Annotated in this window: 109 protein-coding genes and 1 other annotated feature (2 of these 110 cut by a window edge); of the genes, 76 read left to right on the top strand and 33 right to left on the bottom strand. The window is 43.3% G+C overall.

Annotated features, from left to right (window positions below; all coding sequences use genetic code 11):
• Both ACIQXQ_RS12725 and ACIQXQ_RS12720 read left to right on the top strand, forming a co-directional pair.
• Positions 1–1,047: the 3' portion of a putative polysaccharide biosynthesis protein gene (locus ACIQXQ_RS12725; protein ID WP_402957837.1), read on the top strand. It extends 555 nt beyond the left edge of the window; 1,047 of the gene's 1,602 nt are visible here — the last part of the coding sequence; the start codon falls outside the window, past its left edge; it ends in the stop codon at positions 1,045–1,047.
• Between the two features lie 124 nt (positions 1,048–1,171).
• The gene (locus ACIQXQ_RS12720) at positions 1,172–1,894 is read left to right on the top strand and encodes a pseudouridine synthase (protein ID WP_402957835.1); all 723 of its coding nucleotides are present in this window, start codon (positions 1,172–1,174) and stop codon (positions 1,892–1,894) included.
• A gap of 81 nt (positions 1,895–1,975) precedes the next feature.
• Here the strand turns inward: ACIQXQ_RS12720 and ACIQXQ_RS12715 are convergent, their stop codons facing one another.
• Positions 1,976–2,197 carry a DeoR family transcriptional regulator gene (locus ACIQXQ_RS12715; RefSeq protein ID WP_402874705.1) on the bottom strand — a complete coding sequence of 74 codons (222 nt, stop codon included), beginning with the start codon at positions 2,195–2,197 and terminating at the stop codon, positions 1,976–1,978.
• A 522-nt stretch (positions 2,198–2,719) separates the two neighbouring features.
• On the opposite strand from ACIQXQ_RS12715, the gene ACIQXQ_RS12710 reads away from it, so the two are divergent.
• The gene (locus ACIQXQ_RS12710; protein WP_402874708.1) at positions 2,720–3,070 is read left to right on the top strand and encodes a hypothetical protein; all 351 of its coding nucleotides are present in this window, start codon (positions 2,720–2,722) and stop codon (positions 3,068–3,070) included.
• Positions 3,071–3,128: 58 nt separating this feature from the next.
• On the opposite strand, the gene guaC is transcribed toward ACIQXQ_RS12710, so the two are convergent.
• A complete protein-coding gene (guaC, locus tag ACIQXQ_RS12705; protein WP_402957833.1) occupies positions 3,129–4,112 on the bottom strand; it encodes a GMP reductase in 984 nt (327 codons plus the stop codon).
• A 323-nt stretch (positions 4,113–4,435) separates the two neighbouring features.
• Between guaC and ACIQXQ_RS12700 the strand changes: the two genes are divergently transcribed.
• A complete protein-coding gene (locus ACIQXQ_RS12700) occupies positions 4,436–5,488 on the top strand; it encodes an NAD(P)/FAD-dependent oxidoreductase (protein ID WP_402957831.1) in 1,053 nt (350 codons plus the stop codon).
• A gap of 51 nt (positions 5,489–5,539) precedes the next feature.
• Here the strand turns inward: ACIQXQ_RS12700 and ACIQXQ_RS12695 are convergent, their stop codons facing one another.
• The 4 genes from ACIQXQ_RS12695 to ACIQXQ_RS12680 all read right to left on the bottom strand — a co-directional run bounded on the left by ACIQXQ_RS12695 (position 5,540) and on the right by ACIQXQ_RS12680 (position 10,029).
• Entirely contained in the window at positions 5,540–7,486 is a 1,947-nt protein-coding gene (locus tag ACIQXQ_RS12695) for an FtsX-like permease family protein (protein WP_402957828.1), read from the bottom strand.
• Positions 7,476–8,237, bottom strand: a complete 762-nt coding sequence (locus tag ACIQXQ_RS12690; RefSeq protein ID WP_402874719.1) for an ABC transporter ATP-binding protein — start codon at positions 8,235–8,237, stop codon at positions 7,476–7,478. Before ACIQXQ_RS12690 ends, ACIQXQ_RS12695 begins: the two co-directional genes overlap by 11 nt.
• 101 nt (positions 8,238–8,338) lie before the next feature.
• Positions 8,339–9,343 carry a sensor histidine kinase gene (locus tag ACIQXQ_RS12685; protein ID WP_402957826.1) on the bottom strand — a complete coding sequence of 335 codons (1,005 nt, stop codon included), beginning with the start codon at positions 9,341–9,343 and terminating at the stop codon, positions 8,339–8,341.
• A complete protein-coding gene (locus ACIQXQ_RS12680) occupies positions 9,340–10,029 on the bottom strand; it encodes a response regulator transcription factor (protein ID WP_402874724.1) in 690 nt (229 codons plus the stop codon). The genes ACIQXQ_RS12685 and ACIQXQ_RS12680 overlap by 4 nt, the downstream gene beginning before the upstream one ends.
• 435 nt (positions 10,030–10,464) lie before the next feature.
• On the opposite strand from ACIQXQ_RS12680, the gene codB reads away from it, so the two are divergent.
• Both codB and ACIQXQ_RS12670 read left to right on the top strand, forming a co-directional pair.
• On the top strand, positions 10,465–11,724 hold the full coding sequence (gene codB, locus ACIQXQ_RS12675; protein ID WP_402957824.1) for a cytosine permease: 1,260 nt from the start codon (positions 10,465–10,467) through the stop codon (positions 11,722–11,724).
• Positions 11,714–12,994, top strand: a complete 1,281-nt coding sequence (locus ACIQXQ_RS12670) for a cytosine deaminase (RefSeq protein ID WP_402874730.1) — start codon at positions 11,714–11,716, stop codon at positions 12,992–12,994. Before codB ends, ACIQXQ_RS12670 begins: the two co-directional genes overlap by 11 nt.
• A 178-nt stretch (positions 12,995–13,172) precedes the next feature.
• Here ACIQXQ_RS12670 and bcaP read toward each other — a convergent pair whose 3' ends face one another.
• On the bottom strand, positions 13,173–14,561 hold the full coding sequence (gene bcaP / locus ACIQXQ_RS12665) for a branched-chain amino acid transporter BcaP (RefSeq protein ID WP_402874732.1): 1,389 nt from the start codon (positions 14,559–14,561) through the stop codon (positions 13,173–13,175).
• A gap of 268 nt (positions 14,562–14,829) precedes the next feature.
• Positions 14,830–16,233 carry a tetratricopeptide repeat protein gene (locus ACIQXQ_RS12660; protein ID WP_402957822.1) on the bottom strand — a complete coding sequence of 468 codons (1,404 nt, stop codon included), beginning with the start codon at positions 16,231–16,233 and terminating at the stop codon, positions 14,830–14,832.
• Positions 16,234–16,471: 238 nt separating this feature from the next.
• Between ACIQXQ_RS12660 and ACIQXQ_RS12655 the strand changes: the two genes are divergently transcribed.
• The 5 genes from ACIQXQ_RS12655 (at position 16,472) to ACIQXQ_RS12635 (ending at position 19,560) form a co-directional block, all read left to right on the top strand.
• Positions 16,472–16,663, top strand: a complete 192-nt coding sequence (locus tag ACIQXQ_RS12655) for a hypothetical protein (RefSeq protein ID WP_402874739.1) — start codon at positions 16,472–16,474, stop codon at positions 16,661–16,663.
• Positions 16,664–16,902: 239 nt separating this feature from the next.
• The gene (locus ACIQXQ_RS12650) at positions 16,903–17,229 is read left to right on the top strand and encodes a hypothetical protein (RefSeq protein WP_402874741.1); all 327 of its coding nucleotides are present in this window, start codon (positions 16,903–16,905) and stop codon (positions 17,227–17,229) included.
• A 196-nt stretch (positions 17,230–17,425) separates the two neighbouring features.
• A complete protein-coding gene (locus ACIQXQ_RS12645; RefSeq protein ID WP_402957821.1) occupies positions 17,426–18,031 on the top strand; it encodes a hypothetical protein in 606 nt (201 codons plus the stop codon).
• Between the two features lie 114 nt (positions 18,032–18,145).
• Positions 18,146–18,478, top strand: coding sequence for a zinc ribbon domain-containing protein YjdM (locus ACIQXQ_RS12640; protein WP_402874746.1), 333 nt, complete (start codon positions 18,146–18,148; stop codon positions 18,476–18,478).
• 116 nt (positions 18,479–18,594) lie between these two features.
• Positions 18,595–19,560, top strand: a complete 966-nt coding sequence (locus ACIQXQ_RS12635; protein ID WP_402957819.1) for a nucleoside hydrolase — start codon at positions 18,595–18,597, stop codon at positions 19,558–19,560.
• A gap of 76 nt (positions 19,561–19,636) precedes the next feature.
• Here ACIQXQ_RS12635 and ACIQXQ_RS12630 read toward each other — a convergent pair whose 3' ends face one another.
• Complete coding sequence (locus ACIQXQ_RS12630; protein WP_402874751.1) at positions 19,637–20,140, bottom strand: DinB family protein; 504 nt, start codon at positions 20,138–20,140, stop codon at positions 19,637–19,639.
• A gap of 209 nt (positions 20,141–20,349) precedes the next feature.
• Positions 20,350–21,816 carry an NAD(P)-binding domain-containing protein gene (locus ACIQXQ_RS12625; RefSeq protein WP_402957817.1) on the bottom strand — a complete coding sequence of 489 codons (1,467 nt, stop codon included), beginning with the start codon at positions 21,814–21,816 and terminating at the stop codon, positions 20,350–20,352.
• A gap of 302 nt (positions 21,817–22,118) precedes the next feature.
• On the opposite strand from ACIQXQ_RS12625, the gene ACIQXQ_RS12620 reads away from it, so the two are divergent.
• The 4 genes from ACIQXQ_RS12620 to ACIQXQ_RS12605 all read left to right on the top strand — a co-directional run bounded on the left by ACIQXQ_RS12620 (position 22,119) and on the right by ACIQXQ_RS12605 (position 27,287).
• Positions 22,119–23,183 carry an ABC transporter ATP-binding protein gene (locus tag ACIQXQ_RS12620; RefSeq protein WP_402957815.1) on the top strand — a complete coding sequence of 355 codons (1,065 nt, stop codon included), beginning with the start codon at positions 22,119–22,121 and terminating at the stop codon, positions 23,181–23,183.
• Between the two features lie 294 nt (positions 23,184–23,477).
• Entirely contained in the window at positions 23,478–25,001 is a 1,524-nt protein-coding gene (locus tag ACIQXQ_RS12615; RefSeq protein ID WP_402957813.1) for a phytoene desaturase family protein, read from the top strand.
• Positions 25,001–26,461, top strand: coding sequence for a phytoene desaturase family protein (locus ACIQXQ_RS12610; protein ID WP_402957812.1), 1,461 nt, complete (start codon positions 25,001–25,003; stop codon positions 26,459–26,461). Before ACIQXQ_RS12615 ends, ACIQXQ_RS12610 begins: the two co-directional genes overlap by 1 nt.
• Complete coding sequence (locus tag ACIQXQ_RS12605; protein WP_402874761.1) at positions 26,454–27,287, top strand: phytoene/squalene synthase family protein; 834 nt, start codon at positions 26,454–26,456, stop codon at positions 27,285–27,287. The genes ACIQXQ_RS12610 and ACIQXQ_RS12605 overlap by 8 nt, the downstream gene beginning before the upstream one ends.
• Before the next feature lie 217 nt (positions 27,288–27,504).
• On the opposite strand, the gene ACIQXQ_RS12600 is transcribed toward ACIQXQ_RS12605, so the two are convergent.
• From ACIQXQ_RS12600 to ACIQXQ_RS12585, 4 genes are read right to left on the bottom strand one after another with little or no spacing between them, the layout of a single operon-like run.
• Positions 27,505–28,980 (bottom strand): phytoene desaturase family protein, encoded by a 1,476-nt coding sequence (locus tag ACIQXQ_RS12600; protein WP_402957811.1) that lies wholly within the window; start codon positions 28,978–28,980, stop codon positions 27,505–27,507.
• Complete coding sequence (locus ACIQXQ_RS12595) at positions 28,977–30,080, bottom strand: glycosyltransferase family 2 protein (RefSeq protein ID WP_402957809.1); 1,104 nt, start codon at positions 30,078–30,080, stop codon at positions 28,977–28,979. Before ACIQXQ_RS12595 ends, ACIQXQ_RS12600 begins: the two co-directional genes overlap by 4 nt.
• A 13-nt stretch (positions 30,081–30,093) precedes the next feature.
• Positions 30,094–30,756 carry a lysophospholipid acyltransferase family protein gene (locus tag ACIQXQ_RS12590; protein ID WP_402957807.1) on the bottom strand — a complete coding sequence of 221 codons (663 nt, stop codon included), beginning with the start codon at positions 30,754–30,756 and terminating at the stop codon, positions 30,094–30,096.
• On the bottom strand, positions 30,753–31,508 hold the full coding sequence (locus tag ACIQXQ_RS12585) for a carotenoid biosynthesis protein (RefSeq protein WP_402874774.1): 756 nt from the start codon (positions 31,506–31,508) through the stop codon (positions 30,753–30,755). Before ACIQXQ_RS12585 ends, ACIQXQ_RS12590 begins: the two co-directional genes overlap by 4 nt.
• A gap of 268 nt (positions 31,509–31,776) precedes the next feature.
• Here ACIQXQ_RS12585 and ACIQXQ_RS12580 point away from each other — a divergent pair, with 268 nt between their 5' ends.
• Positions 31,777–32,214, top strand: coding sequence for a ferritin-like domain-containing protein (locus ACIQXQ_RS12580; protein ID WP_402957805.1), 438 nt, complete (start codon positions 31,777–31,779; stop codon positions 32,212–32,214).
• A 30-nt stretch (positions 32,215–32,244) separates the two neighbouring features.
• On the opposite strand, the gene ACIQXQ_RS12575 is transcribed toward ACIQXQ_RS12580, so the two are convergent.
• A complete protein-coding gene (locus tag ACIQXQ_RS12575) occupies positions 32,245–33,135 on the bottom strand; it encodes a DMT family transporter (RefSeq protein WP_402957803.1) in 891 nt (296 codons plus the stop codon).
• Positions 33,136–33,286: 151 nt separating this feature from the next.
• Between ACIQXQ_RS12575 and ACIQXQ_RS12570 the strand changes: the two genes are divergently transcribed.
• From ACIQXQ_RS12570 to lepB, 6 genes are all read left to right on the top strand, one after another.
• Entirely contained in the window at positions 33,287–33,736 is a 450-nt protein-coding gene (locus tag ACIQXQ_RS12570; RefSeq protein WP_402957801.1) for an RrF2 family transcriptional regulator, read from the top strand.
• Positions 33,737–33,811: 75 nt separating this feature from the next.
• The gene (locus ACIQXQ_RS12565) at positions 33,812–34,516 is read left to right on the top strand and encodes a DsbA family oxidoreductase (RefSeq protein WP_402874783.1); all 705 of its coding nucleotides are present in this window, start codon (positions 33,812–33,814) and stop codon (positions 34,514–34,516) included.
• 157 nt (positions 34,517–34,673) lie between these two features.
• A complete protein-coding gene (locus ACIQXQ_RS12560; RefSeq protein ID WP_402957799.1) occupies positions 34,674–35,477 on the top strand; it encodes a uroporphyrinogen-III synthase in 804 nt (267 codons plus the stop codon).
• A gap of 79 nt (positions 35,478–35,556) precedes the next feature.
• Positions 35,557–35,733, top strand: coding sequence for a hypothetical protein (locus tag ACIQXQ_RS12555; protein WP_402957797.1), 177 nt, complete (start codon positions 35,557–35,559; stop codon positions 35,731–35,733).
• A gap of 90 nt (positions 35,734–35,823) precedes the next feature.
• Positions 35,824–36,246, top strand: a complete 423-nt coding sequence (locus tag ACIQXQ_RS12550; RefSeq protein WP_402957795.1) for a DUF4064 domain-containing protein — start codon at positions 35,824–35,826, stop codon at positions 36,244–36,246.
• Positions 36,247–36,517: 271 nt separating this feature from the next.
• The gene (lepB, locus tag ACIQXQ_RS12545) at positions 36,518–37,066 is read left to right on the top strand and encodes a signal peptidase I (RefSeq protein WP_402957793.1); all 549 of its coding nucleotides are present in this window, start codon (positions 36,518–36,520) and stop codon (positions 37,064–37,066) included.
• A 34-nt stretch (positions 37,067–37,100) separates the two neighbouring features.
• On the opposite strand, the gene ACIQXQ_RS12540 is transcribed toward lepB, so the two are convergent.
• A complete protein-coding gene (locus tag ACIQXQ_RS12540; protein ID WP_402957791.1) occupies positions 37,101–37,775 on the bottom strand; it encodes a VOC family protein in 675 nt (224 codons plus the stop codon).
• A gap of 219 nt (positions 37,776–37,994) precedes the next feature.
• On the opposite strand from ACIQXQ_RS12540, the gene ACIQXQ_RS12535 reads away from it, so the two are divergent.
• From ACIQXQ_RS12535 to ACIQXQ_RS12505, 7 genes are all read left to right on the top strand, one after another.
• Complete coding sequence (locus tag ACIQXQ_RS12535) at positions 37,995–38,480, top strand: DedA family protein (protein ID WP_402874802.1); 486 nt, start codon at positions 37,995–37,997, stop codon at positions 38,478–38,480.
• A gap of 229 nt (positions 38,481–38,709) precedes the next feature.
• Positions 38,710–40,122, top strand: a complete 1,413-nt coding sequence (gene pepV, locus ACIQXQ_RS12530) for a dipeptidase PepV (RefSeq protein ID WP_402957789.1) — start codon at positions 38,710–38,712, stop codon at positions 40,120–40,122.
• 21 nt (positions 40,123–40,143) lie between these two features.
• On the top strand, positions 40,144–40,998 hold the full coding sequence (gene dat / locus ACIQXQ_RS12525; protein WP_402957787.1) for a D-amino-acid transaminase: 855 nt from the start codon (positions 40,144–40,146) through the stop codon (positions 40,996–40,998).
• Between the two features lie 209 nt (positions 40,999–41,207).
• Positions 41,208–42,440 carry an Nramp family divalent metal transporter gene (locus ACIQXQ_RS12520; RefSeq protein WP_402957785.1) on the top strand — a complete coding sequence of 411 codons (1,233 nt, stop codon included), beginning with the start codon at positions 41,208–41,210 and terminating at the stop codon, positions 42,438–42,440.
• A gap of 262 nt (positions 42,441–42,702) precedes the next feature.
• Entirely contained in the window at positions 42,703–43,257 is a 555-nt protein-coding gene (gene thpR / locus ACIQXQ_RS12515) for an RNA 2',3'-cyclic phosphodiesterase (RefSeq protein ID WP_402957783.1), read from the top strand.
• Between the two features lie 24 nt (positions 43,258–43,281).
• Positions 43,282–44,268, top strand: coding sequence for an NERD domain-containing protein (locus ACIQXQ_RS12510; protein WP_402957781.1), 987 nt, complete (start codon positions 43,282–43,284; stop codon positions 44,266–44,268).
• 837 nt (positions 44,269–45,105) lie between these two features.
• Positions 45,106–45,888 (top strand): phosphotransferase, encoded by a 783-nt coding sequence (locus tag ACIQXQ_RS12505; protein WP_402874818.1) that lies wholly within the window; start codon positions 45,106–45,108, stop codon positions 45,886–45,888.
• Here ACIQXQ_RS12505 and ACIQXQ_RS12500 read toward each other — a convergent pair.
• Complete coding sequence (locus ACIQXQ_RS12500; protein ID WP_402874821.1) at positions 45,885–46,163, bottom strand: YtzH-like family protein; 279 nt, start codon at positions 46,161–46,163, stop codon at positions 45,885–45,887. The genes ACIQXQ_RS12505 and ACIQXQ_RS12500 overlap by 4 nt on opposite strands.
• Positions 46,164–46,409: 246 nt before the next feature.
• Here ACIQXQ_RS12500 and trmB point away from each other — a divergent pair, with 246 nt between their 5' ends.
• Entirely contained in the window at positions 46,410–47,048 is a 639-nt protein-coding gene (trmB, locus tag ACIQXQ_RS12495) for a tRNA (guanosine(46)-N7)-methyltransferase TrmB (protein ID WP_402874824.1), read from the top strand.
• Between the two features lie 52 nt (positions 47,049–47,100).
• Here trmB and ACIQXQ_RS12490 read toward each other — a convergent pair whose 3' ends face one another.
• Complete coding sequence (locus tag ACIQXQ_RS12490; RefSeq protein ID WP_402957779.1) at positions 47,101–49,215, bottom strand: sigma 54-interacting transcriptional regulator; 2,115 nt, start codon at positions 49,213–49,215, stop codon at positions 47,101–47,103.
• A gap of 296 nt (positions 49,216–49,511) precedes the next feature.
• Here ACIQXQ_RS12490 and ACIQXQ_RS12485 point away from each other — a divergent pair, with 296 nt between their 5' ends.
• The 12 genes from ACIQXQ_RS12485 (at position 49,512) to ACIQXQ_RS12430 (ending at position 61,650) form a co-directional block, all read left to right on the top strand.
• Entirely contained in the window at positions 49,512–50,300 is a 789-nt protein-coding gene (locus ACIQXQ_RS12485) for an enoyl-CoA hydratase/isomerase family protein (protein ID WP_402874830.1), read from the top strand.
• Between the two features lie 22 nt (positions 50,301–50,322).
• Entirely contained in the window at positions 50,323–50,532 is a 210-nt protein-coding gene (locus ACIQXQ_RS12480; protein WP_402874831.1) for an acetyl-CoA carboxylase biotin carboxyl carrier protein subunit, read from the top strand.
• Positions 50,533–50,555: 23 nt separating this feature from the next.
• On the top strand, positions 50,556–51,944 hold the full coding sequence (locus ACIQXQ_RS12475; RefSeq protein ID WP_402957777.1) for an acyclic terpene utilization AtuA family protein: 1,389 nt from the start codon (positions 50,556–50,558) through the stop codon (positions 51,942–51,944).
• A complete protein-coding gene (locus ACIQXQ_RS12470; RefSeq protein ID WP_402874835.1) occupies positions 51,925–52,278 on the top strand; it encodes an AtuA-related protein in 354 nt (117 codons plus the stop codon). Before ACIQXQ_RS12475 ends, ACIQXQ_RS12470 begins: the two co-directional genes overlap by 20 nt.
• A 4-nt stretch (positions 52,279–52,282) precedes the next feature.
• On the top strand, positions 52,283–53,458 hold the full coding sequence (locus ACIQXQ_RS12465) for an acyl-CoA dehydrogenase family protein (protein WP_402957775.1): 1,176 nt from the start codon (positions 52,283–52,285) through the stop codon (positions 53,456–53,458).
• On the top strand, positions 53,455–54,612 hold the full coding sequence (locus ACIQXQ_RS12460; RefSeq protein WP_402874840.1) for an acyl-CoA dehydrogenase family protein: 1,158 nt from the start codon (positions 53,455–53,457) through the stop codon (positions 54,610–54,612). The genes ACIQXQ_RS12465 and ACIQXQ_RS12460 overlap by 4 nt, the downstream gene beginning before the upstream one ends.
• A 55-nt stretch (positions 54,613–54,667) precedes the next feature.
• Positions 54,668–56,203: an o-succinylbenzoate--CoA ligase gene (gene menE / locus ACIQXQ_RS12455; protein WP_402874842.1), complete on the top strand. Its 1,536-nt coding sequence runs from the start codon at positions 54,668–54,670 to the stop codon at positions 56,201–56,203.
• 2 nt (positions 56,204–56,205) lie between these two features.
• A complete protein-coding gene (locus tag ACIQXQ_RS12450; protein ID WP_402874844.1) occupies positions 56,206–56,655 on the top strand; it encodes a MaoC/PaaZ C-terminal domain-containing protein in 450 nt (149 codons plus the stop codon).
• Positions 56,649–57,440 (top strand): enoyl-CoA hydratase/isomerase family protein, encoded by a 792-nt coding sequence (locus ACIQXQ_RS12445; RefSeq protein ID WP_402874968.1) that lies wholly within the window; start codon positions 56,649–56,651, stop codon positions 57,438–57,440. Before ACIQXQ_RS12450 ends, ACIQXQ_RS12445 begins: the two co-directional genes overlap by 7 nt.
• Before the next feature lie 59 nt (positions 57,441–57,499).
• On the top strand, positions 57,500–59,077 hold the full coding sequence (locus tag ACIQXQ_RS12440) for an acyl-CoA carboxylase subunit beta (protein WP_402957773.1): 1,578 nt from the start codon (positions 57,500–57,502) through the stop codon (positions 59,075–59,077).
• Between the two features lie 67 nt (positions 59,078–59,144).
• Positions 59,145–60,701: an AMP-binding protein gene (locus ACIQXQ_RS12435; protein ID WP_402957771.1), complete on the top strand. Its 1,557-nt coding sequence runs from the start codon at positions 59,145–59,147 to the stop codon at positions 60,699–60,701.
• Between the two features lie 103 nt (positions 60,702–60,804).
• Positions 60,805–61,650 carry a YtnP family quorum-quenching lactonase gene (locus ACIQXQ_RS12430; protein WP_402957769.1) on the top strand — a complete coding sequence of 282 codons (846 nt, stop codon included), beginning with the start codon at positions 60,805–60,807 and terminating at the stop codon, positions 61,648–61,650.
• Positions 61,651–61,693: 43 nt separating this feature from the next.
• Here ACIQXQ_RS12430 and ACIQXQ_RS12425 read toward each other — a convergent pair whose 3' ends face one another.
• Complete coding sequence (locus ACIQXQ_RS12425) at positions 61,694–62,011, bottom strand: PepSY domain-containing protein (protein ID WP_402874856.1); 318 nt, start codon at positions 62,009–62,011, stop codon at positions 61,694–61,696.
• Positions 62,012–62,189: 178 nt separating this feature from the next.
• Between ACIQXQ_RS12425 and ACIQXQ_RS12420 the strand changes: the two genes are divergently transcribed.
• The 3 genes from ACIQXQ_RS12420 to ACIQXQ_RS12410 all read left to right on the top strand — a co-directional run bounded on the left by ACIQXQ_RS12420 (position 62,190) and on the right by ACIQXQ_RS12410 (position 64,790).
• Positions 62,190–63,263: a M42 family metallopeptidase gene (locus ACIQXQ_RS12420; protein ID WP_402874859.1), complete on the top strand. Its 1,074-nt coding sequence runs from the start codon at positions 62,190–62,192 to the stop codon at positions 63,261–63,263.
• A gap of 68 nt (positions 63,264–63,331) precedes the next feature.
• A complete protein-coding gene (locus ACIQXQ_RS12415) occupies positions 63,332–63,841 on the top strand; it encodes a DUF84 family protein (RefSeq protein WP_402874861.1) in 510 nt (169 codons plus the stop codon).
• 85 nt (positions 63,842–63,926) lie between these two features.
• Complete coding sequence (locus tag ACIQXQ_RS12410) at positions 63,927–64,790, top strand: AraC family transcriptional regulator (RefSeq protein ID WP_402957767.1); 864 nt, start codon at positions 63,927–63,929, stop codon at positions 64,788–64,790.
• 86 nt (positions 64,791–64,876) lie between these two features.
• On the opposite strand, the gene ACIQXQ_RS12405 is transcribed toward ACIQXQ_RS12410, so the two are convergent.
• Complete coding sequence (locus tag ACIQXQ_RS12405; protein WP_402874867.1) at positions 64,877–65,326, bottom strand: YtoQ family protein; 450 nt, start codon at positions 65,324–65,326, stop codon at positions 64,877–64,879.
• Positions 65,327–65,455: 129 nt separating this feature from the next.
• On the opposite strand from ACIQXQ_RS12405, the gene ACIQXQ_RS12400 reads away from it, so the two are divergent.
• The 5 genes from ACIQXQ_RS12400 to murC all read left to right on the top strand — a co-directional run bounded on the left by ACIQXQ_RS12400 (position 65,456) and on the right by murC (position 72,058).
• The gene (locus tag ACIQXQ_RS12400; protein ID WP_402874870.1) at positions 65,456–65,965 is read left to right on the top strand and encodes a hypothetical protein; all 510 of its coding nucleotides are present in this window, start codon (positions 65,456–65,458) and stop codon (positions 65,963–65,965) included.
• Between the two features lie 139 nt (positions 65,966–66,104).
• Positions 66,105–66,416, top strand: coding sequence for a thioredoxin family protein (locus ACIQXQ_RS12395; protein WP_402874874.1), 312 nt, complete (start codon positions 66,105–66,107; stop codon positions 66,414–66,416).
• Between the two features lie 56 nt (positions 66,417–66,472).
• A complete protein-coding gene (locus ACIQXQ_RS12390) occupies positions 66,473–67,273 on the top strand; it encodes a DUF1444 domain-containing protein (RefSeq protein ID WP_402874971.1) in 801 nt (266 codons plus the stop codon).
• Positions 67,274–67,653: 380 nt separating this feature from the next.
• Positions 67,654–70,473 (top strand): DNA translocase FtsK, encoded by a 2,820-nt coding sequence (locus tag ACIQXQ_RS12385; protein WP_402957765.1) that lies wholly within the window; start codon positions 67,654–67,656, stop codon positions 70,471–70,473.
• Positions 70,474–70,753: 280 nt separating this feature from the next.
• Positions 70,754–72,058 (top strand): UDP-N-acetylmuramate--L-alanine ligase, encoded by a 1,305-nt coding sequence (gene murC, locus ACIQXQ_RS12380; RefSeq protein ID WP_402874880.1) that lies wholly within the window; start codon positions 70,754–70,756, stop codon positions 72,056–72,058.
• A 69-nt stretch (positions 72,059–72,127) separates the two neighbouring features.
• Here the strand turns inward: murC and ACIQXQ_RS12375 are convergent, their stop codons facing one another.
• Positions 72,128–73,240, bottom strand: coding sequence for an aminopeptidase (locus tag ACIQXQ_RS12375; RefSeq protein ID WP_402874883.1), 1,113 nt, complete (start codon positions 73,238–73,240; stop codon positions 72,128–72,130).
• Positions 73,241–73,464: 224 nt separating this feature from the next.
• Here ACIQXQ_RS12375 and ACIQXQ_RS12370 point away from each other — a divergent pair, with 224 nt between their 5' ends.
• The 3 genes from ACIQXQ_RS12370 to ytxJ all read left to right on the top strand — a co-directional run bounded on the left by ACIQXQ_RS12370 (position 73,465) and on the right by ytxJ (position 75,047).
• Positions 73,465–73,974 carry a DUF948 domain-containing protein gene (locus tag ACIQXQ_RS12370; protein WP_402957763.1) on the top strand — a complete coding sequence of 170 codons (510 nt, stop codon included), beginning with the start codon at positions 73,465–73,467 and terminating at the stop codon, positions 73,972–73,974.
• 47 nt (positions 73,975–74,021) lie between these two features.
• A complete protein-coding gene (locus ACIQXQ_RS12365) occupies positions 74,022–74,603 on the top strand; it encodes a YtxH domain-containing protein (RefSeq protein WP_402874890.1) in 582 nt (193 codons plus the stop codon).
• A 117-nt stretch (positions 74,604–74,720) separates the two neighbouring features.
• Positions 74,721–75,047, top strand: a complete 327-nt coding sequence (gene ytxJ / locus ACIQXQ_RS12360; protein ID WP_402957761.1) for a bacillithiol system redox-active protein YtxJ — start codon at positions 74,721–74,723, stop codon at positions 75,045–75,047.
• A gap of 69 nt (positions 75,048–75,116) precedes the next feature.
• On the opposite strand, the gene ACIQXQ_RS12355 is transcribed toward ytxJ, so the two are convergent.
• Positions 75,117–77,258: a cell division protein FtsA gene (locus ACIQXQ_RS12355; RefSeq protein ID WP_402874898.1), complete on the bottom strand. Its 2,142-nt coding sequence runs from the start codon at positions 77,256–77,258 to the stop codon at positions 75,117–75,119.
• Between the two features lie 244 nt (positions 77,259–77,502).
• On the opposite strand from ACIQXQ_RS12355, the gene ACIQXQ_RS12350 reads away from it, so the two are divergent.
• Positions 77,503–78,579: a bifunctional 3-deoxy-7-phosphoheptulonate synthase/chorismate mutase gene (locus tag ACIQXQ_RS12350; RefSeq protein WP_402874901.1), complete on the top strand. Its 1,077-nt coding sequence runs from the start codon at positions 77,503–77,505 to the stop codon at positions 78,577–78,579.
• A gap of 342 nt (positions 78,580–78,921) precedes the next feature.
• Entirely contained in the window at positions 78,922–79,923 is a 1,002-nt protein-coding gene (ccpA, locus tag ACIQXQ_RS12345) for a catabolite control protein A (protein WP_402957758.1), read from the top strand.
• A gap of 92 nt (positions 79,924–80,015) precedes the next feature.
• Here the strand turns inward: ccpA and ACIQXQ_RS12340 are convergent, their stop codons facing one another.
• Genes ACIQXQ_RS12340 through ACIQXQ_RS12330 form a run of 3 tightly spaced genes read right to left on the bottom strand, consistent with a single transcriptional unit; the run spans position 80,016 to position 82,498 of the window.
• Positions 80,016–81,194 carry an acetoin utilization protein AcuC gene (locus tag ACIQXQ_RS12340; RefSeq protein WP_402874974.1) on the bottom strand — a complete coding sequence of 393 codons (1,179 nt, stop codon included), beginning with the start codon at positions 81,192–81,194 and terminating at the stop codon, positions 80,016–80,018.
• Positions 81,187–81,837 (bottom strand): acetoin utilization AcuB family protein, encoded by a 651-nt coding sequence (locus ACIQXQ_RS12335; RefSeq protein WP_402957756.1) that lies wholly within the window; start codon positions 81,835–81,837, stop codon positions 81,187–81,189. The genes ACIQXQ_RS12340 and ACIQXQ_RS12335 overlap by 8 nt, the downstream gene beginning before the upstream one ends.
• A 28-nt stretch (positions 81,838–81,865) precedes the next feature.
• Positions 81,866–82,498 (bottom strand): GNAT family N-acetyltransferase, encoded by a 633-nt coding sequence (locus tag ACIQXQ_RS12330; protein WP_402874910.1) that lies wholly within the window; start codon positions 82,496–82,498, stop codon positions 81,866–81,868.
• A 323-nt stretch (positions 82,499–82,821) separates the two neighbouring features.
• Between ACIQXQ_RS12330 and acsA the strand changes: the two genes are divergently transcribed.
• On the top strand, positions 82,822–84,540 hold the full coding sequence (gene acsA, locus ACIQXQ_RS12325) for an acetate--CoA ligase (protein WP_402957754.1): 1,719 nt from the start codon (positions 82,822–82,824) through the stop codon (positions 84,538–84,540).
• 88 nt (positions 84,541–84,628) lie between these two features.
• On the opposite strand, the gene ACIQXQ_RS12320 is transcribed toward acsA, so the two are convergent.
• Complete coding sequence (locus ACIQXQ_RS12320; RefSeq protein ID WP_402957752.1) at positions 84,629–87,517, bottom strand: transglycosylase domain-containing protein; 2,889 nt, start codon at positions 87,515–87,517, stop codon at positions 84,629–84,631.
• Between the two features lie 140 nt (positions 87,518–87,657).
• Positions 87,658–87,877: a binding site (T-box leader), on the top strand.
• A 72-nt stretch (positions 87,878–87,949) separates the two neighbouring features.
• Between ACIQXQ_RS12320 and tyrS the strand changes: the two genes are divergently transcribed.
• Positions 87,950–89,206, top strand: a complete 1,257-nt coding sequence (tyrS, locus tag ACIQXQ_RS12315; RefSeq protein WP_402874919.1) for a tyrosine--tRNA ligase — start codon at positions 87,950–87,952, stop codon at positions 89,204–89,206.
• A 94-nt stretch (positions 89,207–89,300) separates the two neighbouring features.
• Here tyrS and rpsD read toward each other — a convergent pair whose 3' ends face one another.
• Positions 89,301–89,903, bottom strand: a complete 603-nt coding sequence (gene rpsD, locus ACIQXQ_RS12310; RefSeq protein ID WP_402874922.1) for a 30S ribosomal protein S4 — start codon at positions 89,901–89,903, stop codon at positions 89,301–89,303.
• A gap of 483 nt (positions 89,904–90,386) precedes the next feature.
• On the opposite strand from rpsD, the gene ACIQXQ_RS12305 reads away from it, so the two are divergent.
• On the top strand, positions 90,387–92,261 hold the full coding sequence (locus ACIQXQ_RS12305; protein WP_402957750.1) for a sensor domain-containing diguanylate cyclase: 1,875 nt from the start codon (positions 90,387–90,389) through the stop codon (positions 92,259–92,261).
• 43 nt (positions 92,262–92,304) lie between these two features.
• Here ACIQXQ_RS12305 and ACIQXQ_RS12300 read toward each other — a convergent pair whose 3' ends face one another.
• A complete protein-coding gene (locus ACIQXQ_RS12300) occupies positions 92,305–92,784 on the bottom strand; it encodes a GAF domain-containing protein (protein WP_402957748.1) in 480 nt (159 codons plus the stop codon).
• Between the two features lie 151 nt (positions 92,785–92,935).
• On the opposite strand from ACIQXQ_RS12300, the gene refZ reads away from it, so the two are divergent.
• A complete protein-coding gene (refZ, locus tag ACIQXQ_RS12295) occupies positions 92,936–93,592 on the top strand; it encodes a forespore capture DNA-binding protein RefZ (protein ID WP_402874931.1) in 657 nt (218 codons plus the stop codon).
• Here refZ and hisJ read toward each other — a convergent pair.
• Positions 93,585–94,397: a histidinol-phosphatase HisJ gene (gene hisJ, locus ACIQXQ_RS12290; RefSeq protein ID WP_402957745.1), complete on the bottom strand. Its 813-nt coding sequence runs from the start codon at positions 94,395–94,397 to the stop codon at positions 93,585–93,587. The two genes, refZ and hisJ, sit on opposite strands and share 8 nt — an antisense overlap.
• 168 nt (positions 94,398–94,565) lie before the next feature.
• Between hisJ and ezrA the strand changes: the two genes are divergently transcribed.
• From ezrA to rarD, 6 genes are all read left to right on the top strand, one after another.
• Positions 94,566–96,269, top strand: coding sequence for a septation ring formation regulator EzrA (gene ezrA, locus ACIQXQ_RS12285; protein WP_402957743.1), 1,704 nt, complete (start codon positions 94,566–94,568; stop codon positions 96,267–96,269).
• A 321-nt stretch (positions 96,270–96,590) separates the two neighbouring features.
• The gene (locus ACIQXQ_RS12280; RefSeq protein ID WP_402957742.1) at positions 96,591–97,739 is read left to right on the top strand and encodes a cysteine desulfurase family protein; all 1,149 of its coding nucleotides are present in this window, start codon (positions 96,591–96,593) and stop codon (positions 97,737–97,739) included.
• Positions 97,736–98,947 (top strand): tRNA uracil 4-sulfurtransferase ThiI, encoded by a 1,212-nt coding sequence (gene thiI, locus ACIQXQ_RS12275; RefSeq protein WP_402874942.1) that lies wholly within the window; start codon positions 97,736–97,738, stop codon positions 98,945–98,947. The genes ACIQXQ_RS12280 and thiI overlap by 4 nt, the downstream gene beginning before the upstream one ends.
• A gap of 82 nt (positions 98,948–99,029) precedes the next feature.
• Positions 99,030–99,236 (top strand): alpha/beta-type small acid-soluble spore protein, encoded by a 207-nt coding sequence (locus ACIQXQ_RS12270; RefSeq protein ID WP_402874945.1) that lies wholly within the window; start codon positions 99,030–99,032, stop codon positions 99,234–99,236.
• A 148-nt stretch (positions 99,237–99,384) separates the two neighbouring features.
• The gene (gene mbcS, locus ACIQXQ_RS12265; protein ID WP_402874948.1) at positions 99,385–100,968 is read left to right on the top strand and encodes an acyl-CoA synthetase MbcS; all 1,584 of its coding nucleotides are present in this window, start codon (positions 99,385–99,387) and stop codon (positions 100,966–100,968) included.
• 373 nt (positions 100,969–101,341) lie between these two features.
• Complete coding sequence (gene rarD / locus ACIQXQ_RS12260; RefSeq protein ID WP_402874951.1) at positions 101,342–102,271, top strand: EamA family transporter RarD; 930 nt, start codon at positions 101,342–101,344, stop codon at positions 102,269–102,271.
• Between the two features lie 37 nt (positions 102,272–102,308).
• On the opposite strand, the gene ACIQXQ_RS12255 is transcribed toward rarD, so the two are convergent.
• Entirely contained in the window at positions 102,309–103,124 is an 816-nt protein-coding gene (locus ACIQXQ_RS12255; RefSeq protein ID WP_402957741.1) for a protein-glutamine gamma-glutamyltransferase, read from the bottom strand.
• Positions 103,125–103,306: 182 nt separating this feature from the next.
• Entirely contained in the window at positions 103,307–104,110 is an 804-nt protein-coding gene (locus tag ACIQXQ_RS12250) for an NAD kinase (RefSeq protein WP_402874957.1), read from the bottom strand.
• Between the two features lie 203 nt (positions 104,111–104,313).
• On the opposite strand from ACIQXQ_RS12250, the gene sppA reads away from it, so the two are divergent.
• From sppA to ACIQXQ_RS12205, 9 genes are all read left to right on the top strand, one after another.
• Positions 104,314–105,315, top strand: coding sequence for a signal peptide peptidase SppA (gene sppA, locus ACIQXQ_RS12245; RefSeq protein WP_402957739.1), 1,002 nt, complete (start codon positions 104,314–104,316; stop codon positions 105,313–105,315).
• A 12-nt stretch (positions 105,316–105,327) separates the two neighbouring features.
• Positions 105,328–105,858: an RDD family protein gene (locus ACIQXQ_RS12240; RefSeq protein ID WP_402874962.1), complete on the top strand. Its 531-nt coding sequence runs from the start codon at positions 105,328–105,330 to the stop codon at positions 105,856–105,858.
• A 104-nt stretch (positions 105,859–105,962) separates the two neighbouring features.
• Positions 105,963–106,655: a DUF2953 domain-containing protein gene (locus ACIQXQ_RS12235; RefSeq protein ID WP_402874309.1), complete on the top strand. Its 693-nt coding sequence runs from the start codon at positions 105,963–105,965 to the stop codon at positions 106,653–106,655.
• Positions 106,656–106,670: 15 nt separating this feature from the next.
• On the top strand, positions 106,671–107,144 hold the full coding sequence (gene ytfJ, locus ACIQXQ_RS12230; RefSeq protein WP_402874312.1) for a GerW family sporulation protein: 474 nt from the start codon (positions 106,671–106,673) through the stop codon (positions 107,142–107,144).
• A gap of 125 nt (positions 107,145–107,269) precedes the next feature.
• Positions 107,270–107,770 (top strand): thiol peroxidase, encoded by a 501-nt coding sequence (tpx, locus tag ACIQXQ_RS12225; protein WP_402957736.1) that lies wholly within the window; start codon positions 107,270–107,272, stop codon positions 107,768–107,770.
• Between the two features lie 323 nt (positions 107,771–108,093).
• A complete protein-coding gene (locus ACIQXQ_RS12220; RefSeq protein ID WP_402957734.1) occupies positions 108,094–109,080 on the top strand; it encodes a class I SAM-dependent methyltransferase in 987 nt (328 codons plus the stop codon).
• A gap of 162 nt (positions 109,081–109,242) precedes the next feature.
• On the top strand, positions 109,243–110,457 hold the full coding sequence (locus ACIQXQ_RS12215) for an acetate kinase (protein ID WP_402874320.1): 1,215 nt from the start codon (positions 109,243–109,245) through the stop codon (positions 110,455–110,457).
• 183 nt (positions 110,458–110,640) lie between these two features.
• The gene (locus tag ACIQXQ_RS12210) at positions 110,641–111,483 is read left to right on the top strand and encodes an EcsC family protein (protein WP_402874322.1); all 843 of its coding nucleotides are present in this window, start codon (positions 110,641–110,643) and stop codon (positions 111,481–111,483) included.
• The gene (locus ACIQXQ_RS12205; protein ID WP_402874324.1) at positions 111,480–111,992 is read left to right on the top strand and encodes a MogA/MoaB family molybdenum cofactor biosynthesis protein; all 513 of its coding nucleotides are present in this window, start codon (positions 111,480–111,482) and stop codon (positions 111,990–111,992) included. The genes ACIQXQ_RS12210 and ACIQXQ_RS12205 overlap by 4 nt, the downstream gene beginning before the upstream one ends.
• Before the next feature lie 61 nt (positions 111,993–112,053).
• Here ACIQXQ_RS12205 and ACIQXQ_RS12200 read toward each other — a convergent pair whose 3' ends face one another.
• Entirely contained in the window at positions 112,054–112,368 is a 315-nt protein-coding gene (locus tag ACIQXQ_RS12200; protein WP_402874326.1) for a hypothetical protein, read from the bottom strand.
• A gap of 214 nt (positions 112,369–112,582) precedes the next feature.
• On the opposite strand from ACIQXQ_RS12200, the gene ACIQXQ_RS12195 reads away from it, so the two are divergent.
• Positions 112,583–113,788, top strand: coding sequence for an argininosuccinate synthase (locus ACIQXQ_RS12195; RefSeq protein WP_402874329.1), 1,206 nt, complete (start codon positions 112,583–112,585; stop codon positions 113,786–113,788).
• Positions 113,785–115,164 (top strand): argininosuccinate lyase, encoded by a 1,380-nt coding sequence (argH, locus tag ACIQXQ_RS12190; RefSeq protein ID WP_402957731.1) that lies wholly within the window; start codon positions 113,785–113,787, stop codon positions 115,162–115,164. Before ACIQXQ_RS12195 ends, argH begins: the two co-directional genes overlap by 4 nt.
• A gap of 53 nt (positions 115,165–115,217) precedes the next feature.
• On the opposite strand, the gene ACIQXQ_RS12185 is transcribed toward argH, so the two are convergent.
• Positions 115,218–115,343 carry the final stretch of a universal stress protein gene (locus ACIQXQ_RS12185; RefSeq protein ID WP_402874335.1) on the bottom strand. The gene runs 324 nt beyond the window's last position, so only the last 126 of its 450 coding nucleotides appear in the window; the start codon falls outside the window, past its right edge; it ends in the stop codon at positions 115,218–115,220.

Here is a 115,343-nt window from a genome sequence, read left to right as displayed (position 1 = left end):
TTGGTGAGAGCCATCCAGATCGCAACATTTGCGGCGACTGTCGGAGCACTCGGCGGTTTAGTCGTTTTGTTTTGGTATTGGAAGAAACAAAAACCGTATTTGGACAGCTTGAAGGAGAGAGACCGGGGGACGATGTCCATCTCTTTGATCCAGATTTATAAAGAGATTTTCTTATCATCGATTCCATTCATCTTTGTCGGGATCGCGATGCCTCTGTTCCAATTCGCGGACTTGATGACCTTCAACAGGGCAATGTCTTCGATTGGCTTACTGCATGTGGCCGAGGAGGCACTAGGGGTTCTCAACGTATATGCCCAAAAGCTTGTCGTGATTCCGATGACACTTGCTACCGGATTTTCGATGGCGTTATTGCCAACGGTGACGAAAGCTTTTGTAAGCGAGGATCAAACCGAGTTCACCCGCCAGCTTGATCAGGCTTTTCAAATCTTATTATTCATAACCATTCCGGCGGTCGTTGGGATGTCGGTGCTTGCTGATCCGATTTATAGTGCCTTTTACAGTCACGATTTGCTTGGGATTAGTGTGCTTAAGGCTTATGCGCCCGTGTCGGTTCTATTTGCGCTCTTTTCGATTTCTGCTGCTGTATTACAAGGTATCAATCAGCAAAAATACACGGTGCTCAGTTTGCTAGTCGGATTTTTGGTGAAGTTGAGCTTGAACATTCCGATGATCAAATTATTTGAAACGGAAGGTTCCGTATATGCGACGGCACTGGGCTATCTGGCCGCAGTCCTATTGAATTTGTACGTCATCTCCTACTTTACGGGCTATCGTTACAGCCTTACGATAAGAAGGACCGTCTTGATGGCGACTTTTTCCGCGATAATGGGACTTGCCGTTTGGGGTCTGCACAGCTTGTTATCCCTTTGGTTAACTTCGGAAGGCCGATTCCAGGCAATCTTGATTTCCGCCGTATGTGCGATTTTTGGGGCACTGATCTACGCGGCGCTCTCCTTGAAGAGCAAACTTGCCCATCGCCTATTCGGTACGAGGATTGATAGGTTGAAGAAGAAGTTGGGATTATAAAAAGATTGTGTTTTAAATGTAAGAAAAAGGGTAATGTTATATTATCCCCTGATTTAAATATATTGGCCTTGCCTGTCATGAAAATGGGCAAGGCTTTTTACTGAAAAGGCTTTAGGAGGAAACAATGAGAATTGATAAGATTTTATCCAATATTGGGTACGGAAGCAGGAAAGAAGTGAAGAAGCTCCTGAAGTCCGGAGCCGTGAAGGTCAACGACCGGATATTGAAGGACGCGAAGGAACAGGTGAACCCTGATGTTGAAATCGTAACAGTTCATGACGAACGGGTTGAATATAGAGAATTCATTTACCTAATGATGAATAAGCCTCCGGGCGTATTGTCGGCAACGGAAGACAAACACCAAGAGACGGTCATCGACATCCTTGAGCCGGAGGACGCGGTCTTTGAACCATTCCCGGTCGGCAGATTGGATAAAGATACAGAGGGGCTATTGTTGATCACGAATGACGGCAAGCTTGCACACCAGCTGCTATCCCCGAAAAAACATGTGCCGAAAACATATTTTGCGGTCATTGATGGTGAAGTCACGGAACGGGATATTGAAGCATTCCGTAACGGTGTCACCCTGGACGATGGGTATGAAACGAAACCAGGCGAATTGAACATTTTAAAATCGGGCCTGACTTCTGATATCGAGTTGACGATAATGGAAGGGAAGTTCCATCAAGTGAAGCGGATGTTTGAATCTGTCGGAAAGAAAGTCGTATATCTGAAGCGTCTTTCGATGGGAAGCCTGCAACTAGACGAGGATCTTGAGCTTGGGGAATACCGGGAGTTAACGGCAGAAGAACTTGAACAGCTGAAGGCAGGTCAGCCTGCTGAATAAATAACAAAAAATGAGGCGGACTAGCAGTCCGCCTCAAATTACTTTTTACATATCGATTTTGTTCGGGTGGTCATTCTTTTTTTAAGATGACATCTTCACTTTTTTGCTTGTTGTTGTCCAAACACCACGGCTTGGGCTTTGAACAAGGTCATTGTACTCTAGGACATTTAAATCGCGTTGCACTGTTCGAGGAGTGATGCCAAATTCTTCTACAAGCTCTTGAGTAGAAACCGTACCGTTGTTACTAATGAACATATAAACGGATTTAATACGGGTTAACATGCGATTTGTTGAAGGTTTCAAACAAAATCACTCCTATTCTTTTCATTGTTATTCTGAACAAATGAAAACAACCGATATGTCGGACAGCATTTCAGCTGCCACTATGTACGTACTATACCCACCCTTTAACTCCTCGGAAACATTAAGAAAAAACAAGATGCCATATGCTTTATTTTACCCCTATACATATCTAAATTCCATACCAAATTTTAGAATTAACTAAATATTACATCTATTATATAGTTTTTTTAACCAAAATATTCATTTAAATTCAAAAATAAATGAATTTCAGGGTAGAATGAAAGCATGCCTTTATTTTGTCAAAAATTCCAAGGAATATTCATGGGTAAGGGAAAAATTCACTCCACTTCTAAACGATCATGTCCTTTTGTGAAGATAACCTTTCATCGGCAACCAACATATACTATGATATTTACAGTACCATTATCATAGAGTATGAGATGAACTTGATGGTTTGTAAGGAAGTACACTTCAAGATGATTCTTTTAGAATTGAAATATAACCATATACGAGGTAGAGCATATGAACGAAAGATTAATGGAGTTTCTATTGCGGGACGAAGTGTCCAGACTTACGGGCATGAAGCGGCAAGTATATGAATTTATCGTGTATGAAGAAGATTACCTGGCTTCAAAAGCGGAAACGGTCGATCAATTTATGAGATTATTAGTGAAGCATTCTCCGCCGCGACTCGCGGCCCGACATTTTAACATGCCTTATGAAGAAATCATTCGGTTCATGTGTGAGATCGAAGAAGAGCTGAACGCCCGGTTAGAAGAAAGATGTAAAAAAGTGAAATGGATGGATTTTACGGAAAAGAGCCAGCGAACGCTTGATGATCATGATAAAAAATTGTATCTATTTGTGAATTGAATAAGAAAAAACGGTGCAACGCCTAGCTGCTGCACCGTTTTTTGTATGGGTTGAATGATCAATAAACTTTATCACCATTAAAAATTGAATTTTTCACGATGACATAATCTACAGTTCGAATCGCTTCTAATTTCGTTCCACCAGCATAAGAAATGGAGGATTGAAGATCTTGTTCCATTTCTTTTAATGTGTCTTTTAACGCACCTTTGTGCTCGACGAACATTTTCTTGCCTTCTACATTCTTCTTTTCACCTTTTTGAAACTCTGAAGCTGAACCAAAGTACTCTTTATAGATCTTTCCATCTTTCTCAACCAATTCGCCTGGAGATTCATCATGGCCTGCAAATAATGAACCAATCATCACCATAGTGGCACCAAATCTAATAGATTTCGCAATATCCCCATGTGTACGAATGCCACCGTCCGCAATAATCGGTTTACTTGCGGCCCTTGCACATAGACGTACGGCTGCTAACTGCCAGCCACCCGTACCAAATCCTGTCTTGATTTTCGTGATGCAAACCTTACCTGGTCCAATTCCAACTTTTGTTGCATCCGCCCCGGCATTTTCCAATTCTCTTACGGCTTCTGGAGTACCGACGTTACCTGCAATTACGAAACTATCAGGTAAGTGATGTTTGATATGTTGGATCATATTGATTACAGCATTGGAATGGCCATGCGCGATATCTATCGTAATGTAGTCCGGTACAATACGCTCTTCAGCCAATTCTTGTATGAACCCATATTCTTCTTCTTTGACTCCGACACTGATGGAAGCGATACACTCACACGCATGCATATCTTGAATAAAAGCTTTGCGCTTTTCTGGTTCAAAACGATGCATGATATAGAAGTACCCATTCTTAGCCAAGGATGTAGCGACTTTCTCATCTATAATGGTCTGCATATTCGCAGGTACCACAGGTAACTTGAAGGTATGTTTACCTAACTTTACAGTAGTATCACATTCCGACCGACTATTGACTATACATTTAGCGGGAATTAATTGAATATCTTCGTAATCAAACACATTTTCCATTGTTTACACCTCTATATACGAATGTTGTAATATTTTTTTATGAAATTGTTCGCCCATTGGTAATTTACATCATTTTCATCATTAAGTCAAAGCTTTTATTTTTAAATAAATCGAAAAATTACAAAAAGAAGCGGTTCTGCATCCTATGAATCTCCTTATCACGTACAATCTGAGCCCAAGGTGCAACAGGTGTAAGCGACGACCCAAGTAAAAAAAGAGAAAAGAACTTTAGTAGATAAAATTGTAAAAAAGAAGAAAAGAGTGTACATTTAATTTATGAGAATGAGAATCAATTACATTTGGTTTCCGAGGAGTGGTCATGAGTGAAACAGTACGATGTCTATGATGTAACCGTAATTGGGGGAGGGCCTGCTGGCCTTTATTCCGCTTTTTATAGTGGGTTAAGAGAAATGAAGACAAAGATCATTGAATATCAGCCACAATTAGGTGGGAAGATCCATGTATATCCTGAGAAGATGATTTGGGATGTTGGGGGACAGACACCTATTACGGGAGCTAAGTTAATTGATCAACTTGTGGAACAGGGATTAACCTTTAATCCAACGGTGGTATTGAATGAAAAGGTGGAGTCGATCAAGCGGGATGAAGAGGGGATTTTTGTCTTGCTTACGTCTTCCGGCGGCATGCACTATTCGAAAACGATCATCGTGGCCGTCGGTGGCGGGATATTGAATCCACAAAAGCTGGAAATCGATGGGGCAGAGCGTTATGAAGTGTTCAATCTGAATTACACGGTAAAGTCCTTAGAACGATTCAAGGATAAAACGGTAATCATTTCAGGTGGCGGGAATTCTGCTATCGATTGGGCGAATGAATTGGAGCCTATCGCCAAAAAGGTCTATGTGGCCTATAGAAAAAATGCATTGGCGGGTCATGAATCACAGATAAGCCAATTGATGAAAAGTTCTGCGGAATGCCTGTTCAATACGTCCATTACAAAACTGGTCGCTTGTACCAATCATGAAGTCATTGAACGTGTAGAACTAACGAGTCATGAAACAGGGGAGGTTTCCCATTTATCAATCGATGAAGTGATTATCAACCATGGGTATGAGCGTGATGCCTCGCTCCTGGAAAACAGTGAAGTGAAGGTGGATATGACCGATCATTATTATATTGCAGGCAATGCAACCAGCGAATCCTCTGTAGAAGGGATGTATGCCGCAGGGGATATTCTTCAGTATGATGGGAAAGTGAACTTAATAGCGGGTACCTTCCAGGATGCCGCAAATGCAGTCAATCAAGCGAAACAGTTCATCCAGCCTGATGCGCACAAGGTGGGAATGGTTTCTTCACATAATGAAATATTCAAAAGACGTAATAGGGAAATCGTTCAACAGATGATGACGCGATAAGACATGCAGAAAGCTCCAGTCCCCATATGGGCTGGAGCTTTTTGCGTGTATTTAAAGGGATTCCTTAATCACCTTTTTGTAATGGAAAACGGAAAGGATACCGAAGATCGAGTACAGTATCGTATAGAGGACCATGACAATGATCATGGGTGTCCAGACTTCCGTACCAAAGAAGAACCAGCCGGATTTAACGGCAAAATAGCTATGGAATAACCCAACGACTAGAGGAATCCCAAAGTTGAAGACCTGTTTGGCCTGAATCCCTTTTAACAAATCACCTTGTGTGAAACCAAGTTTTCGTAAAATGGTATAGTTCGCTTTTTCATTTTCGCTCTCATCCATCTGTTTGAAATAAAGGATGCATCCTGATGTGATCAAGAACGTTAATCCTAAAAAGCCGACGATGAACATCGTAAGACCCATGTTTATTTTTATACTTTGCAGTTCTTGGTATTGTGAACCACTATATTCTTTATCCTGGAAGGAAATCGTATCGAAAATCTCATTCGCCTTTTCGATATCACCCTTATTCTTTAAGTCAATCCCATAATAAACGGGAGAATCCAGTTGGAGTTCAGGGTCCAAATCTTTTTTCAGACGGTCAAAAACTGCTTGATCCACAATGGCTACTGGCATTCCGCCATTCGTTAAATAATAGGGAAGGATGGAGTCATCTTCTGGCCCTAAATAGTTTTGGGGAATGCTCATGTTTTTTCCCTTCAATTCGATTTTCCCGGAATCTTTAAGAGATGTTAAACTCTGTAGCGTTGGACTATACCCGCTAAAGATGGTCTCTTTCGGTGTGACATCGATCCTCTTCACCGACCGATCACTGACAATGGTAAGATTCATGATATTCGGGTCAAAGCCCGCTTCTTCTATGGTGCTATCCAGTATATCTTTTATATTGACCTTTGCCCGAATGACCTCTATCTTATTTTCGTTATATCCGATTGATTTTGCTGCCAATGCCTCTTTTAACTTGTTTGAATCCTCGCCATTGGACAGGGAAAAGTCATTAGGTACATAGGCTGTGGCCATTTTCTCCGATGAGTAATAGGAGATATAGGTCAAGGATAATAATCCGATTGCAAGAGCGGAAACGGTCGTGATGATGGTCAGTAAAACGGAATTGGATTTCATCCGGAACATGATGGATGAAAGCGACAGCACTTCATTGATATTCAGGTATCCATTCTTCCTCTTGCGGACAATATTAAAGAGGAAAGACACCGATCCCTTATAAAATAGGTAGGTTCCGATGATGACGGACCCCAGAATGAATAGCATGGCTATTAAAAGGGAATTCGCCTGAGAGAAAGAACCATCAAATAACTTCGTTGAAACATAATAGCCAGCAATGATAAGAATGATTCCAGCTATCCCAAGGATCATTTCAAAAATCGAAACCCTCTTCACTTTTCCTTCCGTGTTCGAAGTCACCCTAAAAAGTGATAAGATGGTCTGTCTTTTGATGAAACCAAAGTTCATCAACATGATGAATAGATAGATGATACTGAATACGATAAGTGTCTGAATGAATGGTTGCATGGTAAAGTGAAGGGCGGCGATCGCCTGGACTCCCGTAAGCTTGAATAATATCATGATGATCAATTTTGAAGCCGCAAACCCTACGAATATTCCCAGGAATACGGAACAGAAATACAGGATTAAATTTTCGACGCTCAGGATGCGGAAAATCCTGTTTTTGGTCATGCCTATTAATTGAAATAAGCCAATTTCCTTGCTGCGACGTTTAATGAAAATGCTATTCGCATATAAAAGAAAGATGGAAACGATGGCAATCAACAGGACGGAGGCTGCTTGAATGGCAGCTCCCCCTTTAATCCCCCCACTTACTTGATCCATTGACGGATCGTATTGCAAGGTAACAAAGGCATAATAAAGGGAGGCACTGAAGACCAAAGCGAAAACGTATAGATAATAATTCTTCAGGTTCTTTTTCAGACTGCGAAAGATGAGTTGATTAATGCTCATTATGCACCCCTCCTAGTACACCTTGTGTTTTCATGATATCTCTGAAGAAGGATTGTCTCGTTTCTTCCCCTTTATTCAATTGAGAATAGATCTGTCCATCTTTGATGAAGATGACGCGGCTACAGTAACTGGCTGCCACTGAGTCATGCGTAACCATGATGATGGTGGCATTACGCTTTTTGTTCAATTCGCTCATCTTGTTCAATAAATCGGAAGCGGCTTTTGAATCAAGGGCGCCTGTCGGCTCATCGGCAAAAATGATGCTTGGTTCATGGATGAAGGCCCGTGCCGCAGAGGTACGCTGTTTTTGGCCGCCGGAAATTTCATTCGGATATTTGTCCTTGATTTCATATATGCCAAGTTCATTTGCGAGTGTTTCGAACTTTTGCTCGGCTTCTTTTTTCGGCGTTTTGGTGATTGATAATGGTAATAGAATATTTTCCTTGACCGTCAGAGTGTCCAATAAGTTATAATCCTGGAAGATGAATCCTAGGTGATTCTTACGAAATTCAGCCAGCTTCTTTTCTTTCATGCCGGAAATTTCTTTTCCTTCGATGATGATGGTTCCATTACTGATCTTATCAATCGAGGAAAGGACATTCAGAAGCGTGGTTTTTCCTGAACCGGACGCTCCCATTATACTGACGAATTCCCCTTCGTGTATGTTGATATCCAAGCCTTTCAAGACTTCTTGTTTATTGAATTTATTGCCGTAGCTTTTATGGATCTTTTTCGCTTCTAGTATATTCATTCCAATACACTCCCTTTATTTCGATATCTTCATTATAAAAGCCTTTCCCTTTCTTTTCCTTCGATTGGCCGAACAAAGAACAAAAGCATGTGACATCTTTGTCACATGCTAAGGAATTTAACGAATTGATTTTTTTGCGGGAAAGTCAGGATGAAAGTGGTCCCCATTCCGGGGGTGGAACGGACGGTTATCTCGATGAATAAGGAATCCGCCACTTTCTTGGTTAAGTATAACCCCATTCCCGTCGCCCCGTGGTCTTGATGATTGGTCGTTGATGTGAATCCTTTATCAAAAATGCGGGGAAGGTCCCTTTGGTCGATGCCGCGGCCAGCATCCTTCACTTCAAGGATCGTTTGTCCATTGGATTCGTGGCTCTGTATCAAAATATCGGATCCTTCACTATATTTGATGCTATTGGTCAATAGTTGCCGAATAATGAATGCGACCCATTTACTATCGCTTAAGCACTCGGCTTTTTCCAATTGGATATCGAATCCAATCCCTTTTTGCATGCACCAAGATTGTAACGTCTTAATCTCGTCGAAAATAATCCCTTCCAAATCGGCGTTACCGATATATAGATCATTTTCCATGAAGGGTAGCCGCCGTTGATGCAACTGTTGATCAAGCAAAAGGTGGATACGGAGCCATTCATACGTCATATGGGATTTGAGTTCTTCATCTTGTATGCGATCAATCATTAAACGTAGGGCCGTCAAAGGCGTCTTCACTTCATGAATCCAAGATAATAGTTCGTCCTTTTCCTGCTCCAATGTCATTTGTCCGTATGAAGCCGTCCGTTTCAGGTATTCGATTTGATTGCTGATGCTACGCTCGATGATTACTTCAAAAGGGCTTCCCGGTTCTGCTAATTGGCTTACATCCAAATTATCTTCCCGTTCCACTAAACTTCGATAGAATTTCGTTTCCTTGTGGTAGCGGACCACCAAAAAGATTATGAACATGATGAATGATAAAAAGACCATGTAGAGAATGGGGGATAAAGGAATGGCCGAATCAAGATAGGCGACGAATATGATGAATAAGTGAAAGAGGATGTAGAAAGTAATCCAGCTAAACCTTTCCCATATAAATTTCTTAATCATACATGATCCTCTTCGACCGCAATGTAACCTTGTCCCACTTTTGTTTCGATATACTGTCCCAACCCCACCTCATCGAGCCTTTTCCTCAATCGATTTACATTGACCGTCAAGGTATTATCGCTGATAAAGCGCTTATCATTCCATAAACTATTGATTAAATCATCGCGGCTCACTATTTTATTCTTCTGTTCAATCAGCCTTTTTAGGATGAACACTTCATTCTTTGTCAGCTCGATTGTTCCTGTCTCGGTTACAACTGTATTCTTCTCATAATCCAAGGTGGCGCCGCACCAGGTTTTTAGTTCGATCTTTTCTGTATTGTAATTATAGACACGACGAAGCGTCGCTTGTATCTTGGCAATCAGTACATCAAAATGAAAGGGTTTCTGGATGAAATCATCCGCCCCAAACTGCATGGACATCACGATGTCGGTCGGGTGATCGCGTGATGATAAAAAGAGAATGGGTACGTTCGAGTGGGTGCGAATCATCCTGCACCAATGGAACCCGTCGAATTTTGGCAATTGGATATCGATGAGGACCAAGTCGGGTTTAATGGCAGTGAATTCCTGCATCACCTTACTGAAATCGTTGATTCCATATACATCATAGGACCATTGTGCCAATCTATCTTTAATCTCATTGAATAATGTTGTATCATCTTCAATTAACAATAGTTTAAACAAGTAAGGGTCACCACGCTTTTCATCAATTTAATGAAAGTATATAGTAAATTCATTTAAGGTTCTAGAGGAGAAAGAGATTTAGGGTGGGATCTAGTTACAAAAGGTGACATCCATTTCCTGAAAAAAACACCCATGTTTGAATTTCATTTGAGTCTCTGTATGTAGTCCTTTTTGGTTTGTAAAGGAATCGCATAGAAAATTAGTATTGACTTACCGTCTCTTTTTTGGAATAATGTTAATAATCAAATATTGGTATCTTTAATTCAGTCCCGTGAGGCTGACAAGGACAACGGATTTTTATGATGTGGGAGACGTCCATGCATTTTTTGCCTGGCTACTACTACTCGTCATAATGCAGAAGAGGTTTATTGTCGGTTGATGACAATAGACCTCTTTTTTCTTTGTGGGTATCAGTTTAAAAATGGAGGAAACGTTATGGGAAAAGTAGATGCAGAGTTTTCATGGCAAGCTGTACCGCAAGGAAATCGTAATAATTTTTGGAAGATTCTATCCATTATGCTGGGGTTCACTTTCTTCTCGGCAAGCATGTGGTCGGGAGGGGAATTGGGAACGGGATTAACATTGGTTCAATTCCTTCTCATCGTATTGGCGGGCAATTGTGTGCTGGGCCTGTATACGGGGGCGTTGGCCCATATTGCCGCGAAGACCGGCCTTTCTACACATCTGCTTGCAAAGTATGCCTTTGGTGATAAAGGCTCTTATGTGCCCTCCTTATTGCTGGGGTTAACGCAAGTAGGTTGGTTTGGAGTGGGGGTAGCGATGTTCGCGGTTCCGGTCGAAAAGGCAACAGGGATTAATATCTATCTATTGATTTTGGGTTTCGGAATAATGATGACGATATCAGCCATCTATGGAATTAAGGCACTCGTGCTGTTAGGGTTCGTTGCTGTGCCGGCCATTGCCATTCTGGGTAGCTACTCGGTATTTGAGGCAACCGAAACAATCGGTGGGTTTCAGGGGTTATTAGATTATCAGCCTACTGAAATGATGGGAGTGGGCGCTGCCTTAACCATCTGCATTGGTTCATTCATCAGCGGGGGTACCTTGACGCCAGACTTTGCCCGCTTTGCCAAGACGACCCGGTCAGCCGTTGTCGCAACGGTGATTGCCTTTTTTCTAGGCAATTCACTTATGTTCATATTCGGGGCGATTGGGGCAATGACGTACGGTGTTTCGGATATTTCTGAAGTCATGTTCTTGCAAGAGCTGATTTTGCCGGCAATCATTGTATTGGGACTGAATATTTGGACAACGAATGATAATGCGCTATACGCTTCGGGATTGGGATTTGCCAATGTTACGAAAATTTCCAAGAAGAAACTTGTCGTGGTTAATGGAATCATCGGCACATTGCTAGCAATGTGGCTGTATACTAATTTCGTCGGTTTTTTGAATGTACTAGGAGCAGCAGTCCCGTCCATTGGGGCCATCATTTTAGCAGACTACTTTATCGTGAAACGTAGAAAATATGGGAAATTCGAAGAGATGTCTTTCAAAAAGGTCAATTGGTTATCGATGATTGCTTGGGCAGGAGGCGTCGCTTTGGCCCAGTTCGCACCTGGCATCGTGCCAATTAATGCTCTAATCGGGACCATCATCCTGTATGTTGCCTTGATGAAATATGTACCTATCAACAAAATACTAAGAAGAGGTGTACAGTCAGATGCTTATTAAACATGCTAAATTAAGAGGAAAAGAAGGTCTTTGGAATATTGTCGTCAGAGAAGGAATGATAGAATCGGTTACGCAGAGCCTTAATGAGAACGTTGAGAACGAGTTGAATCAGCCGATTTATGATGTGGAGGGGTCACTTGTTCTCCCTCCCTTTATTGAACCGCATATCCACCTTGACACGACGTTGACGGCAGGAGAGCCAGAGTGGAACCAAAGTGGGACGTTATTTGAAGGAATCCAGCGGTGGTCCCAACGAAAAGAATCTTTGACGAATGAAGATGTGAAAACCAGGGCAAAAACGGCTTTAAAATGGCAAATCGCTCAAGGAATCCAGCATGTCCGTACACATATCGATGTGACCGATCCGGAACTTACGGCACTAAAAGCCATGCTCGAAGTAAAAGAAGAAATGTCGGATTTCGTTGATTTGCAGTTAGTGGCTTTTCCACAGGAAGGAATTCTCTCTTATCCGAATGGAACGGGATTACTGGAAGAAGCGCTAAAAATGGGGGCCGATGTTGTAGGGGGCATCCCCCACTTTGAGTTCACTCGCGAATATGGCGTGGAATCGATGAAGATTGCGTTTGATTTAGCGGAAAAATACGATCGCCTCGTGGATATACATTGTGATGAAATCGATGACGAGCAATCACGTTTTGTCGAAGTCGTCGCAAAAGAAGCTTACGAGCGGGGACTAGGTACACGAACGACAGCCAGCCATACGACGGCAATGGGTTCGTATAATGATGCCTATACCTATAAGTTGTTTCGCTTATTGAAGCTTTCGTCCATTAACTTCGTATCTAATCCATTGGTGAATATTCATCTTCAAGGAAGATTCGATACATATCCGAAACGAAGAGGCTTAACACGTGTCAAAGAATTACAGGAAGCAGGACTAAACGTATGCTTTGGTCACGATGACATATTCGACCCATGGTATCCACTAGGAACGGGAAACATGCTGCAAGTGCTGCATATGGGCATTCATGCTTCTCAACTAATGGGTTACGAGCAAATCGTCAATTCCATCGATTTAATTACCGCCAATAGTGCAAAAACCTTGCAAATCGAGGACCACTATGGAATCGAGGCGGGAAAACCTGCCAACTTCATTGTTTTAGCGGCAGAAAATGAATACGAAGCAGTCCGTAAACAGGCCATGGTACGCTATTCCTTCAGAAACGGGAACGTGATAGCCGAAACAAAGCCAAGGGAAACGACCATTAATCTGGGACAAGGTACAGAGAACATTACTTTCAATAAATGATGGAAAAGCTAGGCACACAGGGTGTCTAGTTTTTTTGCGCTTGTAGGCGATCTTCACTAATTGGTAGAAATTCCATCAATTTCCGTGTGCGAAAGTGCGTAGTTGATTGGTCATGTATGATTCCAAAAATAAATGGCTGCTGCAGATGTGAACGTCCACACTGCAACAGCCATATTTGTTATTTGTTCAAAATACTGTGCTTTTTACCGTAAGTAAAGTAAATGATTATACCGATGATCATCCAAATAAGGCACGCAATCCAGGTGTGTGCGGATAGTTGGGTCATCAGGAATATGCATAAAATAAATGAAATGACTGGAATGGCTGGGAAGAAAGGTACCTTAAATCCATCATTCGGAATGTCTTTGTTTTTGCGTAAGTAAATGACGCCGATTGATACAACAGTGAAGGCTAAAAGAGTACCCATGTTTACAAGCTCTGTTAACTTATCCAATGGGACGAAGCCTGCGCATAAGGCAATGAGAGTCGCAAAAATCCATGTGTTTTTTACTGGTGTTTTACGTTTCGGATGAACTTCGCATAATAATTTTGGTAGTAAGCCGTCACGACCGAATGCGAATACTAGGCGAGTACCACCGTAAAGCATAACAAGGATTACGGTCATCATCCCAACGACGGCACCTATGGAGATAATACCGGCCACCCAATCTTGGTTAACCACTTTCATGGCAAAGCTTACAGGGTCACTTACATTTAACTGTGTGTAAGAAACCATACCCGTCAATACAAGGGATACAGCAACATACAATAAGGTACAGATAAAGAGCGAACCAATAATACCGATTGGCATGTTACGCTGTGGATTTTTAACTTCTTCGGCTGCAGATGATACTGCATCGAAGCCAAGATAGGCGAAAAATACTAAGGCCGCGGCACTTAGAACCCCGCTTGTACCAAATGGGGTGAATGGCTTCCAGTTTGTCGGTTCAACGTAGAATGCGCCGACTATAATAAATAGTAAAATAACGGCCACTTTCACACATACCATAATCGTATTGAATTTTGTCGATTCTTTAATGCCTAATGTCAACAAGGCGGCAATAAGGAAAATGATCAATATAGCTGGCAGGTTAATGTATGTGCCGTTGGCCGGATCAAATGAACCGGATATTTCGTGAGGAAGCAAAATATTAAACCCGGCAAGTAGCGAGCTAAAATAGGATGACCAGCCTGTAGCAACGGCAGCAACAGCTAAGCCGTATTCAAGTAATAGGGACCAGCCGACTAGCCAAGCAATGATCTCCCCAAAAACAATGTAGGAGTATGTGTATGCACTCCCTGTAACTGGAACGGATGAAGAAAATTCAGAGTAGCACATTGCGGCAAATGCACAAACAAAGGCGGCAATGATAAAAGAGAACACAATCCCAGGTCCAGCATGCTGGGCTGCAACGGTACCTGGAAGGATGAAAATTCCTGTACCCACAATGGCACCGACACCGAGTAGGATTAAATCAAACGCTCCTAGTGTCTTTTGTAATTGTACTTTTCCATGATTTTGTAAAAGTTGATTCACGGATTTTTTTCGAAATAAGTTCGTTTTCATTTTAAACACTCAATTCTTTTTTTGAATATCATAAAGATTCTAAACATTAACGGATTAAATGTCAAATAGATTTGTCGATATAGTGCATTTTTTGTCGAATTATGTGTACGTTTTATAAATCTTCAAAGCCTCACATGGATAGTATTCCATATTTCGGATCAATTAAGCGAGCCATATGAAATGAGCTTTATTTCTTAAATAAACTCTTAAACCGTATAAAAAAGGATTAGAAGGGTGAGTTCTAATCCTTTTTATATTTCATTGCACGTTATTTCATTTGATCTAATATTTGATGGTAAGCAAAGGCCTCTTTAACCATCCCTTTGTTTTGATACATTTTGGACAGCTGCGATACGGGAGCGGGGTCATCCGGGTACAATTCCATCTCCCATGAGAAACATTCGATGGCTTCATCGTATTGCTTAAACTCTGCATAATATTGTCCGAGTTCCATCATTTGATCGGGATCATCCAGCAAGGTCATCATCTTGTTTATTTTCCGGAACACCGGAGAATGGGGAGCTGATTTTTGGATGGGCAGCAGCTTTTCATGTACCTCTTTAAGATCATAGGTCTCAAGCAATTTACCAATAAGTTGTAGTAACCTTTGTTCGGATTGCTTCTCGCCATCTTCTAGGACGAGCTGTTGAATCATAACCATGAAGGTATCTATATGGGTGGCAATAAACGTCGGATCTAAATGTTCCCATAATGTATGCAAGATCTCCTCATAGGTATCCGGTAGGGCATTAAGGAAATTCATTAAATAGAGAGCGGCTGTTTCATAGTGTTCCTCCTGAAGCATCTCTTCAATCATGGATTTGGTTTGTGGTAGCACCTGAAATGGGTTGATGTGTAAATAGTCTAAGGTTACGATCCACTTTTCCATGGATACGAATTGCAAGGCCATCGTGGTATATGCTTCAATGGAAGTCACCTTCGAATACTTTTCGACTTTCTCCATCCAGAATAAGAGAAGGGTCAAGAAAGAGTCCTGTTTCCTCAATAAACCTTCTAACATTTTTCCTTCATCAGGTTGTAAGCGATATTTGAAGCAATGCCATTCAACAAAAAGCGAATCTTTCTCCTGGATGGTAGATAGTGACGAGGATGTGTAAAATTCCATATAGGAATGAAACTCCAATGAGTTTTTAATCTCTCTCGCAGAATTCAGGTCGGGAGCGAAGTTTGCCAAGATCTTAATGATTTGAAAGGCCTGCATGAAGTTGCCGTTTCTTCTATAGTGGTAAAAGATTTTGTATATGACATTGCTCAGTTGTTTCTTTGTGAAAAATGAGTCGAGCGTCGTAGCGATGTAGGCTACTTCCTGGAGGGAATATTGATTTTGAAGTTGGGAGAAAAGCTTATTCTTATTTGGAATAGTGGCGGTTTGGCTGGGGATTATTGCGGAGAGGAACGGATGGTCTGAGTGTAAGACGATACCCATTTTCCGTATGTTATCGATAAATGAATGTTTCTCTATCTTTTCTACCTTTTCACCATATACAAGATTATTCTTATAGTAAATGAGATAATAATTTTCATTTAATGATGATTCTACTTCAATCATCGTACATCGTGAGAATACGACGACTTGCATCACTTTCCCTTGTGAGAGTTTCTTTTTTTCTTTGATGGAAATTTCAACTGGCATAATAAGTTCATTATTCATATGTAACACAGCCCCTTTTGATCGTATGCGAATTCATGTGATTTTTATTATCCATTATAACATAGCATTTACTGGATTTTCTTTTAGAAAAGCCACTACGATTGAACTTTGTGATGTTATCAATAGTATGAAACTACTTTTCCCTTTTGAGAAAACTTTAGTGTTGCTGGTGAAAAAATGCGTAAATGGTATACTTGATGGGTGAGTTTTTAGCACCTGAAAGGAAGTAACGATAATAATGAAGTACTTCAAGACGCAAATGAAACAGCTAATGAAAGAACACTCGGAACTACAAACGCAATTGAAAGTGTTGATGAAAGAACACAATCTAGAGAAGAATTTTGCCCTTAAGGCTTTATATCATGCAGAGGTTGCTGATGGCGGAAAGTACCAGAAGGCCTATCAAGCCCTTGATTCTCCTAGGGACTGATATTCAATGAAATTGAGAAAAGTGTGAGATTTAGCATAGTTATAGAATATCTCCCGTACTAATAAACGACGACTTATGTATCGTTTGTTTTCTTATAGGGAGTTTTTTTATGCCCATAAAGCGGGGACATATTTGTTCTGCTGGGGAACTCCTATCTAAGATAAAGGGTTAAACCCATCCATAAATTGATTGGGAGGTGAATATAATATACGACTTGGAGGTGAAAGGGAGGCTCAGGCATGATTATATGGAGAGGACTAGGTTTTTTAGTTTTTGTCATTATGGTGCCATTGGTGTTCTTATTCGGTTGGATCTTGGAGATGACGGTTGACCGGTCGCTGCCCGAAGATACTTCATTAATCATCGGTTTATTCGTGGCCGGGATCATCGTCTGGTTTTTGGGTAGAAAACTAAATGGTGGTTCTGAAAAGGTTCTTGTCGATCAAGAAACAGGAACGGCCTATAAAATGGGAACCCGACATAGTCTATTCTTCATTCCGATGCAATTTTGGGGACCGATCTTTATAACGATCGGAGTGATTCTTACCATTAAACTATTCATCTGATCAATCATCATCGAGCCTATGGTATAAAGCAGTACAGTTGACACTGTGCTGCTTTTTTTTACGGAAGGGATGACGAACCAGCTCCCCGTTCCATATGGAAAAGTACCTATTCTGAAAGATAATGCATAATTATTCAGTCAATGATATAATGTGTAAGATTTTGTGAATTTTAGTTGATAAAGGAGTAGGGAAACGCATGAAGAAGATTTTATACACGGCACTATTGACCATGCTGGCCATCGTTTTGGGGGCATGTACCGGTAATCAAACAAATACCATCTCGGTGGCGGATTTGACGGATAGGGAAGAGGATATTCTTTCCCTGACCACGAGTGACGCATTCTTATTCGATTTCAATATCGATGATACATATCAAGAAGTTTCTTTTTGGATTGAAAAATATGAATCTGGTAAATTGGTTGGTAAAAAGATCAATGATGCTACTGCTCCGGTTTACGGAAATGGTTCATTGATGTTCGCCAGAACCCAAAATCCGGACAATGAGAACCAGTTTACCTTCATGGCTGGAATAAAAACGGAGGGTGATGATGAAAGTGATCATTCGAGTTTTAGCAGTTTAGTGACAGAGCAGAGGGATCTTGAAAAGGCTTCGATTACAACGGGAAAAATATCAGAAACCCTTCCCATAAAGGATGAAATGGTGCTAGCGAGTATTTGTTATACACTTGATGAGGAAGGTGCAACTTCCCTATCCAGTGATTTTTATGAAGATCCAAAAAGCAATATGGATGAGTTAAAGGATTTCGATGTGGTGTATTTACTTAAAGGTGAATTTAAATAAGGCCAAAATGCCAAAGAAGGGAACTATATGTGCATGGTTCCCTTCTCCAATGCCTATTGCCTGGAAGATGCTGTTATATTAGAATGAGCAATGTTGAATGGAGGAATGAAAATAATGTCCGATTTACCTAATTGTCCAACCTGTCATTCAGAATATACATACGAAGATGGAAGCCTCTATGTTTGCCCGGTGTGTGCACATGAGTGGTCCATAGAATCAGAAACGGAAGAGATCAAGACCATTAAAGATGCCAACGGCAATGTCTTGAACGATGGTGACTCCGTAACGGTCATCAAGGACCTTAAAGTCAAGGGAAGTTCATCCGTCTTGAAAATGGGGACAAAAGTGAAAAGTATCCGATTGGTGGAAGGCGATCATGACATCGATTGCAAAATAGATGGTTTTGGTGCGATGAAGTTAAAATCCCAATTTGTAAAAAAGGTATAAAGCAGGTTCACATACGTCTTTTTTCTAAGGTTGCCCAAAAGATAAAGCAGCATCACAAAGGTGATGAGCCCCTTGATGGGAGAAGTATGTGAACTATTAAAAAGGTGGTTTCTTATATGAGTAAAATGCCCGTCATCATCGATACAGATCCTGGAATTGATGATGCCATGATGCTGACACTTGCCTTTGCAAGTGAGGCGATAGACGTACGTTTAGTCACAACTTGTTCAGGGAATATTTCTCAGGATAAAACGAATTACAATGCACGGACCTTCCTCAGCTACATTGGTGCGGACGTGGAAATAGCCAGGGGACTGGAGCACCCGATATTCCGTGAGCTAGAAGTAGCTGAGGATGTTCATGGTGAAAGTGGTTTTGCGAATGTTGTGTTTCCGGAGCCGACATTGCCGGTCAGTGAGCGTCCAGCCATATTCGCGATGCTAGAGACCATTATGGCGAGTGAGGAAAAAGTGACAATCGTTGCTACAGGCCCGTTGACGAATGTGGCAGCTCTTTTGTTGGCACACCCTGAAGTAAAACCGAAAATCAAGTGTGTTTCCTGGATGGGAGGTGCGGCAGTCGGCGGCAATATGTCACCGACCGCTGAGTTCAATGCGTATGTCGACCCGCATGCAGCCGAAATCGTTCTCCGTTCAGGTGTCCCTATCGTAATGAGCGGATTGGATGTAACGCATAAAGCCTATGTAACGTTGGAAGAAGCCCATCTCATTTTGGATATGGGGACGGACTTTTCGGATAAAGTGTACCAAATGCTAACATTCTACCTGAATGTTGCGGAACAAACGCCATTTAACGAAGACCATTTTGCAGAAGTGTTACGTTTTCACGACCTTTGTGCCATGATGTATGTAATAAAGCCAGAGCTTTTCATGGGACAGGACTATTATGTGCAAGTTGAATTGGAAGGTCGTTTAACGGCAGGGACAACCGTCGTGGATTATGCAAGGCGCAGTGGCAAAACGCCAAATGTCCATGTGCTGCACGGTGTCGACCGGGAAGGTTTTGTCTCCGAATTCATGAATGCCATAGAGTTTGTTGGAGAAAGAATAAGAGTGAACTAATAAGGAAAACCGCACCGGATGATGAGGGGCGGTTTTTTTATGTGATGGCCTGGATGTTTTTAGGATACAATCGGGGTTACCCGAATTGGAGTTTCATGCTTTTTATTTGTTCAATATGCCGTTGCTCATGTAAGGATAATAATTCGATCCATTGATCTAAAGAAAGATGGCCGAATAGTGGATGCTTTGCTTTTTTTCTCCGAAAAATGCTCCGATCTTCCTGTTCAAAAATTACATTCAATAAATGGTTCCTTGATTCAAACAGCCAATCCAGTAACTTTGGTAATTCCAAACGCTCTTGAGAAGGTACCACCATCTTAGGGGCTTTGAATTTTTTTGTCAGATCCGAAGTTAAGTAGATGTCTTTTTGGATGATCTGTTTATAGTCCCTGTCTTTTAAACCACGGACAATGGCCTGGGTAAAAACAGTTTCAGAAAGGAATAGATGATGACAAATTTGGGCGATGCTCCAGCTTTCAGGTGAAGCCTTGTAATCCATCATGGGACTGTTCAATCCTGAAATTTCCTCGATTAATTGATTCCTTGTTTCAAATAATAGACTAATCTCTAGAAAACCCATGAGAACCTCCTGTGTTCAGATGATGTAAGGAAAGTAAATGGAATGTAAGCGTTACCTTCATTGTACAACAGGGTGGGAATCTAGTGTTGAAAGAAATGAATAATGGATGAAATGCCTTTGGCTTTTTCTCCAGGATGATAAAAGGCTTGCTGCCTTAGATGTGCCAGCAAGCCATTTATTTGAGAATATTAGGTGGGCTATCCAAATCGTCAACTGGGTATCGAGTGTATGAACGATTGGGGTGTGGAGTCCGTCCTTTGTTCTTTTCTTGGCCATTCTTCGGTGAATTCTACTTGGTCATAGTCAAAGAATGTTGTGAGGATGTCTGTTCGATTGTCGGTGAAGAGCTGTTCAGCTACCGCCGCTACGAGTTTTGGTATGCTGAACTTCAATCCCGAAAGTGCTGAAGCTGAAATGCCGCAACTGATCAAGGCGGAATAGTTAAAGGCGAAAATTCCGTGCAGTCGCCCTTTTCCTTTATCATCACGGCTTTGGAAAGCAAAGCCGGGGCTTAAGTAAGGATGTGCATCAATCGTAGGATTAGCCAGATTTTCCGGGGCGTGATAGCGGTCGCTCCAGCGGACAATGTGCTTTTCCACAAGCCGTAATTCAGGCCGTAAAGAAGGATCCGTGACAAGGCCGGTACTGATGATCAAGAAATCAAAAGTGAATGTTCCCTTAGGCGTTGTCACGACAGCTTGATCATTTACGTTCTTTACTTGAAGCCATGGGGAGCCCAGGTGCATGTCGAATCCGGGCCATGAGGAGGCACGTTGAAACATATCTGTGGTCGGTGGTTGATTATGCTTAAAGAAATGGCTCATCACGGCATACTTATCAGCATCCGGTAGGGTATGGAAACGCTCGATTATGCCGGAAGCCTCCATATGCCGGATCGGATTGATGCGGGGAATCTCTTTGCGCCTGATGAAGACATGGGCTTTTGCGACGCCTTCAGAGAGGGCGAAATGGGCATTATCAAAAGCAGAGGCTCCGCCGCCCAAAATAGCGACCCTTTTCCCTTTGAGGGTGGAAAAGTCAATCGGTTCCGAGGTATGTGCATAGAGGTGGCGAGGCAAGTTCTCTGTTATCATGGGTGGAATATGCCATTCGCCCCCACCTTGAATCCCGGTGGCTAAAATGACCTTGCGAGCAAGCAGTAGGGGCGTGTGGGCTCCTTGGCCTTCGATATGCAATTTATGGATTCCTTCTTCGGTAGGCTCGACTAGCTTTAATTTCACCTTATTGATGACAGGCAGGTTGAGGACTTCCCGATACCACTGAAGATAATTCATCCATTCCTGTCGGGGTATCTTATCCATCGCTTCCCAGCTTTCTTGACCGAATTGCGCTTCCCACCATGCGCGGAACGTCAAGGAAGGGATGCCAAGATCGATGGTCGTCAAATGCTTGGGTGTCCGCAATGTCACCATGCGAGCATAGGTTCTCCAGGGCCCTTCCAACCCTTCGCCATTTTCATCGATGACAAGGATGTTGGATATTTTCTCACGGAAAAGTCCAAAAGCCGTACCTAACCCACTTTGTCCGCCCCCGACAATGATTGCATCATAGATATGTCCTGCCGGTTGCTTGGATGGATCCACCCGATCGTTGCTACCGATCGAAAGGTAGGACAAATCAGTTCTAACCTGTTTGGTTAATGTTTCTATGCTCATGATCAATTCATTCCTTTCATGGACGATTTTTATCAATATATGTTTTGTTAAGTAACTTTTCATGTAAGTTTATATAACATACTATTAGATTATCATGGATTCATCGGAAATTCTTTAGGTGAATTGTCTGAAATTTCTTTTTATTATTGGTCACAATCACTAATCGAATAAGTGGTTAGTGTAAAATGGGTTTTTTTTACATGTGTTTCATTAAAAAAGTCCATACTACTACATAGTCGGATGGTTGTTACGTTCGGAATGATAGTTTAATTTCGGGTAACGATAAAAAAGGAGAAGAGCTAATGGCTTTACTTGCTTTGCAAGAGATAGCGGTAGCATATAACAAACAAAGGGTTTTAAAAGATCTCACACTTGAAGTTGAAGAAGGACAGCTGGTTTCCCTACTGGGTCCAAGTGGATGTGGGAAGACAACGACATTGCGTTTAATTGCGGGGCTTGTACAAGCTAGTGAAGGGAAGATTCTATATAACGAGAAAGATTATACGAAAGTCCCTGTTACGAAGCGGAATGTTGGCTTTGTGTTTCAGAACTATGTCTTATTTCCGCATATGACGATCTTTCATAATATTGCATTCGGACTGAGGCTTAGGAAATGTTCCAAGATGGAGATAGAAAAACGTGTCATGGATGTGCTGGAAATCGTAAATATGTCAGGGTTTGAAATGAGGTATCCGCATGAGCTTTCCGGTGGACAAAAGCAACGTATTGCGATTGCAAGGGCCATCGTCATCGAACCGGAAATCCTTTTATTTGACGAACCATTGAGTAACCTCGATGCAAACTTACGGGTGAACATGAGGACGGAAATACGGCGGATTCAACAAAAGTTAGGGATTACCACGGTGTACGTATCTCATGATCAGGAAGAATGTTTAGCGATATCCGATCAGGTGGCGATCATGAATCAAGGTGCCATCGAGCAGTTTAATAGTCCGGCGGCGATTTACAATTATCCTCGAACCAAATTTGTCGCAGACTTTATCGGGTATAAGAATTTCATTTCCTTCGATGAGCGGCATGATGACGGAGACCATATCGTACTGATTAAATCAGGGTACGTATTTGTTCTCCAAAAGGATGCGCATATGTCTAACTTGACTGGGAAAACAAGTACAATCAGGCCGGATGCTTTAATGATGCAAGCAAAAAGTCCTTCGGGAAATCTGCAACATAATTGTTTACCGGGAAGAATTAAGGTTCGTACATATCTAGGAAGAAGTTATCAATATAGTGTGGGGACACCATTCGGGGATTTTATCGTGAATGGGGAGATGACAGAACCATATCATGTAGGTCAAGAAATCGTTCTGGTCTTTCCAAGAAACCAGATGGTGCTGGTTGATTAGAGTGGGAGGGTGTCGTGAGGCAGAGACGTTGGTGAGTCAACGTTTCTGTCTTTTTCATTTTTATATATAAAAGCGTTTAACATTTGTACAGCTAATGATAGTCCGGGTATTCGATGGGAAAAGGGATGAAAAAGCTAATTTTATAGAAAAATAATCTTGAAAAGTGCCTTTATACCAGCATTCCGAAGCGTTTTTTATCCAGAGGACCTTCTCGGTTAAATAAAAATTGTAGTATTTGATATATAACCGTTGTATAATGTTTGTATAACATTTGTGCAGAGTGGAGGTATCCGAATGAAAAAGCGTATGGCGATTGTGGGGGCAGGTCCGGGAGGGCTTGCTGCAGCCATGATTCTAGCAAGTAAAGGTTATCAGGTTAACGTATATGAAAAGCAATCCTATATCGGTGGTCGAAATGCCGAAGTGAGGTTGGGAGATTATAAGTTTGATATGGGACCGACATTTTTATCGATGGTTCATATTGTCGAAGAATTATTTACGGCCGCTGGGAGAAATTTGCATGCCTATTTGAACGCAGTGGAACTCAATCCAATGTATGAACTGATTTTTGAGAATCGGAAACTGCTCATGACCCGTGATACAGAGCAGATGAAACGGCAAATCGAGTCGGTGTATCCAGGCAATGGCGAGGGATATGAAAGGTTCTTGAAGGAAACGGCAAAGAAAATGGAGGCCCTCTCACCCATTTTGCAATCCAAGATGGATCGGTTCATGCACTATTTTCAGCCGAAAGTTCTTCGTGCGCTTCCTGAACTTGAATTGAATAAGACGTTATATGATGTCTTGTCCCGTTATTTTACCGTGGATGAATTGAAGCTCGCGTTCACGTTTCAGTCTAAATATTTAGGCATGTCACCGTGGGAATGTCCAGGTGCCTTTTCGATCCTTTCTTATATGGAACATGCTTATGGTGTCTTCCATCCGATTGGCGGCGTGAACGAGTTATCTAAATCGATGGCGAAGGTCGTTCGTGAGCATGGTGGGAAAATCCATACGAATAGCGGGGTGAAAAGCCTTTGGATTGAGGGGAAAACGGTGAAAGGCGTTGACCTTGAAAACGGAGAAAGGGTGGAGGCGGATGAAGTCATCATCAATGGTGATTTTGCCCACGTCATGACCCACTTGGTCAGTAAAGGCCAGTTAAAGAAATATACACCTGAAAAGTTGGCGAAGAAGAAATATTCTTGTTCCACATTCATGTTATATCTAGGGTTGAATAAGAAGTTCGACTTGCCGCATCATACCATCGTTTTCTCGAAAGATTATCAAAAGAATGTGGAGGAAATAACGAACTTGAAGATCCTTTCTGAAGATTCTTCGATCTATATTCAAAATGCGAGTGTCACCGATCCAACGTTAGCTCCCGAAGGAAAGTCCACCCTGTATATCTTGGCACCTGTGCCGAATAATTTTAGCGGGATTGACTGGGAAGAAGAGCAAGAAGCATTCCGGGCACTCATTTTAAAGACGGTCGAAGAGAAGACGGGATTCAAAAACCTGGAGCAGTATATTGAAGTTGAAAAAATGATCACGCCCCGTAATTGGGAAGAAGACAAATTGGTCTATAAAGGGGCGACCTTCAACCTTGGGCATCAGCTTTCACAAATGATGGTATTTAGACCGCATAACCAATTCGAAGAGCTCAAGCATTGCTGGCTCGTTGGTGGTGGAACGCATCCTGGAAGCGGGCTCCCGACCATCCTGGAATCTGCACGCATTACGGCGAATGGCATATTGGAACAGGATAAGCGGGACATCATTCCTGTATCACCGCTTCCCGTCGTGGAGGGATTTTGATGAAGACAGCGATTATTGGTGGCGGTGTCGGAGGGTTGATGGGTGCCTTGTTTTTATCGAAGCAGGGGATCGATGTAACGATTTATGAAAAAGAGGCGCAGCTTGGAGGGAGGCTGAATTTTGTCGAAAGAGATGGTTTTCGGATTGACCAAGGTCCGACCATCGTCCTGTTACCTGAGATGTTTCAACACCTTTTAGATGAAGCGGGCATCGACCGGAAAATCTATGAACTCCTCCTATGTGATCCCCTCTATTCAATCCAATTTCCCGATGGAGTGTCATTCACGAAATATCCGGACTTTGAGCGGCAAGTGGAGGAATTCAGAAGGGTCTTTCCTTCAGAAGTAGAGGGTTTCAAGCGTTTTATGAAAGAGGGAAGCTATCGACTTGAGTTGGGGAAAAAATCATTCTTGGAAGAATCCTTTGTGAATCCCAAAGATTTTTGGACACCAAGCAAGCTCAAAACATTGATGAAGCTAAAACCCTATCAATCGGTACAGAAATTGATGTCTCAATACTTTAAAGATGAAAGGCTACAATCGGTCTATGCACTTCAATCTTTATATGTTGGCGGTAATCCCTTTCAAGTTCCCGCGATGTACTCGTTAGTTTCATTCGCTGAGCATGAGCAGGGAGTCCACTATCTAAAAGGTGGGTACGCAAGCCTCATCCCCGTCCTTGAAAACGAACTGAAACGACGCAATGTGACAATACACCTGAATAGCAGGGTGGAGAATATCCCTACGGAACACCAGAAAGTAACCGGGGTTGAGACGAAGGGTGGATTCATCCCTTATGATTCTGTCGTGTTTAACGGGGATTTCCCAAATATCAAGCATGTATTGGGACGAAAAGAGAAAAGGACATTCACCCCATCTTCAGGCTGCCTTCTCCTGTATTTCGGTTTAAATCGCATATACAAAGAAGCGAATGTGCATCAGTATTTCATGGGGGATAATTTTTCTGAGCATATGAAAGATGTATTCGACAGGAAAAAGCTTCCAGTGAACCCTTCCATATATGCCTTTCATCCATCCATCATCGATGATAGCCTGGCCCCGGCCGGTAAAGGTGTGATGTACACGCTGGTTCCAGTACCGTCCGAGTCGGATATTGATTGGTCCAACGAAACGGAATGGATAAATGGAATAATCAACCGTATGGAGAAATCATCTTTCCCAGGATTGCGCGAAGCCATTGAATGGATGGAAATACGGACACCGACGGATGCCGAGAAATTTGGCTTGTATCGAGGCGGAAGCTTCGGTGTCGCACCAACCTTATTGCAATCTGGCGTCTTCCGGCCGCAGGTGAAACCGTATCCTATTGATAATCTGTACGCAGTGGGAGCATCGGTTCATCCAGGCGGCGGCATTCCGCTTGTTATGCAAGGAGCAAAATTACTTGCGGATCAAATCCAGCGTGATCAAGCCCTGAAAGGAGTGAGTGTCCATGTATGATGTGAAAGAGGCGTACCGGAATTGCGAAAAGGTGATTGCCCACCATTCCAAAACCTTTTATAAAGCCTTTTCCATTCTGCCGAGGGATGAGCGACAAGCGGTATACGCCGTTTATGCTTTCTGCCGGACGGTCGATGATATTGTCGATGAGGGGGAGAACCCTGCAACTGAACTTGCCGTTTTCACGAGTGAGTTCGAGCATTTCCTAAGTGGAGTATACGATGCATCCAACCCCATGTGGGTGGCTCTTCATGATGTGTTTCGACGCTATGAGATGGATGAACAGCATTTCCGTGAAATGATCAAAGGCCAGGAAATGGATATCACGATCAATCGCTATGAGACGGTGAATCAACTCTTGAACTATTGTTATCATGTAGCGAGTACAGTGGGTCTGATGCTCCTGCCGATCCTTGCACCGAAGAAAGTGGCTGCTTTAAAGGACGGCGCCATTGCATTGGGTTTGGCCATGCAGGTGACCAATATACTGCGTGACATAGGAGAGGATTTGGGTCGTGATCGAATTTATTTGCCTCATGATGTGATGAAGGCCCATGGTTTGACGGAAAAGTCGCTATGGTCTGGAAAGGTGGATGTCCCTTTTGTGGAAGTGTGGGAGCATCTAGCGAAAGAGGCTGAAGGGTTTTACCAAGAAGCTTTTCAAACCTTGAATGAATATCCAATCTATTCAAGGATACCAGTCAAAAGTGCCGCCTATTTATACCGTGAGATTTTAACGGCCGTCCGTTCGAAGAAGTATCATGTTTTTCATAAAAAGCATTTTGTGACCGATCAGATGAAGCAACGGATACTCGTCAATATGTAGAAAAACAGGTCACTTCCTGTGCGAAGTGACCTGTTTCAGTATGTAGACACACTCGGATAAAAATAGATACTGTCTATATTATGGAGGGTGATTTTCACTCCAGGCACTCGCTTTCCGCGGGCGGTCCGTGAGCCTCCTCGGCTTACGCCTGTGGGGTCTCCCGAAGACACGCGTTTCCCGCAGGAGTCTCGCACCTTCCGTTTTAATCGACTTTGTTTTATTGTCCCATTTTTATGATAGAGCGGGCTACGTTTAGACCGCTAATCGTTACCATCGGTGAACCGCCGCCAGGGTGAGTGCTACCACCGACAAAGTACAGGTTTTTGATATCTTTACTGGTATTTTGGGGGCGCAGGAATGCGTCTTTTTTTCGGTTGGCAGAGACTCCGTATAAGGCCCCGCGATGGGCCCCGAATTGCGCGGCGATATCGGAAGGGGTTATGATTTTTTCTTCCACGATATGTTGAGTGAGATCGAGGCCATGGGAAGATAACGTTTCAAAGATCAATTTCTTATAGGCATCCGGTTCTATTTGCAATTTTCCATTCGGAGGCAGGGCGGGGGCATTAACCAGGATGAATAAGTTATCCCCTTTTGGCGAGCGGCCAGGATCCGTATGGGACGAATTGCAAATGTAGATGGTCGGCTTGGCACTGTATTTTTTGTTGACGAAGAGGTCATTGAACTCTTGTTGATAATCATCGGAAAAATAAACGGTATGATGCTTCAATTGGGTAAAACGTTTGTTGATCCCGGCCAGTATAACGAATGCCGAAATGGAGGGGTCGATTTTATCCACCTTATCGTTTTTAAAAGAAGGACGGTCCTTTTCAGCAACTAGGTCAGGATAGGCTTTCAATAAATCGGCGTTCATAATCACATGGTCAGCCATCACCTTTTCCCCGTTTTGTAACTCGACTCCGGTTGCTTTATTGTCGGCCACGAGCATCTTCTTTACTTGCGATTCACTATGAAGGCTGACACCCATCTTCTTGGCAAGCGAAGCAAAGGCTTCCGCGATTTTCACATTGCCCCCTTTTACATAGTACACCCCTTCGACCATTTCCAAATAGGAAATCATCGCAAACGTGGCGGGTGCTTGGAATGGGGAAGAGCCGATGTATGTGGCATATCGATTATAGGCTTCGATGATGCGAGGATTGGAAAAGTAAGAACGGAAAAAGGAATCCAATGTTTGCAAGGGGCGTACGCGCATCATCGCCGCCCCCAATGAAGGCGAAGCATAATCACGCCATGAACGAAACGTTCTGGGGAGGAAATATCGTTCCGAGAGCTTGAATAACCTGGTGATTTCCTTAATGAAAGAATCGTAATGGCGAGCCCCGGCAGGATCAACTTTCTGAAGTTGAGAAAGGACGGTTTGCTGATTGCTGGAAAAGTCGAAATGGGTTCCATCCGGAAAGATGTTGCGTGTATGATTCTCCAGTTTGATCATCTCGAAATAATCATCGGCCCGTTCTCCCGTTTGTTCGATCACCTGTTTAAACACCGAAGGCATCGTGATGGTATTGGGACCGAAATCAAACGAGTAATCACCAAGTTGAATTGGCATCATTTTCCCGCCGAAATGACGATTCTTTTCGTAGAGTTCGACGTGGAATCCTGCATGTGCTAGGGTGATGGCCGACGATAGACCGCCGAGACCGCCCCCGATGATGATCACTTTTTTCATGAATAGTGCCGTCCTTTCCATTCATAAGATTGTCTGGACCATGATTTCCACATGGATGCATGCATGATGCCGATGAATGAAGCCGCGGATAACGGCATCAAAAATGATAGATACCCTCCTTGGTTCGTCACACGGTCCACAATGTAACGCTGGCATGTAATGAGGAGATATGGAATGAAACAAACCGGCTGGAACTCGATAAGCCCGTATGCAAGCAAGAGAAGGGGGCCTATGTAAAAGAAACTATAAAAAACCGTCAATAATACGACCAGAGGAAAAGAACGGCCTAGGCCATTGTAAATGTTTTTTAAAAACCCATCCCATACTTCCTGGTTCGTCTCATACATCCGGCAGGACACTTCATCGGTGATGTTCGCAAGCATTACCTTAAATCCTTGCTCTTTCATCTTACGTGCAATATGGACATCCTCGACCAATGAGAATCGTACCGTCTCGTGGCCGCCCATCTTCATATAAGCCATTCGTTCAAATAGCATAAACCCTCCATGTGCAGCGGTCGTAGCTAGGATATTCGTCCGGTTGGCAAACATGATCGGCAAATGGAACAGGACGACAAAGTGTTGCATGGGGACAAGGAGCTTACTTAGAAAAGATGGGACTTCAAACGCGGAGAACCCAGTTAACAGGTGCGCCCGGCTTGTTTTCATTAGTGAGAGTGATTTTTCGAGACAATGGGGTTTCAAACGCACATCCGCATCGATAAAAAGGAAGTATGCCCCGTTCGCCTCTTGTTGCAGTTGATGACATGCATGGACCTTGCCTACCCATTGTTCAGGCAGCTTTTCCCCGGAAAGGATGCGAAACCGGCTGTCGCCTTCGGTTGCCTTTTCCAGGATGGAACAGGTTTGATCAGTGGACTGATCGTCCAACAAAATGAATTCAATGTTCGGATAGGTCAAAGCCTGTAAGCACCGGACCATGGATTCGGCATTCCGTTCTTCATTTCTCATGGGAACCATGATGGAAACGAGCGGTGTCTTGTCTAGGTTTGCATGTTTGGGCAGCCTAGGCAGGGATAGCGCATTCAGCATCGTCCAGATGATGAAAATCGTTAAGCAGATGATGAAAGAAAATAACATGTAGCACACTCCCCTAAAGTAAAATCGAAAACTTGTTGAATTGTTTTGTTACGACAAGCTGCTTTAATTCATCCAACTGCTCGGTGCAAACTTGTTCCAGTCCAGTCGTTTTTTCGTTCCGTGACCTACCGGGTAAATCGTGATGATATAGCGGATTTCCTGCTTCTATGTACACTTCTGGCTTTTTCCTTTGGCCAAATGAATAATAAAAGCTAATCGGGACGACCGGTGTATGTGGACAGTGTTCCAATACATATGTAACGCCTGGTTGAAAGCCTAGCGGACGCATTTCTAAATGAAATTCATCTCCTTGTGGAAACATCCAGACACTCTTTCCACCTTCTAATAACTGTTGCGCATATTGGAGGGATTGCAGGATATCTTTTGGATGATTACGATTTATGGAAAAGGCTCCTAATCTTTTAAAATACGGATACTGCTTTAACCCTGATTCATGCATCATGATATAGAGGTCTCCAGGAAGGACGGTTCGGCTTAGATGAAAAAAGATGAGTCCGTCCCACCAAGAACTATGATTCGCGATATAAATTGCCGGCGTTGTTGGAAGGGTTCCTTTGGAATATAAATGGATTTGATCAAAGGACCGTCGTAATAAACGTTGATGATAAAGGGAAAACATGGAGTGGAATAGTCGGTTTTTATTGGCACGGATCATGTTGCTTCCCTCCTTCTTAAGGCGAGTAATAGGATGAAGCTGGCTAATAGAGCAGTGAGCGAGCTTGCTAGCCAAAGTTTTCCGAGTAGACCTAATAAGATGAACATCCCAATCATTAGCGCAAATAAAAGAACCATGCGTTTTTCCCATCTTATATTTTGATTTGTGTCTTTCTTCCATTTGAGAATGAACAAGAGAAACAAATGAAGGACAAAGGCGACCAGAAACCAGCCGACAAAATTACTAAAAGGGATCCCATAGTACACGCCTGTTTCTTCCCATAGCCAATATTGCTTCACTTTATAGGAAACCGGATCGATGATTAAATCGATGACCACCGCGATGCATCCTCCGACAATGGCATATAAGAGCCCGCCATGTGGAACGATTTTTTTTGCCAATACATGAGATGTTCCCATCACCATCAGCCATGCGAACCCAATCGCAATGGGGACTCCGAATAAATTGGGGGCGAATTTTTCTGTGTAGCCATATTGTCCGAACAAAATACTGTAGGCAGAGCCGAGGTATTCAATAAGAAAGGAAGACGAAAATATGACACTACTAATCAAGAGCCCGTACTGCCAATTAAACTTCTTGATGAAAAAGATCACCCCTAACAATCCGGCCAACACCAAAAACATGGCATTGGCCCATTCTAGCCACGGCGGTATCCAATCAAAGCTAAGAAGGATGATTCCGCAGGCATACCAAAAAAGGAATACTTTATATAAGACTTCATCCAATGTCATGTATATATGATACCTCCCTAAATGAATATATCTATACAAACATTGTACAATATATGTACAAATATTGAAAATGGTTTTTGTTTAAAGGGAAGGCTCACGAATCGTACACATATTTAGCGAAGTATCTACTCATTTTTTACGCAACATAAAATAAACCGGGTCGGTAGGATCTGTAGGATTCAATGCGAGATTGGTCGTCAATATACTAGGCACATGTTCCGTCACTTGTCATAAGATAAGGGTATATGGAATGGGGAGGTCTTTTTAGATGTATGATTATATAGCGAATGATCAGGAAGAGAATCGCCAGCAGGACTTGATACACAAGTTAGAACAGGCGATTAATGGGGAGTATAGCGCCATCTTGTGTTACGAGAAACTAGCTAGGATGGCTCCTAACGAAACAGAGCGGAAGCAAATCCTTGAGATCAGGGAAGATGAGATGAAACATTTTCAGGTGTTTTCACAAATCTACATCAATCTGACAGGATACCAGCCAACACCGAAAGTGACGGAAACATGCCCGGATTCATATAAAGCAGGCTTGGAGTTTGCCCTTGTGGATGAACAGAAAACCGTGGATTTTTATTTGGAAACAGCAGATGGTGCAGCAGACCGGTCGGTAAGAAAGGCATTTCGTCGTGCTGCCGCAGATGAGCAAAACCATGCCGTGTGGTTTTTGTATTATATGGTGAAAAATAAATAGAAAGAGCGCCGAAAGCGGTGCTCTTTCTATTTATGATAGGGAAGTCTTCTCGATTGGAGCAGGTGCCTTCGGTGAAAAGGTCAGTGAAACAATTCCACATAAAAGCAGTCCAACACCAAACCAGTTCAACAAGCTCAGGCTCTCGCCGACAAGAAAGACACCAAGAAGTGCCGCTACCAATGGTTCCGCCAATGACAGCGATACGGCAGTTGATGATGGGACGGATAGAAGACCTTTGTTAAAAAGCAAGTAAGCCAAAGCTGTCGCAAAAAGGCCAAGGTGAAGGCTGATGGCCAACCCATTAGTGGTTATGATCCAGCTACTATCAAAGATGAATAGCATAGGCGACAATAGCAAGGCGCTTAAAGTAAAGATGACCGCAGCCGTTGCTTCTGGAGGCTGTTTGCCCAGAATTTTCTTGCTTACGAGTGTATACACGCTAAAGGACGCCCCGGCACCAAGTGCAAGTAGGATGCCGATTGGGTCAATTGGTCCTTGCCCTTCATTGGCAAACAGAAGTAAGCATCCCGCAATCGATAAACCTGTCGCCAACCACCAAATCATGGAAGGTTGTTTTTTTTCAATCACCCATTCAAGGAAACCGGCAATGATCGGAGCGCTGCTCAGTGTAATGATGGTACCAATGGCGATTCCGGTGAGGCTGACACCCATGAAAAAAAGCGGTTGATAACAAGCCATGCCTAGCGTGGCCAAGAGTGTTTCCTTTACTGGCCAATTATGGACCGTTACTTTCCTTTGCAAGAAAGCGATAAGTACGAGAACAATTCCTCCGAAAGCGAGGCGGACCGCACCAATTGCAAAGGGATGGGCGCCATCCGGGGCGAATGATTGGGCGGTACCCGTCGTTCCCCACAGCATGGCACCCATGATGACGAACAGATACCCAGACTTATCCCTCATTTACTCTCTCCTATTGGTATAGATTCATTATTCTGATAATTTTACCATACTATTTGAGCGAAAATCGAAGAGAAAGGCCATTTGTTCGGGAGATAGGAACATAGTATACTAGTCTCACAGTAGTTCATAGAAGATATAGGAGGAAATAGTGATGTCATCAAGTACTAAAAATAACCAAATCGGTCCCGCTCGGTTTGCCGTTGCTATTCACTCTCTGGTTTGGCTGGCGCAAAGTGGGAAGCTGCTGACGAGTTCCGTGATTGCATCAAAGGTCCATTCACATGCTACGTTTTTACGGAGGGTGATGGCCCAGCTTGCGGTAGCTGGAATCGTCGAGACCAAGGAAGGGCGTGAAGGTGGATATAGTCTTCATGTACCCGCCGATATCCTGACCTTGGCAGATGTATATCTGGCAGTGCGACCGGAATGTCTTGATTTCCTGGATACGAGTGAATGCGGGGAAGTCGGGAAACAGCTTGATCGTGCTTTGGAAGAAATCATGAATGAGGCAGAACAGGAAACCCTGAAGCTCTTGAAAGGGTACACGCTAGAACAGTTCATGGACAAAATTGATTTTTCCGAAAGTGCGTACCTAGGCTAATATCCTTGCAGAAGGATATTCTGCCCTATATAATGTGCTTAAAGTAATTGCATTTAATTCAAGGAGGGTCTTAACATGAAGGTGGAAATTTGGTCGGATTATCAATGTCCGTTTTGTTATATTGGAAAGCGTCGTTTCGAGGATGCGTTGAATCAATTTGAAAATAAGGATCAGGTCGAGGTTGAATTCCGTAGTTTTGAGTTGAATCCGGAAGCGGAACGGGATATCAATATGAGCCAAAGTGAGATGTTGGCGAAGAAATACGGCATGTCGCAGGCTCAGGTGGAAGCCAACAGCCAAAATATGACCCAACAAGCTGCAGAGTTGGGGCTTGACTATCATTTAGACAAAGTCGTCTTGACGAATTCCTTTGATGCTCACCGCTTGATGCATTTTGCCGAATCAAAAGGAAAAGGGAAAGAAATGAATGAACGTCTGTTCAAAGCATACTTCACGGAAGGCAAGCATATCGGCGACCATGCCACATTGGCGGATTTGGCAGAAGAAGTCGGTCTTGATCAGTCTGAAGTGGAAAAGATGTTAGCGGGCACAGCCTTCACGGCGGAAGTAAGGGGCAACGAACAAGAAGGAAGTTTGCTTGGGATTACGGGAGTTCCATTCTATGTGATCAACCGAAAGTACGGCGTCTCAGGAGCTCAGCCTGCCGAAGCGTTTTTAGATACATTGAGGAAGGTATGGGCAGAGGAAAACCCGTTGCAAATGGTGAATGAAACAGGGGATGCTTGCACGGATGGTTCTTGTAGCGTACCGGAAAAGTAAACGCTACGAATGGAGACTTGGACATGTTCTGAGTCTCTTTTTTTATGTAAAGGATCCCGGGATACGGAAAGAAGCTTCTTTTTTATAGTTTCATAGACTGAAAATTTGTATAATAGGGATAAGACTATAGATGAAGCATACATATGGAGGGTCATGAATGAGTAAGCTTAACGGCAGGACAGTTGCTCTTTTGGGAGCAAGGAAAATGGAAGAACTCAGTAAAATCGTTGATAATCTAGGGGGCGTCCCGCTTGTCCGGTCAGCACAAGGCACGGTATATCTGGATGATTCCCATCTGGAGGAGGATGTTACCCGTTTAATAGAAGGAGAGTTCGATTGGATCATTCTTACGACGGGAGTGGGCACGGAACTCTTATATAATACCGCTGTAAGAATGGAAGCGGGGGACCGTTTTATAGAAGCTTTGCAAAAAATGAAGATTGCCGTTCGTGGGTATAAAACGAAAAACCTGCTTAAGAAGCTTGGCCTGGAGCCTGACGTCCGTGATGATGATGGCAGTACGGCAGGATTGGTTCGCAATCTTGATGGACATTTGCTCGGCGGTGTGAAAGTCGCCTTGCAACTGCATGGAGATCCGGCACCGCTTTTGATGAACTGGTTGGATGAACAAAAAGTCGAACATAAAGAGATATTGCCCTATGAACATATTGCCCCGGAAACCGAAACGATGCATCTCTTAATTGGGGAAATCCTCGATGGGAAAATAGATGCCGTTGTGTTCACGAGTGCGCCCCAGCCTCGAAATTTGATGAGATTTGCCCGTGAACTAGGTGTGGGAAAACGCTTAATTGACCGCTTTGCAACGGATGTCGTGGCCCTGGCTGTCGGTAAAGTGACGGCGCAAGTCATCATCGAGGCAGGGATTGACCGGGTCATTTATCCAGAAGATCAACGGATGGGCAGTGCGATGGTCGAGCTGGTGAAGTTTTATACGAGTTAAATGAAATCTATCGTAAAGCGTTAGTCTTCTAAATCTTTTATTCAGTAAGCCGCCGATCGATGACAGGGAGGAGCCTAATATGGAATGGACTATTGGTGATGTATTGTGGCAATTATTTTTCCTGGGACTTCTTATATTACTGGTTGTGATGATCGTGAAAATCATTCGTTTTTTTCAAATGCATACGAAAGGTGTTTCCGGCGTGGAAAAGAAGACGGGAGAATTTGAAGAACGCGTCCATAACGACAAAAAGTGAAGAGTGCCCGTTTAATAGTACATACAATCTTTACTTCCTCCCTGAATGGGGTAGAGTACCTAAGTAACTTTTTCTTGGGGGGAAGTATAGATGAAACGTACCGGTGAATTTGTGTTAAGCATTATTGGTGTATCCATCGCAACCATTTCCTTAACTTTGGGAATCATTACGGCTGTCTACACCAGCACGGTCGACCTAACGGAACTGGTTGAATATTCATTAGGTTCCGACGTGGAGATGGCGGCTTCCGAAATGGAGATGACACTCCAACTGTTCCACGTACTATTGTGGGGAGGAATTGTATCGTTGGCGTTTGCTCTGCTAGGTGGACTGATTGCCATCATTCTCTTGAAAAAAGGCAGAGTGAAAGCGGCCGGTATTGTATTCATCATTATCGGCATTCTTACCCTATTCCATATATGGCCCCTGATCTTCTTCATCGTGCCGGGAATTATGTGCCTGGTAAGGAAAGAAAGAATCCATAATGAAGAGATGGAATATAAGCCGTATTAAATATCATTCTCCATGTCTAGTGGTTTACATCAAATGAAGGAGCGCATTCGATTTACTCTATCGAATGCGCTTCTTGCTAGGTTGCATAAAGTACCAAACTGAACGGAGGAATTGAACCACATTCAACCATCTGAAAGGATAATTCAACCGCTATAACGAATAATTCAATAATATGCCAAAGTTAGGGGAAAATGTGGGCATTTGTATGAAGTGATTATGTTCTTACTGTGATATAATGACTAGACTAAAACACAAGAGAGAGGGACTTCGATTGGAAAAAAGCAAAGAGGTTTTTTCGTGGGTTAAAGCGATTGGGATTGCGGTCGTATTGGCTTTTCTGATTCGAACATATATATTTGCCCCTATAGTCGTGGATGGGGAATCTATGATGCCGACTTTACAAGATCATGAAAGAATTGTGCTCACTAAGTTTGGCACGAGTATTGGTAGCATCGACCGATTTGATATCGTCGTCTTCCATGCAACGGAAGATAAAGATTACATAAAACGGGTGATTGGCCTACCGGGTGATCATATTGAATATAAGGATGACACGCTTTATATTAATGGCAAGAAATATGATGAACCCTATTTAGAAGAATATAAAGAAGAAATGGGCGGGGAGCCATTGACTGGTTCTTTCAAGCTTGAGGAAGTGTCAGGCAGCATGACCGTACCGGATGACCACCTGTTCGTGATGGGGGACAACCGCCAGAATAGTCTGGACAGCCGTGAAATCGGACCCGTTTCCGTAGAGGAAATAGTCGGTAAGGCGAATTTGGTATATTGGCCCATCAAGGAATTTAAAATCGTGAAATAAAGGAACGGACTCGACTATCGAGTCCGTTCTTTCGTTATGCTTTAGAAATCCGCGTTTCGCCTGCACCATCTTGGATGATGCGTGTTTTGAAATCGACTTCTATCATGAGAGGATGGATTTCGGCATATTGCTCTGAAAAAATCCACCGTCGTCCTGGTTTGCCCAACAATAGAAATGCCCCGTCGCTACCCATGAATGTAAGACCATCGGGATTCAAGGATTCGCCATCCCGGATTGGGATATTCCTGTTGATCAGCTGTTGGCCAATCCCCTCGATATCCCGAGTCGTCAGATTGATCTCCCCGATGCTTAATAAAGAGTTCATTGAAAAAGGCTCATTGCTCTCGGGTGCGATGGAATGCCTTGCAATGAACTCGACAACATTATGGCTAGGGTCGGTGAAATAAAGCGAATGGGCATGGATATTCTTGAAGTACACTTCATCAACCCCCTCTTCCCTATTTAAAGGAGTGCGTGCGGTGATCCATTTCTTCGCCTCCTTGAATTGATTGGAAGGGATGTTGAAGGCCAAATGATAGAATGGCTTGCTACCGCTTTTGGCTTCAGTGAAAATCAATTCACTTGCCCCTATCTTTATTGAAAAGCTATTAGGTGTCTCCCCGAGTAATTTGGCGCCAAGCCGGTTCAGATAAAAAGCTTTTGTTTTTGCTAGAGAATTTGAAGCGAGGTTTACTTTGTTGATCAGCATAACTTCACACCCCTTTTCCTTATTTCTTCCATTATAAAATAATTCGGCTGGATAAGCGCCAAAAGGAAATTTATCTGCGAATTTTGAAGTTTTTTTTAGAAAAACCACTCATTTGGGTTAAATTGGGTTATTCTATAAGATAGAAGTAATCACGTTAACCAGACCCGTACCGAAATTGGATTACTTCTTACATAGGGTGTCTGAGATGGAGTACGAAGAATGGACATGGTAAAAGAGTTAATTTCAAACTATGGTTATTTTGCGATATATGGACTTTTAGCATTAGGGATCATCGGGTTGCCTGTTCCCGATGAGTTCATGATGACGTTTGTCGGCTATTTGGCTTCTATTTCTGTTTTGAATGTACAAGGTGCATTCTTTGTCAGCTTTCTAGGTTCGGTTTCGGGGATGTTGGTCAGTTATTTCATCGGGAAAAAAATTGGCAAGCCTTTCCTAAGGAAACATGGAAGGTGGATTCGGATGACTCCGACACGGTTGGAGAGTCTTGAGAGATGGTTTAATAAATACGGACCGTGGACCCTTATCATCGCCTATTTCATTCCGGGAATCCGCCATTTTGCCAGTTATTTTTCTGGAATGAATGGAATGGGTAAACGCAAATATTGTATCTTTGCTGGTGTAGGGGCATTCAGTTGGTGCTTGGTGTTTACTGCTGTTGGCTATTTCATTGGTGTTTTGACTTAAAGGATAATGGGGCTTGCCTGGCAGCAAAGACTGGTTCCTTTATATATGATGGAGATCCGTTCTGTTCGTGGAAGCGGGTCTATTTTTTATGAGTGGATTGTGATTGAATCATGTACCTGTTTTATGAGCGTCAAATTACGGGAATAAGAAAGAATGGTCTCAACACTTGGCGATAAATATAGAAATAGTGATAAAATGAGAAATATATGAAAAAGGGAGTTGTCATGATTTGAGTGAATTGAATTGGCGCGAAGAAGTAGAAAAAAGAAAAATGGACCTTTTGGTCGATACACAGAACCTATTGAAGATAAAGAGTGTATTGGATGAAAGCCAAGCAACAGAGGAGGCTCCATTTGGCAAAGGAGTCAAGGAAGCATTGGATTATATGCTCCAGTTAGCGGAAAAAGACGGATTTACCGTGAAAAATGTCGATAATGTTGCCGGGCATATTGAAATGGGCGAGGGTGAGGAGTTAATCGGGATTTTATGTCATGTCGATGTAGTTCCTGAAGGAGATGGCTGGAGCTCTGATCCATTTGGCGCCGAGATACGCAACGGGCGGATCTATGCGCGTGGGGCAATCGACGATAAAGGTCCGACGATGGCGGCTTATCATGCCATGAAACTTGTCCGGGAGCTTGGCAAGCCATTGAACAAGCGTGTTCGAATGATCATTGGTACGGATGAGGAATCAGATTGGCGTTGTGTCGATCGCTATTTCGAAGTGGAGGAAATGCCGACGATGGGCTTTGCCCCGGATGCAGATTTCCCTATCATCAGTGCGGAAAAAGGAATCTGGGATTATTCCATCATTCAGCCAGCGGATGCAGGACCCGGAACGAATTCAGATGTGAATGTTTTGGAATTTTCTTCAGGCCGAAGAACGAATATGGTACCCGATTTCGCAACGGCCATTGTGGAAGCGGGCAACCCTGCTGAAATCGTTGCAGGCTACCAGAACTATTTACAAAGATATTCGCTGAAAGGACAGGCTGTGCCACAAAAAAATCAAGTCCTACTAGAACTGAATGGGGTTTCAGCCCATGCGATGGAACCGAAAAATGGAGTCAATGCGGGTCTGCATTTAGCTGTGTTCTTGGCGGACTTATCACTAGATCCCCATGCAAAATCCTATTTCACTTTCATCAAGGATTATCTATTTGAAGATTCCCGTGGCACTAAGTTGGGTGTCGCCTATACGGATGAACAAACAGGTGAATTGACGATCAATGCCGGCACATTCAATTATTCGAAAAAAGGCGATAGCTCCATCGGATTCAGTATGCGTTACCCGGTCACATATGAATGGGAAAAGCAAAAAGAAGCGTTAGAACAAAAGCTTTCCACATATAATCTACGTGTGGAATCCAATTCGCTTTCGACTCCTCACTATGTGAACAGTGATAGCTTCTTGATCAAGACGCTCCAAGAAGTGTATGAAGCGGAAACGGGTGAACAAGCGGAGCTCCTTTCCATCGGTGGCGGAACATATGCCCGCTCATTGAAGGAAGGCGTCGCATTCGGCCCCCTATTCCCAGGTAGTGAGGATATCGCGCACCAAAAGGATGAGTATATCGATATAGAAGATATGCTGAAGGCAACGGCCATTTATGCCCGTGCCATTCATGAACTAGCCAAATAAGAGGGTAAGAAGGAGTAAGACATGGGGAAGATCATTTATAACGGTGAATTGAAAGACCGGTCTGCCATCCAGATAGATGTCGAGGATCGAGGATACCAGTTCGGTGATGGTGTTTATGAAGTCATCCGTGTTTATAACGGAAAACTATTTGCAGCCGACATGCACCTAAACCGACTCATGGACAGCGCGAAACTGATTCAACTGAAGGTTCCTTTTACAGTGGCAGAGATCAAGGAAAGGACAAAAGAACTGATTACTGCAGAGAATCTGGAATATGGTATTGTCTACATGCAATTGACGAGAGGCGCTTCGCCCCGTAATCACGCCTTTCCAATAGGTGAAGTAGACCCTGTTTTTGTCGCTTATACCAAGGACATGCCATATACAGGAAGTAAGCCTGGGGTCAAAGCTGTCACGGTTGAGGATATCCGTTGGTTACGTTGCAACATCAAGAGCTTGAATTTGCTAGGTAATATATTGGCTAAGCAGCAAGCCGTTGAAGCAGGCTGTGACGAAGCGATCCAACATCGGGATGGAACGGTTACGGAGGGAAGTTCATCCAATGTGGCGATCATCGTGAAGGGTACGCTGAAGACGCACCCGGCGACGAATCTGATCCTGAATGGGATTACCCGCCAGATCCTACTTAAGCTGTGCAACGATAAGGGCATTTCTTATGTGGAAGAACCTTTCACCCTCTCGGACATGATGGATGCGGATGAAGTCCTGTATACAAGCACAGGCGTTGAAGTCACGCCAATCACCGCAATCGATGGGCAATTGATTGGGGATGGAAAGGTCGGAAGTATCACGCTCCAACTACAAAAGTTATTTACACAGGAAATCGAGCGGCAATGTGGTAGTTTAACTGAATAGATTCCGAATCCCCCTGTCTGAATGGAGGCAGGGGGATTTCTATGTGTACATTTTTCGAAACGCAACATGCTCATGAACCCGTTCCCTATACGGTCCTTTTTTAGTAAGCATCCATTTTGACATTTTCAAACTACAGGCATATACTTTTTCATATCAAAAGTTTACCTTGCGCAACTTTTTAAGCCGCGTATAAAAAGGAGTTGGAGTGCATGTCTTCTTTACATGGAGATACGAGAGGCTTTAAAAAGCTGCTCCCCTTTTTAGGGCCAGCTTTTATAGCCGCCGTTGCTTACATTGATCCAGGGAATTACGCAACGAACATTGCCGCGGGTTCAAAATATGGCTATACGTTATTATGGGTTATTCTTGCGTCCAATTTAATGGCGGTCTTGATACAGTCCTTGTCTGCAAAATTAGGAATAGCAACAGGGAAAAACCTTCCTGAACTATGCCGTGAGACATTTTCCAAAAAGTCTTCGTTCTTTTTATGGATTCAAGCCGAAATCGTCATAATGGCGACGGATTTAGCCGAGTTTATCGGAGCGGCACTCGGGATTTATTTACTGTTCGATCTTCCGCTTATCACTTCCGCGCTTATTGCGGCAATCGGGTCGTTTGCCATTTTGGAGTTTCAGCGCAGGGGATACCGTACATTCGAAGCGTTGATCACAGGGATGATATTCGTGGTGGTGCTTGCTTTTGGCGCTCAAGTTTTTTATGCGAAACCGGACACCTCAGCACTCCTTATGGGTCTTCTCACACCCAAGTTCGAAGGAGTCGATAGCATCTTGCTATCCGCTGGGATGCTTGGGGCGACTGTCATGCCACATGCGATATACCTACATTCTTCTCTGACGCAAAAACGAATCGTTGGGAAGGACGAAATGGAACGGAAACGGATTTTTCGTTTTGAGTTTATTGATATCGCCATTGCCATGCTCATAGCGGGTGCCATCAATGCTGCCATGCTTGTCGTATCGGCTGCATTGTTCCATAAAGGTGGGGTGCTTGTAGAAGATCTGGATGTGGCCTATGACCAATTTGCCTTGATGTTAGGGCCATCTGTTGCCATGTTTTTTGGAATCGGCTTATTGTTTGCCGGTCTATCGAGCTCTTCCGTCGGTATGCTTACAGGGGATGTGGTCATGCAGGGATTCATAAAAAAACATATCCCCATCTATTTGAGAAGGCTGATCACGACGATTCCTCCATTAGTGATCATTTTGATGGGAGTGAATCCGTCCAAAGCGCTCGTAATGAGTCAAGTCGTACTATCGTTTGGCATTGCATTTGCGCTCATTCCGCTCATACGGTTTACAAGTGATAAGAAAATCATGGGCAATCTAGTCAATCACAAAGTGACGTCGGGCTGTGCCTGGATCATCGCTGTCCTCATTATCGGACTGAACCTGTTTTTGCTATATGAGACGCTACTTGGGTAATACCATTAAAATCGGATAAAGCAAAGGGGAGGACCAGCTGATGGTCCTTCTCTTTTGCTTTCCTTTCCTAAGGAAGGTGTAAGAAGCGGGGTAGCCTAATGGAAGAGCGATGGATATACGAATTGTTGTAGTCATAAGGTGGCATGAATAACGGGGAAAAGGGGAGACTGAGAAGGGCTCCGCGTTTGATGCTACTTGGGAAGTTTTTGCGTGGGAATTATGGTAAAATTATATAGAAAACGGGAAGGGATGTTAGTGTCCGATGAATACTCATTTTTTCTTTGCTTTAGTACTGCCAGATGATATTAAGCATCATTTACATAACCAGACAAATGAAGTGAAATCGGAGTTTCCATTTAAGAAATGGTTACATCCAGCCGATTATCATATTACGATGGCATTTCTGGGAAATGCCGAAGATACAATGAAAGAAGAAGCGCTGGAAAAAGTAAAACGTGCACTCGCCAATGAACAGTCGTTTGAGCTCAAGGTAGAGGGGATCGATGTTTTTGGTAAAAAAGAGAGCCCGCGTATTTTGTGGGCAGGCGTCAAACAGGAAGAAAGGCTGACTTCCATCCAAAAGAAAATCTATGCATCATGCGTAGAGGCAGGTTTTGAATTGGACAAAAAACCGTTCAAACCGCATATTACTCTGGCCAGGAAATTCGAGGGTGAGACCCCTTTTTCCATCAATGAGGCCCGTCAGCTGGCAAATCCGGAAGCGAAAGCATTTCAAGCTTCCCAAATAGCCCTTTATCAGACACATCTTGGGGCATCCCCCTCATACGAACCAGTATATACAATAAACCTTCAATAATAGAGGAAGATGGGTGGTGGTCGAATGGCACAGCTCATAAAAATACAGGATTATATTTCCCGGTATGAGCAGGATATTTATCGATATCCGTCACAATTTGCAAAGTTAAAAAAACAACAGTGGGATAAACTGCAGGCCGCCTATCACGCAGGGGAGCTAGAACAGCTGTACAGTCAACCGGATGAAGAACAAACCCTGTTCAAAGGCACGACGACGGAGGAAGAGCCAAAGGGGCTCTTCCATAAAGTAAAAGGATTGTTCCAAAGGTCGGACGGTCAAGAGAAAGAGGCCGAAGAAATTCATATACCGAATCCCGTGATCAATCATAATGTCTTTTCGTTAAGGGTACCTGCAAATCCAGCAAACTTGGATGAACTTAAGCAGAATTTCTTAAACCAGTTACTTCGTTTCCAGATGAAATGGGGCAGCTCGACGCTTCGTGAAAGGTCTTATGTGGACCAATCATTCTTTCTAGAAGAAAAACTCCGCTTTTTCCTGCAGCGTTTTCCTGATACATTTCTTGTTTTATATAAACCTATCTTTCTATTGAAAAATGCTCCGATCGAAGTCGATGTCATTTTGCTTACGCCAGTGGATGTCTGGTGCATCACCTTTCTCGAAGCGGAAGAGGATGCAGCCTTTATCGGATCGAGCGATCGGTTTTGGCTACGGCGCCATCATAAGTACCCGGACAAAAAAGTTCTCAATCCGTTCTTGGCCGTTAACCGGATGGGAAGCATTGTTTCCCAGTTATTTGAATTGTATGAAGTGAATCTACCGATAAAGAAAGTGGTCCTTTCGCGGAATGGCTATATGGATTATCCGGAGACCCCATACGATATTGATTTATTGGATAAGCGGACTTTTCCGGAATGGTTTGACAGGATGCGGTCGATATCTTCCCCGCTTAAGGCGCAGCAGCTAAAAGGGGCACAGGCTCTCTTGGATTATTGCCAAACGACTTCAAGCCTACGTCCGGAATGGGATGCCGATCAACAACAGGAATCATAAGCAGTCCGCCTCATAAACGGAGCGGATTCATTCCCTTATGCAACCACTGGCCCCCCATTCCAGGTGGTTCGGAAAGGACTATGTAAGAGGTGTTCAGAAACGGCTAATCGAATGAATCGCTTTCTTATTTTTTTGTATGATGTCTGCAATCACCTATGGAGTGAACCGTTCCCCCCTTAAATAAATGGTTGAATTTTATAAAAACGGGTAAATTAATTTATCTATTCATTTTATCGAAAAATTATTTTTACATACCTTCAAGGGCCTAAGGACTGATGGGGAAAGAGCTCCCTTGAGCTACGAGCTACGTACAGTCGATGATATCTCCATCTTTATAAAGCATGGATTGTGCTTCCTGAACGCATGATGGAAAGGTGTAAATGAAGAACGTGGACTCTATTTCCGGTAAAGTGAGAGCCGTTTAGAATTTTCGATCCGCCAAAGGTCAGGCAGATGGAGAAAATATCGGGATGAATGAGGTAGAAGTAGGGGTCCTGAAGGAGAAATTTCGGGTCATGTTCAAGGGTAGTCAATGCTTATCCTTTTCGAAATGATTCCTTTGTACTTGTTTTATGGGTATAATCGTTTTATAGTACTTGACGAAGAAACCATATTTCAACTAAAATTTAATTTATGGCTATTGTTAGATTGCTCAATAGCTATTTTTTATTTTCTTATCATAATGATGTTTTATTGCGGGATTAGTTCCGATGCACGTATACATGCAGCTACGCCAACAGGCGGGTTCTTTAATAAACATTAGGTAGTGGTATTACATACACTAGGTGAACGTACTTACATTTGTATGATTAAGCGAGGAAATCGAAGGTGAGCCAGTTGGAACATTTAATAGGTCAGGAGTGGGATATATCCCCTGCTGGAGGAGCTACGGGAGAAGCGTTCATTGCCGAGAAAGATGGGCAAAAGCTGTTCCTGAAACGAAATTCATCGCCATTTTTAGCTGTTCTTTCGGCCGAGGGCATTGTTCCAAAGTTAGTGTGGACAAAACGCCTCGCAAATGGGGATGTGATTACGGCCCAGCATTGGATGGAAGGTAGGGAGCTAACTCAAGCAGAAATGGCCAAAGAGAGGGTTGCCAAACTGCTTCAGAAAATACATCAATCCGACCCTTTATTAAGCATGCTTAAAAGGCTTGGTAAAAGTCCTTTACGGCCTGAAAGTATACTTACAGACATAGAAAACGGTTTATCTTTAGAGGTAAATAACCTAATGATCATCAAGCAGGCCATTCAATTTCTAGAGAATAACCTACTGTTGATTGAATGCGATGAGAATGTCGTGTGCCATTGCGACGTGAACCATAATAATTGGCTTATGACCGAAACCGACGGATTGTTTTTAATTGATTGGGATGCTCCGGTCATTGGTGATCCAGCCATCGATCTTGGCATGCTATTGTATTCTTATGTGCCACGCGGCGAATGGGAACAATGGTTAGCCCGTTACGGTAAAAAGCTGGATGCGGGATTGGAAATGAGGATGAAATGGCACACAGTTTCCCAACTCGTGCTTTCCATCCAGTGGCATCATAGTAGAGAGCGGTACGAGGAAAGAAATGATTTACTGATGAAACTAGAATCCCTATTAATGGACGGTTAATTAAATTGATTGATGTCATCGATCCATTGGGACAAATCGTCCTGATGGGAATTGATATGTGCCTCTGAATCCGAGGCTCCGATGCCTGTCTGGCTATATTCGTAAATTTCTTTTAGTATCGTTTTTACATTTTGATCGATATCGGCATTGACCATCAATGATTTGACAAGCCTTTCAACTTGTTCATATTCGGCGACGGAACCGCAGCAGTCCGTGTTTTGGTTGTATAAAATGTCTTTTAACAGATGTAATTGGTTTTCATGGGAAAGCGGCATAGTATCGCTCCTTTCTAATTATGAAATCAACTGGATCCCTAAAGATTTTTTTGCTGTTCTCTTGATTATGGTGTGTGTTGCAAAAAGTTTTATACATGATAATCGCAGAGACTGCCGCCTGGATGGCCGGCAGTTTTTTTGTTTAATGAGGGAATGGAGCAGTCCGATTACGAGAAAATGAACTTGCAGGAATCCATAATCTCGTGTTATGGTTTGAACGATTATATTATAAATAGGGGTGTCATCATGCGTTTAAGAAATAAACCTTGGGCTGAAGACCGTTTGAATGAATATCCGCAATATGTGATTCAGCAGCCAGTGAGCCATAAAGGTAAATGGCATGAAGTATTCGGTAACGATAATCCGTTATATATTGAAGTAGGCACGGGAAAAGGCCGTTTTATTACAGAAATGGCAAAAGCCCATCCTGATGTGAATTTCATTGGAATTGAAGTATATAGAAGTGTAATCGTTGCGGCACTCGATTTGCTTATTGAAGCGGATGTGCCAAACTTAAAGCTGTTGAACGTGGATGCAGCCAATTTAGCAGATTACTTTGCAAAAGGTGACGTGGACCGCGTTTATTTGAATTTTTCCGATCCATGGCCGAAATCGCGTCACGCGAAGCGCCGGTTAACGTATAAGACCTTCCTTGAAACGTATGAAAGCATTCTTCCGGATCAAGGGGAAATCCACTTTAAAACGGATAACCAAGGTCTGTTCGAGTCATCCTTGAAGAGCATTTCCGAGTATGGCATGCTGTTGAAATATGTGAGTCTTGATTTGCATAACAGTGATTTCGAAGGCAATATCATGACGGAATACGAAGAGAAGTTCTCAAGTAAAGGCAATGTGATCTACCGTTTAGAAGCAAAATACCGGTAACATGCAAAAAAACCAGGCGATGGGCGTCTGGTTTTTTTGTTTGGAGTAGCCTTTATTGGAAAGTAGTGATCACTCCGTATCTTTTCAACTTTTGATAGATGTTCGATCGGCTGATGCCAAGTAATTGTGCAGCTTCTGTCTTATTTCCTTTTGTTTGTGCGAGAGCTTCAAGTAAAATTTCTTTTTCGGTATCTTCAATTTGTTTCTTTGGGAAAAGGGTCTTGGTTGGATAAGATGGGTTTAGTGTGTTTTGGTTTGGCTGCGGGGTAGTGGTTTCTAATTGGATATGGTAGTCGGTTATCCAGTTTTCTGAACAAAAGTGATAGGCACGTTCTAACACATTTTCAAGCTGGCGCACATTGCCTGGCCAATTATATTTTTGTAGCTTCTGAATGGCATCCGTCGTTACACCGATGACGCCTTTAGGATTATAGCGCTGAAATTTTTGCATGAAATGCTCACATAAAATCGGTATGTCTTCCAGTCTTTTTCGGAGTGGAGGAATTTCGAGTTGAATGACATTGAGCCGGTAATAGAGGTCTTCCCGAAATTTCCCTTCTTTAATGAGCTGGAGGAGGTTCCGGTTGGTCGATGCGAGAATCCGAACATCGGATTTGCGTGTTTTAGTGCCGCCGACGCGCTCATACTCTTTTTCCTGTAATACGCGTAGAAGCTTTACCTGAAGGGATAGCGGCATTTCACCAATCTCGTCAAGCAAGAGAGTGCCACCTTCCGCAAGCTCGAATTTCCCGGGTTTCCCGCCTTTTAACGCTCCTGAAAAAGCTCCTTCATCATATCCGAAAAACTCAGACTCAAGCAGAGCTTCCGGGATCGCCGCACAATTAATTTTAATGAAACTGCCTTTCCGTCCTGATGCTAGGTTGATGCCATTGGCGAGCAATTCCTTTCCGGTTCCGCTTTCACCGACTATCAGGATGCTGGAAAATCCCTGAGCCGCAGTAAAAGCCTCCTGTTTTAAGCGCTGGAGGAGGGGACTGATGGATACTAGTTGGGAAAATGTCGTGTTAACTTGGGATACTCTGCTCAACTCCTTGCGGTAATGGTTGAGTTCATGTTCTAGCTTGTCCATATGCGCGAATAATTCCTTCCAGGCATCAAGTTGTTTGTAGATGATTTTAAAGATGGTCCCGATGCTGCGTCCATCTTTCTTCATTGTTTTCTTTGTCAATATCGCTTTATTCCTCTTAACATTTACATACATTCCTTGTGTTTCCTCACCCAGGCTTGCCATGGACCTGAAGATTTCCGGGGCAACTTTTCTCATTGGTTGGCCAATCACTTCAGCTGATGAGTCCACTTCAATCATATTCAAAAATCCTTGATTCGCTTTAGTAATCATTCCTGCAGAATCTGTGAGCAGGACAGCATCATAGGCAAGTTCCAATGCATTGTCGAGAGTTTGCTCGATTTTCTTCGTGGACTCCAATTCACTGGCAATCTTTTCATATTTGGTCACGTCCTCTAGTACAATCATGGCGCCAATAATTTGATTCCATTCCTTAAGTGGCAAAACAGAATACATGAGAGTCGTATGATTGATATCGATTTTCATCGTCTCAAAGGCGGTTCCGGTTTTTAAGGCTTCCTTAACAGTGGGCAATATGGAAGGTATGACAGAAGAAATAGGCTTATCGAGAATCTGATCATTCTTTAGGTTTCCTAGGAGGTTTTGGGCAGCTTCATTTAATGAGTCGATTCTTTCGTCCATATTAACCGAAATGACACCCGAACTTAAATGATTCATTAATACCCTGAGCCGTTTGGCAAGGTGCTCCGACTCGGTAATCAGGCCCGTGACGATACTGGCCCTGGATAAGATGCCAGTGACCTCTTTCTTGCTATTCATGATGACGGAATGGGCAATATTTGAATGCAACAGCACTTCCTTCGCTTTGAAAACGCTATCATCTTCCAGGAAGCTGACAACGGGATTGATGATTGCCCGCTCAATTGAATCCTCTAATTGGGCACGCTGCAAGATTAAGCGTGTTATCGAATTCCTGGTTACGATTCCGGTGAATTCCCCATCCTTGAACACGCACGCAATATCTTGCCGTTGTTCTAGAAATAGTTCCAAAACTTTCTGGATGGTGGTCTCGGGAGTCAATCTTATGAAGTGATGGGTCATGATATTGGTGACCTGCATAACATCCCTCTTCCTTTTAAAAGTTTCTCATACCTATGATTATACAAAATATTCCAATAAATACAATGTAATTAAATGTCCACTTTTAAAGACAGATGGTTTGAAAAAAACACAAATGTTCACTGAAGGAACGACATTCATGACGAGTAATCCGGAGGAGGAGGTTTGCCCCATTGATAAAAAAATGGTGGTGTAAGCAGATTCAGTCAAAAGTTCCATTTTAAAAAAGAAAAAAACGTAAAGTTGGCATGAGGCTTGCATTAATACTAAGTATCAAAATGGTGAGGTGAAAATTATTGAGCAATTATCAGACGATAACCTATGAAGAAACCGAGCAGGTAGCGTTAATCCGTTTAAACATGCCGGAAATGAGAAATCCCTTGTCGATGGAAATGTGTAAGGAACTGGTCCAGGCCATTCGCTTTGCGGATGACAAAGAGGATATCCGTTCCATTTTATTGACGGGTACCGGTAAAGCTTTTTCAGCTGGAGCGGATATTAGAGGATTTCAGGGGAATTTGACTAAGTCTGCACCCCAACTATATGAAGAGGGAATTGAAAGTACAGGGCTCTTTAAACTAGGTTCCACCGTCAAAACGCCCATTATCGCCGCAGTGAATGGAGCGGCCCTTGGAGGGGGAGCCGGGTTGGTTGCGATGAGCCATCTCGCAGTAGCCTCTGATAAAGCGAAAATCGGATTGACCGAACTGAAGCTGGGCATTGTTCCCTTTGTGATCATGCCGCTTGTAAGGCGCGCCGTTGGCGATCGTAAGCTGCTTGAAATGATGCTTACGGCAAATACCTATACGGCATTGGAGGCAAAGGATTTACAGCTGGTCCACAAAGTCGTCCCGCATGATCAATTGGAGGAAGAGGCGTGGAAGCTGGCAAAACAGGTGGCATCCTATAGTCCGCTTGCCGTACGGCTTAGTCTGGAGGCCTTCTATTTGACGGAACAGGTGGATTTGCCAAAATCAATGGATTTATTGTCGATGATGCGGATCGTGTCTTTTCAGAGTGAGGATTTGAAAGAAGGAGCCATGGCCTTTATAGAAAAACGGTCACCGGTTTGGACAGGAAGATAAAACGAAAAGGAGATGGATGAAGATGAAAGTAACGGCGCCGATGAGTGGGTCTGTTTGGAAAATCACAAGTGAGTCAGGGAAACAGGTGGAAGCGGGTGAAACGATCGTCATTTTGGAATCCATGAAAATGGAAATCCCGATCACTGCGGAAACGGGGGGAACCGTAAAGACCATTTCCGTTCAAGAAGGGGATTTCATCCAGGAACATGATGTTGTGGCTATTATCGAATGAAGGTTGAAAGGGGTGGAGCTAAAATGAAATCGGTTCGAGTCGGAGCGGCACAAGGCTTTTACGGAGATACGTTTAATGGGGCGCTCATGAATGTTCAATATGGGGATATAGATTACCTATCATTTGATTGTTTAGCTGAACTGACGATGGCCATTTTGGCAAAGGATAAACAAAAGCGGGAAGACACGGGCTATACGAAAGATATTGGCATCGCTATGAATATGCTGTTGCCTCTTGCAAAGGAGAAAGGGATCAAGATCTTGACGAATGCGGGTGGTATTAATCCGATCGGTGCACAAGAAGAAGTGCTGAGTATCGCTAGGGAGCTTGGCCTGAACGATTTAAAGGTCGCAGTCATTACGGGTGATAATATTTTGCCACATATCGATGAACTAATTGAGCTTGGAATGGACTTGGAGGATTTGGAAACAGGCCGGCCATTCACGAAAGAAGTTCAGCAAAAATTACTGTTTGCGAATGCATATATCGGCTCACAGCCACTTGTGGAGGCCTTAAGGCAAGGGGCGGATGTGGTCATTTCCGGAAGGTCAACGGATACCGCGCAGTTCCTCGCCCCTTTGATTTATGAATTCGGTTGGGAAAAGGATGATTGGAACAGGCTTGCAAGCGGCATTTTCATGGGTCATTTGTTAGAGTGTTCAGCACAATCGACTGGCGGTAATTTTAGTGGCAGGTGGCAGGACATCGAAAACTTTGAAAATATCGGTTACCCGATAGCCGAGATGTATGAAAACGGTGAATTCATCGTCACCAAGCCAAAGGATAGCGGTGGTCTCGTTTCCGTGGATACGGTCAAAGAGCAAATGCTGTATGAAATCCACGATCCATCCGCTTATATCACGCCAGACGTCGTGGTGGATATCACAGGCGTCACGCTAGAACAGGTCGGCAAGGATGAAGTGAAGGTGAAGGGAGTGAAGGGGAAGGAAAGCCCGAAAACGTTAAAAGCTGTAATGGGATTTGAAAACGGTTACATGGGTCAGGCACTCATTGGCTATTCGTGGCCCGATGCATTCGAAAAAGCGAAAAGTGCAGACCGAATCATCCGTAACCAGCTAGAGCAGAGGGGACTTCCTTTCGACGAAATTCGCACTGATTTCGTCGGTTACAATTCGCTTCATGGCCCACTTGCTAAGTTACCGCAGGAGGATATTAATGAATTGTATGTGCGGATTGTTGTCAAAGCCCAGGATAAACGGGTGGCAGACGGTTTCCGCAGGTTGATTCCCCCGCTTGCCTTGAATGGTCCGCCGACATTGTCGGCAGTAGGCAATATCCCAACCAGACAGTTGCTTGGCATGTGGTCGACGCTGATTGATCGGGAATGGGTGGAAGCAAATATTTCGGTATCGATCAAGGAGGTTGAAGCGTATGCCAAAAGTGACTCTTAATCTCATCGCACATGCCCGCTCAGGAGATAAAGGCAATACAGTCAATATCGGTGTCTTTGCCAATAGTGAGGAACTGTATCCGTATCTTAAAGAACAAATGACGTCCCAGGCGGTGAAGGAGTTCTTTACAGAGCTTGTGAAAGGGGAAGTCATCCGTTATGAGATGCCAAATATCTCCGCCTTGAATTTCGTTTGCCATGAAGCATTGGGCGGCGGCGGATCGTCATCGCTTAGAATCGACAACTTGGGGAAATGTTTCGGTTCCAATATCTTGCGTTTCCCGATTGAAGTCCCGGAAGAATTGGCTAGCAAACTATTAAAGGTTGGGGTGTGAAGAAATGAGCTATGAACCATATTTTACTGACGAACATCACGAACTAAGGAAGACGGTTCGAAAGTTTGTTGAAAAAGAAATTACACCATACGTAGCAGAGTGGGAAAAGGACGGAATTTTTCCTCGTGACCTATTTAAAAGAATGGGGGATTTAGGGTACCTCGGTCTTCGTTATCCGGAAGAGGTCGGTGGTCAAGGTTGGGATTACTTTGCTGGCGTGGTTTTTGCCGAAGAAATGGCCCGCAGCGGCGTGGGTGGCTTTCCGATGGCGATTGCGGTCCAAACTGATATGGCGACACCGCCGATATTGGAATTCGGCACCGATGAACAGAAGGAAACCTATTTAAAACCCGCCATCCGAGGTGAAAAAATTGCGGCTATCGGGATTTCCGAGCCAAATCATGGTTCGGATGTCGCCTCGATTGAAACGCGGGCGCGCCGTGATGGGGACACATGGATCATCAACGGTGCAAAAACCTTCATTACGAATGGTACGCGCGCTGATTTCATCACGCTTGTCGTAAGGACGTCAGATGCACCTGGACATAAAGGGATTTCGATGATTCTAGTGGATTTGGACCTTCCCGGTGTAACCGTAGCAAAGAAGCTGGATAAACTCGGGATGCGTTCTTCGGATACAGCAGAGCTTGTATTTGAAGACGTACGTGTACCATATACGAACCTTCTGGGCGTCGAGGGGAAAGGTTTCATGCAGATTATGTGGGAACTACAGGGCGAACGGCTGATTGGAGCTGCGGGATCAGTAGGGATGGCCGATTATGCATATGAGCTGGCACGTGATTATGCAAGAACAAGAAAGCAATTTTATCAGGAAATCGCCAATTTCCAAGTGATCAGCCATTTATTGACAGAAATGAAGACGGAGATTGAGGTCGTGAAGGAGATGACCTATGCAACGGCATACCGCTTCGGTCGAGGCGAGATTCCGGCAAAGGAAATCTCCATGGCTAAATTGGCAGCGGCGAAAATGGCTCATTGGGTCGCCGATCGTGCCCTTCAGATTTTTGGCGGCAATGGCTATATGATGGAATATCCCATTCAACGGATCTGGAGAGACACCAGATTATATAGGATTGGCGGCGGAACCGATGAAATCATGAAAGAAATCATAGCAAAAACAATGGGCTTGGAAGAATACAAGGAGGTGGTCAGACGATGAGCCATTGGATTTTTACAGAAGAGCATAAGATCTTTCGGAAATCGGTACGCAAGTTCATTGAAAAGGAGGTCACCCCTTACGTTGAACAATATGAAGAAGCAGGGGAAACGCCTCGCGTCTTATTTGAACGAATGGCTGAACTCGGGTTTTTAGGGATTAAATATCCTGAAGAATATGGTGGACTCGGTTTGGATTTAGTGACAGAGATGGTGTTTTTGGAGGAACTGTCTAAATGCGGTGCGGGCGGGACCGGTGCGGCCATTGGTGCGCATATCGGGATTGCGACCACACCGATATGGCGTTTTGGGTCCCATGAACAAAAAGAAAAATATTTGGTCCCGGCAATCAAGGGAGAGAAGATTGCCGCACTCGGCATTACGGAGCCCGGTGCGGGAAGTGATGTATCATCCATTGCCACTAAAGCTGTGAGAGAAGGGGACCATTACATCTTGAATGGATCCAAAACCTTCATCACGAATGGAGTGAATGCGGATTTCATCATTGTCGCTGCGAAAACGGCTGACAGCCTGCCACATATGAGTCTGTCTTTATTCATTGTCGAGACGGCCTGGGAAGGTTTTTCCGTTGGCAAGAAGCTCGATAAATTAGGCTGGCGCAGTTCCGATACGGGTGAGCTGTATTTTGAAAATATGAAAATACCGGTCGAAAACATGATTGGTGAGGAAAATGAAGGGTTTAAGAAAATCATGGTCAATTTCCAGTGGGAGCGGTTGACGATGGCGTTCACGAGCGTGGCGCTTGCGGAGAAGGTGTTGGAAGAAACGGTTCAATATGCAAGGGATCGCAAGCAATTCGGAGATTCAATCCTGCAGTTTCAAGTACTGCGCCATAAGCTCGTCGATATGGCTGTCGATATTGAAAAGGCAAAGAACATTACGTACCGGGCCGTTGAACAGTACGGCAAGGGGGTCAACGTAACGACCGAAGCTACGATGGCGAAGGCGTATGCTGCTGAAATGGTGAATCGGGTCTGTGATGAGGCCCTTCAAATTCACGGTGGAAACGGATATATGATGGAATACCCGATACAGAGGTACTGGCGGGATGCCCGGCTTCAGCCAATTGGTGGGGGGACAACACAAATCATGCGCGAGATTTTATCGAAACGCTTGAAAATTACAGATGGGTTTTAACATAAGTCTCTATTAATAATGGCCCTTGGTATTTTTAAAAATGAGGTGGCTGGATATGAGTGCTAATGTAGGTTATTGGTTAACCCATCATAGTGAAAATATACCGAATAAAACAGCAATAGTTTATGGAAACCTGCGATTGACCTATATGCAGTTGAACAATCGGGTCAACCGTTTGTCACATGCCCTTTTGGATCAGGGTGTGAGGAAAGGCGACAGGGTCAATGTCCTGCTGTTAAACACAAATGAATTTTTGGAAACACTTTTCGCCTGTGCAAAAATCGGAGCGATATTCGTACCAATCAATATCCGCCTCAGTGCACCGGAAGTAGATTATATCGTTAAGGATTCGAGCAGTTCAGTCTTCATTTACGATGTGCGTCTCCAGTTCATCATAGAAGAGCTAAAGGAAAAGAACGAAACACACCTCCAATTCATTGAAGTGAATCCAGGAGGTGATCGTGAATCCTCTCCCTATGAAAAATTGATTGGTGAGTACCCATCCTCGGAGACTGGTTTTGAGCTGAATGCGGATGATTACTTGATGCTTATGTATACATCCGGAACGACAGGCAAGCCCAAAGGAGCGATTTTGACACATGGCAATACACTAGCGAACATCATGAATGGGCTTTACCTCTTGCCGGTGACAGCCGAGGACATTACATTGACGGTTGCCCCGTTGTTCCATATTGGTGGGCTCGGAATTTCCACAACACAAATGATGTATTTGGGCGGTACTGTCGTGCTGCTTGACTTGTTCACCCCTCAATCGACGCTAGAATGGATTGAAAAGGAGAAGGTTTCGACCGTGTTCATGGTCCCATCGATGTGGCAGTTGGTCATGCATGATTCAAGAATCGAGGATTATGATTTAAGCTCTCTCCGTTTGGCATGTTCTGGAGGGGCGCCATGCCCACTTCCGGTCATCGAATATTTCAAGGGTAAAGGCATTCCATTCATGGAAGGGTTCGGGATGACCGAGACGGCGCCTATCGTCAGTATATTGAAAGAGGAAGATACGATACGTAAAATCGGGTCGGTCGGAAAACCACCCATCCATGTCGGTGTCAAGATTGTTGATCCGACAGACAGGGAAGTGCCTATTGGCCAAGTGGGTGAACTAGCCATCAAGGGTCCAAACGTAACGGTCGGTTATTGGAATAAACCGGAAGCAACCAAGGAAGCACTTCGATCCGGCTGGTTTTATACTGGCGACCTCGCAAAAATCGATGATGAAGGCTACATCTATATTGTCGATCGGAAAAAAGACATGATAATTAGCGGCGGGGAAAACATTTATCCGATCGAAGTTGAACAAGTGCTTGTCAGGATGCCAAATGTGAAGGAAGTTGCCGTCATTGGCATCCCTAATGAAAAATGGGGCGAAGTGATCAAGGCCTATATCGTCTTAAACAGCCCACGTCAGACAATTAAGTTAGACGATATCCGAGAGTATTGTGATGGCAGATTAGCACGATTCAAGATGCCAAAGGAAATAGAGCTATTGGATGAACTGCCGAGAAATGCGACAGGGAAAGTATTGAAACGTGCTCTATCTAAACCATACGAAACGGAAAAGAGGGTGTAAGGATGTTTAATAAATATTTTGATGAGTATGAAGTCGGAGAGGTCTGGACTTCGAAAGGCCGTACAATCACAGAAACGGATATCGTGAATTTTGCCGGGTTAAGCGGGGATTTTTACTCGCTTCACACAGATAAGGAGTATGCCGAAAAGTATTCGCCATTTGGACAGAGAATTGCCCATGGGATGCTGGTATGCTCGATTGCATCTGGCCTTTCTGCATTCGAACCTGGAAGGGTCGTCGCCTTTTACGGGATCGATAAATTACGTTTTACGAATCCGACCTTTATCGGGGACACGATCTCTGTAGAGATTTCCATTTTGGAATTAAAAGATCGGGACGATGGAATGGGCGTCATTACGGCGAAACAAAAGGTGAAAAAACAAAATGGAGATGTGGTGGGCGTTTCGACGATGAAAATCCTGATGGCGAAGAAACAGGAGGTTCTATCGTGATGAAAGAGATCGTTTCCTATGAAAAAGACAGGGGCATAGCGGTAGTTTATATTGATAACCCGCCGGTCAATGTGATTGGCGAAAATGTTGTCATTGGCTTAAACCAGGTATTCGATCGTTTAGCTGAAGATGACGAAGTTCGGGCCATTGTATTGTCAGGCAAAGGAGACAAGGCCTTTGTTGCCGGAGGGAACATAAAGGAATTCCCTAAATTGGTCGGCCAGGGTGTGGCATTCAATGAAGCCCGTGCCCGTGATATGCAAGAGCCATTTAATAAAATCGATAACATTGCAAAACCGGTCATAGCGGCCATTGATGGATTGGCCCTAGGAGGGGGATGCGAGTTGGCCCTCTGCTGTGATATCCGAATTGCAGAAGAACATTCCATCATTGGTCTCCCTGAAGTGAAGTTGGGTCTATTTCCGGGGGCTGGCGGGACACAGCGTCTACCAAGGCTGATCGGAGAAGGAAGGGCAAAAGAGCTAATTTTAACGGGAAGAGCCGTTACGGCGGAGGAAGCAGAACGAATCGGATTGGTGAATAAAGTGGTCCCGACCGGAAAGGGCTTGGCAGCGGCGATAGAGTTAGCTGAGGAAATAGCGGGCTATTCCTTCCAAGCGGTTTCAAGAATCAAGAAAACGATCGATGAAGGAATGAAAACGACGTTGGAAGAAGGTTTGCTGATTGAGGCAAAATACTTTGGCGAAGTGTTCCAGACAGAAGATGTTAAGACAGGTGTACAGGCCTTTATCGAGAAAAAACAGCCGGTGTTTATCCATAAATAAAATAGAGGGAAATTAGTTTAGTCAGAACGATAAATCTATTGAAAAGGGTGAGGACCGAGATGGATCAAGATCAAAAGGTTATTGAAAAGGGCAGTGAGAATTCAGAAAGATTGCAGAAGATTACGAGTGAGCTCGAGCGAATTCATAAAGGGGGATCTCCGAAGAATCATGAGAAAATCAAGACGCTTGGGAAAATGTTCGTCCGTGACCGCTTGAAGTTATATTTTGACAACGGAGAACCCACGTATGAAACGGGGACATTTGCCAACGCGACGAAAAAGGACCTGCCAGCTGATGGAGTCGTCACGGGAGCCGGTAAAATCAATGATAGACTCGTATATTTCACAGCAAGTGACTATACCGTCAAAGCGGGTTCGATTGGCCGCTATCATGGGGAAAAAATCCTGCGTATGCAAGAGGCCGCCATCAAAAGTAAACGCCCGATCGTCTATATGATCGATTCCTCAGGAGGCCGGATTGATGAAGGCGGTGGCTATCATTCCGATAAATATTCAGGCGGGAAGATTTTCTATAATCACAGCATCATGTCAGGAAGGATTCCGCAAATTGGAGTGATGTATGGGCCTTGCTTCGCTGGTACAGCATATATGCCGGTCTTCTGTGATTTCGTCGTCATGCTTGAAGGAAAAGCCGGCATGGCGATTGCTTCACCACGGATGGTACAGATGGCGACAGGTCAAAAAGTCGACATCGAACAACTAGGCGGGGCAAAAATGCATGCAGAAAAAAGTGGAAGCGTCGATTTTGTTGTCCAAACGGAAGAAGAGGCTGCCGAAGTCGTCAAAAAACTATTAAGCTACCTCCCGGATAGTTTCGAAGGCAAGCCACCTAGTGCACCTCCCGTCCCGCCGACTCGTGATCCAATGAATATTGATAATATCATTCCGAAAGAGCCGAACCAGCCCTATGATGTCCACGAACTAATCGAGAGCATTGTTGATGGTGAGAGCTTCCTTGAAGTGAAAAAAAGTTATGCGAAAGAGCTTGTAACAGGTTTTGCACGAATCGATGGACGCGTTGTCGGCATCATTGCCAATCAACCGACGGTCAAAGGAGGCGCCATCTTTCCTGATTCCTCCGATAAAGGGGCAAACTTCGTGTGGCTCTGCGATGCCTATGGGATTCCCTTGCTTTACTTGTGTGATACTCCTGGTTTCATGGTCGGTACACAGGTCGAGGAACAGGGCATTTTACGAAAAGGGAGGAATTTCATATACGCCACATCCGTGGCCAATGTTCCAAAGCTGTGCGTAATCGTACGTAAAGCCTATGGGGCGGGGATTTATGCAATGGCAGGTCCTGCATACGAACCGGATACGACCATTGCGCTTCCTTCGGCTGAGGTAGCAATCATGGGACCTGAAGCAGCCATTAACGCCGTTTATTATAATCAGTTGAGTCAAATTCCTGATCCAAAGCAAAAGGCTGAATTTGTCAAGGCACTGCGTGATCAATATCGTGAAAGCTATGATATTTATAAACTAGCAGGCGACATGCTTGTCGATGACTTGATTATCCCGGGGGACTTGCGAAAAGAACTCATTTCCCGTTATGAGGTGTTCGAGAATAAAGAGTTCCCGCTTCCAAATAAGAAGCATGGTACGATGTTGAGCTAACCCTATACAGACGAGGCAGAAGTAGAATGTCTCGTCTGTATCACTTTAAAACTAAGGAGGGAAAAGCATGAGTGAGATTACCGCGATGAACCGGCTGGCTGTTGGGGATATATTACGCAGGACAACAGGAAGGTTTCCAAACAAGGTGGCGGTCATAGAAGGGGATAAACAATGGAGTTATCGGGAGCTGAACGATGAGGTGAACCGCTTTGCCAACTATTTGCTTGATTCCGGCCTGGAAAAGGGAGATGCGGTCGCGACAATCTGCGGGAATTCCGTCTCATTCATTATCGTCTTTTTCGGCATCGCTAAGGCGGGTCTAGTGTGGGTGCCGCTTAATCCAGGCGTATCCTTTCATGAAAAGAGTTATATTCTTTCAGAGGTAGATTCGAAGTTAGTCATTGTCGATGAAATTTTTCTACAAGGAAAAAAGGAAGAATTGAAAAGTCTTTGTCCGGAACTGTTGATCATTGGGAAAAATGTCTCTCCAGTTGAACGCCTGGAGGAAGCGTATCGGCTCTCCAGTAAGCAAGAACCAGAGGTCCATATTGAGGATCGGGACTTGGCCCAAATTATGTTCACGAGCGGGACGACGGGCATGCCTAAAGGGGTGATGATTTCCCATCTATCGATTTATATCGCCAGCTTGTCCAATATTATTGGTTCCAGTATGAAGCGGGACGATATAGCCAGTGTCATCATGCCTCTCTTCCATTGTGCCCAGCATACCTTGGCCGTTTCCTTTTTCAATGTAGGTGCCACGCTGGTCATTTTGCCGGGATTTGAACCGGAATCCTTCATGAGAACGGTAGAGAAGGAAAAGGTAACTTGGATGTTCGGTCTTCCCATGATCTATAAAGCGATTCTCTATCATCCGAATTTTAAACATTATGATTTAACCTCCTTACGCTTCTGCTTATATGCGATGGCTCCCATGGACCGGGTCACCCTTGAAAAAGGGATGAAGGAGATAGGGGCGGAATTCGCACTGGCTTCTGGACAAACGGAAGTGTACCCGGGAACTTGCATGTTCGAGCCGGAAGATCAACTAAGGAAGCATGGCCCTTACTGGGGTGGGACGGGAATCATCAATGACACCGCCATAATGGACGAAGAAGGGCGGACGTTGGAAAAAGGAGAAATCGGAGAAATTGTTCATAGGGGTCCGAATGTCATGATCGGCTATTTGAATAATCCGGAGGAGACGGAAAAAAGCAAGCGGTTCGGATGGCATCATACTGGCGACTTGGGCTATTTTGATGAAGACGGATTGCTCGTCTTTGTCGACAGGAAAAAAGATATCATTAAATCCGGTGGCGAAAATGTGGCTTCGATCCAGGTAGAGCAGATTCTAGCCTTGCACGAAAAGGTGCTCAATGCTGTGGTTATCGGTCTGCCGCATGAAAGGTGGATAGAAGCTGTGACCGCATTCGTCGTTCCCAAACCGAACGTTACCATTACGAAAGAAGAAATCATCACACATTGTAAAGAGAATCTAGGAACCTTCCAAGTTCCTAAGGAAGTCATCGTGGTCGATCAATTACCGATGACGTCAACCGGTAAGATTCAAAAGCATAAACTTCGGAATCACTATCAACATCTTTATATACCGGCTGGAAAGTAGGGGCACCTTTTAGGTGTCTTGTTTTTTTCTGGGAAAGAGTTACATGTTATCAATTTCAATAAATGGGAGCAGATGTTAAACTGAAGGGTGAGGAGGGGATAAAATGGAAACTTTACAAATAGGGGAAATCAAATTAACATGGCTGAATGGTGGCGTGACCCACCTGGATGGTGGAGCGATGTTCGGTGTCGTACCGAAACCACTGTGGTCCAAGAAATACCCGGTCAATGAAAATAACCAGATTGAATTGCGGACAGATCCGATACTCGTTCAAGTTAACGGATTAAATATGTTGATAGACTCCGGGATCGGGAATGGAAAGCTGAACGACAAACAGAAACGGAATTTTGGCGTGACGGACGAGTCCGGGCTCATTGAGGATTTAGGCCGGCTCGGGATCAAACCAAATGAAATCGATTACATTCTAATGACCCACCTACATTTCGACCATGCCTGTGGGTTGACTAAGCCTGAAGGAGATTCACTGGTCCCGGTTTTCGAACGTGCCGAAATCATCACGACCCAAATCGAATGGGATGAAATGCAGCAACCCAATATCCGCTCAAAAAGTACATACTGGAAGGAAAACTGGGAGGCGATTGCCCACCTTGTCCGTCCTTTTGAAGGAGAACGTGAAATCACGGAAGGCATTAAAATGATTCATACCGGCGGACATAGTGATGGACATGCCATCATCCTGGTTGAAGACGGTAAGGACAAGCTGATCCATTTAGCCGATATCATGCCAACGCACGCCCATGCGAATGTCCTGTGGGTACTGGCTTATGACGACTACCCAATGACTTCGATCTCGGCAAAGGAAAAGTGGATGAAATATGGTCTGGAGAACGGGGCCTGGTACAGCTTTTATCATGATGCCCAGTATTGTGCCATCAAGTGGGATGAAACGGGTAAAGAGGTAAAGGATGAAGTGAAACGGAAACGGTAAGTCATAGAAAAAGGAGGCGATTTGGGTCGCCTCCTTTTTTTGTTCAATCATGTTGTGCATTCAATTCCAATATCGTCCCGGTAGTAGCATCTGCAATGAATTCAAATTGTTCGCGGTTACCATCGGTATTTCTAGTGATGCCGCCTTTATATACTTGGTAGTCCAAATCATTTTTTTGATAGGTTTCGGGTTTCATTAAAATCCAAGATCCATATATACTTCCATCTTTTCTGACTGTTTCCTTCACCTGCGCCAATACTTTGTCAGGAGAAGGCGTATTTGTTTGATTCAAAATTTGTTTTGTAGCATAGCCTGTAGCGAAGCCGGCTGCTGCCCCCAATAGAAACGTTTTCCAATTCATGAATTTCTCCTCCATTGCTTTTTATTACTCACTCTATCTAGTATACATAAGAAGTCTTTCTTTGACTAACGATTTGAAATTTTACCCATTTACTGATAAATTAAAACATGCTAGGTGGTAACTATCGTCTAAGTTAGGTAAAATAGATAGGAAATAAAAGTAGTTAAGGGGTAGAGATATGGATCAAGAGACTTTAACACTATTTAAAACATTGACGGAATTACCAGGGGCTTCAGGAAATGAGCATGCCGTGCGTAATTTTATGAGAAGTGAGCTTGAAAAATATTCAGATGAAATCGTTCAGGACCGCCTTGGAAGTATCTTTGGCGTAAAAAGAGGAAATGAAGAAGGCCCAACTGTAATGGTGGCTGGACATATGGACGAAGTGGGCTTCATGGTCACTTCTGTTACGGAAAATGGCATGATCCGCTTCCAAACACTTGGAGGTTGGTGGAGTCAGGTTCTTTTGGCACAACGAGTGGAAATTATTACGGACAACGGGCCGGTAATCGGGGTCATTGGTTCCATTCCTCCGCATTTGCTTGATGAATCGCAGCGTTCGAAACCTATGGATATCAAGAATATGTTGATAGATATCGGTGCGGATGACCAGGAGGATGTGAAGCGGATCGGGGTTAAGCCTGGTCAGCAGATTGTTCCGATTTGCCCTTTCACGCCGATGGCCAATGAAAAGAAAATCCTTGCTAAAGCATGGGATAATCGCTATGGTTGCGGTCTTGCGATTGAACTATTGAAGGATTTGAAGGATGAAAAATTACAGAATATTTTATATTCGGGTGCGACGGTTCAGGAAGAAGTGGGATTACGGGGTGCCCAAACGGCTGCACATATGATCAAACCGGATATCTTCTTCGCCTTGGATGCAAGCCCGGCAAATGATATGTCCGGCAATAAAAGTGAATTTGGACAGCTGGGTAAAGGTGCATTATTGCGTATTTTAGACCGGACGATGGTCACACATCGCGGAATGAGGGAATTCATCCTCGATACGGCCGAATCCAATGATATTCCTTATCAATATTTTGTTTCTCAAGGCGGAACGGATGCAGGAAAGGTCCACATTGCCAATGATGGGATTCCGAGCGGCGTGATTGGGATTTGCTCACGTTACATTCATACCCATGCATCGATGATCCATATTGATGATTATGCGGCTGCCCGTGAATTGATTGGGAAGTTGGTCCGCGCTTGCGATAAAACGACATTTGAGACATTGAAGAATAACGGATGATAATGAAAGCTGAAATGGAGGGGACACCCTTCCATCAGCTTTTTTTGCATAGAGGGAAGGGCATACATATGAAAATTGTAGTAGGCAGTACAAACCCGGCGAAAGTGCAGGCCGTGATTAACATCTATAAAGAAGCAGAAGTCATCTCGCTACAGGTGGAAAGTGGGGTTTCGGAACAACCATTTTCAGATGAAGAGACCATGAACGGGGCTGTGAACCGGGCCAGAAATTGCTTGCTTGAAAAGGGGGCCGATATCGGAATCGGTCTCGAAGGTGGCGTGGTTAAAATGGAACGCGGCTTATTCGTATGCAACTGGGGGGCAATGGCCACGAAGGATGGCGATATCTTCATTGCCGGAGGCGCGAGAATTCCCCTCCCCGGAATGATTGCGGATCGCTTGGAAAACGGGGAAGAGCTCGGTCCGATTATGGACGATTTCACCAAGAAAGCGAATATCCGCAAGAAAGAAGGGGCTATCGGGGTATTTACGAATGAACGGATTACCCGTGCCGATATGTTCGGAAATATCATGGAAATGCTTGCGGGGCAGTATGAATATAAGAAAAACCATCAATAAAAGAGACTGTCAGAACAAAGCAGAAACAGACAGGATTTAGGACATCGGTGCTGATAATATAGAAAACAAGGGAGGGGAAAGCCATATGGGGTGGGTAGAATCCATTCAGAAGGCCCTTGACTATATAGAGGAGCATTTAATCGACGACATGACCATCGAGAACATTTCTAGTCAGGCGAATGCATCAGCCTTTCATTTTCAGCGGACGTTCACCATCTTGACGGACATTTCCGTTGGAGAATACATCAGGCGCCGTAGATTGACATTGGCTGCCCAGGAACTTGTAAGCACCAATGGCAAGGTCATTGATGTAGCCTATAAATATGGCTATGACACTCCCGAGGCTTTTTCAAAAGCCTTTCGGCGTCAGCATGGAGTACCTCCTAGCGAAGCCCGAAAGTATATGGGAAAGCTGACATTCTATGAACGCCTGGTTATCCAGGTGCTTCTAAAAGGGGCGGAACCGATGAAGTATAATATCGTGGAAAGAGATTCTTTTCGAGTGGTCGGTATCAAGCGGGAGTTTTCACTAGAGAACGAAGAAAATCTGATAGGAATCCCGAAGCTTTGGGACGAAGTGAACTCGGATGGTACCAGCAATCGGTTAGGAAAATTGAATAACGGCCGAATCAAAGGGTTGCTAGGGATATGTGTCGATTCCCCTGAAGATGAGCGGAATTCAATCGATTATTGGGTGGCCACGGAGTATGACGGAAGCGTCCCAAAAGATTATTCTGGCTTGACGATACCTGCATCCAAGTGGGTTGTGTTCGAGGTCAGTGGACCGATGCCCGAGGCGATGCAAAAGGTTTGGAAACACATCTTTTCCGAATGGTTTCCGGCAAGCGGACATGAACATGCAGGAACACCGGAAATGGAAGTGTACGTTGAAGATGATGCTTCAGCCGCAGATTATTACTCCGAGATATGGATCCCTATTAAGAGATAAAGGATGGGCTTGTAGGCAAAGACTGTGTCCTACAAGCTTTTTTTATACATGTAAAAAGCACTCCATAAGAGTGCCTTTAACTTCATTCATTTTCCATCTTCGAATATATAAGAAAGGACTTTTAAGGCTTGGTTCACCGATTCGACTGTGACGCTTGCTTTTTCAGATAATTCTTTTAGCGCGTGGTGATGGGATTCTGGGCGGATCAAGATAAGTGGTTTGCCAAGTGAGACCGCGGTGCTTGCATCCATGGCAGTATTCCACTGCTTATATTTCTCTCCAAATAGGGCAACGACAAGGTCAGCTTGCTTCATCAAAAGACCCGTACGCAAATTATTGATTTGAGAAGCTGCCATATCCTTTAAAACGGGGGTCGGCTGTTTCCCCAGAATATCTTCCCCGATATTATCGGAGCGTTCATGATTTTCCATTGGGCCGACAAATTCTAAAGGAAGCTTTAAAGCGGCCGCCTTCTCTTTTAATTCACTTCTCCAATTTGAATGGATTTCTCCAGCCAGGTAAACCGTTACTTTCATGATGATCCTCCTTATTATCTAATTTGCTTACATTGTATCATGTTTTAAGAAAATGGATGGATTTCATAAATTAGGATATAAGTAAAGACAAGAGGGTAACGGTAGATTGTTGAAAAGGAGGGGGAATTCTTGAAGGTCCCACCCCAAAAAAAAATTCTGATCGTCTTTTTGATGAGCATCCTGGCAGTCGGTTGTTCAGGCATTGAAAGGCAGGTGGATAAGGCCGTGACAGCAACGGTTTCCGCTTTTCGGGATGAAGCGCCGCAACCGAATACAAAAGTGGGGCTTATAAAGGTGTATCTGCCTAAAAATTTCAAGATAGAAGAGGAACATGAGAATAACTTGATCCTGAAAAGTGGTCAACAGGCTTATATATTATTTGTCAATCCAAATGAAAACAGCGAAAGCTCGCAATTATTTTTGACGGCAAAGGAGCAGAAAACTCATTATTTGACACTGGAATCCTTTCAGAATGATGATAAGTTCGGTTTTATTTCCATCATGGAATTATCGGAAGAGAAATATGAGCTTTCCGTAGGAAGCGGCGGGGTCAAGCTCACAACCGAGACGGGGAAAGAGGATTTAAAGGATGAGGCGGAGAAAATGATGGAAATCGTTTCTTCCGTTCCACAGAGGTGAAAGAAGGTCCGGCGTACCCATACCGGACCTTTTGTGCTCTCTATTACAATCCGTATTGATGGTTGATTGAAGCGGAGTCTGGTATGATGGAATTATAAAATAACTAGATGGATTTCATAAGAGCTGGAGGAATAATAAGATGGAAAACTTACAAACTGTTGAACAATACGATGCATTAAAAAATGAAGGAAAACATATTTTCCTTTTCTCGGCAACATGGTGTGGCGATTGCCGAGTGATTGAACCAATCCTACCGGAAATAGAAGCGAAGTTCCCTGAATTCACGTTCATTCATGTAGATCGCGATAAATTCATCGATGTATGTGCTGCTAATGATGTTTTTGGAATTCCTAGCTTCATCGGATATGAAAACGGTAAAGAGCTAGGCAGATATGTGAGCAGGGACCGTAAAACACAAGAACAGATTGAAGAATTCATTTCATCATTATAATGAAAGGTCCCCTTCTTTAGGGGATTTTTCAATGGATAGGAGGGTCAGCCATGAAAATGGATAGCATAAAGCTGAAGAACATATTAAAAGAACGCTTAGCGGATGAAAATCGTACGTTCAAATTCGATAGCCAGAAGGACACGTTACGGATCGAAAATATAAAGACCGGTAAAGGCATCACGGTTGAACTTCCACCGGTGCTTGCAAATTACGAAAATATCCAAGAAAAAGCCATTGATGAAGTCATCTATTACGTAGATGAGGCACTGAATGTAATGGGGGAAGAACATAGCATGGAGGGCAAGGAGAAATTCATTTTTCCTGTAATCCGATCGACTTCATTTCCAATGGAGGCAGAAGAGGGCAATCCCTTCTTGTTCGACGACCATACGGCGGAGACACGTGTCTTTTATGCGTTGGATTTGGGCAAGACCTACCGTTTGATCGATGAGAAAATGCTCAAGCGTGAAGACTGGCAGGGAGATAGGATCCGGGAGATTGCCCGTTTCAACGTCCGCTCCCTCTCGACTAAATTGAAGTCGGATATCGTAGCGGGGAACACCTTTTATTTCTTGAATACAAATGATGGCTATGATGCGAGCCGGATTCTTAATGAATCATGGCTTCGTGAAATGAAGGAAAAGATATCGGGGACCATGGCAGTGGCCATTCCTCATCAAGATGTCATCATCATTGCCGATGTGCAAAATGATACTGGCTATGATGTACTCGCACAAATGGCGATGAGCTTTTTCGCCAGTGGCCACGTACCGATTACGGCGTTATCTTTCCTTTATGAGGAAGATGAGCTAGAGCCGGTCTTCATTATGGGTAAAAATAAAAAGCGTGAACAATAAGTAAGCGGATGGATGAATAATGATAGGGCTCCTGTCTCTTTGGATGGATTTCCAAACTCGGCAGGGGCTTATTTTGTTATACCCTAGGGAATATAATATTTTGTATTAAAACTTAATCTCATTGTAAACTCTGTTTAACAGAGGTGTTTTAATTAAATAGTAGACTATATAATTAGAACGTGTTTAAACTCATATGAAAAGGGGTTTAAATAGGTTAAGAGTTATGTGAAATTGGGATGATTCCTGCGGAAATTTGCAAAAAACTACATATATATCCCTATTAACCTTAATTTCTCTCGATATTTCAAAAAATACTGGTAGAATTAGTTACATAATTACAGATAGTAGAAAGAGTGATAGGTTTGAAGTGGCTAAATAAAATGAAAAAGTGGTTCCAAGCAGAGGAAATTATTGAGATTGAAGAAATAATAATAGATGAACCGATCGATAAAGAGACTTTAAAGAAGATGGACTTTTCTAAACTTCCCAAGACAAAGAAGGAAGAAATCGAAGCATACAATCAAACGGTGGCAAAAATGTCCCAAACGAAAGATCCGGATACGAAGATCTTGTTTCAATATCCAAAAGGGGAATTTAAATTCCCTCTGATACCTGATAAGGAACAACGTGTGAGAAAGCCTAGGGAAAAGAGAAGAGAGGAGCGGGAGCATAAACAGGATACGGAATCCTATGAATCCAAAAGGCCTAAGCAGAGTCCCGAGCAGAAACGGAAGAACGCTGAACGGATCGCTACTCAAAAGATCCTGCCATCCAATACCCCGTTCCGACCGACGGAAATCCCCTCACCTGTTTATGGGTTTCGGCGACCGGAAAAAAAAGTGGTCAAATCGGTCGAATTTGAATTAGAGAGCAAATTTCCTGTTCTTAAAAAAGAAGAGCCTGAGGTTCCAAGGATTATTCCGAACGAGGTAAAGGAAGAGGTTTATGAGGAATTGACCCGTGAACCTTCCGTTCTTGTACCAGAACAGATAGATGAAAAAAAAGAAGAAGCCATTTCCGAGGTTCCTGCCTTTATGCGCCGGAATGAGGATACGGACCCCAAGGCGGCGACAAGTGAGCCGGAACCAGTTGCTTCAGAATTTCCGGTAGACCAAGAAGTTGAAGAGCAAGAAACGGAGCAAGTGGAATTTGGGCAGGAAGTGGCGGTCGGGATAATGGAAGCCGTTGAACCTACTGTCGTTCCAGCCGAAGAAGGTAAGCCTGAGGCCCCGGCATATATCGCCGAGGATCCTGTTGATCCCGAAGTCCTTGATCAGGGGACGGAACCGAAAACCGAGGAATCCCCTAAACGCCCGAAAAAGCATATCCCCTTTAATGTCATGATGTTAAAGCAGGATAAAGAAAAGGCTACATTCCTAAATCCTTTTAAAGCGGAAAAAAAAAGCCCTGAAATCGAAAGGGGAGTAGTGGCTGTTGAAACGAGACCCACTGAAAAGCCTGTAACATCATGGACTACGTTGGAAAGCGAACCCATTCCCGTTGCTACAGGAGTGCAGGTTGAGGAAGAAGCCATTCAAGAACGGACGGATACACCTGAACCACAAAGGGCTGAGGAAGTTCGGTATGAACCCGTAACTCCTTCGCTACCTGAGCACGAGAAACAATCGCATTTCGAGACGAACGAGGTTCCCATTTCTCCGGTTATTCCAGAAGCGGAAGTTGTTGAACATGAAGAAAAACAGGAGGTAGCTGTTCCAGAGCCTATGAAAGCAGCCCATCCCGTCAGTACGGGACTAGTCGATTCTGTAGAAGATGAGGAAAATCCGTATTATGTATTTCCAAAGATCGAGTTATTGACTCCTCCCACATATGCCGAACATGATGATGAGTGGCTTGAAGAACAGACCGTATTGCTGGACGAGACACTGAAAAACTTCAATGTCCGGGCAAAAGTCGTGAACGTGACGCAAGGTCCGGCGGTCACTCGTTTCGAGGTCCATCCTGAACCGGGTGTGAAAGTGAATAAAGTGACGAACCTCATGGATGATATCAAGTTAAGTCTGGCGGCTCAGGATATGCGAATGGAAGCTCCAATTCCAGGTAAGCATACCATCGGCATTGAAATTCCGAATCGGAAGAGCAAGCCTGTATTTTTGCGTGAGGTTTTGGAGAGTACTGAGTTTCAAGAGCATGAATCACCGCTCGCTGTTGCGCTGGGACTAGATATTTCCGGCCAGCCGATCATCACCGATTTAAGAAAGATGCCGCATGGCCTGATTGCCGGGCAAACGGGATCGGGAAAAAGCGTGTGCATCAATACGATGTTGGTTAGTTTACTGTATAAAGCAACGCCTCAGGAACTGAAATTGATGTTGATTGATCCAAAAATGGTTGAGCTTGCTCCATATAACCAAATTCCCCATTTAGTCAGTCCGGTCATCACAGATGTGAAAGCTGCCACTGCGGCCTTGCAATGGGCAGTGGAGGAAATGGAACGCCGCTATGAACTATTTGTCCATGCAGGAGTTAGGGATATCAGCCGTTTTAATGACCAGGCTGAAAAAGCCGGACAATATTCCAATAAGCTGCCATATATCTTGGTAATCATTGACGAATTGGCCGATTTAATGATGATGTCCCCGGCAGATGTCGAGGAAGCGATTTGCCGCATTGCTCAAAAGGCCCGTGCTTGTGGCATTCACTTAATTGTGGCGACACAGCGTCCGTCCGTGGATGTTATCACTGGTTTAATCAAGGCGAATATCCCGACTCGAATCGCTTTTTCCGTTTCATCCCAAGTCGACTCGCGAACCATCATTGATAGCGGTGGGGCAGAGAAACTGTTAGGAAAAGGGGATATGTTGTTTGCGGAAAACGGTTCATCAAAAACGGTCCGTCTGCAAGGGACTTTTGTAAGCGATGAAGAAATCGATCAAGTGGTCAATCATGTGAAACTGGAACAGAAGCCAAAATATTTATTTGAACAAGAAGATTTGTTGAATCGTGCCCAAGTGACGGAAGAAGCGGACGAGTTATTCTTTGAGGCATGTGAATTCGTCGTTCATCAGCAGGCCGCTTCGGCTTCTAGTGTCCAAAGGCGTTTCCGAGTAGGATACAACCGTGCAGCTCGTCTGATAGAAATGATGGAACAGCAGGGCGTCGTTTCTGAATCGAGGGGAAGCAGGCCACGGGATGTACTGATTACCGAGGAAGAACTTGAATTTTTACACGTAAATTAAGAGAACCTATACTAGGGTTCTGTATATAATGTGAAGGGCGAGATATAAATTCTAAAGCGAATGGAATAGAAAAGCCAATGATTTGATAAAATGGCATCTCCCTGACATGGATGTATGAATAAAAAGGTGATATAATATATTTTTGTCGATGAATAAATAAAAAGTACGTATAAAAACCTAGGCGAAAAGTACAATTCGAGCAAGTTTTCGTAATGAAAAAACAAATAAACATGACGTCATATACTGTCATACAGATAGACGATTGGTGGAGGTTCGTTATATGACTGCTTACCATTTTGTGGGTATCAAAGGTTCGGGAATGAGTGCGCTTGCTCAAATATTGCATGATATGAATATTCAAGTGCAAGGTTCCGACTATGAAAAAGAATTCTTTACACAAATAGCGTTAGAAAAAGCTGGGATAAAAATCCTTCCTTTTAACGAGGAAAACATTCAGCCTGGAATGACCATCATTGCAGGTAATGCGTTCCCGGATACCCATCCGGAAATCGTGAAAGCAATGGAACTTGGTTTACCAGTGATACGTTATCACCGTTTTCTTGGTGATTTCATGAAGACCTTTACAAGTGTTGCCGTTACCGGGGCACATGGTAAAACGTCGACTACAGGCTTGCTGGCCCATGTCATGGGTGGTGCCAAACCAACATCCTATCTGATTGGGGATGGAACTGGAAAAGGAATCGTGGATTCTACTTACTTCGTATTTGAAGCATGTGAATACCGCCGTCACTTCCTTTCTTATTATCCTGACTATGCAATCATGACGAATATTGACTTCGATCATCCAGATTACTATGCAAATGTGGAAGACGTGTTCGAGGCATTCCAAACGATGGCCTTACAAGTCAATAAAGGGATCATTGCATGCGGGGACGACGAGCATTTACCGCATATTCAAGCAAAAGTACCGGTCATTTTTTACGGATTTGCGGAAGGAAACGATTTTCAAGCGAAAAATGTTTCCGTCACTCCGGAGGGAACGACATTCGATGTGAATGTGAGGAACACGTATTACGATACTTTCTCCATTCCGACTTTTGGCAAGCATAGTGTGTTGAACGCTTTAGGTGTCATTGCACTGTGTAAATATGAAAACCTGGATACGGAAGCCGTGAAGGCTCAGTTACTCACTTTTGAAGGCGTAAAACGCCGGTTCTCCGAAAAGGAAATGGAGAGTCAAATCATCATTGATGATTATGCCCATCATCCTACAGAGATTTCAGCAACCATTGACTCAGCGCGTCAAAAATATCCAGAGCGTGAAATAGTAGCGGTCTTCCAACCGCATACTTTCTCAAGAACGCAAGCATTCCTGGATGAGTTCGCCGACAGCCTGAATCTAGCCGATAAAGTATACTTATGTGAAATCTTTGGATCTGCCCGTGAACATCATGGAAAACTATCGATTGAAGATCTTCAGGAGAAAATTCCTGGTGCCGAGCTTATTACAGAAGAAACAACAACGCAATTACAAAAACATAAAAACAGTGTAGTCCTATTCATGGGTGCAGGGGATATTCAAAAATTCCAGGCTGCTTATGAGGAGTCGCTGCAAGTTAAATAAAAAATGACCAACCCATAAATGGGTTGGTCATTTTTTATGGAATCACAAGCATGATCTGCGTGAAGTAGGTCATTTTAAATTTTCTGGATTTAATGATTCAAGTTCAGGTAGAACAAAGCGTCCATCTTTTCGGATCAGCACATCGTCAAAGTAAATTTCCCCACCGCCGTATTCAGGGCGCTGGATATTGACTAAGTCCCAGTGAATACTCGAATGGTTGCCATTAAAGGCATCATCATAACATTGTCCAGGGGTGAAGTGAAAACTTCCATCAATTTTCTCATCAAAGAGGATATCTTGCATCGGATGTAGAATATAAGGATTTACACCGATAGCAAATTCACCGACATAACGGGCGCCTTCATCTGTATCAAAGATTTTGTTGATGCGTTCAGTATCATTGGCCACCGCTTCAACAATTTTTCCATCCTTGAATGTTAACTTCACGTTTTCGAAAGTAAAGCCCTGATAAGGAGATGGAGTATTGTAAGAAATGACCCCATTAATCGAGTCCTTAACAGGTGCTGTGTACACCTCACCATCAGGAATGTTCAGTTCACCTGCACATTTGATGGCTTTAATGTCCTTGATGGAGAAAGATAAGTCTGTTCCGGGACCAGTTAAGCGGACTTTATCGGTCTTATCCATCAAATCAACAAGGCTATCCATGGCTACGCTCATTTTTCCATAATCGAGATTGCAGACTTCGAAATAGAAATCTTCGAAAGCTTCTATACTCATTTTGGCTAATTGAGCCATAGAATTCGTCGGGTAACGGAGCACGACCCATTTCGTTTTCGGAACGCGGATATTTCTATGTACTTTTCCGATCGTTTGACCATGAATCGCCATTTTGTCTGCGGGCACATCGGATTGCTCATTGATATTATCTCCGGCACGAAGCCCGATATATGCATCCATCTGGCTCATCACGTTCGCTTCGAATTCACCCATCATCTTGTATTGTTCTTCCTGTGCACCCATTAATAAGGCGCGATCCACTTGATGGTCCTTTAAGAGGACGAATGGGTACCCATCAGCTGCATACGCTTCTTTTACAAGGGCGTTGACCAGTTCGCGTTGCAATCCAAAGTTTTCTATCAAGAGTTTTTCACCCTTTTGGAGTTTCACTGAATAATTTATCAGATTATGTGCAAGTATCTCGATTCTAGGATCTTTCATGTAGAATACCTCCAATATTTAGTTTTATTATTCTATCATACCTGATTAGCTGTAGAAATTTCATCCATTGGTCCCAATTAGTCGAAATTTTTCGCTATCAATATTTCCAAAACAGGTATAGATAGGGTATATTCACAAATTAAATACGTTTATAATAACGGGGAAGGGGTAATTAATAACTAAACAGTTACTAAATATGTCGATTTTTTTTCGGAGGTGTTCCAATGGAGATCATATTATACGTAAGTGCTGCAGTGGCAGCAATCGCTTTCCTGGTCCTTGTTATCTTCTTAACAAAGGTACTCACATCACTACAAACTACCTTGGACAGCGTGGCCCGGACGCTGACGGGACTTGAAAGCCAAATGCAAGGCATAACGGTTGAAACTACCCAGCTACTACATAAAACAAACTCGTTAGCAGAAGACTTGCAACAGAAATCTGAAAATCTGAACACAGTGGTGGATGCAGTGAAAGATGTAGGTATTTCCATCTCTAGCTTCAATACATCCGTCCAAAAGGTTTCTAATAAAGTGCAGGCAGAAATCGATAACAACCAAGAACGAATTTCCCAAATCGTTCAATGGAGTAACGTGGCCATGGAAATCCGTGATAAATGGAAGGCCAGGAACAAGCAAACCGCTCCAACTGCATATGAACAGGCAGAGATAGAAAGAGAAGCACTTGAAACAGATAACCTACCTAAAAAAAGGTTTTTACGATCTAGATCTTAACACCAGGTAAATAAAAAAAATTCCCAAATTTGAAAGGAGAATGTTACATGACGCAAAAAGAATATCCTACAAGCGAATATCAAAAATCATACGAGGAAGCACGCGATTCCATCAATTCGAAGGACTTCATGATCGGCGCCTTGATCGGCGGAATGATCGGAGCAGCTACAGCTTTATTCATGGCTCCGAAAACAGGCAAGGAATTAAGAAATGATTTCAACGAACAAGCTAAGAGCCTTTCCGAGAAAACAGAGAAGCTAAGACAAACCGCGATGGAAAAAGGTACGGTTTTGGCTGATACCGCTAAAGAAAAAACAGGAACGGTTACTGAATTGGTTTCTAGTAAATCTTCAGATATCGTCAATAAAGTGAAGAACCTAAAAACGGGCAAAGAAGAAAATGGCGATGCAGCTAATGATACTACGAACTCAAGCAATAAGGATATTGATGTAACGGGAACTTCCGATTCGAAAATCGTATCCGTTGAAACCAATATGCCTGAAAGTAAAGACAATAAGTCAAAAAATACACAAGCCGACCCGACTAGCGGAAACAAAAATACGGCAAAGCTAAAATTAGATGAAGCAAAAAAAGCTTTTGATGAAACCGAAAATAAATTAAAAAAATAATGTATGCTTCAATCGCTCAATATTTGCGAAGGTATGCACAATAATTGTCAAAAAAGACGATGAAGTGGTACGATGACTTCATCGTCTTTTTTCTGAAATCGAAAGGGGTTAATACACATGACACTTACTAAAATCGAAACGGAACAACAATTCAATGAGCTCGTAACGGAAGATCTTTTTTTACTTTTTAAGCATAGTGTTACTTGCCCAGTCAGTGCGGAAGCTTTTGAGCACTATCAAAATTTCATCGCTGAACACCCGGAGTTAAAGACGGCCTACTTGGCCGTGCAAGAAGCGCGTCCGCTTTCCAACCATGTGGCGGAAACTTTTGAAATCAAACATCAATCCCCCCAAGCCATCCTATTTAAAAATGGCACGCCTACATGGAATGAATCCCATTGGAGAATTACAGAAGATTCTCTAGGCAAAGCAATCTCTCAATAAATGATGAAAGGCAGGCGTGTTGTTGAATCAACATGCCTGCCTTTTTCATTTTATGAGACTGTTTCTATGTCAACTAGTGGTGGGCCAAAGAATTCTTAATTGGTCACCGGGGGCAAGTTCATCGTGAAAAGTAGTTTCCTGCTCATTTTTAATGAGAATGAATCGGCTATTCCCTGTGGTAGGCATAAAGATTTCCACATGACGGAAAAGGTCTTGAAAGATAAAAGGTTCCACCTTATGTTCGATCATACTGAGGTCATCATTTGGCTGGATGATGTCCGTATCTTTCAATCGCTCGTCACCGCGTCTGAATTCTGCCAGATTTTTAGACAGAATGACTTGTTTGCCTTCAAAAAAAACAGGGACGTTGTGGGTATGCTGGATTTGTAAAGCTTCCATCACCTCTAATAAAGTAGGAGGGGCTGGATTTACCACTTCTAATTCATCGCCATCTTCAAAGGAGTACGTCCGTTTTGTTGCCAGTCCATTTTTGCTGATTTTACCCGTCCACGAGGGAAGCTGAATGGACTTTCCGTTCAATTTAATAGATAACGGTTCAAGGCAAGCAAGAAGTTCGGATAAGTGAAGTTCTTTGATCAACTCATTAATCGTTACTGGTATCCTGCAAGTTATTTGATCATGATCCTCGATTAATTCATGGATGGAGGCAGCTTTGCCATTTCTGGTAATGGAGGCTTCGATGGTATACTCTGTACCGTTAAGGATCACGGTTTTTCTAGGGATATCATCCAATACATCGAGTATGCGCAAAATGGCCGGTTCACCGTCTTCCCCTTTTGAGGTTACGATGACGTCTTCATCCTTCACTTCATCATCTAAAGAAGCTTCCGTTCCGTTTAAGGTAATCACCGATTTCTTTCCATGGTTTCCGGGAAGGGTAAATTGATTTCCGTTGATCGTGACGATTTTGGCCATGCCGGGTTTTCCATATAAAGAACTCATCTTAATACCTGCTGTGAGCAGGCAATCCCCCACTGTTGTTCGTTTCATATCAAACAAGCGGATGGGGTGCCCGTCAACGGTGATGCTCATGTATTGAATCGGGTTTTTATCGGCAGCAATGGCAATCCCAATCGGTGTTACCAATTCAGGCCCTTTTTGGATTTCAGACGAAATGCCAAGGTTCTGGATCGCATCGACGCCCCGGATTGCCACACGGTTACTTGGCAAGTTTAGTTTTTCAGCTAAAAGCCGGCATAATTCCGGTGTTTGGCTTCCACCTCCGACAAGCATCACCGCTTTTGGTGAACACTCATTATTCAAGGAGAGAATTTCTAAACGGATGGCTTCAGCCAACCTATCGAGTGCAGGATGAATATGTTCGATGATATCACTCTTGGCAATCTCGGTGGAAAATCCAAGAATATCAGTGACCGTTATCGAATCTTGATCGAGCAATTCCCTTTTCGCCTTTTCTGCAAGAGGGAAGTCCAGGAGCAGGTAGTCACTTATGGCCTCGGTAATTTCATCCCCAGCGATTGGTACCATTCCATAAGCGATGACGGTCCCTGAATCGGTCAAGGCGATATCGGAAGTCCCCGCCCCTATATCGACCAAGGCGACGTTAAGGCGGCGCATAGAGGCCGGGATGAGGACATTGATGGCCGCAATCGGCTCAAGCGTAAGAGCCTGCATTTCCAATCCCGATCTTTTCAAGGCAGCTAAAAGGGATTCCACAACGACCTTGGGCAGGAAGGTGGCGATGATCTCAACTGACGCTTCTTCCCCGCTCTGATCGATCAGGCTTCCGATTTCCTGTCCATCGAGGCGATAGTATAAAACCGAATAACCAACACAATAATAAGTGGACCGGGAGTCTGATTGTTCTGCCACGGTCGCCTGGGCTTCCTGGACAGCACTGAATTCGAGGTGGAGGATATCCTCATGTGTCAGCATCGGTTTCCCAACTATATCGACAGACGTCTTCGCCCGTTCGGTTTTCAATGCCCTACCGGCTGCAGCGACAGAAACCTTTCTTAGGGGACCGTGAGTTTCCTCCAGTTTGCCCTTAATGTGAGAGATGACTTTAGCCACAGCTAGAACATCATGTATTTGACCGTCCAGCATGGCCCGCTCCGAATGCTCTTCTGATAGAATATCGATAATATTATAGCTTTCCTGTTCTTTTTCTAATATAATTCCTACAACGGAACGCGTTCCAATGTCCAAGGCAAACAGTTTTTCGTGCATCAGTGACACCTTCTTTTATGTAATATATTACTTTAGTACTTAAAAGCGTTTAATTAATAAAGAAAAAAGTAGTGACATTTACAAGAATTTCATTTATAATTGTTTTTAATTATACATGAATTATTATAAAATTTTCATAGCTTAAATTATCGATTGAAATGAGTGAAAATTCGAACAGGTAAAAAGTACGGGTTTTCCATCGTGAAATCGTTGATATTTTTAAAATCGAAGGGATGGATTTGGAATGAGCAATAGAGAGCTTGATGGATTGCGTAATCAATTGGATGATGTAAACCTTCAGTTATTGCAACTGATTAATCAACGGGCGGGACTAGTACAGGAAATCGGCCGCGTTAAAGAAAAACAGGGCGTAAACCGCTACGATCCAGTCCGTGAAAGAATCATGTTGGATCTTATTGAAGCGAATCATCAAGGTCCTCTTGACCTAGGTTCGATTAAACATATCTTCAAGGAAATCTTTAAATTAGGCTTAGAACTTCAAAAAGATGATCAGAAGAAGACGCTTCTTGTTTCCAGAAAACAAAAACCGGAAGATACAATCATCGACATCAAAGGTGAACTTATCGGGAACGGGATTCCTAGTTTCGTATTCGGTCCATGTGCCGTGGAATCTTATGAACAAACGGCTGCAGTTGCTGAAGTCATCAAAGCAAAAGGCCTGAAGCTTATGCGTGGTGGTGCATTCAAACCGCGTACATCGCCATACGACTTCCAAGGACTTGGTTTAGAGGGATTACAGATCCTCAAGCGGGTTGCAGATGAATATGGTTTGGCAGTCATCAGTGAAATCGTAAGTGCAAATGATATGGAAGCAGCGGTTGAACATATCGATGTCATCCAAATCGGTGCACGTAACATGCAAAACTTCGATTTATTGAAAGCGGCAGGTGCCGTAAACAAACCAGTCCTTCTAAAACGTGGACTTGCAGCTACGATCGAAGAATTCATCCATGCAGCGGAATACATCATGTCGCAGGGTAATGGAAACATCATCCTTTGTGAACGTGGTATCCGTACGTACGAAAAAGCAACAAGAAATACGCTTGATATTTCTGCTGTTCCGATCTTGAAACAAGAAACGCATTTACCTGTCATGGTGGATGTAACCCATTCTACCGGACGTCGTGACCTTCTTCTTCCAACGGCTAAAGCAGCTCTTGCCATTGGTGCAGATGGAGTGATGGCGGAAGTTCATCCAGATCCTTCTGTTGCTTTATCTGATTCTGCACAGCAGATGGACTTCAAGCAATTTGATGATTTCTATAACGAAATTAAACGATTGAACTGGGTAACGGTTTAAGAAAGAATATTTGAAATATATGTACATTCGGCCCTTACCATCTTGGCAAGGGCTTTTTTTAATGGTAAAATACTTGTTTTTGCAGAAAAAGTCCTGAAAAAGACACTATTGGATTGCAGGAAGCATTCTACTATCGTATGATAAGTTAAAAGATGAGGACTGTTCTGAGTTAGAATCATACATAATGAAGATATCTATATAAGCTATGCTTATATAAAAATTAATAGAAAGATTTCCGTTAACCGATTAATTTTCCGTATAAGAAAAATACGTATAATAGAATCTTCTTTGAAATATTTGATGCTTTATTGGAAAAAATGAAACAAATGGAGGAATGTAATAATGAATAATATAACCATTTATGATGTGGCCCGCGAAGCAAATGTTTCGATGGCCACCGTTTCTCGCGTAGTAAACGGGAATCCGAATGTTAAACCTGCGACAAGGAAAAAAGTCGCAGATGTGATTAACCGGTTAGGGTATCGCCCTAATGCAGTGGCACGTGGGCTAGCCAGCAAGAAGACAACGACGGTAGGTGTCGTGATTCCGGATATCTCCAGCATCTTTTTTGCGGAGTTGGCACGTGGTATTGAAGATATAGCGTCCATGTATAAATACAATATCATTCTCAGCAGTTCTGATGAAAACATAGATAAGGAATTTCATTTATTGAATACGATGCTAGGTAAACAAGTAGATGGTATCGTATTCATGAGTGGAAACATCACGGACGAGCATGTCAAGGAGTTTAAGAACTCACCGGTTCCCATCGTATTGGCCGGTTCCGTCGAAGAAAGCGGGCAAGTGCCATCGGTCAATATTGATTATGAAGCGGCAGCGTTTGATGCCGTGATGTCCTTTGCCAAAAATGGCCACAAGCGAATAGGTTATGTGAGCGGGAATCTGTCCGCGCCTATTAATGAGAAGAAATTAACTGGTTACAAACAGGGATTGAAAGAAGCGGGGCTTTCTTTCGATGAAAGTTTACTGGTGGAAGGCGATTATACATATGATTCAGGAATTGAATCATTTGATAAGTTTCTTGAAGCCGAAGATCGGCCGACAGCAATCCTAGTCGGAGCCGATGAAATGGCACTTGGCATCGTTCATGCCGCTCAGGATAAAGGGTTTAATGTACCAGGGGACTTTGAGGTAATCAGCTTCGACAATACACGGTTAACCTTGATGGTCCGCCCGCAGATCACGACCATCGTTCAGCCTTTATACGATATCGGGGCCGTATCCATGAGGTTGCTAACTAAATTGATGAATCAGGAATTGGTGGAGGGGCAAGAAAAAGTGATTCTGCCGCACCGCATCGAAAAACGTCAATCAACGAAATAATCCAGTATGAGAGTGTCCTTATGGGCACTCTCTTTTTCATAAGGTGAAACTTGTCTTGAAATGGAGACTGGAAACACTCTTTTTTTGGCCATTTAATCCTCCGTGCTGGTGGTCGTTTGTCTGTTAGAACGGATGGGGTAGAGCGCTTTTTCGAGCGTTTGGGCATTTTTCTCGGTAATGGCCGGCTTCCGGGGAATGGGTTCATAAATATCCTGTAGGTCATCCCACTCATCCGGAAGGGTCACAGGAGCCTCAGGCTGCCACGTGTCGATCCATTCCCTTGATAAGGGTCCAGATATATCATTATTGGTCATTTCGAGCCAGACCCTGGACCAGGCGCGTGGTACGACGCGCCAGATATCGTAGCCACCGCCACCGACGGCAATCCAGCGCCCCTCACAATACTTATGGGCCATTTCATGCGCTAATTTCGGGATTTCCCTATAAATCTTCATGGTAGCCGACAAGTGGGTGAGTGGGTCATAATAATGAGAATCAGCACCGTTTTGCGTCAAGATGACGTCTGGCTTAAAGAATTCAATCACTTCCTTGAATGCGGCTGTATAGCATTCGAGCCATGATTCATCTTCCGTGAATGCATCCACCGGGATGTTGAACGAATAGCCATAGCCTTTGCCCTGCCCCCGTTCATTGATATTGCCTGTACCGGGAAACAAATAGCGTCCCGTTTCATGGATGGAAAGGGTGCAGACTTCAGGGTCATCATAAAAGGACCACTGTACACCATCACCATGATGGGCATCCGTATCGACATAGAGGACGCGTGCACCATATTTTTTTTGTAAATATTTAATCGCGACCGAGCTATCATTATAAATGCAAAAGCCTGAAGCTTTGCCTCGAAAACCATGATGGAGCCCCCCGCCAAGGTTAAGGGCATGTAGGGACTGACCAGTCATGACGGCATCCACCGCCGTAAGGGTTCCGCCAACAAGCAGGGCACTTGCTTCGTGCATATTAGGAAAGATGGGGGTATCTTCTGTACCTAAACCATAGTTTCCCGCTTTTTCGGGAAGAAGCTTTCCCTGTCCAGCCAGCCTGACAGCGTTTACATAATGCTGGTCATGAACCAGTTGTAATTCCTCATCGGTCGCCATTCGCGGCTTGATGATCTGATCTTCACGGATGGCATGGTGTTTTTTTAGGAGGTCCAGCGTGAGCTGAAGCCGTTTTTGATTGAATGGGTGCTCGTCATTGAATTTGTAGGTCAGCAATTCATCGGAATAGACAAACAAGGATTGATCAGTCATGAGACGCACCTGGCAGGCAAGGCCATAAAACGGTATAGCCTTCTTTCTTTAAGTCTTCCACGACCATGAATGGATTCATGGTTTGTACCCGGACAACGAGAATCTTGTAATCGGATTCATCTTTTTCGGGATAGACAAGCGTGCTCAGAATGTTCGCTTTGCGCAATTTGAAGATGGAGGTAATGTCGTGTAGCGTTCCCGCCGTATTGGGAATCCTGATTTCAATTTGGGAACCGGGCTGATTGACTCCCGTCAGTTCAACGAAAGAATGAAGCAAATCAGTTCCGGTTATGATGCCCACTAACCTTTTTTCCTTTAGGATGGGAAGACAGCTGATGTTATTTTCACAAAATACGGCACCAATCTCTTCTACAAAGTCCAGGGGATGTCCTGTGATGATATCGGTTTTCATGATGCTTCCCAGTGATTTTCCTAAATCCTTTTTGTATTCTTCGGTGCGGAAAATAGAAGGAGAAGCGTCTCGTATGTCACGGTCACTAACTAATCCGACGAGGTGAAAGCTTTCATCGACAATTGGGATATGGCGAATCCGTTTCTCTTTTAAGATTAAGACAGCACTATGAATGGTATCTGTTGGTGTTAAGGCAATGACATCTTCATTCATTATTTTTTCAACAATCATACGTAGTTCCTCCTCTTTACTCGCCTCTTTAATACATGAAACGATTCATGAAACGTAATTGGTCAAACTTTTCGATGGACTCCGGAGGCACTCTCTTTCCTATACGCGCCATCAGGCAGTTTGCTGGATGTGAACTGATTTCCGGGTCATCCGTTGCATAATAAACCAGCCCGCCAGCACTCATCATTTTTTCCATGACCTTTCGATAGTCCCAAACGTTCAATCCCGTCCCCCTCAAGTCCCAATGCCAATAATATTCAGTCGTGATGATAATGAAGTCCTCTACCGAATCATCCTCCGTAGACAGCTGAACTAAATTCTTTCCTACAGCGGCACCACGGTATTTGGGAATGACTTCAATTGCACCAAGCTCGATCAGGTCATCCATCTTGATTTCTGACCAGCGCTCCAATGGGTCGGGATATAGATAAGTCACATAACCAACGATGGTCCGTTCCTCGCGGGCTATAAAGATTCGGCCCTCAGGTAAATCGGCGATTTCAATCAATGCCTTATGCTGTTGTGCAGGAGGGCGAAAGGCGACCAAGTCTTCATGAAAATCGTATCCGGCCATCATTTCTCCGGTTAGCGGCCCTTCAATCAGAAGTGTTCCGCTTGATGTCTGGAGTTCTTTTTTGTAATAGGTCTTGCTATATTCCATTTCTTCACCACCCTAGTAAAATACCAATCTTGTATACTGATTCATCCAAATAGATGGAAACCTTACATAAATTATACATAAAAAACAAGTGACAAGATGATGAAAGCTCTCTCATTTTTGAACCTTTTGTTACAGTTGAGCCTGAAGAATGAAAGGATAAAACCATTCCTAACTAACTATACCAAGATTTACCCTGAATGTTCAAAAATATCAAGAAATATTTTCCTTGAATTTATAAAAAGGTAAATATTTTAAAAATTGAGAAAAATAGTTTTTTATACTATAATAAGAGCTATAAAGCAAAAAGAAGGGGGATTATTTGTATGAATATGAAAGCGCTACCAGCAGTGCAGGGCAATTATAATTTATTGAATTACGATGAGAAGTACAAGCATTTTGACTGGTCTGAAACGGAGAAGGAATTCTCCTGGTCCGAAACCGGAAAAGTGAACCTTGCTTATGAAGCCATTGACCGACATGCTGAGACATACAGAAAGAATAAAATCGCCCTTTATTTTAAAGATGAAAAAAGAAACGAGAAGTATACCTTTAAGGAAATGAAAGAATACACAAACCAAGCGGCCAATGTATTTCAGAACCTTGCTGAAGTGAAGAAGGGAGACCGCGTTTTCATTTTCATGCCACGGTCCCCGGAACTTTATTTTGCGTTGCTCGGTGCAATCAAAACGGGAGCTGTCGTCGGGCCACTATTCGAAGCCTTCATGGAGGGGGCGGTGCGGGATCGCCTTGAAGACAGTGAAGCGAGCGTATTGGTGACGACACCTGAATTATTGCCTCGTGTACCGGTAGACGACCTGCCCCATTTAAAAAATATTTTCTTAGTGGGGGAGAACATCCAGGAGGAAGGGAAATACCATAACTTCAATAAAAAAGTAAAAGAAGCCGACAAGCACTTTGACACTGAATGGGTGGATCGTGAAGATGGATTGATTCTTCACTACACATCCGGGTCAACGGGTAAGCCAAAAGGGGTGCTTCATGTACATAATGCGATGATCCAGCATTATCAAACGGCTAAATGGGTCCTCGATTTACAGGAGGATGACGTGTATTGGTGCACAGCGGATCCCGGATGGGTGACAGGGACGTCCTATGGTATTTTCGGACCATGGCTAACCGGTACTTCAAATGTGGTCGTAGGTGGTCGTTTCAAGCCTGAGTCATGGTACAAGACGCTTGAGGAATTCGGGGTTTCGGTCTGGTATAGCGCACCGACTGCCTTCAGGATGTTGATGGGGGCAGGGGATGAGATCGTCAAACGTTTCGATTTGGGTTCACTTCGTCATGTCCTTAGTGTAGGGGAGCCGTTGAATCCTGAAGTGGTGCGTTGGGGAATGAAAGTATTTAATCGACGCATACATGATACGTGGTGGATGACGGAGACTGGCGCCCAGCTTATCTGTAATTACCCCTGCCTGGAAATCAAACCCGGTTCGATGGGTAAACCGATTCCAGGCGTGGAGGCGGCTATCGTGGATGATCAAGGAAACGTACTGCCTCCACATCGAATGGGGAACCTTGCTATTAAAAAAGGGTGGCCATCCATGATGAAGACGGTCTGGAATAATGAGTCGAAGTTTGAATCGTACTTCATGCCAGGTGACTGGTATGTATCAGGGGACTCTGCCTTCATGGATGAAGAGGGATTCTTCTGGTTTCAAGGTCGTGTCGATGACGTCATCATGACAGCTGGTGAAAGGGTCGGTCCGTTTGAGGTGGAAAGTAAGCTGCTTGAGCATCCGGCCGTTGCGGAAGCAGGGGTCATTGGAAAGCCGGATCCAGTCCGTGGCGAGATTATTAAAGCATTCATTGCTCTCCGTGATGGGTATGTTGCGAATGATGGATTAATAGATGAAATCCGGCAATTTGTGAAGCATGGGTTGGCGGCCCATGCAGCACCTCGTGAAATCGAGTTCCGTGATAAGCTTCCTAAGACCAGAAGCGGTAAAATCATGCGTCGTGTCCTGAAAGCTTGGGAACTGGATTTGCCGACTGGTGATTTATCATCCATGGAAGACTAAAAGTGCTACATTATCAATCAATCTACAAAAAAAGAGGCAACCGGAAACTTCCCGGTTGCCTCTTTTTCAGATGGGAAGCAGGGGTGTTTCATTCCTCTTCTTCCGCTATATCCTTTTCGACTTTATCAGTAATGTCGTGATCTTTATCTTTTGTATCTTCTTTTTTTTCGTCTTTTTCTTGATCGCTGGAATCAGTTTCCGTATCCTTCTTATTCACGAAGGTGCTCGACTTTTTAGCGACAGTCTGAACGCTTTGTGATGGAGCGGATTCTTTCCCGACAATGTCTACGGCGGTTACGTAATAAGAACCTCCATCAGCACTTGCCTTATAGACCAAATCTGAACCGGCACTGATGCTGGCGACTTTCTGTCCATTACGGTAAACGCGATAGCCAACCACATCTCCTTCAGGATGGAGACCCCAGGTAATGATCGTATCAGTCACCGTGACGGAAAGGGGATCGGGCACTTTTCCATTATCGTTGAGCGTCGCACTTGTACCCGCGATATCTCCCCATTTCTCGCCACCTGGTATCAAGGCGCCGGGATCATCCACGTATTTTAATCCGATTTCATCAATGGACTTGGGATCCAACATAAACCCTCCACTTGTGAATTCACTTGGTGTTTCTGAAAGGGCAGCATAACGTCTGCTTCCGACTGAAACATATTGACCATCTATCAAACTAGCGTCGCCTTTAGCTGGGACTTGGTTTGAAATGAATAAGTCTGTCTTAACAAGCCCTGCTTTTTGACAGGAGTCTGATGGCAGAAGTCCTGTTGCTGCACAGAAGGAACGACTGACGATTCCCCCAGGCATTTCAAAGCGTTTGTCAGGATCCACCAGCTTCGAATCCACTTCATAGGCAGCATTCATTAAGTCGGCCCAATAATAGATATTACGGTTATTGTACTGGAGGCCATTGTATGTTCCTTGCAAAGATTTAGGTGTATCATAACCAATCCAAGTGCCGAACGTCACATTCGGGTTAGTGGCTACGAACCATGCATCCTTATAATCCTGTCCGGTCCCGGTCTTGCCAGCCCAGTCACTGGAGAAGGCAAGGCGGTTTTTGACGGAAGCGGCCGTACCGCTGTTTACGACATCCCGCATCATATCAAGTGTCAAGTAGGCAGCCTGTGGTGAGAAAACTTCAACTGGCTTCACTTTATGCTGGTAGATGACTTCGCCGTCTTTGGATTCGATTTTATCGATCATGTAGGCATCGATGAATTCACCCGAGTTGGCAAAAGTGGTATAGGCATTGACATTTTCTTCTACGGTTACGCCATTTGTCATTGCGCCCAAAGACAGGGATGGATTGCTGTAATCGGATTTGGATAGGCTTGTGAAGCCCATTTTTTCTAAATAGGAAACAGGATTCTGGTTAAGAATTTTCATATAAAATAGCGCGGTCGGGATATTATACGAGTTCTTTAGAGTCTCCCGGGCTGTCGCTATACCAGTAAGGCTTCCACCGCCGTAGTTCCTAGGCTTCCATAACCTTCCGCTTCCATCCGGTATGGAGACAGGGACATTGGACGTCACGCTTCCTGGTGAGATCTTCCCGAGATCGATGCCTGGGCCAAATACGAGAAGCGGCTTCATCGTCGATCCATTTGGGCGGAGTGCTGCGGTTGCATGGTTGGTCTGTTCCCGTTTAAAGTCTCGTCCGCCGACAAAACTGATGATTTTACCTGTCTTGTTTTCGATGAGGACGGCACCAGTCTCAACCGGTTCCTGAACGATTTTTGATTCTTTCGTATCGGGATCGATGATGGTTTGGTTTTTATCATATCCGAAGTTCGGGTAGTTTTTCGTCACTTTCTGCATTTTATTATAGATTTTCTTATTGATGGTCGAATAGATTTTATAGCCGTTTTGACGCAAGTTTCGATCTGCTAGCGCTAGGTATTGCTCGTGCAAATCATCATTTTTTAAATCTTTTTCTTCATATCCATCTTCTTTTGCAAGGTAGACTGATAGGATATCGATAGATCGTTTTTCAATTTCATAGGTAAGCCATGGATATTTCTCGGTAGGTAATGTTTTCTTGCCAATAAAGTCTTTTGTGATATCGTATGTTTTGGCTTTTTCGTATTGTTTCTTTGTTATGTATCCGTTGCTGTGCATCCTTTTCAATACGGTTTTCATCCGGTTGATGCCTGGTTCGAGATCATCCTTGATCTCTCCCTGTTGCGTATAGGGAGTATAGCCAAAAGGACTTTGTGGCAACCCGGCAATGAAAGCAGATTGTGCGAGATTCAAGTCTTTGGCGTCTTTACCAAAAATCCCTTCCGCTGCTGCTTGGACACCAGCAATGTTTCTGCCTGATGAATTTCTTCCCAAAGTGGAGACATTTAGGTAAGTCTCTAATATCTCTTCTTTTTCAAAGAACTTTTCCACCCGGAGTGCTAATAAAATTTCTTTTGCTTTTCGTTCGAAGGAGACTTCGTTTGTCAACACTTGGTTCTTGATGAGTTGCTGTGTTAACGTACTTCCCCCGGATTGGACGGCCGCGTTCGAAAATTCTTGATAAACCGCCCGGAGAATCGCTTTTGGTACAACGCCATCGTGTTCATAAAAGTACTCGTCTTCCGTAGCGATGACGGCATTCTTCAGGTGATCGGAAACTTTATCGATGGACACTTCTTCACGCTCAAGATCGCTTGTGAGCTTGCCTAGATATACTTTATCTGCAAAATATATCTCAGAGGTCTCTTCATAATTATAAATATCCTTTTTTAAATCTTCTTTTGAGCGCACTGGCTCATCCTTGACGAGGGCAGCGAAATAGCCGGCTCCAACACCACCGGCGAATGAAAAGCCTAGAATTCCAACAATAATTACGATCAATGTCAAATTCCAAACCACTTGGTAGGAGACTCTGGCATTCCTTATTGTTTTTTCACTTTTGAAAAATCGGTTCACTTGTTTCCATGCCGATTGAATTCTATCTTTTTGATTATTATTCATCGTATCAACCCCCTGAAATCACATATATTATAGCATATAACATCTAGGTAAAAAGGAAACTTCTACATTTTTCTGGCTTCAGCTAGGGTGCTGTTGACAATGTACGGCAGGTATGATAAAAATTTAGTATTATCTTTATTGAATTAGCGATGATAGGACCCAGTAGTTAAGCTATCCCTGTTTTAGAGAGCCGGTGGTTGGTGAAAACCGGTACAAATAGTGAGATGAATTACTTCCTTGAGCATTTGTTGTGAACCTAAATTAGTAGCGACAAACGGGTGACGACCGTTATTCGTCTCGAGCGGAGGGCATATTTTTGTCCTCAAGTTGGGTGGTACCGCGAATTTATTCGTCCCTTCATTTATATGAAGGGGCGTTTTTGTATGGTTTTTGCGGAAATTTTCAGGATATATATGAAGGAGGAAAAATGGAATGGAATTACTTAAGGATCTCGAGTGGCGGGGAATCATGTACCAACAAACGGATGAAGAAGGACTCAAGGATATTTTGGATAAAGAAAAGATTTCCCTATATTGCGGGGTGGATCCAACTGCAGATAGCATGCATATTGGGCATTTGCTTCCATTCTTAACATTGCGCCGGTTCCAAAAGCATGGACACCGTCCTGTTGTGCTTGTGGGCGGAGCGACTGGTCTCATCGGAGATCCAAGTGGTAAGAAAGAAGAAAGACAGCTGCAAACGTTGGAAAAGGTTCTTTATAATGCAGACTGCATTAAGGGACAGCTTTCCCAAATCTTCGAATTTGAAGGTGAAAATGGTGCAGTGATGGTTAATAACTATGACTGGATCGGCAAAATTGATATGGTGACGTTCCTGCGTGATTATGGAAAATATATTGGTGTGAATTACATGCTTGCCAAAGATACGGTTGCTTCTCGTTTGGAAACAGGAATTTCCTTTACTGAATTTGCGTACACAATTTTACAAGGCATTGATTTCAACCACTTGTACGACAATCATAACTGTAAGCTGCAAATTGGTGGAAGCGATCAGTGGGGGAATATCACCACAGGACTTGAAATGATCCGCAAGTCGCATGATGAAGAGACAAAAGCATACGGCATGACAATTCCACTTGTAACTAAAGCGGATGGCACGAAGTTTGGGAAAACGGAAGGCGGAGCAATCTGGTTGGATCCAGAAAAAACGACACCTTATGAATTTTACCAATTCTGGATTAACACAGCGGACGCTGATGTCGTGAAATACTTGAAGTTCTTCACATTCTTGTCGCGTGAAGTCATTGAGGACTTAGAGAAATCCATGGAAACCGAACCGCACTTACGTAAAGCGCAAAAAGCTTTAGGAGAAGAAATGACACGGATGATCCATGGTCAAGAAGCTCTAGATCAAGCGATCAAAATCTCTGCTGCTTTATTCAGTGGTGACGTGAAGAATCTAAGTGCGGCCGAAATTAAAGTCGGGTTTAAAGATTTTCCAAGTTTTGAACGTGAAAGTGACGAAGATATTTCGTTAGTGGACTTAATTGTAGAAGCGAAGATTTCTCCATCTAAACGTCAAGCACGTGAAGATATCCAGAATGGAGCCATCTCCATCAACGGAGAAAAAGTCACTGATTTACAATATATCGTAAACGAAGAGGCTAAGATTGAAGGGGAATTCATCCTAATACGTCGAGGGAAAAAGAAATACACATTAGTGAAATAAGATAGAGAAAGCCGGCTGAATCCCAGCCGGCTTTTATTTGTATTGAATTCCAAGCATAAAAAAAACCCCATCCAAGGATGAGGTTCCGAAGGTATTAACGAGAGTAGAACTCAACGATAAGAGCTTCGTTAATTTCAGCTGGCAATTCAGAACGTTCTGGTAAACGAGTGAATGTACCTTCTAATTTCTCAGCATCGAAAGTAAGGAAGTCAGGAACGAAGTTAGTCGCTTCAACTGATTCTTTGATGATTGAGAAGTTACGTGATTTTTCACGAACGCTGATTACTTGTCCAAGAGACACTTTGTAAGAAGGAATGTCTACGCGTTTTCCATCTACAGTGATGTGACCGTGGTTAACAAGTTGACGTGCTTGACGACGTGTACGAGCTAAACCAAGACGGTAAACAAGGTTATCAAGACGTGATTCAAGAAGAACCATGAAGTTTTCACCATGAACACCTTTGATTTTGCCAGCGCGGTCGAACATTGAACGGAATTGACGTTCAGTGATTCCGTACATGTGACGAAGTTTTTGTTTCTCTTGTAGTTGCATTCCGTATTCAGAAATTTTTCTACGTTGGTTAGGACCGTGTTGTCCTGGTGCGTAAGGACGTTTTTCTAATTCTTTACCAGTACCTGTTAGGGAAATCCCTAAACGACGGGATAGTTTCCAGCTTGGGCCAGTATAACGAGCCATAGGATGACTCCTCCTTCGAATGTTTTTATTTTGGTAAAATAAAAACCGTGTGTGAATGAACAATCATGACCATTTTGTTTTCATGTACCTTCGCCCTAGCAGCAGAGAGTTACGAGATACACCTCTGTATGGAGGAACAAAATGAGAACATAAAGGCTGTCACATAGGCTGCAATATTTTACACAAGGAATATTGTATAATACTCTGCCAAGTGAGTCAAGCGGAATCGGATGATAATTATGATTTAGGTAGAGAATGAAATTCAAAATCTTATAAAAAATACTAGAATAAGGGAGAAATTTCAGGGTAGAAGCGTTATAATAAAGTAATAACCTAAAATGAATATTGTCAATCGTTTCCATTATTTCAGGGAGATATGGTATGATCTTGATTACAAGTAGTTCTTTTGGACTAATATTTTTTTAAAATACTTCGTATTTATAAGTTTGCTTAAAAATAGGCTGTGATATAGGGATGATGGAGATGAAGATTAAAACAGTGCAGTTATTGAATGAATTAAGGATACTTTTCTTTCAGCATATGAAAAGTTCGGAAGGGGACCTCCATTTCCAGAAGTTTTTAGAAGGTTTTTTAATAGAGACAAAAGAGCAACTTTATATGGAAGAGGTATCTTTCTTTAAATTTGATGAGTGGAAGCTACAATATTATAAAGAGGCTTCGACAGGCAGTGTTGAGGACTATATTATGAAGGCGCCCGCACAGGAACATATTGAGAAGGCAATGAACGAAAATAAGAATGACGAAGCATCGTTTGTATTTATGCCGAAGGATTTCCGAGATTTCCAAACGATCATTCCTCTTTGGGATCAGGGGAAGGTCAACGGATTGATAGCCCTGAAAGAACAGGGGATTTCTTTCAGGAGTCTGACAGAGGAGCAAGGGACTGATTTTGCAGGAGAATTCGCAACCATCTTGAAATCGGCTTTATCAATTTCCAAGATGTCAGTCGAGGAGAAACGGAATAAACGGTTGTTCAAGGTCACGGAAAAGTTCCATTCTTCGATGAATATGGATGCGGTCCTGGGAGAAATCATTTCGACCTTGCATACCGTGTATCCAACCTTTGATTATTTCCTGCTTCTCTCCCATGATAATGATAGTCATGAAAATCTGCCGATTAAGGATCTAGAATATGATAGCGAGAATGTGGCGGCCCTGCAAGCTTATGTAACAGGCACCATACAATTCGATGATCACCCCTCTGACGATCATTCTATCTTATATGCACCTCTAAAAGGTAAACAGGGGGTATATGGGGTTTTGCAAGTCATTGCGCCTAACACGCTCATGTTTCCTGAAAGCGAAATCGAGTTCATTGCGTTATTGGCGAATACTGCCGGAAGTGCCCTGGAAAATGCCCAATTGTATCAGCAATCGAAACGTCTCGTATCGGATTTGCAGTTGATTAACGAAACATCTCACCATTTGAATTCCAATCTACGCTTAAGTGAGACGATGGAGTATATGAAACAGCAAATCATGAAGTCCTTTGACGCAGACCAGACAGGTTTTATCTTGCTTCTGCCAGGGGAAAACGTGAATTTATTGACAGGAAGCTCTGATTTTTTTGATTCAGAGGAATCGGAACTGTATGTATCATTCATGAAAGACAAGATTGATAAAGACAAGGAATCATTATTTATAGGGGACTTAAGCGTGAAATGCCCGGGTGTTGATGTGAGGTATCACTCCCTGATGGCTGTTCCGATGATGGAAAGCAACGATGTTAAGGGGTTTGCCTTAGTATTACACGAAGAACCCTATTTCTTTTCCTTTGAAATGTTCAAACTTTTGCAATCACTCATACATCATTCAAGTTTGGCCATGGCGAATTCCATGCTCCGTGAAGAATTGGAAAAGATGGTCATAACAGATCATCTGACTCGGCTATATTCAAGGAGTTATCTCGATGATAAGATGTCCCAGTCGATGGAAGTGGATGAAGAAGGAACATTCATCCTTATTGACATTGATAACTTTAAGAAAGTGAATGACACGTATGGGCACCAAGTTGGGGATGATATCCTCATCCAGGTTGCCAATCTCATTCAGCATAACATCCGTGATACAGATATAGGGGCTAGGTGGGGTGGCGAAGAAATGGCCATTTACCTCCCACGCATACCCTTGGAAACTGGCGTCAAGATTGCGGAACGTTTAAAAGATAAGGTTGGGGAGGAATCCAGTCCGAAAGTGACCATTTCCTGTGGCGTCTCTTACTGGGCAAAAGAGCAGTTCGATAACGTTAAGGAAGTATTCAAACGGGCGGATGAAGCGTTGTATATGGCGAAGAACTCCGGGAAAAATAGGGTGAATGTAAAGGAATGGCGACTTTAAAAGACGAAGGGGAGTGACATTGTCACTCCCCTTCGTCTTGTTTCTATAAATAGTTGCAAAGGATGTCCGTTAATTTCTCCAACCCTTGTTGATCGCTTTCATCAAATCGGTTTGTGATCGGGCTGTCGATATCAAGCACGCCAATTAGCTTGCCATCCTTCATGAGCGGGACGACTATTTCCGATCTCGTGGCAGCATCGCAGGCAATATGTCCCGGGAATTGATGGACGTCCTCAACCCTCATGGTTTTCCGCTCAGCTGCTGAGGTCCCACATACACCTTTGCCGATTGGAATGCGGACGCACGCTGGAAGGCCTTGGAAAGGACCTAAGACCAATTCGTCTTTTTCGAGTAAATAAAATCCAACCCAATTGATTTCGCCCAAGAATTGGTTGAGCAAGGCGGATGCATTACTTAAGTTGGCAATCATGTTCGGTTCATCTTCGATAAGGGCTATGAGCTGTTTTTGTACGAGCGCATAGTTTTCTTCTTTATTTCCTTGATACATTTCGACATTAAACAAAAGGATTCACCTGTCTTCCGCATTATATTACAGGACTTTCTTGACAAGCCACTGGATGTAGAGAAATTGTCGAGAACTTACTAAAGGAGTTGGCCGGTTTCATACAGAATTAATCCACAAGACTTGTCTCAAAGAAAGCGAGGGATTGCCGATGAATCGCCAGACGCCAACGAAACAAGCTATTGTGGAAGCTGCCCTGCATTTATTTCATTTAAAGGGCTACCATGCAACATCCATACGGGATATCGCCAATAAAGCAAAAGTGAATGCTGCCAATATTGCCTACTATTTCAAGAATAAGCAGGGACTGTTGGAGTTCTGCTTCATTTCCTATTTAGAAGAATACCTTCTAGTCCTTGAAAGGAATATGGAACAACTGGAGATTAAAGGTCCACAAGAGTGCCTAATGAATCTAGTGAAGGATATCCTCACGTTTCAGAGAAAGAATTTTTTGGCGGCCCGATTCATCTATGGGGAATCGTCACTTGATTCCAACTTGAACCGTGAAATTCATTCGACCTATTTTACAAAAGAAAAATCTTACTTTCAATATATTCTGGAACAAGGGATTAAAAGCAGGAACTTCCATTCGGTTTCCATCCCCATGTTCATGTTGCAGTTAAAAGGCCTATTAACAGCGCCGGTCCTTCATACCCATTATGCGATGGAAGTCCTGCATGTGTTCCCTCAGGAAGCCTATTATACGAATCTATATGCAGAGGAAGTCGGTCGGTTCCTGGAAGATACATTATTCATTTCGGAAGAGCTGCAACCCCTGCTAGCGGGAAGACCCGAAATGTTTACTTGAATGAGCCCTTGAATTCCGGAATGAGCGACTCGAAACCCTGTCCTAAATCCTTGGCTTGATGAGCATCGGAACCATAAACGAGCGGGATGCCGAGATCCATGGCCCGTCTGGCAAAGCGCTCCGGAGGATAAGGCTCACCACAAAGTGGTTTTACGAAACCAGCTCCGTTATAATCAAGTGAATACCCCTGTTCCTTGATCAAACCCAAAACTCGGCATACGCGGTCGTCAAAATTGTTTTCAGGCGGATATCGATGCTGGAATTTATGAACAAGGGTAATGTGCCCGATTCGTTTTGGTTTATAGATTCCTAGATCAGCACGAATTGATTTTTCTAAGGTATCGTAATATTTGGCATATACAGCATCGATGGATCCTAATTCGGTCGCAATCGAACGGAATGTAGCATCACTGAAATCGATGCAGTGCCAGTTCTGTTCCTGCTTGATGAAATGGACGGAAAGAATGCTGTCATCTAGGAATTCGCCGACTTCATTGAGGAATTCTTTTGTTTCCTTTTCGAATCCCTCTATAAAGTCAACCTCCAGGCCTCTTTTAATGAGGATTTTGTCTTTGTAATGCTCTTTTAATACATGAAGCTCTTGAAAGTAATCAAGAAGCAGGGTGGGATCCATTCCACTGTCTTTTTCAGGGGTCGGATCTTGAAAACCCGGTGGTAAAGGTGCATGTTCCGTGAACGTAATTTCCTTTAATCCGAGTTCAATTCCCCTTGTAATATAATCATCAAATGTATCCGCTGAACCGTGTGGGCAAAACGAAGTATGCACATGTCTATCAGATTTCATGTTCTTTCCCTCCCATATAAACGGTATTTGTAGCAATTTTCTACAAAAATTATATTTTTCTCGTCAAAAATTATTGCTAACATGGTATCATAAAAGCATTAAATTGAACATTTTTTACATTTATATATAAAAGAGCGTGGCTGTAAGGATTAGAACAGGGGGCTTACCATGGTATTCATATACATACTTGGAATAATAATCGTGTTATTTTTAATTTTCATAGTTTGGGGCTATTTTTACAAAAAGAAATACTTCAAGGAAATCGATCGTCTTGAATCCTGGAAGATCAGTATCTTGCATCGCCCCGTTTTAGAAGAACTATCCAAAGTCAAACAATTGAACATGACAGGTGAAACAGAAGAAATGTTCGAAAACTGGCGCGTGGAATGGGATGCCATCATTACGGATCATATGCCGAAAGTTGAAGAGCTCTTGTTCGATGCGGAGGAATTTGTCGATAAATTCCGTTTCAGCCGTTCGAAAGAGACACAGCGACAAATTACGTTAAAACTCGATGAAATTGAAGAAATGATCAAAAAAATCTTGTACGAATTGAATGAACTTGTTGGCAGTGAAGAAAAGAACCGAGTGGAAATTGAGGACATAAAAGAAACGTATCGCCAATTGAAAAAGACATTGCTTGCCCATCGTCATAATTATGGGAAAGCGGCGGATAAGCTTGAATCCTCCCTTGATGAGGTATTGCAGATCCTCCAGCAGTATGAGGAAGAAACGGTCAATGGGAACTATTTAAATGCGAGGGAACTTGTCCTTTCCATAAAGGAAAAGCTCACTGTCCTGGGTACGAAAATGGAAATGCTCCCTAAGTTATTGGTTGATAGCCAATCCGAGTTACATTCGCATCTTAGTGAATTGAAAGACGGATATCAGGAGATGGCCGGTCAGGGTTATCTATTGAGCCATATCCAATTCGAACAGGAAATCTCCCGTTTGGAGAATGAACTGGACCTATATAAGACACAATTGGAAAATGCAGAAACGGAAGCGGTTGAAACGGGAATCAAGGATGTCAGGGAAAGCATTGAGGTGCTATACGACCTACTGGAGAAAGAAGTGCTTTCCAAACAGTACATCCTGAAGAATGATGAAGTGCTCCGGAATATGATAAATGACCTTGGAGAAGAAATCGATGAGCAAAAAACAGAAACCCTGCATGTTCAAGAAACGTATCATCTCACTGAAAATGAATTGGAAGCACAACGGAAGATGGAAAAGCAAATTGCCCAGATTTCCAAACGCTATCAATTGCTTGTCTTGAAAATTGAAGATAATGTAATGGCGAGCTCGCTGATCAGTGAAGAAATGCAAAGCCTTGCCAAACAGCTGAACGAATTGCAAGAAAGCCAAAAGGACTTCAGTATTAAATTACAGGATTTAAGAAAAGATGAAATGGATGCAAGGGACTCACTGGCCGATTTGAAACGGAAAATGATCGAAACCAGCCGATTGATTACCAAGAGCAACATTCCCGGTCTGCCTGAAGAGTATAAATTGGTGCTTCAGGATGCTAAGGAAAGCGTGAGTGACGTTCAAAGCAAACTGGAGGAAAAACCTCTTGATATGTCCGCTGTCTATATCTACCTAGAAAAAGCCGTTGAACAGGTCAACAAGGTTTATGATAAGGCACATGAACTCATTGAACATATGTATCTCGCAGAAAAAGTGATTCAATTCGGTAATCGGTACCGTAGCAGTCATGAGACGGTTGCTGAAAGCTTGAGACAAGCTGAAGCCAAATTCAGGAGCTATGAGTATCAAGCTGCATTGGAAACGGCTGCCACCGCGATTGAAAAGGTCGACCCAGGCAGCTTACGAAAAATCGGAGCGAATCTAGAAGAAGTTCTTTCCTGAAAACCCGCTATGGCGGGTTTTTTCGTGTGATCACAAAGTAGATGATAGCGAGGCTTGGTTGAAGGCCCTTCAGAACGTTTTTAAATCCCGAGAGGCTTATTTAATCAAGATTGTAATGTCATGCTCCATATAAGCCTCAGGATGGCTAAAAAGCGGAGGGAAAGGATGAAGCAAGCGAAAAGATGGGGGTAACTTGTTTACCTAGGTGTTTCCATTCTCTTTCAATTTCAATTATGTTAAAATTAGAAGTTGCAAGTGCAACATATGAAACGGACTAAAGACGATTTACATCATAGATACAAGAACATGGAAGGTGAAACCATGATTTATTTTGATAATAGTGCAACAACAAAACCATATCCAGAAGTGATTGAGTCATTCATAAAGGTGTCTACTGATTATTTCGGTAACCCATCTTCCCTTCATGGGCTTGGAGTGCAGGCCGAAAAATTATTGTCTGCAGCTAGAAAGCAGATGGCTGAATTGCTAAAGGTGAAAAGCTCGGAAATTTATTTCACGTCCGGTGGGACGGAATCGAATAACCTGGCGATCAAAGGGGTGGCACAGGCGTACGCTAACCGGGGGAAACATATCATCACGACGGCCATTGAACATCCATCCGTCGGTGATGCATGCCACTCTTTGGAGGAACAGGGATTTGAATTGACCTACTTGCCTGTCGATGAGCAAGGTCGAATTTCACTCTCCGACCTTGAACTCGCATTACGGGAAGATACGATTTTAGTATCGATCATGCATGTGAATAACGAAGTGGGTTCCATTCAGCCCATTGCGGAGATCGGTAGCTTGCTGAAACGTTACCCAAAAGCGCTTTTCCATGTTGACCATGTACAGGGAGCCGGTAAGGTTGATTTGCCAATAAGGGAAAATAATATAGACCTCTGTTCCATTTCTGGCCATAAAGTTCATGGGTTGAAGGGAACGGGCATCCTTTATATCCGCGATGGTGTCCGTATTCAATCCTTGTTCCATGGAGGCAATCAAGAGACGAAAATAAGAAGTGGCACAGAAAATGTGGCCGGCATTGTCGCTCTTTCCAAAGCTTTTCGCATTAGTATGAACAATCAACAGCTGTATCATGATAAGATGCAACAAATCCGGGATTATTTATACGAGGGCCTTATGAAAATGGATGGAGTCTTGGTAAACAGCCCATTAAATGGGGCTCTTCATATCCTGAATTTTTCCGTGCCCGGTCTTAAGTCGGAAGTATTGCTTCATGCTCTTGAAGCTGAGGGAATAGTTGTCTCGACTACAAGTGCCTGTTCTTCTAAAAAAAGGACGTCAAGCAAAACGGTGGAAGCGATGTTTCATGACTCCGTCCGTTCCGAGAGTGTGATTCGGATCAGCACCACTTATAGTAATCAATTGGAAGAAGCAGAGAAAGTCCTGGCAGCGATCCAGAAAATAGTCGCTAATTTAGAAAAAATAATGAGGGTTGCGAAATGAAATTTGATCATATAATTATCCGCTACGGCGAAATCTCGACGAAGAAAAGAAACCGCAAAGGCTTCGTGGACAAGATGAAGGCACATGTCCGCTGGAGTTTAAAGGATATCGAGGGCGTGCAGTTGACTTCGAATCGGGAACGGATGTATGTCCTGTTAAATGGGGTCGATCACAAGCCGGTCATAGAACGATTGAAAGGGATTTTTGGCATTCAGTCCTTGAGCCCCGCGGTTAAAATCGAACGGGACCTGGAAGTGATGAAAAATGCGGCTTTGTATTATTTGAACAACACACTTGGGGAAGTCGCTACATTTAAAATTACGACAAAACGGTCCGATAAGGATTTTCCATACAATACGGATGAAATAAATCGGGCGCTAGGCGGTCATTTGCTTCGTAATACCGAAGATTTAAAAGTGGATGTAAAAAACCCAGATCTGAATTTACTTGTGGAAGTGCGACGGGAAGCAGTGTATTTAACAGGTGAAATCATTCCAGGAGCCGGCGGTCTGCCATTTGGTTCAAGTGGTAAAGCAATGTTGATGCTCTCAGGTGGAATCGACAGTCCTGTTGCCGGATTCCTATCAATGAAACGTGGATTGGATGTGGAAGCGATCCACTTTTACAGTCCTCCTTTCACAAGTGAACGTTCCCGCCAAAAGGTGATAGACCTCGCAGGGAAGCTTGCTGAAATTAGTGGCAGCATGAAGGTCCATATCGTACCATTCACGGAAATCCAGTTACTGATCCAGAAACAGATCCCGGAGAACTACTCCATGACGACAACACGCCGCTTAATGATGCGTGTTGCGGACAAAATTCGTGAGAAAGAAGATGCAATGGCACTGATCACGGGTGAAAGCCTTGGACAGGTAGCAAGTCAGACGATGAGCAGTATGTATGCCATCAATGAAGTGACGAATACGCCCATTCTTCGTCCGTTAATCACAATGGATAAAACGGAAATCATCAAAATGGCTAGAGAGCTGGATACATTTGAAATTTCGAACCTTCCATTCGAGGATTGCTGTACGGTCTTCACACCGGCAAGTCCGAAGACAAAGCCGAAACGCGAAAAAGTCAATTATTATGAAAGCTTCGTGGACTTCGAAACATTGATTGAAAAAGCGGTGTCCGACACAGAGATTGTGACGGTCCAACCTGGACAGGTTTTCGACGATAATGAAGCGCTGGAAGACCTCTTTTAAAACCCTACAATTACCAATAAATAAGTAGGAATGAAGCCATGTGTTTTAACACACTCTATAATCACAAGGAGGTGAAAAACACATGGCAAACAACAACAGCTCAAACGACTTATTGGTACCTGGAGTAGAACAAGCTCTAGAACAAATGAAATACGAAATCGCTTCAGAATTCGGTGTGCAACTTGGTGCAGATACAACTTCTCGCGCTAACGGATCAGTGGGTGGAGAAATTACAAAGCGTCTAGTTCAAATGGCTGAACAACAATTAGGCGGCGGATTCAGACGATAAGATAATTGAATAAATATGGCTGCAGAGAGCGGGGGTTCCCCCGCTCTCTTTATTTTATTTCAGAAAAAAACATCGTTAAGATATTAAAATGGGGAAGTATCTTGTATAATGAGTAGGTACTAAGAGTTCATGAATGGAGGAGAAGAGAATGAAGCGTGAAGAATTATTGGCTCCGGAACATTACAACTTAGTGAGTGAAATGGAACGTTTTGCATCAAATCCGGAAAAAGTGGCAGTACTTTGGGAAAACGAAACCGGGCACAGAAAACAACTTACATATGAGAACTTATTAAAAAGCGCAAATAAATTCGGTAATGTCTTTATAAAAATGGGACTGGAAAAAGGGGATACGGTTCTGATCATCATCCCTCGTTTAGTTGAAGCGTATCAAGTATATTTAGCCGCCCTTAAAATCGGGGTGGTTGTCATTCCTTGCTCCGAGATGCTCCGTGCAAAAGATTTAAAATATCGGATCAATCACGGTGATGTAAAAGGGATTGTCAGTTATCATGAATACACCCATGAATTCAATGAAATTAAAGAAACAGAAAATCTCTTGAAATTCTCGATAGGACAACAAGTGGACGGGTGGCATGATTTGAATGGATTAGCTGAAGATGAGTCCGAACAGCTTGCTTTGGCTGATACGAAAAGTGAGGATATGGCCTTCTTATCCTATACTTCAGGTACGACAGGAAATCCTAAGGGAGTTGTACATACACATGGTTGGGCTTATGCCCATTTAAAGACATCGGCGGCAAACTGGTTGGGAATTAGCGAGGGAGATGTCGTCTGGGCAACCGCTGGACCCGGGTGGCAGAAGTGGATTTGGAGTCCGTTCCTGGCAGTCCTGGGGACCGGTGCAACTGGGCTTGCATATCATGGGAGATTTGAACCGAAGAAGTATTTGCAGTTGCTGCAGGATTACAAAGTGAATGCCCTTTGTTGTACGCCTACAGAATACCGTCTGATGGCGAAAGTGGATAATCTCGATGATTATGACTTATCTGCTCTCCATAGCGCTGTATCGGCCGGGGAACCGTTAAATCAAAAGGTGTTTGAAGTGTTTAAGAATCATTTTAACATCGAAGTGCGTGACGGATATGGCCAAACGGAAAATACGCTTTTGGTCGGTGTGATAAAAGGCATGGAAATTAAAATGGGCTCAATGGGCAAACCGACTCCAGGAAATCATGTGGAGATCATCGATGATGCCGGAAAGCCATGTCTTCCTGGCGTGGTAGGGGATATCGCGGTGCATGTGGATACGCCTGCCCTCTTCAAAGAGTATTTTAAGGATCCGGAACGCACGGCGAGACAATTTCGCGGTGACTATTATGTAACAGGGGATCAGGCTAAGAAAGATGAAGAAGGTTATTTCTGGTTTGAAGGCCGTTCCGATGATATCATCATCAGTTCGGGGTATACAATCGGGCCCTTTGAAGTCGAAGATGCGCTCATTAAGCATCCCTTCGTGAAAGAATGTGCAGTCGTAGCAAGTCCGGATGAAGTGCGGGGGAGTGTTGTTAAAGCATACATTGTCTTGATTGATAGTGTAGACCCTCATCGTCCAGATTTAATAAAGACGCTTCAGCAACATGTGAAAGACATGACGGCTCCTTATAAATACCCTAGAAAAATAGAATTTTTAAAGGAACTTCCTAAAACGACGTCCGGTAAGATCAAGCGGGTCGACTTACGTAAAATGGAAGAAAGACTCCTGGAAAAGTAGGAGGAAACTCGAACGTCAGCCATTGTGCTGGCGTTTTTTTAGTGAAGCAAAAATGTGGGATTAAATCAAATGAGGTGATACACTTACTGCATATTATGGGAAACTTACGTGCTAAAGAAGATCGGCAAGTTAGGGAGAGGCAGGCTTCTTATGGAAAAATGATGTCTGCAATATTTCCGGGGAAATCGACCTGAAAGGACAATGTTTGCTTTCTAAGTAGGTGGTCCTTGTCGTTTAAGGAAGACAATCGAATCGGAAGGGGAAAAGGGTAAGGGGTAAGTCATCAAAGAAATGAAGGTACAGAAAAAATCGTTCCATTAGAGCAAATTTGAGCGTGACTATGGAATGATGCAAAGGGAAAGAAGGAAAGGTTATGAAAGTAAGCGAACAAAAAGAAGGGGCGATTTATGCAGCCGTTTCTTATATGATGTGGGGCATTGTCCCGATATATTGGAAATTTCTTCAGGGCGTTGGGGCAGCGGAAATTTTAGCTCAGCGGGTATTATGGTCCTTCGTCTTCATGGTGGTTTTATTGGCATTCATGAAAAAATGGCGGGCTTTTGTCGATTATGTTAAAGAAATCCTAGGCAACCCCAAATTATTTGCCGCATTATTGACGGCCTCGCTATTGGTCTCAGCTAACTGGGGAGTGTTCATATGGGCTGTTAACTCAGAACGAATCCTCGACACGAGCCTTGGTTATTATATCAATCCGCTTGTCAGCGTTTTGTTGGGAGTCATCGTCTTGAAAGAAAAACTAAGCCGATCGCAGGTCGTTTCATTCATCCTCGCTGGAATTGGTGTCTTGATCCTTGGTATCCACTTTGGAACGATTCCATGGGTATCGCTCATCCTGGCCATCACGTTTGGACTCTATGGCTTGGCGAAAAAGATGATCAAGGCCGAATCAGCCGTGGGACTGACGCTTGAAACGATGATGGTGACGCCACTTGCGTTGGGTTACTGGATATATTTGATGCTCCATTCGGATTCGCAATTTTTCGCATCCAGCGGAACGAGCCTGATGTTGATGGGTGGGGGAATCGTAACGGCACTACCCTTACTGTACTTTGCGAAAGGTGCAGAGAAGGTGCCTTTGTCCATGCTTGGCATCCTGCAGTACATTGCCCCAACCTTGACTTTGCTCCTAGGGGTGTTCGTATATCATGAAAGCTTTACAAAAGCACACTTCTTGGCCTTTATCTTCATCTGGTCCGCATTGGTCGTTTATACACTTTCCATTACGAAATGGGGAAAAATGGGTGCTGGTAGATTTAAAGGAAAAAGAAATATAGGTGCCTAAAAAAGCGCTTGGAGGGATGATTCCCTCCAGGCGCTTTTTAGGTTAAATAGGTGTTGGAACCTATCTCGCCAACGATCATATTATCGAGTGAATCCGTATCGTCACGTTCACTTTTTATCGAGTAGGGCCGATAAGCGGAACTGTCGATTTGGATAATATGTGTTGTCAGGTAGGCGGAGATCATGGATCCCCAAATTCTGTTACTATTCAATTCGGTAATGATTTCTTGTTGATCGGTGACTCCGATACCATGCGCAAAGAAGAGGTTCTGGCCTAACATGATTGCATTTTCCCCTTGCCATTCCGGGGTGTTCGGAGCAAAGTCCGGATTTTTGAAGTATAAGCAGTCACCAGGTAAATAATCCATCCCCTCATGGACAAGGATGGAAAGATTATGATGATAGTGCCAGTTGTAAAGAAACAGATCAGGAAAAATACGATCGAAATTCTTAGGTCCGATTGAATCCAGTATCGCTTTATAAAATACGACCAATATGGCTGTTCCGCATTCGAAAGAGTATAGTCTGCCGTTTATGAATATGTCATTCAATGCCATGTGTGGAGGGATATTCGGCCAGAGTTCAAAAGCCCGGTCTTTCGTGAGTTGCCAAACTTGTGGATTGCATAGGGAATCTTCGAGGATCGTAAATTCGGCCCCACTTTCCTCTAACAATACGGAAGCCTGAATGGCCTTCATACGTATTTTTAAGTCGAAACGAAAATCTTCCAATGTGTCAAACTCAAAAATGGTAGGATATATGGCCATCAGCTGAATAATGGTTGATAGGTTCTTGTTTGTTATACCAGCTAGCAGCTGGCTAGCGTCGATCGGTTTGTGATTGATTTTTATCATGATGATATCCGCCTTTTGGTGAAGTTAATGTAAGGGGTGTTTGCATATACATGATAATTATATGAGTACTTGCATGAAAGTGTTAGACGACTAGAGTCTTTTCCGGACTTTATCCTTAACAGGAGCGAAATCATAAAAAAGGCTTGGAAGAAACATCCTCCAAACCTGTAAATCTAGGCGTTTTATAAAAAGGTGCGTTTTACTTTTTCCCAATAGGAATTATCCTTTAATTTGACCGTTTTCATGACTTTCTTGCTTAAGCGGATCTTGATTTTCTCTATATTGCGAATACTCAGGGCCTCGTTGTCCAAGCCAATGATCGGGTAGCTTGGCCCGTTTTGCCCAAGGTGGACGGTCAGCGTTCGGTCGCCGCTCAGGATGAAGGACGAGCCTAAGGTCCGGTAGGTATTATTGTTGATCGAAGCGAGTTCACTGACCTGGAAGCATGGTAGAAGCGGATCGACTACTGCTCCATTCACGGACTTATTATAGGCGGTGCTGCCCGTCGGGGTCGCGATGATGATTCCATCTCCGCGCAGTGTTTCAAAATGGATGTGATCAATGAAAATGTCCATGATAAAGGTTTTGATGACGGATGTGCGGATGCTGAGCTCGTTCAAGGCATAGAAAAAGGGTTGGTCATCGAGCTGGATATCGATAACAGGATATTTACGGACCTCGATTTGTTCGTTCGTCATGGCAACGATCATTCTGTTTACGTCTTCCATGTAAAAATCACAATACATGTTCAAGTTGCCTGTGGTAGAAACGCCTGCATATAAACAGTCATCCCGAAACCCGGTTTTCCGGACGGCTTGTAGAAAGGTGCCGTCATCACCGATGCTAACGATGATGTTGGCCTTTCTATAATCCTTGACGACTTCAAATGAATATTGTTGCGCCAACTCCGTCAATCTCTTGACGTTCTTTATCATCTGCTCGTTCTGTACATGAAAAAAATAAATATTCCGGCGATTGGTCATCATGATTCCCCCATTAAATATGTATAGTCTTGTTAGGGCCTACTCAATAAAATCAAGGAAAAAGTTGATAGAACAAGATGCCTTGCCATTTCCAATTTGAGGATTATTTGCTACAATTTTAAGATGGTCTCATTTTATCATGGATTGAAACTTTTTTGTTTACAGTTCGTAAGATAAGAGTGATAGAAATTTAAGGGGGAACACATATGAATGGGAAGCGTTGGGCTGCTCTGGGTATCGCAGCCGTTTTATTTTTTGTTTCTATTGGCGTAGGTCTAGCCACCACTTTATTTGCAACCGATACAGAAAGTGTTTTCGAAGATTTTTTTGCGTCCGATAGCGGATTTTACGAAGAAGTCATAGAAGGCGAAGATCCAACCAATGTCATCGCGGTATTGGATGTAGAAGGAACGATTCAGGATACAGGGGAAGCTTCCCTGTTAAGTTCGGAAACCTACAATCACCGGGATTTCATGGACAAGCTGCAAATGGCGGAAGAGAATGACAATATCAAAGGAATTATCCTTCGAGTGAATTCACCAGGCGGCGGGGTTGTGGAAAGCGCTGAAATCTACGACAAAATCCTTGATATTAAAAAGGTGAAAAAGCCCGTATATGTGTCCATGGGTTCCATGGCGGCATCCGGTGGGTATTATATTTCTGCACCAGCCGATAAAATCTTTGCCAGCCCCGAAACCATGACAGGTTCACTTGGTGTCATCATGCAGGGGTACAATTACGAGAAATTAGCCGAGAAATATGGTGTCGAATTTGAAACGATCAAAAGCGGTACATACAAAGACATTATGAGTCCGACGAGGGAAATGACCGATGATGAACGGAAAATCCTCCAAAATATGATCGATAATTCTTATGATCAATTCGTCAAGATCATTGCCAATGGACGTGGCATGTCCGAAAAAGAAGTAAGGAAGATTGCGGATGGGCGGATCTATGATGGACGTCAGGCGAAAGAAGTTCATTTAATTGATGACTTCGGCCATTTGGATGATGTGATTGCTGCCATGAAAAACGATATCGGTCAAAAAAATGCGCAAGTCATTCGTTATACAGGTGAAGCCGGATTCGGTTCATTGTTCAGTATGGGAGCGCAAAAAATATTGGGAAATGATGTGGAAACGGCCGTGTTGACAAAAATCCTTTCCTCTTCAAATTCCCCACGCTTGATGTATTTGTATGCGGAATAGGGGGGCTGAAGAATGACGGAACAAAATGATAGCAATGAAAGAATCGTACCATCCAATCTAGCATCGGAGCAGGGACCCATACAGCCAGAGCTTTTGCCAGTCCAACCTCTAGAGGATGATGGCGATGTGAAAGTCGTGTGTTTTGCCGGTTTTTGGATGAGATTTTGGGCCTATTTAGCGGACTTGTTTGTGATTGGCAGTTTGAATCGCATCTTGATTCACCCCATCTTTAAGTTTTATAATGAGTCAGATAACCTTTGGTTTTCTGCTGAGGCCTTATTGACGGCCATTGTCTTTTTCCTTTATTTCATCCTGATGACCAAATTCTTCAATCAGACATTAGGCAAGATGATTTTTGGTTTGAAGGTAGTGGCCTTGAAGGAAGAGACGATTACCTGGGGTACGGTATTATTCAGGGAATTGTTTGGACGTTATATTTCCAAAGTTACCTGGGTCGGCTACCTTTTGGCAGGCCTATTACCCAAGAAACAGGCTTTGCATGATATCTTTGCGGACACGAGCGTCGTTTTAATTAGAAGATGATGACCTTTTTTAATAAATAAACCTGTCGGACTGCCATTTTAGGTCCAATAGGTTTATTTTTTTTTGACGAGGCCGATAATGAATGGCTGAAAGGGTGTGGATGTGTGAAATGGATTGTAATGATATTGGCTATCCTCATAGCGGTGTTGCTTCTTCTCATTTTCACTAAAGTCAGGGTGCATTTTACCTATAAGCGTATTCAAAAAGATGATCTTATCCATATGAAAATGACGGCCTGGCATGGCTTATTGCATTACACATTGAAGGTGCCAGTCATAAAGAAAGACGATGAATCGACGGCTCTCATCGTGGAGAAAGAAACGGACACGATGAATGATACGGAAAAGAAGTCGACGGCCAAGCTTACACCGGAAGAGTTCATGGATGGTTTAAGCGATATGCGGGCCTTGATCCACCATATAGTTGATTTACATCGGATCATTCGGCACTTCCTCGGGAAAGTCCAAGTGAAAGAGTTTGCATGGCATAGTGTTATAGGGACGAAACATGCTGCCCAAACAGGGATATTGACAGGTAACTGTTGGGCCCTTAAAGGATCGATCATTGGTTTATTGACCACCTATCTGAATTTTCGGGTCATGCCTTCCTATACGATTACACCGGATTTTTATCGAAAACAGGCCAATACGTCAATTGCTTGCATATTAGAATTCAGAGTCGGGCAAGCTATACTGACTGGGATAAAACTGCTTCGCTACTGGAAAGGCGGTAAAGTGAAATTCAAGTCTAAGAAATTAGCGAAGCTAACTGGAGATTCCAATAATCAATCGATGTAGAGTGGAGGAATTTAGATGTCTGATCACCCAATACAAGGTTTAATGAAAGAAGCCATGGAGAACTTGAAAGAGATGGTCGATGTTAACACGATCATCGGAGACCCGGTGGAAACCCCCGATGGAAGTGTCATTTTAACGGTTTCCAAAGTGGGCTTTGGATTTGCCGCTGGAGGCAGTGAATTTGTGATCGATGGTAACCATCAAGGTCAACAGGGCGACTCAAAGCAACCATTTGGTGGGGGTAGTGGTGGTGGAGTATCCATTACGCCTATAGCTTTCCTTATTGTTGGTACACATGGCGTGAAGATGATTCATTTAGATGAAGGTACGCATCTTTTAGAAAAAATGATGGATTTAGCACCGCAGGTCGTTGATAAGATCCAATCGATGCTAGCTAAAAAAGATAATAATCAATCAAGGCAAGATAGCGGTCAAAGGAATTCAATGAACATGAACAATCAACAACCTAAACAGGATTTGGATTTCTAATGCGACTCGGCGTCCGCCGAGTTTTTCTTTTTGGTGTAAAATTCTAAAATCCAATTAATTGCAAAATTACGATAAAACAAATATCATAAAGCTTGTACATAAAGCATATAAAGGAGGAATTTTTAATGGCTTCAGTTACTTTTAAAAACAACCCGGTCACTTTAGTGGGACCAGAACTTAAAGTTGGGGATAAAGCACCTGATTTTACAGTATTGGCTAATGATTTAACACCGGTTACATTAAACGACTCAAAAGGCACAGTCCGCATTATCAGTGTCGTTCCGTCCGTTGATACAGGAGTTTGTGATGCACAGACACGCAAATTCAATGAAGAGGCTGCCAAATTGGATAATGTGAAAGTATTGACGATCAGCAATGACCTTCCATTCGCACAAAAACGCTGGTGTGCTGCAAGCGGACTCGACAATGTCCAAGTCCTTTCCGATCACCGCGACCTTTCTTTTGGGGAAGCTTACGGTGTTGTGATGAAGGAACTTCGTTTACTGGCACGTTCCGTATTCGTCGTGAACAGTAACGATGAAATCACTTATGTTGAATATGTAAGTGAAGGTACGACTCATCCAAACTATGAAGGTGCCATTGAGGCAGCTAAAGCAGCAAAGTAAGGACTGAGCTCACTGAACCAGGCGCTGATGTGCCTGGTTTTTCTATTGGGTCGAACATCCTAAAAACAGGAAGATTTCCTTATGATGAATAAAGATAGAAACCCTCAAAACCAGACCTTTTCCTCATTCCCCAAAGAAACGCCTACCTGTGAGTTCACTGACTGACATTGCTTCAACCCAATGATAGGATAGCATGTACCGAATGGCTCCAATAAGGAAACATTCTGTCAAATAACTGATGAATGATAAACGGGGCTTACGACTTGTAAGTCTTACTCCTTACCTTTAAAATAAGGACAGAAGCAAACAGGAGGAATAAATAAGTGAAGTCTACCCCAGTTGAAGAACTATTTTATGAATTTGATGAAACAACCAAAATATTGCAAGATGAACTGTCGTGCACGTATCTCGATGCTTTGGGCGAGACCGGAGAGAATTTTTTCCAAGGGAAAGTGATGCAGGAAGAAATCAGTGAAGAATCAAAGAAAAGTTTAATGAAGCATTATGCTGAATTTTCATTGGAAAAGTATGAAAAGGAAGCCATCCGTAAAGCATACCAGTTGGCCATCCTTAAAGGCATGCAACAAAGCGTACAACCTAACCATCACATGACACCGGATGCCGTCGGGATTTTTGTCAGTTACTTAGTCGGCAAATTCACGAAGGATCAAAAAGAAATCGTCATGCTCGATCCAGCTGTTGGGACAGGAAACCTACTCTTTGCGATCATGAACCAGTTGACCGATAAAAACATGGCGTCATTTGGTGTGGAAATCGACGAAACCTTGATCAGGCTTGCATATGCCGGGGCTAATCTTCAAGAGCATCCCTTATCATTTTTCAATCAGGACAGCCTAGAGCCGCTTTTCATTGACCCAGCGGATGTGGTAGTCAGTGACTTGCCGATTGGGTATTACCCGAATGATGTCCGTGCAGCGGAATACGAACTGAAGGCAGAAAACGGCCATTCCTATGCACATCATCTATTCATAGAGCAAAGTGTCATACATGTGAAAGATGGAGGATATCTATTCTTCATTGTCCCGAATAATTTATTTGTCTCGGAAGAAGCACCTAAACTCAATGACTATTTGAAAAAAAATACTCACATACAAGGAATGGTGCAGCTTCCGCTTACCATGTTTAAAAACGAAGCGGCTGCCAAGAGCATTTTAATCCTTCAAAAGAAAAAGGATGGCGTCGAGGCTCCTAAGAAAGCCTTGTTGGTACAACTTCCGAAGCTATCTGACTTCGATGCGACTAGGTCGGTCATGAACCAGATGGACGATTGGTTTAAGGAAGAAAAATAAAAACAAAAGCTGATGCCAAAAGGCATCGGCTTTTGTTTTTAGAAGATAAAGAGTTTTTTAAATTATTAAATTTTTTATTGGTGGAATCCATTTGCCATGATAAGATATATACATTATATACTGCACGTTTGTAGACTAGCTTAGAGTAAAGGAGCAGGATGGATGTCTAAAATTATGGCTATAAACGCAGGCAGCTCTTCTTTGAAGTTTCAGCTTTTTGAGATGCCTAGTGAACATGTTATTACGAAAGGTCTTGTGGAAAGGATCGGTTTGAAAAACTCCACATTCACCTTGAGTGTTGAAGGCGAGAAGATTTCTGAAACGTTACACATCCCAAATCATGAAGTGGCTGTCGGGCTTTTACTAGAAAAACTGATTCACCACCAAATCATACACTCTTTCGAAGAAATAGATGGCATGGGCCATCGAGTTGTGCATGGTGGTGAAGTGTTTAGCGACTCCGTCTTAATCACAGAGGAAGTTATAGAAGAAATCGAGAAGCTTTCGGATTTAGCTCCCCTTCATAATCCTGCCAATATAACGGGCATCAAGGCGTTTAAGCAAATATTGGGTGAAGTGCCGGCGGTTGCTGTCTTTGATACGGCCTTCCATCAAACCATGGAACCCAGTTCGTATATGTATAGCTTGCCATTTGAGTACTATGAGAAATACGGTATCAGGAAATATGGATTCCATGGTACATCACATAAATATGTTTCCCAACGTGCAGCGGAAATGATAGGAAGACCGATAGAACAGTTACGGTTGATATCCTGTCATTTGGGAAATGGCGCTAGCATCACGGCCATCGAGGGAGGAAAGTCGATTGACACGTCGATGGGATTCACTCCATTGGCCGGCGTGACGATGGGTACACGTTCAGGGAATATCGATCCAGCTTTGATTCCTTACATCATGGAGAAAACGGGGACAACGGCAGATGAAGTACTGGATGTCTTGAATAAGAAAAGTGGGATTCTTGCACTGTCTGGCTTCTCCAGCGACTTACGCGATATCCAATTGGAAGCCGATAAAGGAAATGAGCGGGCTGAGCTTGCGCTAGAGGTATTTGCTGGCCGCATTCATAAATACATAGGTTCTTATACAGCAAAAATGGGCGGCGTGGATGGAATCATCTTTACGGCCGGCATTGGTGAAAATAGCCAGGACATCCGGGGGAGGATCTTGGATGGACTTGAATTCATGGGAGTTTATTGGGATGAAGACCTGAATCGTACCTCTGGTGAGGAAGCCTTCATCAATTCCCCATTTTCCCCGGTGAAAATCATGGTCATTCCTACGAATGAAGAAGTCATGATTGTCAGAGATACGATGAATATCACAATGAATGAAAGTTTAGAAGATATGCTTTCCTAGAAGAAAAAAGCCTCCATGCCCATCAAGGGAATGGAGGCTTTTTTACGTGCGGATTTGCCCGGAGTTCTGTTTAGATGTTGATTTTCGGTTAGGTTGTAAGCTGCTTCATATTCTTGAAAAGCTGTGCCGTATGGTATACTTAAAGGGAGAATCCACCAATTCTTTATAAAGGAGGCTTGTTGCATGGAATTCACAAATCGGGACATGAAAACTTGGAATGAAATTAGTGAATGGCAAGATAAACTGAACCAATATAATCCGACAGACCTGGCATCATTATATGATAAATGGCTAGAGCAAAGTTTTTCACGGTTGCCTGAAGATGTTCAACAACAATTTTTTGAAAAGCTTGATACTTGGTTATTTCACTTGCATGCGATGGTACAGAGCTCATCCATTCAAATAGACGCAAGAGACCGCATTTTGGCCTCGGCACGCGTATTCAATGATGAGATTGAGGAGATCAAGGATGTACACCTTTTAACAATCGACCAGTTGAACTACATAGCGAACCAGCATATTGCGAAGCATCGTTTATATTCTTTTGTGCAGGGAGGAATAAGCGGTCGTGGAGGGTTGCTCCTACTGGGAAGTGATATCCCGGCCATGACAGTCATTAATGTTCGAACCGTACAGCTGATAGCGATGTCTTATGGTTTTGAAGGGAATACACCCTTTGAAATGATGATGGCCTTAAAGGTATTCAATGCAGGGGCGATGCCTAAGCGGCTCCAAGGAGTGGCTTGGGAAGAATTGGTCCGGGAAATTCAGACTGCGGAAGATGAATATTGGTATATGGGAATAGAGGAGCTGACGAATCCAAAGTGGATGGAACAGCCATTAAAGCAATTATTAAAAGCTGTATCCATCACGGTTTTCAGGAAAAAACTATTGGGCGGCGTACCGCTTATCAGTATGGCCATTGGCGCCGGGGCTAATTACCAAATGACGAAAGATGTCAGTGAATTCGCCCAGAAATTCTATCAGTATCGTTATTTACAGGGAAAGAAGGCCGATGAAGAATGAGTGTCAAGGAACATAAAAAGGCCACTACGGAGCCGATTCGATGCAAGGTGATCACGGTCAGTGATACGCGAAACGAAGAAACGGATAAAAGCGGATCCTTGATGATGGACCTCCTAAAATCACAGGGCCATGTAGTGACAGAATATGAAATCGTGAAGGACGAACGTGGTGCAATCCAAGAGGCGATTACGGCCGGCGGAAAAAGCAATCAAGTCGATGCCATCCTAACCAATGGCGGTACAGGCATCGCCAACAGGGATGTCACGATTGAAGCGGTAAAAGAATTGATGACTAAAGAGATACCCGGTTTTGGTGAGCTTTTCCGTATGTTGAGCTATCAAGAAGATATCGGATCGGCAGCCATCCTATCAAGGGCGATTGCTGGAGTGGCATTTAATAAAGCGATCTTTTCGACTCCTGGTTCATCTGGGGCGGTTCGCCTTGCGATGAATAAACTAATACTTCCGGAATTGGGCCATGTTGTCGGGGAAATTCGGAAGGATACATAAGGAAACGGACAAAAAAAGCCCCGGTTTTAAAAACCGGGGCTTTTTTTGCATGGAAATGGGCTTAATTATGCATCTTTTCACTTATCCCCTGATCGGTCCGATACCAAAGCCAAAGATCATTTATCACGGAAGCCAGTTCGGAGATTTCCGTGTTGAGTTGGCATGACAAGACAAAATTACTTTCATCAGAGAGCTGTGTCTGTTTCCGATTGATAATGGCTTCCAGCTCCTGTATACGGTCCGGGATATGACCCCGGATAGTTTCCCAGTGTGCGAGTATGCGGTGCTGCTTTCCTTTAGAGTATTCATCCCATTCCATGGGGAGGTCGGGGATGGAGATTCCAAGCCGTTCATCATACGTAAAAAGTTCTTTCATAATGCCTCCTGTAATCACAGTTTTCATACTCTTAGATTACTATATTTTAACCGATGTATCCATTGTGTAAATTATTTGGAATATCGAAAAAATTTTACTGAAATCAGTAAAATACCCCTTGTATTCCTTGTATAAAAATGATAAAGTACTAAACATAGATTGAATAAAAATAACAACGAATGAATTTTTATTCACACGAAAGGGACGATAAAACATGGGAAATCAAAAAGTAGTTTTAGCTTATTCTGGAGGATTAGATACCTCTGTTGCAATTAAATGGTTACAAGATCAAGGATACGACGTAGTGGCATGCTGTTTGGATGTCGGTGAAGGAAAAGATTTAGACTTCATTAAAGAAAAAGCAATCACTGTCGGAGCGGTTAGTTCTTATGTAATTGATGCAAAAGACGAATTCGCCGATGAATTCGCATTGACGGCTCTTCAAGCCCATACACTATATGAAGGAAAATATCCTTTAGTATCAGCTCTATCGCGTCCACTTATCGCGAAGAAGCTAGTGGAAGTGGCTGAAGAAGAAAATGCAGTAGCCGTTGCGCACGGTTGTACGGGAAAAGGAAATGACCAAGTGCGTTTCGAAGTATCCATTTCGGCTTTAAACCCTAATTTACAAGTTCTTGCACCTGTACGTGACTGGAGATGGTCTCGTGAAGAGGAAATCGAATATGCTGCCAAGAATGGAATTCCTGTTCCAATCGGTTTAGCCAGCCCTTACTCAATCGACCAAAACCTATGGGGAAGAAGTAACGAATGTGGAATCCTTGAAGATCCATGGGCTGCTCCTCCGGAAGAGGCATATGATCTGACAACAAGCCTTGAAAACACACCGGATACTGCCGATATCATTGAAATCGGATTTGAACAAGGTGTACCGGTTACACTGAACGACAAGAACTACAAATTGGCTGATTTGATTGTTGAATTGAATCAAATTGCCGGTAAACACGGTGTCGGACGTATCGACCACGTGGAAAATAGATTAGTAGGTATCAAATCTCGTGAAGTATACGAAGCTCCAGGTGCCATGACATTGATCGCTGCACATAAAGAACTTGAAGATATTACTTTGGTAAAAGAACTTGCCCATTTCAAACCAGTGATTGAGAAGAAAATGACGGAATTGATCTATGAAGGACTTTGGTTCTCACCACTTCAAAAAGCGTTGGCTGCATTCTTGAAAGAGACACAAGTGAACGTTACGGGTACTGTCCGTGTGAAACTGTTCAAAGGCCATGCCATTGTCGAAGGAAGAAAATCAGAGTACTCTCTATACAATGAAAAACTAGCAACCTATACAAAAGCGGACGAATTCGATCATGAGGCAGCAGTTGGTTTCATTAAATTATGGGGACTTCCAACGAAAGTGAACAGCATGGTCAACAACAAGAAGGTGACAGTGTGAGCAGCAAGCTTTGGGGAGGAAGATTCACGAAATCTGCCGAAGAATGGGTAGATGAGTTCGGGGCTTCCATATCCTTTGATCAGGAACTTGTCCTTGAAGATATTCAAGGCAGCTTGGCACATGTCACCATGCTGAAGACATGCCAGATCCTGCCAGAAGAGGACGCTGATCAGATCATTGTGGGACTGAAGGGTTTACAGGAAAAAGCGGAAAAAGGTGAATTGACTTTCAAGGTGGAGATGGAAGATATCCATCTTAACCTTGAAAGCATGCTCATTGAAGCGATCGGCCCGGTCGGAGGCAAATTGCATACTGGCAGAAGCCGTAACGACCAAGTAGCAACAGACCTTCATCTTTACATGCGCAACCAAACGAAAGTGATTCTGGAACTCATTAATGGACTCCAAGGAGCAATTTTGGAACAGGCTAAAAAGAATGTGGAAACACTCATTCCAGGGTATACGCATTTACAGCGTGCCCAGCCAATTTCATTCGCTCACCATTTAATGGCTTATTTCTGGATGCTGGAACGCGATAAACAACGTTTCACTGAAAGCTTCAAGAGAATCAACATTTCTCCATTGGGTGCAGGAGCGCTTGCTGGGACGACTTTTCCGATTGACCGTGCGTTAAGTGCAGAGCTACTTGGCTTTGATGGCATATATGAAAATAGTCTGGATGCAGTGAGTGACCGTGATTTCGCCCTGGAATTCATGAGTAACAGCGCAACGATGATGATGCATTTATCTCGTTTCAGCGAAGAAATCATTCTTTGGTCAAGCCAGGAATTCCAATTCGTTGAACTGGATGATGCTTTCTCAACGGGAAGCAGCATCATGCCACAAAAGAAAAACCCTGATATGGCGGAGCTGATCCGCGGTAAAACAGGACGGGTTTACGGGAATCTAACAGGGTTACTGACTGTATTAAAAGGACTGCCACTTGCTTATAACAAAGATATGCAAGAAGATAAAGAAGGCGTTTTTGATACGGTTAAAACGATTGTTGGTTCACTTAAAATCTTCGCAGGCATGATTTCAACGATGAAAGTGAAAAAAGACGTGATGGAAAAAGCAACGAAAAATGACTTTTCCAATGCAACCGAATTGGCCGATTATCTGGCTTCGAAAGGCATGCCTTTCCGTAAAGCCCATGAAGTCGTCGGCAAACTTGTTTTATTCTGTGTACAAAACGGCTGCTATTTAGTTGACCTTAGCATGGAACAATTCAAGGAGGCATCCGAGTTGTTTGAAGAGGATATTTACGACGCATTAAATCCATACGAAGCAGTTAAACGCCGTAATAGTGCAGGTGGTACTGGGTTTGCCCAAGTGCAGCTTGCGATTGAAAAAGCGGAGAAACTCATAAGTGAATAACAAATGAAAAGATCGTACACCGATTTGGTGTACGATCTTTTTTTAAAAAAATTTTAGTTTTTATCAGTACGGACAATGATGACATCACAATTTGAGTGGCGAACAATACCTTCTGATACGCTTCCAATCAAGAAACGTTCAACGGCATTAAGTCCAGTCGCACCACAAACGATTAAATC

Source organism: Peribacillus sp. NPDC097198 (assembly GCF_044762055.1).
GTDB lineage: Bacteria > Bacillota > Bacilli > Bacillales > DSM-1321 > Peribacillus.
Note: the sequence above shows the minus strand (reverse complement) of the source record. Positions and strands in the feature narration are given on the sequence as shown.

What these genes read in the sequence shown, in the direction of transcription:
- murC (WP_402874880.1), top strand. Translation starts at nt 70,754, where the DNA reads ATGACTGCTTACCATTTTGTGGGTATCAAAGGTTCGGGAATGAGTGCG.
- ACIQXQ_RS12670 (WP_402874730.1), top strand. Translation starts at nt 11,714, where the DNA reads ATGCTTATTAAACATGCTAAATTAAGAGGAAAAGAAGGTCTTTGGAAT.
- ACIQXQ_RS12240 (WP_402874962.1), top strand. Translation starts at nt 105,328, where the DNA reads ATGACGGAACAAAATGATAGCAATGAAAGAATCGTACCATCCAATCTA.
- ACIQXQ_RS12555 (WP_402957797.1), top strand. Translation starts at nt 35,557, where the DNA reads ATGGAATGGACTATTGGTGATGTATTGTGGCAATTATTTTTCCTGGGA.
- ACIQXQ_RS12305 (WP_402957750.1), top strand. Translation starts at nt 90,387, where the DNA reads ATGAAGATTAAAACAGTGCAGTTATTGAATGAATTAAGGATACTTTTC.
- ACIQXQ_RS12710 (WP_402874708.1), top strand. Translation starts at nt 2,720, where the DNA reads ATGAACGAAAGATTAATGGAGTTTCTATTGCGGGACGAAGTGTCCAGA.
- ACIQXQ_RS12410 (WP_402957767.1), top strand. Translation starts at nt 63,927, where the DNA reads ATGGGGTGGGTAGAATCCATTCAGAAGGCCCTTGACTATATAGAGGAG.
- ACIQXQ_RS12210 (WP_402874322.1), top strand. Translation starts at nt 110,641, where the DNA reads ATGGAATTCACAAATCGGGACATGAAAACTTGGAATGAAATTAGTGAA.
- ACIQXQ_RS12280 (WP_402957742.1), top strand. Translation starts at nt 96,591, where the DNA reads ATGATTTATTTTGATAATAGTGCAACAACAAAACCATATCCAGAAGTG.
- ACIQXQ_RS12540 (WP_402957791.1), bottom strand. Translation starts at nt 37,775, where the DNA reads ATGCTGATCAACAAAGTAAACCTCGCTTCAAATTCTCTAGCAAAAACA.
- ACIQXQ_RS12685 (WP_402957826.1), bottom strand. Translation starts at nt 9,343, where the DNA reads ATGATTAAGAAATTTATATGGGAAAGGTTTAGCTGGATTACTTTCTAC.
- ACIQXQ_RS12550 (WP_402957795.1), top strand. Translation starts at nt 35,824, where the DNA reads ATGAAACGTACCGGTGAATTTGTGTTAAGCATTATTGGTGTATCCATC.
- ACIQXQ_RS12660 (WP_402957822.1), bottom strand. Translation starts at nt 16,233, where the DNA reads ATGAATAATGAACTTATTATGCCAGTTGAAATTTCCATCAAAGAAAAA.
- ACIQXQ_RS12595 (WP_402957809.1), bottom strand. Translation starts at nt 30,080, where the DNA reads ATGTTATTTTCTTTCATCATCTGCTTAACGATTTTCATCATCTGGACG.
- ACIQXQ_RS12200 (WP_402874326.1), bottom strand. Translation starts at nt 112,368, where the DNA reads ATGAAAGAACTTTTTACGTATGATGAACGGCTTGGAATCTCCATCCCC.
- ACIQXQ_RS12370 (WP_402957763.1), top strand. Translation starts at nt 73,465, where the DNA reads ATGGAGATCATATTATACGTAAGTGCTGCAGTGGCAGCAATCGCTTTC.
- ACIQXQ_RS12650 (WP_402874741.1), top strand. Translation starts at nt 16,903, where the DNA reads ATGATTATATGGAGAGGACTAGGTTTTTTAGTTTTTGTCATTATGGTG.
- ACIQXQ_RS12605 (WP_402874761.1), top strand. Translation starts at nt 26,454, where the DNA reads ATGTATGATGTGAAAGAGGCGTACCGGAATTGCGAAAAGGTGATTGCC.
- ACIQXQ_RS12615 (WP_402957813.1), top strand. Translation starts at nt 23,478, where the DNA reads ATGAAAAAGCGTATGGCGATTGTGGGGGCAGGTCCGGGAGGGCTTGCT.
- ACIQXQ_RS12390 (WP_402874971.1), top strand. Translation starts at nt 66,473, where the DNA reads ATGGATAGCATAAAGCTGAAGAACATATTAAAAGAACGCTTAGCGGAT.
- ACIQXQ_RS12375 (WP_402874883.1), bottom strand. Translation starts at nt 73,240, where the DNA reads ATGAAAGATCCTAGAATCGAGATACTTGCACATAATCTGATAAATTAT.
- ACIQXQ_RS12355 (WP_402874898.1), bottom strand. Translation starts at nt 77,258, where the DNA reads ATGCACGAAAAACTGTTTGCCTTGGACATTGGAACGCGTTCCGTTGTA.
- ACIQXQ_RS12620 (WP_402957815.1), top strand. Translation starts at nt 22,119, where the DNA reads ATGGCTTTACTTGCTTTGCAAGAGATAGCGGTAGCATATAACAAACAA.
- rpsD (WP_402874922.1), bottom strand. Translation starts at nt 89,903, where the DNA reads ATGGCTCGTTATACTGGCCCAAGCTGGAAACTATCCCGTCGTTTAGGG.
- ACIQXQ_RS12570 (WP_402957801.1), top strand. Translation starts at nt 33,287, where the DNA reads ATGTCATCAAGTACTAAAAATAACCAAATCGGTCCCGCTCGGTTTGCC.
- ytxJ (WP_402957761.1), top strand. Translation starts at nt 74,721, where the DNA reads ATGACACTTACTAAAATCGAAACGGAACAACAATTCAATGAGCTCGTA.
- ACIQXQ_RS12720 (WP_402957835.1), top strand. Translation starts at nt 1,172, where the DNA reads ATGAGAATTGATAAGATTTTATCCAATATTGGGTACGGAAGCAGGAAA.
- ACIQXQ_RS12195 (WP_402874329.1), top strand. Translation starts at nt 112,583, where the DNA reads ATGGGAAATCAAAAAGTAGTTTTAGCTTATTCTGGAGGATTAGATACC.
- rarD (WP_402874951.1), top strand. Translation starts at nt 101,342, where the DNA reads ATGAAAGTAAGCGAACAAAAAGAAGGGGCGATTTATGCAGCCGTTTCT.
- ACIQXQ_RS12635 (WP_402957819.1), top strand. Translation starts at nt 18,595, where the DNA reads ATGAGTAAAATGCCCGTCATCATCGATACAGATCCTGGAATTGATGAT.
- ACIQXQ_RS12465 (WP_402957775.1), top strand. Translation starts at nt 52,283, where the DNA reads ATGAGCTATGAACCATATTTTACTGACGAACATCACGAACTAAGGAAG.
- ACIQXQ_RS12385 (WP_402957765.1), top strand. Translation starts at nt 67,654, where the DNA reads ATGAAAAAGTGGTTCCAAGCAGAGGAAATTATTGAGATTGAAGAAATA.
- ACIQXQ_RS12695 (WP_402957828.1), bottom strand. Translation starts at nt 7,486, where the DNA reads ATGAGCATTAATCAACTCATCTTTCGCAGTCTGAAAAAGAACCTGAAG.
- ACIQXQ_RS12575 (WP_402957803.1), bottom strand. Translation starts at nt 33,135, where the DNA reads ATGAGGGATAAGTCTGGGTATCTGTTCGTCATCATGGGTGCCATGCTG.
- ACIQXQ_RS12600 (WP_402957811.1), bottom strand. Translation starts at nt 28,980, where the DNA reads ATGAAAAAAGTGATCATCATCGGGGGCGGTCTCGGCGGTCTATCGTCG.
- guaC (WP_402957833.1), bottom strand. Translation starts at nt 4,112, where the DNA reads ATGGAAAATGTGTTTGATTACGAAGATATTCAATTAATTCCCGCTAAA.
- thiI (WP_402874942.1), top strand. Translation starts at nt 97,736, where the DNA reads ATGAAATTTGATCATATAATTATCCGCTACGGCGAAATCTCGACGAAG.
- ACIQXQ_RS12475 (WP_402957777.1), top strand. Translation starts at nt 50,556, where the DNA reads ATGAAATCGGTTCGAGTCGGAGCGGCACAAGGCTTTTACGGAGATACG.
- ACIQXQ_RS12645 (WP_402957821.1), top strand. Translation starts at nt 17,426, where the DNA reads ATGAAGAAGATTTTATACACGGCACTATTGACCATGCTGGCCATCGTT.
- ACIQXQ_RS12510 (WP_402957781.1), top strand. Translation starts at nt 43,282, where the DNA reads ATGGCACAGCTCATAAAAATACAGGATTATATTTCCCGGTATGAGCAG.
- ACIQXQ_RS12585 (WP_402874774.1), bottom strand. Translation starts at nt 31,508, where the DNA reads ATGACATTGGATGAAGTCTTATATAAAGTATTCCTTTTTTGGTATGCC.
- ACIQXQ_RS12630 (WP_402874751.1), bottom strand. Translation starts at nt 20,140, where the DNA reads ATGGGTTTTCTAGAGATTAGTCTATTATTTGAAACAAGGAATCAATTA.
- ACIQXQ_RS12500 (WP_402874821.1), bottom strand. Translation starts at nt 46,163, where the DNA reads ATGCCGCTTTCCCATGAAAACCAATTACATCTGTTAAAAGACATTTTA.
- ACIQXQ_RS12580 (WP_402957805.1), top strand. Translation starts at nt 31,777, where the DNA reads ATGTATGATTATATAGCGAATGATCAGGAAGAGAATCGCCAGCAGGAC.
- ACIQXQ_RS12350 (WP_402874901.1), top strand. Translation starts at nt 77,503, where the DNA reads ATGAGCAATAGAGAGCTTGATGGATTGCGTAATCAATTGGATGATGTA.
- tyrS (WP_402874919.1), top strand. Translation starts at nt 87,950, where the DNA reads ATGGAATTACTTAAGGATCTCGAGTGGCGGGGAATCATGTACCAACAA.
- ACIQXQ_RS12450 (WP_402874844.1), top strand. Translation starts at nt 56,206, where the DNA reads ATGTTTAATAAATATTTTGATGAGTATGAAGTCGGAGAGGTCTGGACT.
- ACIQXQ_RS12270 (WP_402874945.1), top strand. Translation starts at nt 99,030, where the DNA reads ATGGCAAACAACAACAGCTCAAACGACTTATTGGTACCTGGAGTAGAA.
- ccpA (WP_402957758.1), top strand. Translation starts at nt 78,922, where the DNA reads ATGAATAATATAACCATTTATGATGTGGCCCGCGAAGCAAATGTTTCG.
- trmB (WP_402874824.1), top strand. Translation starts at nt 46,410, where the DNA reads ATGCGTTTAAGAAATAAACCTTGGGCTGAAGACCGTTTGAATGAATAT.
- codB (WP_402957824.1), top strand. Translation starts at nt 10,465, where the DNA reads ATGGGAAAAGTAGATGCAGAGTTTTCATGGCAAGCTGTACCGCAAGGA.
- ACIQXQ_RS12490 (WP_402957779.1), bottom strand. Translation starts at nt 49,215, where the DNA reads ATGCAGGTCACCAATATCATGACCCATCACTTCATAAGATTGACTCCC.
- ACIQXQ_RS12480 (WP_402874831.1), top strand. Translation starts at nt 50,323, where the DNA reads ATGAAAGTAACGGCGCCGATGAGTGGGTCTGTTTGGAAAATCACAAGT.
- ACIQXQ_RS12610 (WP_402957812.1), top strand. Translation starts at nt 25,001, where the DNA reads ATGAAGACAGCGATTATTGGTGGCGGTGTCGGAGGGTTGATGGGTGCC.
- ezrA (WP_402957743.1), top strand. Translation starts at nt 94,566, where the DNA reads ATGGTATTCATATACATACTTGGAATAATAATCGTGTTATTTTTAATT.
- refZ (WP_402874931.1), top strand. Translation starts at nt 92,936, where the DNA reads ATGAATCGCCAGACGCCAACGAAACAAGCTATTGTGGAAGCTGCCCTG.
- ACIQXQ_RS12255 (WP_402957741.1), bottom strand. Translation starts at nt 103,124, where the DNA reads ATGATAAAAATCAATCACAAACCGATCGACGCTAGCCAGCTGCTAGCT.
- ACIQXQ_RS12320 (WP_402957752.1), bottom strand. Translation starts at nt 87,517, where the DNA reads ATGAATAATAATCAAAAAGATAGAATTCAATCGGCATGGAAACAAGTG.
- ACIQXQ_RS12365 (WP_402874890.1), top strand. Translation starts at nt 74,022, where the DNA reads ATGACGCAAAAAGAATATCCTACAAGCGAATATCAAAAATCATACGAG.
- ACIQXQ_RS12690 (WP_402874719.1), bottom strand. Translation starts at nt 8,237, where the DNA reads ATGAATATACTAGAAGCGAAAAAGATCCATAAAAGCTACGGCAATAAA.
- ACIQXQ_RS12520 (WP_402957785.1), top strand. Translation starts at nt 41,208, where the DNA reads ATGTCTTCTTTACATGGAGATACGAGAGGCTTTAAAAAGCTGCTCCCC.
- hisJ (WP_402957745.1), bottom strand. Translation starts at nt 94,397, where the DNA reads ATGAAATCTGATAGACATGTGCATACTTCGTTTTGCCCACACGGTTCA.
- thpR (WP_402957783.1), top strand. Translation starts at nt 42,703, where the DNA reads ATGAATACTCATTTTTTCTTTGCTTTAGTACTGCCAGATGATATTAAG.
- ACIQXQ_RS12560 (WP_402957799.1), top strand. Translation starts at nt 34,674, where the DNA reads ATGAGTAAGCTTAACGGCAGGACAGTTGCTCTTTTGGGAGCAAGGAAA.
- mbcS (WP_402874948.1), top strand. Translation starts at nt 99,385, where the DNA reads ATGAAGCGTGAAGAATTATTGGCTCCGGAACATTACAACTTAGTGAGT.
- ACIQXQ_RS12590 (WP_402957807.1), bottom strand. Translation starts at nt 30,756, where the DNA reads ATGATCCGTGCCAATAAAAACCGACTATTCCACTCCATGTTTTCCCTT.
- menE (WP_402874842.1), top strand. Translation starts at nt 54,668, where the DNA reads ATGAGTGCTAATGTAGGTTATTGGTTAACCCATCATAGTGAAAATATA.
- ACIQXQ_RS12335 (WP_402957756.1), bottom strand. Translation starts at nt 81,837, where the DNA reads ATGATTGTTGAAAAAATAATGAATGAAGATGTCATTGCCTTAACACCA.
- ACIQXQ_RS12435 (WP_402957771.1), top strand. Translation starts at nt 59,145, where the DNA reads ATGAGTGAGATTACCGCGATGAACCGGCTGGCTGTTGGGGATATATTA.
- ACIQXQ_RS12565 (WP_402874783.1), top strand. Translation starts at nt 33,812, where the DNA reads ATGAAGGTGGAAATTTGGTCGGATTATCAATGTCCGTTTTGTTATATT.
- sppA (WP_402957739.1), top strand. Translation starts at nt 104,314, where the DNA reads ATGAATGGGAAGCGTTGGGCTGCTCTGGGTATCGCAGCCGTTTTATTT.
- tpx (WP_402957736.1), top strand. Translation starts at nt 107,270, where the DNA reads ATGGCTTCAGTTACTTTTAAAAACAACCCGGTCACTTTAGTGGGACCA.
- ACIQXQ_RS12405 (WP_402874867.1), bottom strand. Translation starts at nt 65,326, where the DNA reads ATGAAAGTAACGGTTTACCTGGCTGGAGAAATCCATTCAAATTGGAGA.
- ACIQXQ_RS12205 (WP_402874324.1), top strand. Translation starts at nt 111,480, where the DNA reads ATGAGTGTCAAGGAACATAAAAAGGCCACTACGGAGCCGATTCGATGC.
- ACIQXQ_RS12440 (WP_402957773.1), top strand. Translation starts at nt 57,500, where the DNA reads ATGGATCAAGATCAAAAGGTTATTGAAAAGGGCAGTGAGAATTCAGAA.
- ACIQXQ_RS12395 (WP_402874874.1), top strand. Translation starts at nt 66,105, where the DNA reads ATGGAAAACTTACAAACTGTTGAACAATACGATGCATTAAAAAATGAA.
- ACIQXQ_RS12415 (WP_402874861.1), top strand. Translation starts at nt 63,332, where the DNA reads ATGAAAATTGTAGTAGGCAGTACAAACCCGGCGAAAGTGCAGGCCGTG.
- ACIQXQ_RS12460 (WP_402874840.1), top strand. Translation starts at nt 53,455, where the DNA reads ATGAGCCATTGGATTTTTACAGAAGAGCATAAGATCTTTCGGAAATCG.
- ACIQXQ_RS12640 (WP_402874746.1), top strand. Translation starts at nt 18,146, where the DNA reads ATGTCCGATTTACCTAATTGTCCAACCTGTCATTCAGAATATACATAC.
- ACIQXQ_RS12425 (WP_402874856.1), bottom strand. Translation starts at nt 62,011, where the DNA reads ATGAATTGGAAAACGTTTCTATTGGGGGCAGCAGCCGGCTTCGCTACA.
- ACIQXQ_RS12470 (WP_402874835.1), top strand. Translation starts at nt 51,925, where the DNA reads ATGCCAAAAGTGACTCTTAATCTCATCGCACATGCCCGCTCAGGAGAT.
- ACIQXQ_RS12655 (WP_402874739.1), top strand. Translation starts at nt 16,472, where the DNA reads ATGAAGTACTTCAAGACGCAAATGAAACAGCTAATGAAAGAACACTCG.
- ACIQXQ_RS12340 (WP_402874974.1), bottom strand. Translation starts at nt 81,194, where the DNA reads ATGACTGATCAATCCTTGTTTGTCTATTCCGATGAATTGCTGACCTAC.
- ACIQXQ_RS12420 (WP_402874859.1), top strand. Translation starts at nt 62,190, where the DNA reads ATGGATCAAGAGACTTTAACACTATTTAAAACATTGACGGAATTACCA.
- acsA (WP_402957754.1), top strand. Translation starts at nt 82,822, where the DNA reads ATGAATATGAAAGCGCTACCAGCAGTGCAGGGCAATTATAATTTATTG.
- ACIQXQ_RS12535 (WP_402874802.1), top strand. Translation starts at nt 37,995, where the DNA reads ATGGACATGGTAAAAGAGTTAATTTCAAACTATGGTTATTTTGCGATA.
- ACIQXQ_RS12330 (WP_402874910.1), bottom strand. Translation starts at nt 82,498, where the DNA reads ATGGAATATAGCAAGACCTATTACAAAAAAGAACTCCAGACATCAAGC.
- ACIQXQ_RS12215 (WP_402874320.1), top strand. Translation starts at nt 109,243, where the DNA reads ATGTCTAAAATTATGGCTATAAACGCAGGCAGCTCTTCTTTGAAGTTT.
- dat (WP_402957787.1), top strand. Translation starts at nt 40,144, where the DNA reads ATGGGGAAGATCATTTATAACGGTGAATTGAAAGACCGGTCTGCCATC.
- ACIQXQ_RS12430 (WP_402957769.1), top strand. Translation starts at nt 60,805, where the DNA reads ATGGAAACTTTACAAATAGGGGAAATCAAATTAACATGGCTGAATGGT.
- ACIQXQ_RS12625 (WP_402957817.1), bottom strand. Translation starts at nt 21,816, where the DNA reads ATGAGCATAGAAACATTAACCAAACAGGTTAGAACTGATTTGTCCTAC.
- ACIQXQ_RS12250 (WP_402874957.1), bottom strand. Translation starts at nt 104,110, where the DNA reads ATGATGACCAATCGCCGGAATATTTATTTTTTTCATGTACAGAACGAG.
- bcaP (WP_402874732.1), bottom strand. Translation starts at nt 14,561, where the DNA reads ATGAAAACGAACTTATTTCGAAAAAAATCCGTGAATCAACTTTTACAA.
- ytfJ (WP_402874312.1), top strand. Translation starts at nt 106,671, where the DNA reads ATGTCTGATCACCCAATACAAGGTTTAATGAAAGAAGCCATGGAGAAC.